The organism is Bathymodiolus thermophilus thioautotrophic gill symbiont, assembly GCF_003711265.1.
In the GTDB taxonomy this organism is placed as follows: Bacteria; Pseudomonadota; Gammaproteobacteria; order PS1; family Pseudothioglobaceae; genus Thiodubiliella.
In genome coordinates, this window is the sequence record NZ_CP024634.1 from 1,211,101 (window position 1) to 1,326,443 (window position 115,343).

The 115,343-nt window shown below is 38.1% G+C and carries 122 protein-coding genes, 3 tRNA genes and 1 riboswitch (2 of these 126 only partly in view); of the genes, 59 read left to right on the plus strand and 66 right to left on the minus strand.

All coding sequences use genetic code 11. From position 1 onward, the window contains the following. The 6 genes from MS2017_RS04550 to MS2017_RS04575 form a co-directional block, all read left to right on the plus strand. A protein-coding gene (locus MS2017_RS04550; protein WP_122951413.1) for an RHS repeat domain-containing protein crosses the window boundary here: on the plus strand, positions 1-332 show its final stretch. Its footprint begins 1,207 nt before the window's first position; the window shows 332 of its 1,539 coding nt (coding positions 1,208-1,539); its start codon lies off the left edge, out of view; the stop codon is at positions 330-332. A gap of 261 nt (positions 333-593) precedes the next feature. After that, a complete protein-coding gene (locus tag MS2017_RS04555) occupies positions 594-2,141 on the plus strand; it encodes an RHS repeat-associated core domain-containing protein (RefSeq protein WP_122951414.1) in 1,548 nt (515 codons plus the stop codon). 106 nt (positions 2,142-2,247) lie between these two features. Further along, positions 2,248-3,501, plus strand: a complete 1,254-nt coding sequence (gene glyA / locus MS2017_RS04560) for a serine hydroxymethyltransferase (RefSeq protein WP_122951415.1) — start codon at positions 2,248-2,250, stop codon at positions 3,499-3,501. A 3-nt stretch (positions 3,502-3,504) separates the two neighbouring features. Beyond that, a complete protein-coding gene (nrdR, locus tag MS2017_RS04565) occupies positions 3,505-3,969 on the plus strand; it encodes a transcriptional regulator NrdR (protein ID WP_071563321.1) in 465 nt (154 codons plus the stop codon). Then, complete coding sequence (radA, locus tag MS2017_RS04570) at positions 3,956-5,317, plus strand: DNA repair protein RadA (RefSeq protein WP_071563320.1); 1,362 nt, start codon at positions 3,956-3,958, stop codon at positions 5,315-5,317. The genes nrdR and radA overlap by 14 nt, the downstream gene beginning before the upstream one ends. 202 nt (positions 5,318-5,519) lie before the next feature. Then, positions 5,520-7,862 carry a beta strand repeat-containing protein gene (locus tag MS2017_RS04575; RefSeq protein WP_122951416.1) on the plus strand — a complete coding sequence of 781 codons (2,343 nt, stop codon included), beginning with the start codon at positions 5,520-5,522 and terminating at the stop codon, positions 7,860-7,862. A 359-nt stretch (positions 7,863-8,221) separates the two neighbouring features. On the opposite strand, the gene MS2017_RS04580 is transcribed toward MS2017_RS04575, so the two are convergent. Continuing rightward, positions 8,222-8,297, minus strand: a tRNA-His gene (locus MS2017_RS04580). A 208-nt stretch (positions 8,298-8,505) separates the two neighbouring features. Here MS2017_RS04580 and MS2017_RS11185 point away from each other — a divergent pair. Beyond that, a complete protein-coding gene (locus MS2017_RS11185) occupies positions 8,506-8,658 on the plus strand; it encodes a hypothetical protein (protein WP_164707607.1) in 153 nt (50 codons plus the stop codon). Between the two features lie 8 nt (positions 8,659-8,666). On the opposite strand, the gene MS2017_RS04585 is transcribed toward MS2017_RS11185, so the two are convergent. After that, positions 8,667-9,398 (minus strand): hypothetical protein, encoded by a 732-nt coding sequence (locus tag MS2017_RS04585; RefSeq protein WP_122951417.1) that lies wholly within the window; start codon positions 9,396-9,398, stop codon positions 8,667-8,669. A 129-nt stretch (positions 9,399-9,527) separates the two neighbouring features. Between MS2017_RS04585 and MS2017_RS04590 the strand changes: the two genes are divergently transcribed. Further along, entirely contained in the window at positions 9,528-10,319 is a 792-nt protein-coding gene (locus MS2017_RS04590) for an undecaprenyl-diphosphate phosphatase (protein WP_122951418.1), read from the plus strand. Here the strand turns inward: MS2017_RS04590 and MS2017_RS04595 are convergent. Together MS2017_RS04595 and lptG are read right to left on the minus strand one after the other, a co-directional pair. Continuing rightward, positions 10,316-11,839 carry a phosphoethanolamine transferase gene (locus MS2017_RS04595; protein WP_122951419.1) on the minus strand — a complete coding sequence of 508 codons (1,524 nt, stop codon included), beginning with the start codon at positions 11,837-11,839 and terminating at the stop codon, positions 10,316-10,318. The genes MS2017_RS04590 and MS2017_RS04595 overlap by 4 nt on opposite strands. A 4-nt stretch (positions 11,840-11,843) precedes the next feature. Then, entirely contained in the window at positions 11,844-12,929 is a 1,086-nt protein-coding gene (gene lptG, locus MS2017_RS04600; protein WP_122951420.1) for an LPS export ABC transporter permease LptG, read from the minus strand. Between the two features lie 381 nt (positions 12,930-13,310). On the opposite strand from lptG, the gene MS2017_RS04610 reads away from it, so the two are divergent. Beyond that, on the plus strand, positions 13,311-14,411 hold the full coding sequence (locus MS2017_RS04610) for a hypothetical protein (protein ID WP_071564616.1): 1,101 nt from the start codon (positions 13,311-13,313) through the stop codon (positions 14,409-14,411). A gap of 216 nt (positions 14,412-14,627) precedes the next feature. Here the strand turns inward: MS2017_RS04610 and cobO are convergent, their stop codons facing one another. The 3 genes from cobO to MS2017_RS04625 all read right to left on the minus strand — a co-directional run bounded on the left by cobO (position 14,628) and on the right by MS2017_RS04625 (position 17,710). Continuing rightward, positions 14,628-15,194, minus strand: a complete 567-nt coding sequence (cobO, locus tag MS2017_RS04615) for a cob(I)yrinic acid a,c-diamide adenosyltransferase (protein ID WP_241156962.1) — start codon at positions 15,192-15,194, stop codon at positions 14,628-14,630. A gap of 7 nt (positions 15,195-15,201) precedes the next feature. Beyond that, on the minus strand, positions 15,202-15,768 hold the full coding sequence (locus tag MS2017_RS04620; RefSeq protein ID WP_071565335.1) for a hypothetical protein: 567 nt from the start codon (positions 15,766-15,768) through the stop codon (positions 15,202-15,204). 160 nt (positions 15,769-15,928) lie between these two features. Next, the gene (locus MS2017_RS04625; RefSeq protein ID WP_122951423.1) at positions 15,929-17,710 is read right to left on the minus strand and encodes a TonB-dependent receptor plug domain-containing protein; all 1,782 of its coding nucleotides are present in this window, start codon (positions 17,708-17,710) and stop codon (positions 15,929-15,931) included. 17 nt (positions 17,711-17,727) lie between these two features. Continuing rightward, a riboswitch (cobalamin riboswitch) is annotated at positions 17,728-17,868 on the minus strand. Between the two features lie 145 nt (positions 17,869-18,013). Here MS2017_RS04625 and serC point away from each other — a divergent pair. From serC to aroA, 6 genes are read left to right on the plus strand one after another with little or no spacing between them, the layout of a single operon-like run. Further along, positions 18,014-19,093 (plus strand): 3-phosphoserine/phosphohydroxythreonine transaminase, encoded by a 1,080-nt coding sequence (gene serC, locus MS2017_RS04630; RefSeq protein WP_071565333.1) that lies wholly within the window; start codon positions 18,014-18,016, stop codon positions 19,091-19,093. Further along, entirely contained in the window at positions 19,093-20,250 is a 1,158-nt protein-coding gene (locus tag MS2017_RS04635) for a phosphoglycerate dehydrogenase (RefSeq protein WP_122951424.1), read from the plus strand. Before serC ends, MS2017_RS04635 begins: the two co-directional genes overlap by 1 nt. A gap of 6 nt (positions 20,251-20,256) precedes the next feature. After that, positions 20,257-21,333: a prephenate dehydratase gene (gene pheA / locus MS2017_RS04640; RefSeq protein ID WP_071565331.1), complete on the plus strand. Its 1,077-nt coding sequence runs from the start codon at positions 20,257-20,259 to the stop codon at positions 21,331-21,333. Between the two features lie 23 nt (positions 21,334-21,356). Next, on the plus strand, positions 21,357-22,424 hold the full coding sequence (gene hisC, locus MS2017_RS04645; RefSeq protein ID WP_122951425.1) for a histidinol-phosphate transaminase: 1,068 nt from the start codon (positions 21,357-21,359) through the stop codon (positions 22,422-22,424). After that, entirely contained in the window at positions 22,421-23,272 is an 852-nt protein-coding gene (locus MS2017_RS04650) for a prephenate dehydrogenase (RefSeq protein WP_071565329.1), read from the plus strand. The genes hisC and MS2017_RS04650 overlap by 4 nt, the downstream gene beginning before the upstream one ends. Continuing rightward, complete coding sequence (aroA, locus tag MS2017_RS04655; protein ID WP_122951426.1) at positions 23,269-24,570, plus strand: 3-phosphoshikimate 1-carboxyvinyltransferase; 1,302 nt, start codon at positions 23,269-23,271, stop codon at positions 24,568-24,570. Before MS2017_RS04650 ends, aroA begins: the two co-directional genes overlap by 4 nt. 307 nt (positions 24,571-24,877) lie before the next feature. On the opposite strand, the gene MS2017_RS04660 is transcribed toward aroA, so the two are convergent. Then, a complete protein-coding gene (locus MS2017_RS04660; protein ID WP_071565327.1) occupies positions 24,878-25,204 on the minus strand; it encodes a TusE/DsrC/DsvC family sulfur relay protein in 327 nt (108 codons plus the stop codon). Between the two features lie 76 nt (positions 25,205-25,280). Here MS2017_RS04660 and lepB point away from each other — a divergent pair, with 76 nt between their 5' ends. After that, complete coding sequence (gene lepB, locus MS2017_RS04665) at positions 25,281-26,201, plus strand: signal peptidase I (protein WP_122951427.1); 921 nt, start codon at positions 25,281-25,283, stop codon at positions 26,199-26,201. Here the strand turns inward: lepB and MS2017_RS04670 are convergent. Genes MS2017_RS04670 through MS2017_RS04680 form a run of 3 tightly spaced genes read right to left on the minus strand, consistent with a single transcriptional unit; the run spans position 26,191 to position 29,153 of the window. Continuing rightward, positions 26,191-27,033, minus strand: a complete 843-nt coding sequence (locus tag MS2017_RS04670; protein ID WP_122951428.1) for a ParB/RepB/Spo0J family partition protein — start codon at positions 27,031-27,033, stop codon at positions 26,191-26,193. The genes lepB and MS2017_RS04670 overlap by 11 nt on opposite strands. 1 nt (position 27,034) lies before the next feature. Continuing rightward, on the minus strand, positions 27,035-27,811 hold the full coding sequence (locus MS2017_RS04675; RefSeq protein WP_122951429.1) for a ParA family protein: 777 nt from the start codon (positions 27,809-27,811) through the stop codon (positions 27,035-27,037). Position 27,812: 1 nt separating this feature from the next. Next, positions 27,813-29,153, minus strand: a complete 1,341-nt coding sequence (locus MS2017_RS04680) for a S41 family peptidase (protein ID WP_071565323.1) — start codon at positions 29,151-29,153, stop codon at positions 27,813-27,815. Positions 29,154-29,251: 98 nt separating this feature from the next. On the opposite strand from MS2017_RS04680, the gene MS2017_RS04685 reads away from it, so the two are divergent. The 6 genes from MS2017_RS04685 to MS2017_RS04710 all read left to right on the plus strand — a co-directional run bounded on the left by MS2017_RS04685 (position 29,252) and on the right by MS2017_RS04710 (position 32,260). Beyond that, complete coding sequence (locus MS2017_RS04685; protein ID WP_071565322.1) at positions 29,252-29,860, plus strand: ABC transporter substrate-binding protein; 609 nt, start codon at positions 29,252-29,254, stop codon at positions 29,858-29,860. Between the two features lie 13 nt (positions 29,861-29,873). Then, positions 29,874-30,185, plus strand: a complete 312-nt coding sequence (locus MS2017_RS04690) for an ArsR/SmtB family transcription factor (RefSeq protein WP_071565321.1) — start codon at positions 29,874-29,876, stop codon at positions 30,183-30,185. 17 nt (positions 30,186-30,202) lie between these two features. Continuing rightward, positions 30,203-30,279, plus strand: a tRNA-Arg gene (locus tag MS2017_RS04695). A 36-nt stretch (positions 30,280-30,315) separates the two neighbouring features. Next, entirely contained in the window at positions 30,316-31,083 is a 768-nt protein-coding gene (lgt, locus tag MS2017_RS04700) for a prolipoprotein diacylglyceryl transferase (RefSeq protein WP_071565320.1), read from the plus strand. Beyond that, a complete protein-coding gene (gene thyA / locus MS2017_RS04705) occupies positions 31,080-31,934 on the plus strand; it encodes a thymidylate synthase (protein WP_071565319.1) in 855 nt (284 codons plus the stop codon). Before lgt ends, thyA begins: the two co-directional genes overlap by 4 nt. Then, positions 31,931-32,260, plus strand: a complete 330-nt coding sequence (locus MS2017_RS04710) for a zinc ribbon domain-containing protein YjdM (protein ID WP_122951430.1) — start codon at positions 31,931-31,933, stop codon at positions 32,258-32,260. Before thyA ends, MS2017_RS04710 begins: the two co-directional genes overlap by 4 nt. Here MS2017_RS04710 and cas6 read toward each other — a convergent pair. Beyond that, positions 32,257-32,925: a type I-MYXAN CRISPR-associated protein Cas6/Cmx6 gene (gene cas6, locus MS2017_RS04715; protein WP_071565317.1), complete on the minus strand. Its 669-nt coding sequence runs from the start codon at positions 32,923-32,925 to the stop codon at positions 32,257-32,259. The two genes, MS2017_RS04710 and cas6, sit on opposite strands and share 4 nt — an antisense overlap. A 38-nt stretch (positions 32,926-32,963) precedes the next feature. Here cas6 and rnc point away from each other — a divergent pair, with 38 nt between their 5' ends. The 6 genes from rnc to acpS are packed head-to-tail and all read left to right on the plus strand — an operon-like array spanning position 32,964 to position 37,240. Further along, positions 32,964-33,626, plus strand: coding sequence for a ribonuclease III (rnc, locus tag MS2017_RS04720; protein WP_071565316.1), 663 nt, complete (start codon positions 32,964-32,966; stop codon positions 33,624-33,626). Continuing rightward, a complete protein-coding gene (era, locus tag MS2017_RS04725; RefSeq protein WP_071565315.1) occupies positions 33,623-34,507 on the plus strand; it encodes a GTPase Era in 885 nt (294 codons plus the stop codon). Before rnc ends, era begins: the two co-directional genes overlap by 4 nt. Beyond that, a complete protein-coding gene (locus MS2017_RS04730) occupies positions 34,508-35,425 on the plus strand; it encodes a metal-dependent hydrolase (RefSeq protein ID WP_122951431.1) in 918 nt (305 codons plus the stop codon). Positions 35,426-35,427: 2 nt separating this feature from the next. Continuing rightward, a complete protein-coding gene (recO, locus tag MS2017_RS04735; protein WP_071565313.1) occupies positions 35,428-36,126 on the plus strand; it encodes a DNA repair protein RecO in 699 nt (232 codons plus the stop codon). Then, positions 36,123-36,848 (plus strand): pyridoxine 5'-phosphate synthase, encoded by a 726-nt coding sequence (gene pdxJ / locus MS2017_RS04740; protein WP_122951432.1) that lies wholly within the window; start codon positions 36,123-36,125, stop codon positions 36,846-36,848. Before recO ends, pdxJ begins: the two co-directional genes overlap by 4 nt. Beyond that, positions 36,845-37,240: a holo-ACP synthase gene (gene acpS / locus MS2017_RS04745; protein ID WP_122951433.1), complete on the plus strand. Its 396-nt coding sequence runs from the start codon at positions 36,845-36,847 to the stop codon at positions 37,238-37,240. Before pdxJ ends, acpS begins: the two co-directional genes overlap by 4 nt. A gap of 61 nt (positions 37,241-37,301) precedes the next feature. Here acpS and MS2017_RS04750 read toward each other — a convergent pair whose 3' ends face one another. Together MS2017_RS04750 and MS2017_RS04755 are read right to left on the minus strand one after the other, a co-directional pair. Further along, on the minus strand, positions 37,302-39,842 hold the full coding sequence (locus MS2017_RS04750) for a BspA family leucine-rich repeat surface protein (RefSeq protein ID WP_122951434.1): 2,541 nt from the start codon (positions 39,840-39,842) through the stop codon (positions 37,302-37,304). 215 nt (positions 39,843-40,057) lie between these two features. Then, positions 40,058-43,144, minus strand: coding sequence for a BspA family leucine-rich repeat surface protein (locus MS2017_RS04755; protein WP_122951435.1), 3,087 nt, complete (start codon positions 43,142-43,144; stop codon positions 40,058-40,060). 17 nt (positions 43,145-43,161) lie between these two features. Here MS2017_RS04755 and MS2017_RS11190 point away from each other — a divergent pair, with 17 nt between their 5' ends. Beyond that, positions 43,162-43,311, plus strand: coding sequence for a hypothetical protein (locus tag MS2017_RS11190; protein WP_164707608.1), 150 nt, complete (start codon positions 43,162-43,164; stop codon positions 43,309-43,311). A gap of 147 nt (positions 43,312-43,458) precedes the next feature. Here MS2017_RS11190 and MS2017_RS04760 read toward each other — a convergent pair whose 3' ends face one another. From MS2017_RS04760 to MS2017_RS04770, 3 genes are read right to left on the minus strand one after another with little or no spacing between them, the layout of a single operon-like run. After that, positions 43,459-43,764: a hypothetical protein gene (locus tag MS2017_RS04760; RefSeq protein WP_071564754.1), complete on the minus strand. Its 306-nt coding sequence runs from the start codon at positions 43,762-43,764 to the stop codon at positions 43,459-43,461. A 24-nt stretch (positions 43,765-43,788) separates the two neighbouring features. Next, positions 43,789-44,487 (minus strand): bifunctional 2-polyprenyl-6-hydroxyphenol methylase/3-demethylubiquinol 3-O-methyltransferase UbiG, encoded by a 699-nt coding sequence (gene ubiG / locus MS2017_RS04765; RefSeq protein WP_122951436.1) that lies wholly within the window; start codon positions 44,485-44,487, stop codon positions 43,789-43,791. After that, positions 44,484-44,933 carry a peroxiredoxin gene (locus tag MS2017_RS04770; RefSeq protein ID WP_122951437.1) on the minus strand — a complete coding sequence of 150 codons (450 nt, stop codon included), beginning with the start codon at positions 44,931-44,933 and terminating at the stop codon, positions 44,484-44,486. Before MS2017_RS04770 ends, ubiG begins: the two co-directional genes overlap by 4 nt. Before the next feature lie 44 nt (positions 44,934-44,977). On the opposite strand from MS2017_RS04770, the gene lepA reads away from it, so the two are divergent. Then, the gene (gene lepA / locus MS2017_RS04775; RefSeq protein WP_122951438.1) at positions 44,978-46,765 is read left to right on the plus strand and encodes a translation elongation factor 4; all 1,788 of its coding nucleotides are present in this window, start codon (positions 44,978-44,980) and stop codon (positions 46,763-46,765) included. A 284-nt stretch (positions 46,766-47,049) separates the two neighbouring features. Here the strand turns inward: lepA and MS2017_RS04780 are convergent, their stop codons facing one another. Both MS2017_RS04780 and MS2017_RS04785 read right to left on the minus strand, forming a co-directional pair. After that, positions 47,050-48,045 (minus strand): S1/P1 nuclease, encoded by a 996-nt coding sequence (locus tag MS2017_RS04780; RefSeq protein ID WP_122951439.1) that lies wholly within the window; start codon positions 48,043-48,045, stop codon positions 47,050-47,052. 172 nt (positions 48,046-48,217) lie between these two features. Then, positions 48,218-49,003: a cytochrome C assembly family protein gene (locus MS2017_RS04785; RefSeq protein ID WP_122951440.1), complete on the minus strand. Its 786-nt coding sequence runs from the start codon at positions 49,001-49,003 to the stop codon at positions 48,218-48,220. A gap of 63 nt (positions 49,004-49,066) precedes the next feature. On the opposite strand from MS2017_RS04785, the gene ffh reads away from it, so the two are divergent. Further along, the gene (gene ffh, locus MS2017_RS04790) at positions 49,067-50,479 is read left to right on the plus strand and encodes a signal recognition particle protein (protein ID WP_122951441.1); all 1,413 of its coding nucleotides are present in this window, start codon (positions 49,067-49,069) and stop codon (positions 50,477-50,479) included. Positions 50,480-50,575: 96 nt separating this feature from the next. Here ffh and MS2017_RS04795 read toward each other — a convergent pair whose 3' ends face one another. The 6 genes from MS2017_RS04795 to MS2017_RS04815 are packed head-to-tail and all read right to left on the minus strand — an operon-like array spanning position 50,576 to position 55,246. After that, the gene (locus MS2017_RS04795; RefSeq protein ID WP_071564332.1) at positions 50,576-51,244 is read right to left on the minus strand and encodes a hypothetical protein; all 669 of its coding nucleotides are present in this window, start codon (positions 51,242-51,244) and stop codon (positions 50,576-50,578) included. Next, positions 51,241-51,381, minus strand: coding sequence for a hypothetical protein (locus MS2017_RS11195; RefSeq protein WP_158009314.1), 141 nt, complete (start codon positions 51,379-51,381; stop codon positions 51,241-51,243). The genes MS2017_RS04795 and MS2017_RS11195 overlap by 4 nt, the downstream gene beginning before the upstream one ends. 31 nt (positions 51,382-51,412) lie before the next feature. Beyond that, entirely contained in the window at positions 51,413-52,711 is a 1,299-nt protein-coding gene (gene hisD, locus MS2017_RS04800) for a histidinol dehydrogenase (protein ID WP_122951442.1), read from the minus strand. Then, complete coding sequence (hisG, locus tag MS2017_RS04805; protein ID WP_122951443.1) at positions 52,708-53,325, minus strand: ATP phosphoribosyltransferase; 618 nt, start codon at positions 53,323-53,325, stop codon at positions 52,708-52,710. The genes hisD and hisG overlap by 4 nt, the downstream gene beginning before the upstream one ends. Before the next feature lie 15 nt (positions 53,326-53,340). Then, positions 53,341-54,600, minus strand: coding sequence for a UDP-N-acetylglucosamine 1-carboxyvinyltransferase (gene murA / locus MS2017_RS04810; protein ID WP_071564339.1), 1,260 nt, complete (start codon positions 54,598-54,600; stop codon positions 53,341-53,343). Continuing rightward, a complete protein-coding gene (locus tag MS2017_RS04815) occupies positions 54,593-55,246 on the minus strand; it encodes an MlaC/ttg2D family ABC transporter substrate-binding protein (RefSeq protein WP_084032337.1) in 654 nt (217 codons plus the stop codon). The genes murA and MS2017_RS04815 overlap by 8 nt, the downstream gene beginning before the upstream one ends. Before the next feature lie 49 nt (positions 55,247-55,295). Here MS2017_RS04815 and uvrC point away from each other — a divergent pair, with 49 nt between their 5' ends. Then, positions 55,296-57,086 (plus strand): excinuclease ABC subunit UvrC, encoded by a 1,791-nt coding sequence (uvrC, locus tag MS2017_RS04820; protein WP_122951444.1) that lies wholly within the window; start codon positions 55,296-55,298, stop codon positions 57,084-57,086. Further along, positions 57,083-57,259 (plus strand): hypothetical protein, encoded by a 177-nt coding sequence (locus MS2017_RS11200; protein ID WP_158009315.1) that lies wholly within the window; start codon positions 57,083-57,085, stop codon positions 57,257-57,259. The genes uvrC and MS2017_RS11200 overlap by 4 nt, the downstream gene beginning before the upstream one ends. A gap of 65 nt (positions 57,260-57,324) precedes the next feature. Here MS2017_RS11200 and MS2017_RS04825 read toward each other — a convergent pair whose 3' ends face one another. Continuing rightward, positions 57,325-58,062: a polysaccharide deacetylase family protein gene (locus tag MS2017_RS04825; RefSeq protein ID WP_122951445.1), complete on the minus strand. Its 738-nt coding sequence runs from the start codon at positions 58,060-58,062 to the stop codon at positions 57,325-57,327. A 579-nt stretch (positions 58,063-58,641) separates the two neighbouring features. Between MS2017_RS04825 and MS2017_RS04830 the strand changes: the two genes are divergently transcribed. After that, positions 58,642-59,070 carry a hypothetical protein gene (locus tag MS2017_RS04830; RefSeq protein WP_122951446.1) on the plus strand — a complete coding sequence of 143 codons (429 nt, stop codon included), beginning with the start codon at positions 58,642-58,644 and terminating at the stop codon, positions 59,068-59,070. Between the two features lie 199 nt (positions 59,071-59,269). Here the strand turns inward: MS2017_RS04830 and MS2017_RS04835 are convergent, their stop codons facing one another. The 14 genes from MS2017_RS04835 to MS2017_RS11610 all read right to left on the minus strand — a co-directional run bounded on the left by MS2017_RS04835 (position 59,270) and on the right by MS2017_RS11610 (position 69,994). Further along, entirely contained in the window at positions 59,270-60,277 is a 1,008-nt protein-coding gene (locus tag MS2017_RS04835) for a nucleoside hydrolase (RefSeq protein WP_122951447.1), read from the minus strand. A 554-nt stretch (positions 60,278-60,831) separates the two neighbouring features. Beyond that, the gene (locus tag MS2017_RS04840; protein WP_122951448.1) at positions 60,832-61,245 is read right to left on the minus strand and encodes a hypothetical protein; all 414 of its coding nucleotides are present in this window, start codon (positions 61,243-61,245) and stop codon (positions 60,832-60,834) included. A 641-nt stretch (positions 61,246-61,886) separates the two neighbouring features. Then, complete coding sequence (locus tag MS2017_RS04845) at positions 61,887-63,026, minus strand: hypothetical protein (RefSeq protein ID WP_122951449.1); 1,140 nt, start codon at positions 63,024-63,026, stop codon at positions 61,887-61,889. 113 nt (positions 63,027-63,139) lie between these two features. Continuing rightward, on the minus strand, positions 63,140-63,340 hold the full coding sequence (locus MS2017_RS04850; RefSeq protein ID WP_122951450.1) for a hypothetical protein: 201 nt from the start codon (positions 63,338-63,340) through the stop codon (positions 63,140-63,142). Between the two features lie 239 nt (positions 63,341-63,579). After that, positions 63,580-64,863 carry a hypothetical protein gene (locus MS2017_RS04855; RefSeq protein ID WP_122951451.1) on the minus strand — a complete coding sequence of 428 codons (1,284 nt, stop codon included), beginning with the start codon at positions 64,861-64,863 and terminating at the stop codon, positions 63,580-63,582. A gap of 458 nt (positions 64,864-65,321) precedes the next feature. Then, positions 65,322-65,936, minus strand: coding sequence for a LysE family translocator (locus MS2017_RS04860; RefSeq protein WP_122951452.1), 615 nt, complete (start codon positions 65,934-65,936; stop codon positions 65,322-65,324). Between the two features lie 242 nt (positions 65,937-66,178). Then, positions 66,179-66,610, minus strand: a complete 432-nt coding sequence (locus tag MS2017_RS04865) for an FAD synthase family protein (RefSeq protein ID WP_071565156.1) — start codon at positions 66,608-66,610, stop codon at positions 66,179-66,181. A 39-nt stretch (positions 66,611-66,649) separates the two neighbouring features. Further along, the gene (locus MS2017_RS04870) at positions 66,650-67,300 is read right to left on the minus strand and encodes a CDP-alcohol phosphatidyltransferase family protein (RefSeq protein WP_420885966.1); all 651 of its coding nucleotides are present in this window, start codon (positions 67,298-67,300) and stop codon (positions 66,650-66,652) included. 275 nt (positions 67,301-67,575) lie between these two features. Next, positions 67,576-67,785 carry a type II toxin-antitoxin system HicA family toxin gene (locus tag MS2017_RS04875; protein ID WP_122951453.1) on the minus strand — a complete coding sequence of 70 codons (210 nt, stop codon included), beginning with the start codon at positions 67,783-67,785 and terminating at the stop codon, positions 67,576-67,578. Further along, entirely contained in the window at positions 67,769-67,987 is a 219-nt protein-coding gene (locus MS2017_RS04880; protein WP_122951454.1) for a hypothetical protein, read from the minus strand. The genes MS2017_RS04875 and MS2017_RS04880 overlap by 17 nt, the downstream gene beginning before the upstream one ends. 11 nt (positions 67,988-67,998) lie before the next feature. Beyond that, positions 67,999-68,397, minus strand: coding sequence for a hypothetical protein (locus tag MS2017_RS04885; protein ID WP_143108900.1), 399 nt, complete (start codon positions 68,395-68,397; stop codon positions 67,999-68,001). A gap of 11 nt (positions 68,398-68,408) precedes the next feature. Continuing rightward, positions 68,409-68,660, minus strand: coding sequence for a hypothetical protein (locus MS2017_RS04890; RefSeq protein WP_122951455.1), 252 nt, complete (start codon positions 68,658-68,660; stop codon positions 68,409-68,411). A gap of 300 nt (positions 68,661-68,960) precedes the next feature. Then, positions 68,961-69,461 carry a hypothetical protein gene (locus MS2017_RS04895; protein WP_122951456.1) on the minus strand — a complete coding sequence of 167 codons (501 nt, stop codon included), beginning with the start codon at positions 69,459-69,461 and terminating at the stop codon, positions 68,961-68,963. Between the two features lie 167 nt (positions 69,462-69,628). Then, positions 69,629-69,994 (minus strand): hypothetical protein, encoded by a 366-nt coding sequence (locus MS2017_RS11610; RefSeq protein WP_206423661.1) that lies wholly within the window; start codon positions 69,992-69,994, stop codon positions 69,629-69,631. Positions 69,995-70,502: 508 nt separating this feature from the next. Here MS2017_RS11610 and MS2017_RS11205 point away from each other — a divergent pair. The 3 genes from MS2017_RS11205 to MS2017_RS04910 all read left to right on the plus strand — a co-directional run bounded on the left by MS2017_RS11205 (position 70,503) and on the right by MS2017_RS04910 (position 71,104). Beyond that, positions 70,503-70,688: a phage integrase N-terminal SAM-like domain-containing protein gene (locus tag MS2017_RS11205; RefSeq protein WP_164707537.1), complete on the plus strand. Its 186-nt coding sequence runs from the start codon at positions 70,503-70,505 to the stop codon at positions 70,686-70,688. A 23-nt stretch (positions 70,689-70,711) separates the two neighbouring features. Next, a complete protein-coding gene (locus MS2017_RS11885; RefSeq protein ID WP_420886047.1) occupies positions 70,712-70,780 on the plus strand; it encodes a hypothetical protein in 69 nt (22 codons plus the stop codon). Between the two features lie 63 nt (positions 70,781-70,843). Next, entirely contained in the window at positions 70,844-71,104 is a 261-nt protein-coding gene (locus MS2017_RS04910) for a tyrosine-type recombinase/integrase (RefSeq protein WP_164707609.1), read from the plus strand. Positions 71,105-71,139: 35 nt separating this feature from the next. Here MS2017_RS04910 and MS2017_RS04915 read toward each other — a convergent pair whose 3' ends face one another. The 4 genes from MS2017_RS04915 to MS2017_RS11210 form a co-directional block, all read right to left on the minus strand. Then, positions 71,140-71,676: a hypothetical protein gene (locus tag MS2017_RS04915; RefSeq protein ID WP_122951459.1), complete on the minus strand. Its 537-nt coding sequence runs from the start codon at positions 71,674-71,676 to the stop codon at positions 71,140-71,142. Between the two features lie 175 nt (positions 71,677-71,851). Beyond that, positions 71,852-72,622, minus strand: a complete 771-nt coding sequence (locus tag MS2017_RS04920; protein WP_164707610.1) for a hypothetical protein — start codon at positions 72,620-72,622, stop codon at positions 71,852-71,854. Beyond that, a complete protein-coding gene (locus tag MS2017_RS04925; protein ID WP_122951461.1) occupies positions 72,606-72,878 on the minus strand; it encodes a hypothetical protein in 273 nt (90 codons plus the stop codon). Before MS2017_RS04925 ends, MS2017_RS04920 begins: the two co-directional genes overlap by 17 nt. Before the next feature lie 128 nt (positions 72,879-73,006). Beyond that, entirely contained in the window at positions 73,007-73,171 is a 165-nt protein-coding gene (locus MS2017_RS11210; protein WP_164707611.1) for a hypothetical protein, read from the minus strand. Between the two features lie 378 nt (positions 73,172-73,549). Between MS2017_RS11210 and MS2017_RS11890 the strand changes: the two genes are divergently transcribed. The 15 genes from MS2017_RS11890 to fdx all read left to right on the plus strand — a co-directional run bounded on the left by MS2017_RS11890 (position 73,550) and on the right by fdx (position 83,977). After that, positions 73,550-73,735 (plus strand): phage integrase N-terminal SAM-like domain-containing protein, encoded by a 186-nt coding sequence (locus MS2017_RS11890; protein ID WP_122951462.1) that lies wholly within the window; start codon positions 73,550-73,552, stop codon positions 73,733-73,735. Between the two features lie 157 nt (positions 73,736-73,892). Beyond that, a complete protein-coding gene (locus tag MS2017_RS04935) occupies positions 73,893-74,108 on the plus strand; it encodes a tyrosine-type recombinase/integrase (RefSeq protein ID WP_164707612.1) in 216 nt (71 codons plus the stop codon). Between the two features lie 96 nt (positions 74,109-74,204). After that, a complete protein-coding gene (locus tag MS2017_RS04940; protein WP_122951463.1) occupies positions 74,205-75,209 on the plus strand; it encodes an IS5 family transposase in 1,005 nt (334 codons plus the stop codon). Positions 75,210-75,767: 558 nt separating this feature from the next. Next, positions 75,768-76,493 (plus strand): tRNA 2-thiocytidine biosynthesis TtcA family protein, encoded by a 726-nt coding sequence (locus tag MS2017_RS04945; protein ID WP_306822012.1) that lies wholly within the window; start codon positions 75,768-75,770, stop codon positions 76,491-76,493. Next, on the plus strand, positions 76,486-77,325 hold the full coding sequence (locus MS2017_RS04950) for a lysophospholipid acyltransferase family protein (RefSeq protein ID WP_071563287.1): 840 nt from the start codon (positions 76,486-76,488) through the stop codon (positions 77,323-77,325). Before MS2017_RS04945 ends, MS2017_RS04950 begins: the two co-directional genes overlap by 8 nt. A gap of 17 nt (positions 77,326-77,342) precedes the next feature. Then, positions 77,343-77,960 (plus strand): serine O-acetyltransferase, encoded by a 618-nt coding sequence (cysE, locus tag MS2017_RS04955; RefSeq protein WP_071563288.1) that lies wholly within the window; start codon positions 77,343-77,345, stop codon positions 77,958-77,960. A gap of 52 nt (positions 77,961-78,012) precedes the next feature. After that, the gene (locus MS2017_RS04960) at positions 78,013-78,438 is read left to right on the plus strand and encodes an Rrf2 family transcriptional regulator (protein ID WP_071563286.1); all 426 of its coding nucleotides are present in this window, start codon (positions 78,013-78,015) and stop codon (positions 78,436-78,438) included. Positions 78,439-78,441: 3 nt separating this feature from the next. Further along, positions 78,442-79,656: an IscS subfamily cysteine desulfurase gene (locus tag MS2017_RS04965; protein WP_122951464.1), complete on the plus strand. Its 1,215-nt coding sequence runs from the start codon at positions 78,442-78,444 to the stop codon at positions 79,654-79,656. 80 nt (positions 79,657-79,736) lie between these two features. After that, positions 79,737-80,114: a Fe-S cluster assembly scaffold IscU gene (iscU, locus tag MS2017_RS04970; protein ID WP_071563284.1), complete on the plus strand. Its 378-nt coding sequence runs from the start codon at positions 79,737-79,739 to the stop codon at positions 80,112-80,114. 9 nt (positions 80,115-80,123) lie between these two features. Continuing rightward, a complete protein-coding gene (gene iscA / locus MS2017_RS04975) occupies positions 80,124-80,447 on the plus strand; it encodes an iron-sulfur cluster assembly protein IscA (RefSeq protein WP_071563283.1) in 324 nt (107 codons plus the stop codon). Positions 80,448-80,461: 14 nt separating this feature from the next. Continuing rightward, on the plus strand, positions 80,462-80,974 hold the full coding sequence (gene hscB, locus MS2017_RS04980) for a Fe-S protein assembly co-chaperone HscB (RefSeq protein WP_071563282.1): 513 nt from the start codon (positions 80,462-80,464) through the stop codon (positions 80,972-80,974). Beyond that, positions 80,971-81,171: a hypothetical protein gene (locus MS2017_RS04985; protein WP_122951465.1), complete on the plus strand. Its 201-nt coding sequence runs from the start codon at positions 80,971-80,973 to the stop codon at positions 81,169-81,171. Before hscB ends, MS2017_RS04985 begins: the two co-directional genes overlap by 4 nt. Further along, on the plus strand, positions 81,153-81,758 hold the full coding sequence (locus MS2017_RS04990; RefSeq protein WP_122951466.1) for an ATPase: 606 nt from the start codon (positions 81,153-81,155) through the stop codon (positions 81,756-81,758). Before MS2017_RS04985 ends, MS2017_RS04990 begins: the two co-directional genes overlap by 19 nt. A 1-nt stretch (position 81,759) precedes the next feature. Continuing rightward, positions 81,760-83,610 carry a Fe-S protein assembly chaperone HscA gene (hscA, locus tag MS2017_RS04995; RefSeq protein WP_071563279.1) on the plus strand — a complete coding sequence of 617 codons (1,851 nt, stop codon included), beginning with the start codon at positions 81,760-81,762 and terminating at the stop codon, positions 83,608-83,610. A gap of 28 nt (positions 83,611-83,638) precedes the next feature. Next, complete coding sequence (gene fdx / locus MS2017_RS05000) at positions 83,639-83,977, plus strand: ISC system 2Fe-2S type ferredoxin (protein WP_122951467.1); 339 nt, start codon at positions 83,639-83,641, stop codon at positions 83,975-83,977. A gap of 4 nt (positions 83,978-83,981) precedes the next feature. Here fdx and MS2017_RS05005 read toward each other — a convergent pair whose 3' ends face one another. From MS2017_RS05005 to apbC, 3 genes are all read right to left on the minus strand, one after another. Next, positions 83,982-84,695: a hypothetical protein gene (locus MS2017_RS05005; protein WP_122951468.1), complete on the minus strand. Its 714-nt coding sequence runs from the start codon at positions 84,693-84,695 to the stop codon at positions 83,982-83,984. 111 nt (positions 84,696-84,806) lie between these two features. Further along, entirely contained in the window at positions 84,807-85,229 is a 423-nt protein-coding gene (locus MS2017_RS05010) for a hypothetical protein (protein ID WP_122951469.1), read from the minus strand. 11 nt (positions 85,230-85,240) lie between these two features. Next, positions 85,241-86,323 carry an iron-sulfur cluster carrier protein ApbC gene (gene apbC, locus MS2017_RS05015; RefSeq protein ID WP_122951470.1) on the minus strand — a complete coding sequence of 361 codons (1,083 nt, stop codon included), beginning with the start codon at positions 86,321-86,323 and terminating at the stop codon, positions 85,241-85,243. A gap of 69 nt (positions 86,324-86,392) precedes the next feature. Between apbC and metG the strand changes: the two genes are divergently transcribed. The 4 genes from metG (at position 86,393) to MS2017_RS05035 (ending at position 90,941) form a co-directional block, all read left to right on the plus strand. Further along, positions 86,393-88,399 (plus strand): methionine--tRNA ligase, encoded by a 2,007-nt coding sequence (metG, locus tag MS2017_RS05020; RefSeq protein ID WP_122951471.1) that lies wholly within the window; start codon positions 86,393-86,395, stop codon positions 88,397-88,399. Positions 88,400-88,415: 16 nt separating this feature from the next. After that, positions 88,416-88,503, plus strand: a tRNA-Ser gene (locus tag MS2017_RS05025). Positions 88,504-88,768: 265 nt separating this feature from the next. Then, positions 88,769-90,712, plus strand: a complete 1,944-nt coding sequence (locus MS2017_RS05030) for a M3 family metallopeptidase (protein WP_122951472.1) — start codon at positions 88,769-88,771, stop codon at positions 90,710-90,712. Positions 90,713-90,749: 37 nt separating this feature from the next. Further along, a complete protein-coding gene (locus tag MS2017_RS05035) occupies positions 90,750-90,941 on the plus strand; it encodes a hypothetical protein (protein ID WP_122951473.1) in 192 nt (63 codons plus the stop codon). A 266-nt stretch (positions 90,942-91,207) separates the two neighbouring features. On the opposite strand, the gene fabF is transcribed toward MS2017_RS05035, so the two are convergent. The 15 genes from fabF to MS2017_RS05110 form a co-directional block, all read right to left on the minus strand. Next, positions 91,208-92,452, minus strand: a complete 1,245-nt coding sequence (gene fabF, locus MS2017_RS05040) for a beta-ketoacyl-ACP synthase II (RefSeq protein ID WP_122951474.1) — start codon at positions 92,450-92,452, stop codon at positions 91,208-91,210. Between the two features lie 73 nt (positions 92,453-92,525). Then, entirely contained in the window at positions 92,526-92,753 is a 228-nt protein-coding gene (gene acpP / locus MS2017_RS05045) for an acyl carrier protein (protein ID WP_071563580.1), read from the minus strand. Between the two features lie 76 nt (positions 92,754-92,829). Beyond that, positions 92,830-93,504, minus strand: a complete 675-nt coding sequence (queC, locus tag MS2017_RS05050) for a 7-cyano-7-deazaguanine synthase QueC (RefSeq protein WP_071563581.1) — start codon at positions 93,502-93,504, stop codon at positions 92,830-92,832. After that, positions 93,497-95,380, minus strand: coding sequence for a DNA topoisomerase IV subunit B (gene parE, locus MS2017_RS05055; RefSeq protein WP_071563582.1), 1,884 nt, complete (start codon positions 95,378-95,380; stop codon positions 93,497-93,499). The genes queC and parE overlap by 8 nt, the downstream gene beginning before the upstream one ends. 237 nt (positions 95,381-95,617) lie before the next feature. Beyond that, complete coding sequence (gene groL / locus MS2017_RS05060) at positions 95,618-97,246, minus strand: chaperonin GroEL (protein WP_071563583.1); 1,629 nt, start codon at positions 97,244-97,246, stop codon at positions 95,618-95,620. An 11-nt stretch (positions 97,247-97,257) separates the two neighbouring features. Beyond that, positions 97,258-97,545: a co-chaperone GroES gene (locus tag MS2017_RS05065; RefSeq protein WP_071563584.1), complete on the minus strand. Its 288-nt coding sequence runs from the start codon at positions 97,543-97,545 to the stop codon at positions 97,258-97,260. A 27-nt stretch (positions 97,546-97,572) separates the two neighbouring features. Further along, positions 97,573-98,427 (minus strand): RNA polymerase sigma factor RpoH, encoded by an 855-nt coding sequence (gene rpoH, locus MS2017_RS05070; RefSeq protein ID WP_122951475.1) that lies wholly within the window; start codon positions 98,425-98,427, stop codon positions 97,573-97,575. A gap of 164 nt (positions 98,428-98,591) precedes the next feature. Continuing rightward, positions 98,592-99,203, minus strand: a complete 612-nt coding sequence (gmk, locus tag MS2017_RS05075; RefSeq protein ID WP_071563585.1) for a guanylate kinase — start codon at positions 99,201-99,203, stop codon at positions 98,592-98,594. Continuing rightward, positions 99,203-99,469: an oxidative damage protection protein gene (locus tag MS2017_RS05080; RefSeq protein WP_071563586.1), complete on the minus strand. Its 267-nt coding sequence runs from the start codon at positions 99,467-99,469 to the stop codon at positions 99,203-99,205. Before MS2017_RS05080 ends, gmk begins: the two co-directional genes overlap by 1 nt. Beyond that, the gene (murJ, locus tag MS2017_RS05085; protein WP_122951476.1) at positions 99,466-100,995 is read right to left on the minus strand and encodes a murein biosynthesis integral membrane protein MurJ; all 1,530 of its coding nucleotides are present in this window, start codon (positions 100,993-100,995) and stop codon (positions 99,466-99,468) included. The genes MS2017_RS05080 and murJ overlap by 4 nt, the downstream gene beginning before the upstream one ends. Positions 100,996-101,002: 7 nt before the next feature. After that, a complete protein-coding gene (gene lpxA, locus MS2017_RS05090; protein ID WP_122951477.1) occupies positions 101,003-101,794 on the minus strand; it encodes an acyl-ACP--UDP-N-acetylglucosamine O-acyltransferase in 792 nt (263 codons plus the stop codon). A 12-nt stretch (positions 101,795-101,806) separates the two neighbouring features. Further along, the gene (gene fabZ, locus MS2017_RS05095) at positions 101,807-102,250 is read right to left on the minus strand and encodes a 3-hydroxyacyl-ACP dehydratase FabZ (protein ID WP_122951478.1); all 444 of its coding nucleotides are present in this window, start codon (positions 102,248-102,250) and stop codon (positions 101,807-101,809) included. Positions 102,251-102,252: 2 nt separating this feature from the next. After that, a complete protein-coding gene (lpxD, locus tag MS2017_RS05100) occupies positions 102,253-103,248 on the minus strand; it encodes a UDP-3-O-(3-hydroxymyristoyl)glucosamine N-acyltransferase (RefSeq protein WP_122951479.1) in 996 nt (331 codons plus the stop codon). Between the two features lie 11 nt (positions 103,249-103,259). Beyond that, complete coding sequence (gene bamA / locus MS2017_RS05105; RefSeq protein WP_122951480.1) at positions 103,260-105,545, minus strand: outer membrane protein assembly factor BamA; 2,286 nt, start codon at positions 105,543-105,545, stop codon at positions 103,260-103,262. Positions 105,546-105,592: 47 nt separating this feature from the next. Beyond that, entirely contained in the window at positions 105,593-105,946 is a 354-nt protein-coding gene (locus MS2017_RS05110; protein WP_122951481.1) for a gamma-butyrobetaine hydroxylase family protein, read from the minus strand. A 278-nt stretch (positions 105,947-106,224) separates the two neighbouring features. On the opposite strand from MS2017_RS05110, the gene dapF reads away from it, so the two are divergent. Next, positions 106,225-107,055: a diaminopimelate epimerase gene (gene dapF, locus MS2017_RS05115; protein ID WP_338134308.1), complete on the plus strand. Its 831-nt coding sequence runs from the start codon at positions 106,225-106,227 to the stop codon at positions 107,053-107,055. 21 nt (positions 107,056-107,076) lie between these two features. Here the strand turns inward: dapF and MS2017_RS05120 are convergent, their stop codons facing one another. From MS2017_RS05120 to pdxA, 4 genes are read right to left on the minus strand one after another with little or no spacing between them, the layout of a single operon-like run. Further along, the gene (locus MS2017_RS05120; RefSeq protein ID WP_122951482.1) at positions 107,077-107,874 is read right to left on the minus strand and encodes a symmetrical bis(5'-nucleosyl)-tetraphosphatase; all 798 of its coding nucleotides are present in this window, start codon (positions 107,872-107,874) and stop codon (positions 107,077-107,079) included. After that, positions 107,871-108,242: a Co2+/Mg2+ efflux protein ApaG gene (gene apaG / locus MS2017_RS05125; protein WP_180334673.1), complete on the minus strand. Its 372-nt coding sequence runs from the start codon at positions 108,240-108,242 to the stop codon at positions 107,871-107,873. The genes MS2017_RS05120 and apaG overlap by 4 nt, the downstream gene beginning before the upstream one ends. After that, positions 108,226-108,978, minus strand: a complete 753-nt coding sequence (rsmA, locus tag MS2017_RS05130; RefSeq protein WP_180334672.1) for a 16S rRNA (adenine(1518)-N(6)/adenine(1519)-N(6))-dimethyltransferase RsmA — start codon at positions 108,976-108,978, stop codon at positions 108,226-108,228. The genes apaG and rsmA overlap by 17 nt, the downstream gene beginning before the upstream one ends. Continuing rightward, positions 108,971-109,945 carry a 4-hydroxythreonine-4-phosphate dehydrogenase PdxA gene (pdxA, locus tag MS2017_RS05135; RefSeq protein ID WP_198934549.1) on the minus strand — a complete coding sequence of 325 codons (975 nt, stop codon included), beginning with the start codon at positions 109,943-109,945 and terminating at the stop codon, positions 108,971-108,973. The genes rsmA and pdxA overlap by 8 nt, the downstream gene beginning before the upstream one ends. Positions 109,946-110,347: 402 nt before the next feature. On the opposite strand from pdxA, the gene MS2017_RS05140 reads away from it, so the two are divergent. Together MS2017_RS05140 and MS2017_RS05145 are read left to right on the plus strand one after the other, a co-directional pair. Then, complete coding sequence (locus MS2017_RS05140; RefSeq protein ID WP_122951484.1) at positions 110,348-114,898, plus strand: SwmB domain-containing protein; 4,551 nt, start codon at positions 110,348-110,350, stop codon at positions 114,896-114,898. A 285-nt stretch (positions 114,899-115,183) separates the two neighbouring features. Beyond that, a protein-coding gene (locus MS2017_RS05145) for an IS5 family transposase (RefSeq protein ID WP_478209810.1) crosses the window boundary here: on the plus strand, positions 115,184-115,343 show its start. Its footprint extends 800 nt past the window's final position; 160 of the gene's 960 nt are visible here — the first part of the coding sequence; the start codon lies at positions 115,184-115,186; its stop codon lies off the right edge, out of view.

The following is a 115,343-nucleotide window of genomic DNA, read 5'->3' on the forward strand; positions in this document are numbered from 1 at the left end:
CAAAAAGCATGGGAATGAGTAAAAATGCTTTTCCCGCCTATTGGAATTTTTCACCCAATACCAGTATTGCTTTAATCCCAAAAACAGTTTTTGACAATTTCCCTGCGAGCATTTCTAGAAAATCAGGAGCAGGAAAAGAATACGGCTTATGGGTTCTTGGCAAAGACGGGTCAACAGAAAATGCCGCTTTAATCCTGGGTAAAAAACATACTATAAAAAATATATTTGGTAATTTGGCAACAAAAATACCAAGAAGTTTCTACGCATTAAAACCCCCTTCAACATCAACAGCCAGCCCCCCAGAAAGAACAAAAAGCTGTGTTATTTTATAACGCCACTTAATGCCATTTTCAAAAATAAAATTTTGCTAACCCTTTACTTTATGCAAAGGCCTCATTTATAATGAGACCTTTGCATAAATATAAATAATTATCAAGAATCCACTTTTTCACCCACTTGGTAATTTTTTAAACCCAGCCTTAGCTCTGCTAGGACAAGGTTTAAGAAAATTACCAATTGGGCAAAAATTGAATTTTGCTAATCATCCATATTTATGCAAAGGTCTCATAATGTCATAAAAGTAAAGTTATTAAATGATACCTCTAGAACTCTATCGTCAAATTTACACCTACGACACAGGCAACAACCTGACTCATCTATCACACCAAGCGCAAAGTAACACTTGGCAACAAACCATCACCCTGCACCCAAACAGCAACCGTGGCACTGAAAACAACAACCCAAACAACTTTGATGCCAACGGCAATTTATCAAACCTAGACAATATCGGCAGTCTAAATTGGCACTACAACAACACCCTAAGTAAACTTACCAAACAAAATAAAACCACAGAATATTATGTGTATGACTACCAAGGCAACCGAGTCCGCACCGTTATTGAAACCAATGACCAAATACAAAGCCAAAGAAACTACCTTCCTTCATTAGATATTTCAACTAACCAAACCAATACTCTACATATTGGCACCCACATCCTCGCCGAACAAACCAAAGACAATGTCCAAACCCACTACCAACTTTCTAATCATCTGAAAACCAATGCCTTGGAACTCAACGACCAAGCCCAAGTTATTAGTTACGAACACCACTACCCCTATGGTGGCACCGCTATCATCGCCGGCAAAGACAAAACCCAAGCCCAACAAAAACGCTACCGCTACACAGGCAAAGAAAGAGACGACAGTAGCGGTCTATACTATTACGGCGCCAGATACCTAGCCCCTTGGCTAACAAGGTGGATAAGTCCAGATTCAGCAGGCAGTGTTAATGGCTTGAATTTGTATGTTTATGTCGGCAACAATCCACTTAAATATATTGACCCAACGGGGCATATTTTTACCATATCTTGGGACGATTCTTCGTTCACAATTAACACATACTTAGAAACTCGGCAATTAAATCTTTGGGTTGGAGATAATCATTATGAGCCAGAAGGAAAACAATTAATCCTTGATTTAGATAGTGCTATTATGCAAAAAAGAAACATAATATTCGAAGCATCTTTTCACAAAAAAGCCTACCGACTCCTCCCTTGGGTAGAAGGTGCGCTAGATCTTTTTTTAGAATACCTGTTTGTGGAAGATGCAACCAAATCCCAAGAATTAAGAGAATCAGTAGAATCTGCATACAAACTAACAAAATACCGACAAGGCTACACCATTGCCTCAGATAGTTGGAAAGGCATTGCCCTTGATGAGGCAGAATTAAAAGAACAAGGCTTAACAGGAGGGTCAGATTTTTTAGTAGGTACCGCTCATTTGCTATTTCACACATTAACCACCATAGGAGCAGAGATTGGAATGCATGAAAATGCTTTTCCCGTCTATTGGCATTTTGCAGCCGACACCAGTATTGCTTTAATTCCCAAAAGAAATCTTGACACCTATCCCACGAGTCTTGATAGAGATTTTAGGCAAGGAAAAGAATACGGCTTATGGGTTTACGGCAAAGACGGCTCAATAGAAAATGCCTTCTTAATTATCGGTCAAAAGCCTATCATGAAAAGCGTCTTTGGCAATTTGGCAACAAAAATACCAAAAAATTTACACACATTAGATCCCCCTTCAGGATTAACAGTCAGACCCCTATCAGCAAGAACAAAACGCTGTGTTATTTTATAACACCACCTGAGTCCAACAAGTAAAACTTGTGTCAACAATTGGGCATTTGTGCGTTAAAATAAATGCTTTAAAATTTTTTGACATTACATCAACAACAAGGAGAATTATGTTTGATAAATCCCAGACTTTAGCCAAGGTAGATAGCGATATTGCAGAGGCAATTGCCAAAGAAGAAGCGCGTCAAGAGGCGCATATTGAATTAATTGCCAGTGAAAATTATACTTCGCCAGCCGTGATGGAGGCACAGGGGTCGCAATTGACCAATAAGTATGCTGAGGGCTATCCGCACAAACGATATTATGGTGGGTGTGAGCATGTAGATGTGGTGGAGCAGTTGGCGATTGACCGTGCTAAGGCGTTGTTTGGTGCGGATTATGCGAATGTACAGCCGCATTCTGGTTCGCAGGCAAATGCGGCGGTTTTTCAGGCATTGTTGGTACCGGGGGATACGATTTTAGGGATGAGTTTGGCGCATGGTGGGCATTTAACGCACGGTGCGGCACCGAGTTTTTCGGGTAAGAATTTTAATGCGGTTCAATATGGCTTAAATGAAGCAACGGGTGAAATTGATTATGAACAAGTCGAACAACTTGCCAAAGAGCATCAGCCAAAGATGATTATTGCTGGTTTTTCGGCGTATTCTCGTGTGGTGGATTGGCAGAGATTTAGAGATATTGCCGATGCAGTTGGTGCTTATTTTATGGTGGATATGGCACATGTTGCAGGTTTGATTGCCGTCGGGGAATACCCATCACCTGTTGGTATTGCTGATGTGACAACGACGACGACACACAAAACTTTGCGTGGCCCTCGTGGGGGGTTAATTTTGGCTAAAGCCAATGCAGAAATTGAGAAAAAACTTAATTCTGCAATTTTCCCAGGTATTCAAGGTGGGCCATTGATGCACATTATTGCTGCTAAGGCAGTGAGTTTTAAAGAGGCAATGAGTGACGAGTATAAGGCGTATCAAAAACAAGTTAAAGTTAATGCGCAAGCGATGGCGAACACATTTATTAAACGAGGGTTTGATGTGGTATCGGGCGGTACAGATGACCATTTGTTTCTCGTGAGTTTTATTGACCAAGGGCTAACAGGTAAGGCAGTGGATGCGGCTTTGGGCAATGCACATATTACGGTTAATATGAACGCTGTGCCGAATGACCCGCAGTCGCCTTTTATTACCAGTGGGATTCGCGTCGGTACGCCAGCGGTAACAACACGAGGGTTTAACGCAGTAGATTGTGCCGAATTAGCGGAATGGATGTGTGATATTTGTGACGACTTAGACAATCAAGCGGTGATTGATGAAGTGAAAATCAAAGTTGCCACGCTTTGCGCCAAACACCCTGTTTACAACTAAAAAATGCGCTGCCCATTTTGCCAATCTGATGACACCAAAGTTCTAGACACGCGTTTGATTGACGACGGTTCTCAGGTGCGTAGAAGGCGGGAATGCACGGCTTGTAATGAACGCTATTCAACCCGTGAAGTGGTTGATTTAAATCCACCAAGGTTGATTAAAAGTGACGATTCTCGTGAATCTTTTAGTGAAGAAAAATTGCGTTTTGGTTTGCTCAAAGCCCTAGAAAAACGCCCTGTAACAACCGCACAAATAGAAACAGCCATTCAGCATATTCGGCATAAATTAATGACACAATCTGATCGAGAGGTGTCAACCAATAGGTTGGGGCGATGGGTGATGGAAGAATTAAAGGCGCTTGATGAAGTGGCATATATTCGTTTTGCCTCTGTTTATCGACAATTTCAAGATGTGGAAGCCTTTCGCTTGGAGATAGACAAACTAATGGCAAAAAATGGCAAAAACTAAACTAGAGTTTGTTTGCAGAGCGTGTGGTGCGGCGCATCCTCAATGGGCAGGGCAATGCTTAGAATGTAAGGCTTGGAATACCTTGGAAGAGGTGGTGTTGTCGCAAATCGCCTCCTTAAAGCCAACTATCTTGCAAGACTTGCCACCTTCAAAAGTACAAAGACTCTCTGAGATTAAATCTGAGAGCAAACCCAGACTCACCACTGGACTCACAGAACTTGACCGCACCCTTGGCGGTGGCTTGGTTGATGGCTCTGTTGTTTTAATTGGTGGCGATCCGGGAATTGGCAAATCCACTTTGATTCTACAGGCTATGTCAGTTATTAATAAAAGCAACACGGCTTTATATGTAAGTGGCGAGGAATCTGCACAACAAGTGAGCGATAGAGCGGTGCGTTTGGGCATCAAAGAAGATATTTTGCTGTTGAACGAAACCCACCTTGAGAAAATCATCACATTTGCCAAAGAACTACAGCCCAAAGTTATTGTTATTGATTCCATTCAAACCATGGTTACTGACGGTTCAGCTTCTGCACCCGGTTCAGTTACCCAAGTGCGAGATTGTGCCGCACAGTTGACACAATATGCCAAGCATACCAATACTATTTTATTATTGATTGGACATGTGACCAAAGGCGGTGCATTGGCAGGGCCTAGAATTTTAGAACACATGGTTGATTGTGTGTTGTATTTTGAAGGCGATGCAGGCGGGCGTTATCGCATTATTCGTGCGGTTAAAAATCGCTTTGGTGCGGTCAATGAAATTAGCGTTTTTGCGATGCGGGAAACTGGCTTGCAACAAGTTGAAAACCCGTCAGCAATATTTTTGTCCAATCAAGCCAAACCCTCCCCCGGATCAATGGTAATGGTAACGCGTGAGGCGACCAGACCACTTATGATTGAAGTGCAAGCATTGGTTGACCAAGCGAATGGTAATCCTAGGCGTGTCAGCGTAGGATTGGATCAAAATCGCCTAGCCTTGCAACTTGCCATCTTGCACAAACATGGCGGCATTGCTACTTTTGACCAAGATGTGTTTGTGAATGTGGTCGGTGGTATTAAAGTGAATGAAACTGCCTCAGATTTGGTGGTAATGTTGACCATTATGTCAAGCTTGAGAGATAAAGTTATCCCGAATAATTGGATTGCTTTTGGCGAAGTCGGCTTAACGGGTGAAGTTCGTCCTGTTTATAACGCCATTGAGCGCCTAGCAGAAGCGCAGAAGCACGGCTTTAAAATTGCCATTATTCCAAAGGCGAATACGCCTAAAAAATCTATCAAAGGCTTAAAAGTTGTTCCCGTTGAATACCTTTATCAGGCTTTGCAATATATGTCTGAAAATACTTGATGAGACTTTTGCACAACCACCCACTTGGTAATTTTTTAAACCCAGTCTTATCTCTGCCTTGACAAGGTTTAAGAAAATTACCAAGTGGGCAAAAATTGAATTTTGCCAATCATCCATTTTTTTTAAATTCAAGTCTTTTAAGAAAAATATTCAAAGGTATAATTCCGTAAAAATAATAAAAACAAAGTTAAAAGAGGAAAATATGAAAGACACTCAAGCGAAATCATCAACTGCAACACAACAAAATAAAGCACAAAAAATCACCAACCAGCTTAATGAAAAAATACTTATTCTTGCCAAAGGAATCATAGCCTTTGTTGCGACTGTATCCATTGCAGTTGCTGCTAATACTGGCATCGTTACTTACAAAAAAATGCAAACGACAGCGCCTAATGACGCAGTAACCATTATTGCCACTGATGTTGCAGGCAACACAACACAACAGACTGCTGTATCGGTGAAAACCTCTGTTGCAAAAGGCTTTATTATGAATGGTGAAAATGCTGGGGATTGGAGTGGCTTTTCAGTTTCCTCAGCAGGCGATGTTAATGGCGATGGCTTGGATGACTTGATTGTTGGCGCTTATTTTGCTAAAAGCGCAGCAGGTAAATCTTTCGTCGTGTTTGGTAAGGCTAACGGAGCCATTGTTAATTTATCAGCCATAGTCCTTGGCACAGGTGGCTTTGTTATTAATGGTGAAGATTCTGGGAGTCATAGTGGTCACTCAGTCTCCTCAGCAGGCGATGTTAATGGCGATGGCTTGGATGACTTGATTGTTGGTGCTTATCAAGCGGTTCCTGGTGGCAAAAACAAAGCAGGTGAATCTTATGTAGTATTTGGTAAAGCTGATGGAACTGCTGTTAATTTATCAACCATAGTCTCTGGTGCAGGCACAGGTGGTTTTGTTATTAATGGTGAGAGTGCTGAGGATTGGAGTGGCTTTTCAGTCTCCTCAGCAGGCGATGTCAATGGTGATGGCTTGGGTGACTTAATTGTTGGTGCTTATCAAGCAGCCCCTGGTGGTAAAAACAAAGCAGGTAAGTCTTATGTAGTATTTGGTAAAACTAATGGAACTGCTGTTAATTTATCAGCCGTAGCCTCTGGTACAGGTGGCTTTGTTATGAATGGTGAGAGTGCTGGGGATTGGAGTGGCTTTTCAGTCTCCTCAGCAGGTGATGTCAATGGCGATGGCTTAGGTGACTTGATTATTGGTGCTTATTTTGCTACTCCCGATGATAGAGCAGGTCAATCAGGTCAAGCAGGTAAAACTTATGTCGTGTTTGGCAAAGCTGATGGGACTGCTGTTAATTTATCAACCATAGCCTCTTCTCACACGGAAACAGGCTTTATTATTAATGGTGATAAAGCTGGGGATCGGAGTGGCTTTTCAGTCTCTTCAGCAGGTGATGTCAACGGTGATGGCTTGGATGATTTGATTCTTGGCACTTATTTTGCAGATCCTGATGGTAAAAAAATAAGTCAAGCTTTCGTCGTGTTTGGCACAGCTGATGGGAACGCTGTTATTTTATCAACGCCCATAATCTCTGGCCCAGGTGGCTTTGTTATTAATGGTGATAAAGCTGGGGATCGGAGTGGCGCCTCAGTCTCCTCAGCAGGCGATGTCAACGGTGATGGCTTGGATGATTTGATTGTTGGTGCTTATTACGATGGTGGAAGCCAAACAGGCAAATCTTTCGTTGTGTTTGGTAAGACTGATGACGATGTTGTTAATTTATCAGCCATGGCTCTTAACACGGGTACAGGTGGCTTTGTTATTAATGGTGCGAATTCTGGGGATTGGAGTGGCGCCTCAGTCTCCTCAGCAGGCGATGTTAACGGCGATGGCTTGGATGATTTGATTGTTGGCGCTTATTTGGCAAACCCTGCTGATGGCAAAGGTTTGGCAGGTGAATCTTTCGTAATATTTGGCAAAACCGATACAAAAGCCGTTGATTTGGCAGATATTCGTGCTGGCAAAGGTGTTATTGCCCATGCCGTTGATTTTCAAGGTGATACTAAGGACAACACGCTAACAGGTACCTCTGCCGATGAGTTGTTTGTTGCTGGTTCAGGTAATGATGTTTTAACAGGTAATGGCGGCACCGATGTCTTTAATGCAGGCAAGGGTAACGATACTATTATTGTTAATGCGGATAACCTTGCTAAACTCTCCAGTAAGGTGCTTGGTAGCCTTTTGCTTGCTCGTGTCAATGGCGGTGGTAATACTGATACGCTGAAATTAGCAGGTACTGGTCTAAACCTAGATCTTACGCAAATAGCCAATGGCCGCATTCAAGACATTGAGATTATTGATTTGACAGGTTCAGGTAATAATACTTTGACACTTAATTTGAATGATTTGCTGGATGTTTCCAGTGTAACCAATGTGCTTAAAGTTGTTGGTAATTCGGGTGATAAAGTTAAAGCAACTGGATTCAGCAAGTCAGGTACAAAGCATGCTGATGGCAAGACTTATGATGTGTATGGCAATACCAAAGCGCCTACTGCAAAACTGTGGATAGAGCAGGGTTTAACGGTGATTTGACAACCGTTCTATTGTTTTGTACCTAACTAAAAGGCAAGACTTGGTGTAATGAGTGATTTTTTTTAAACCTTTTTCGGGCGGTTGCAAATCGTTCCCTACGGTTGGGCGTCGTTAGAAAAATTGTCAAGTGGATGAAAGTAGATACTTGATAACTACCCATCTTTGCACAAAAATCCAATAAGCACCTTTAGGTATATTTAGCACCTATTTTCAATTACCCATATTATTCTTTAAGGCGAATTTAACCTATAGGTGTAACGCTTTCGCTTAAAAATAGCCCTTGCTAACCATTCGTATTGATGCAAAGATTTAATGCCAAAAAAAAGCTTGTATTGCTACAAGCTTTTTTAAGATAAATGTGGGGCGAGAAACGGGTCTTGAACCCGCGACAACCGGAATCACAATCCGGGGCTCTACCAACTGAGCTATTCCCGCCATAAACTGCATAACACAATCTGTATTTAAAAGTGTTTTTACACACTTATAGCCAGATTGGCTAAAAACAATAGGCGTATTTTAACCACAACGGCTAAGGGTTTGTAAAAGATTTAAAGTTTTTTAGGAAAATAATCGGTGTTTACCTTTTTCAATTGAAATTTTTACCAAGTGAGACCCCTGTATTTAAAGAGACCTTTGCATAAATATGAATAATCATCAAGAATCCATTTTTCACCCACTTGGTAATTTTTTAAACCCAGTCTTAACTCTGCTAGGACAAGGTTTAAGAAAATCATTCATTGGGCAAAAAATGAATTTTGCTAATCATTCATATTTATGTAAAGGTCTCTTAAGGTAATTGCTGGGCTAATAGTGCAGAGTATTTAAGCGATAAGTAATTTTTTTGCGACGAATAAGCGTAGGGATGTAGTGCTTACTTCTGGAAAAATAAACTTCTAAATTTCCTTCTGAACTGACGATTTTAATGAGATTGTTATCGTTATTATGTACCTGTTGATAATGTTTTTTGACAACTTTTTTGCCGTCGTTTAACAAGAAATAAAAATCTTTTTTATTTGGGTTCTTTTCTAAGGCGTTGCTAATGGCCAAAGTTTGATTAAGCGGATCAACTTGAGTGTTGTCTAGGCGGATATCAATGTCTTTTTTTATATCATCACCATCACGCTCAAAGTTTTGATAATGCTGTGAGTGTATGCCAAATTGATTGATGGTAAAAACAGATTTTGAACGAATTTGATAGTCTTTGATTAGAGCAGCAAGCCCCTGAGTTTCTGCTTCTAAGGTATAGGTATAAACGCCGTTTACTTTATGTAGGGCAATATTCACTTCGGCAATCTCAAAATCTAACATTGATAGCGTATAAGTTGCCGTGTGTGGCTTGAGCGCTAGCACCGAAGTAGAAAGAAGCAGGAATAAGATAAAAAAATTCATTGTGAGACCTTTGCATAAATATGGATGATTAGCAAAATTCAATTTTTGCCCAATGGGTGATTTTCTTAAACCTTGTCCTAGCAGGGCTAAGGCTGGGTTTAAAAAATTACCAAGTGGGTGAAACGAGGATTCTTGATGATTATTCATATTTATGCAAAGGTCTCATTGTAAATAAAGTGCTTTTTTCAAAGGCGTGAAATATACCCTTGTTTTGGCAAAAAGATATATAAATTTAGTCAACAACATCCCTTTTTAAGCGTTTAAAATTGTCAATATATGGATTTCATTCAAACAATTATTTTAGCAATAGTGCAGGGCGTTAGCGAATTCTTGCCGATTTCATCATCTGCACACTTGATTCTTGTGCCTAAATTGGGTGATTGGGTTGATCAGGGTTTGGCATTTGATGTGGTGTTGCATTTAGGCACACTTAGCGCAGTTATTTTTTATTATCGTCACAGTATTGGTGAAATTATTGTTGCGTTTTTTAGTAAAAATCCCAATGCAGATGTTAATGCAAAACTTGGTTGGGGGGTGATTATTGCCACCATTCCTGTGGGCATTGCGGGTTTGTTGTTTAAAGGGGTGATAGAAGACAATTTACGCAGTCCTGAAGTTATTGCCTATGCCACTTTGTTGTTTGGGCTGTTACTTGGTTTGGCTGATTATTTAAACCGTAAGCGGGGTACTTTTAAGACAGATATTGGTTGGCTTGATATGCTTATTATTGGAATTTTTCAAGCATTGGCACTTATTCCGGGTACCTCAAGAAGTGGTATAACCATTACTGCTGCTTTGTTATTGGGGTTTGGTTATAAACTTGCTTTGAAGTTTTCTTTTTTGCTCTCAATTCCCGTTATTGTGCTTTCCTCACTGCTTATTTTTGTAGATTTGTATCAAACGCCAGAGCCAGTTAATTGGATATTCCTTGCAACTGGGTTTTCAACTGCGGGAATTTTTGCCTATTTGACACTCTATTTTTTTATCAAATCGTTAGAAAAAATAAGCATGTTGCCATTTGTTGCCTATCGAATTATTTTAGCCGCAGTTTTATTGGCTTTTTTCTAACGAAAAAGGTCTAACGCTTTATTGTAAACCTTAGTTTCAACGCCAAATAACCCTAATAAGGAATGCGAAATATTGTCATGTGACAAGGCTTGATCAACATTACCTGATTTTTTATTACTAAACCAAGCCAGCATCGGCACATGGGTTTGCGCTTTAGGGGCAATAACATAAGGCAATCCATGTAAATAAACCCCTTTCTCACCCAGTGATTCGCCGTGATCTGAAGCGTAGAAGACAAAACTATCGGGATAATTTTTCTTCATCAATTGAATGGCACTATCAATTAAATAATCGGTGTATAAAACACTATTGTCATACGCATTATCCACCTCTATATGGGTACATTTTTCAGGTGTATTTTTACAAGTGGGGGTAAACTTTTCAAAAGCCTGAGGATAGCGCTTATAGTATCTGGGGCCGTGAGAACCAAGGGAATGTAAGACTATCAATACATCAGATTGTTGCTTATCAATATAGCGCTTTAAATTATCAAGCATAGCAATATCAAGTTTATCTTGATAAAATATATTCTCATTTTCGATTCGGTTGCAAACCCCTTTGCAACTAGAATTATTGTCTAGCCAAAAAACCTTAACACCAGCCTTTTGCAAAATATCCAGTGCATTAGATTGATTGCCAGCTTTTTTCGGTGAGTAATCACGCTTGCCTAATAGTGAAAACATACAAGGCACAGAATAAGCCGTAGAAGTCCCACATGAAGCGACATTGCTAAAGTTCATTAGTGTGCGTTTTTCCAGTAGGGGGTTGGTTAATTTGTGGTAACCATTTAGTGAAAAACGATCTGCTCTTGCTGTTTCTCCAACGATAAAGATGCCTACGGTTTTTTTCTTATTGTTATTGCGGATAATAGCATCACTGCCAATCACTTTAAAGTCTTTTGTATCAAACATATCCTCAACATAAGAATACCCCGATTTAACCAAAAACAGCGGATTGATAAAATAACGCAAATCCCGATTTTCCCGACCAAAATAAGTAACATATTTCATATTAGCCCAAATCAAAATAATTGCAATAACAACAACAGCCAGCGTTGTTAAAATCCTGTTTTTACTTTCAATTAAGAAAGAGTGGCGTTTGATTTTAGCCATCCACAACAGTGTAATCGGCACAAAAGCAAAAATGCTAACATGCACTACCAGCGGCACAGACAACAATTCCTGTGCTTCTTTGGTATTTTGCTCTTTAATATTATCAACAATATTGGTTAACATAAATTGATCAAACACCACGCCAAGTTCTGCAAAATAACCAATAATGGCGCTGATTATTAGCACAATAGACAAAAATATTTTTAGCATATATTTATTGCTAAACAAGACCAATATTAAGTAAGTCAATACAAACATTGACGCCAAAAACCCCCAGAAAAATCCAAATCCAGAGGCTTCGAAAAAATCTATACGCTGGAATAACTTACCCCAAAATACCAAATTGTCGAAAACAACAATAAACCCACACACCAAGAGTAACAAACGATTAACAGATATTTTTAGCATAATATTATATTTCCAAAGATTTTTTTCTTAACAAGAAAAAGGCAATCATTAAGACCACTAATGCGGGTGCAAAGGCACCAAAAAAAGGGTCGTAGTTAAAGCGCAACGACACCACGCCACCAATGCGTGATGACAATTCAAAGAGTAAACTGACAACCATGCCTAAAAATATTTTCTTACCCAAAGTTGAATCTCTTAACGAGCCAAAGATAAACAACATGGACAACATTAACATTGCCACCAAAGTTACCGGTTTACTAGTGCGCTTATACAATTCCGTTGCAAAATCTTCAGAGGTGAGATTGTTGCTGCTTAAGAATGATATGTGCTTATATAGCGCTATCATAGATAACATTTGAGGCTCTTTTTTTAAGTTATTGATTAAACTTTGGTTAAAAGATACTTTGGCATTATATTGCTGATAATCCTTAGACTGAATGTCAGTAAATTTCCCAGTTTGTTTTAGTTGGTGGCGTGTTGTCTCCTCAAAATTTAATTGATTGCCGTCAAATACCGCCTTATCTGAATACATCACCGCATCTAATTGATGCTCTTTGTTTAATCGCATTAAAGTGATTTTCTTAAACACACTACCATCAAAGTTCTTTTTAACATTGATAATGGCATTGCCATCTTTCAACCAAAAACCTTGTTGACTTGCTGTAGAAATATTGCGCCCCAACGCCTTGGAACGATACAATTCAGCATATTTTGTCGTTACTGGCGCAACAAATTCACCCAATAATATTGTTATCAACATAAACAATAAGGCAGCAATCACCACCTTTTGTGCAATTTTCATAATAGAAATACCGCCACTTCTAACAACAATCAATTGCGCAGTTGTCGCCAAATGCCCCAATCCCAACAAGCAACCCAACAAAATAATTACCGAAGAATGTGCGTAAATCACCGATGGCAAATCAGCAACCACATAAATTATTGCCGATAACAGAGTGTAGTCTTGCCGTCCAATCAAATCCACTTCATTAATAAAATTAAAAAGCGCATAAACACCTGCCCAAATAACCATGACACCTAAAGTGTAAAAGAGCAATGTTTTGGCAATATAACGATCTAGGATTTTCATGGAGGCAATTTTATCATTGCCTTAACCGATAAATAAAATAAATGTTGTGAAACACACCAGCAGCTTTTTAATGGGCAATGGTATATTTATTCAATGACAGCACACAGGTTATTGGCTTCACAATGGGAATAAACAATAAAGTGGTTATTTTGCAACAAAATTTAAATCGTTTACACCAAAGGGTTTGGCGAGGAATCTTAGGGTATCTTAATTTAGATTGTGGTATAAAAACTATTTTTTGTCGTTTTTTTACAAAAAATGATTGACTTTTGAGTAGGTACTCGTATAATAGTTGATATCTTGAATGCAGATTCAAGAAAAAGCGTTAGAATTTGTTTTATATCTATTCTAATATAATTATAATTTTTTGGAGATTTCATAGTGAAAAAACAATTAATGATCGCTGCAGTTGCAGCAACAATGGCATCAGTCTCTCAGGCTGGTATTTCGATTACAGGTGATTCGTATTTTTCTTATGCTAACAATGCAATCGGATATGATGAGGATCAACCCGCTGATTTTGAAAAAAATGTAGACAGTCAGCGTGTTCGTTTAAAAGTAGTTGGAACGACAGGCGCTACTAAAGTAACCGCAGTCCTTCGTAACAACGGTGCAACTCGTGTTGATAGTAGTAACAAGGAACTGAGTGATAATGTTAGAAAAGGTGGTCTTCAAATGGATAGTTTATATATCACGACCAAAGCAGGTCGTTTTAATATAAAAGCAGGTGACTACTGGGGTACTATTGGTTTAGGCGCACGCTCTAAAGGTGCATCTAAGAAAAATGCAGTTGCTTTATCAGCTAAGGTTGGTCCTGCTACATTAGGCGTATATACCTCTGGTGATGATGCACATTCAACCAATGTAAATGCTTCAGCTAAGGTTAAAGGTGTCTCTATTAAAGCGGTACTTAATCCTAAGGAATTTACAAACTTATCTGTTAAAGGTACTTTCAAAGGTATTACAGGTGCTTTGGAATTACATTTGGATAAAACTAATGATGCTATAGCTGACGATGAAAAGAACAACACAACTTTAATTCATGTTAATGGCAAATTCCGTTCAATTAAGTGGGATGTGGCAAGTATTAGCAATAAGATAGCTTATAACGGACATGAAACAACTGGAGGTTTTAAGAACAGTACACTTGCACCTCTAGGTTCTATGTTAATAGGTGAAGGCGCTCGTGGCGGTACAGCAACAGCAGTGGCTAATGTTGGTCAATTTACTTCAATTGTTGGTGTAGCAGTTAGCACTAAGTTAGCAGGCAACACAATCAAAGGTATTTATACTAAAAACACAATGCCTGCTGGTATTGCTGGTGCCGATGATGAAAAAGCATCAGGCATAGAGTTAATTATTACTCGTCCTTTAGGTGGTGCTCAGTTGACAGCAAACTTTGGAAAACTTAGTGGTTTTAGTGACACTTATAAGACTATGAATGCTAGCAACAAAGGCCTTAGACTTGATGTTAAGTTCTAATCTTGGTTAGAAGTCTGATTTAAAGTTTGGTTTTAATGTTCAAACTTTAGATTAACACTTAAAAAAACCCTAGTGATTTTATTATCACTAGGGTTTTTTTTTCGCCCCTAATTCGAGTAAATATTGTTTGGTTCATTTTCAAAAAAAATAAACCAAGCAATTTGGCACTTATTTTTATCCCAAGTATTGAGACGCTGTTATTCTTTTGAAAATGTATTAGAGGTCAATGCCTTTTTGGGCTTTGATATTGGCTCTGAAAGCGTGTTTAATGTCTTTGATTTCGCTAACGGTGTCGGCACAATTAATTAATGCTGTGCTTGCCGCTCTGCCAGTGATAACAATGTGTTGGCTGGCTGGGCGGTTGTTGAATGCATTTAAGAGGGTTTGTTCATCTAGGTATTTGTAATTAATCATATAGGTAAGTTCGTCAAGAACGACTAAATTGATGGATTCATCATTAAGATATTGTTCGGCTTGTTGCCAAGTTTCAAGTGCTTTTTTGGTATCGTACTCTTGGTCTTGTGTGTCCCAAGTAAAGCCAGTTTTCATAAAAGTGGTTTTCACATTCGGCTGCTGGGCGAGAAAGGTGTCTTCGCCTGTGTCTTGCACACCTTTTAAGAATTTAACCACGGCAATTTGCATACCATAGCCAAGCGCACGGCAAATCATACCCAAGGCAGAAGAGGATTTTCCCTTGCCATTGCCTGTGAGTAAGACGATAATGCCTCTGTCTATATTTGCTTGCTCAATGCAAGCATCAATGTGCGCTTTTTTGCGCTGCATTCTGTCTTTATAACTTTGCGGCACTTAGGTTTGGGGTAATGCGTGGCATAAGGGTAAAAGCAACCATGACAGCAACCATCCAATATAGGGTAACTGGAATTTCGACGATTGACCAATGTGCTATATATGCTGGAAAATCGAGCCAACCTGTTTTGGCATAAGTGGCTGTAAAAAAGTAATAAGTGCCAGTTGCCATAAGCCATTGCACACTTGTGGCAACGATGATAAGAGATGCATTTTTAATAATATTACCCTCTACCATTAAAGCACTAATATATTTACCCACCCAGAAAATTCCATAGTAAGTTAGCGGCAACACACTATAAGCAGGGGTGATACAATTTGCACTAACACCCTGATGTATGATGGCATAATTGTCTATCGCAATAGCGCTAAAAATAAGCGTAAACACAACCCAAAAATGACGAAAATAAACGCCTGCAATAAACAACGCAGGTATGGTGAAATCAGGCAAATGCACGAATGATGAAAGCCAGTTGTCATGCCCACGCGTGGCAATCATTAGCAATATCATAATAAATACAGCGAATAGGGTGGTTATTTTTTTTGTCATTTTTTTATTCCTTGAGATCTTTGTATAAATATGAATGATCAGTAAAATTTATATTTAGTAAAAAAGTGGATCCTTGGTGATTATACCATTTTCAAAAATAAACTAAACAATCTAGTGCTCATTCTCATCTCAAGTATTGACACTATATTATTTGAGACCTTTAGAAATTGCAATTAATACCCAACTCAATAGTTCTACCGAGCTGATTGTAGCCATTGACAATTACATAATCTTCATTAAAGGCATTGTTAATATTAAACAATACTTTTATTTCTTTGTTGATGCGATATCCATTTGATAAATTAACCAAAGTATAGCCGTCTAATTTAATATCGCCTGCATCTAAACTGGAGGATTTTTCGATAATTTGCACTTTTGAATTGAATTTTCCATATTGCTTGCTAATGGACAGATTACTTGTATTTTTTGGCCTTCTTAGGCTTTGCGTGGTATGGTTGTTTTTCCTGCTTTTATTATAGTTGTGACTAAAGCCGACATTGTAATTAGCAACATTGGCATTGAGTGACAATTCAATGCCTTGGTTTGTGAGTTTGTCTTCATTGCTATAATGGTCAATATATGAGGGCGCAGTTGTAAATTTATAAGTTACCATGTCATTGACTGTGTTTTGATAGAGTTCAATATTTATTCGGCCCCACGAATGTTGTTTGTTTAAGCCTATGTTGATATTTTTTGAGGTTTCTGGTTTTAATTTAGTGGGGTTTTGAGGGTCGGAGGCTTGATAGAGTGATGGTGCATCAAAAGCAGTGTTGTAATTTGCAGTTAATTTAATGCCTTTGTATAAATTTTTGCCAATGCCAGTATTGTAAACAGTATGAGCGCCAAACTCACTGTGGTTAATGTGGCGAATGCCTGCATTGACATCCATATTAATAATATTTTTTTGCCAAGTTACAAATGCATTATTACTAGAAAATTCTTGCTTATCCGTGGTATTTTCATCATCAATTTTTGACAATCCGATATTAAGCAAGGCGTTGCCAACTTTAATATCATTAAGCAAAGTTGTGTTGGTGCTTTTGTAATCATCGCTAGCATAAATACTAACGACATTGTTTTCATAAGTGCTTACTTCGGTTTTACTTTGTATATGAGACAATTTGGCTGTCCAATGATTGTTAAATTGTTTGCGTACATTAATCGCTATCTTTTGAAATTTTCTATCTGCCAAACATTCATTACTACTGGGAAAGCCACATTTGTCATATTCGGTTTTGTTTTCACTTTCTAAATAACTGGCATTAAAATGCGTGTTGCCAAATTTAATTTGTGTTGCTTGATGGTTGATACTGTCTTTTTCGCCTGTTGTGTCGCTAATATGGGCATTAATACCATTGGTCGTATATTTATTATGGGTAAATCTAATAAAACCATCTTTATCGCCATCACTTGCTGATAATGCGTAAACTTTAGAATCGTGTGTACCAAATTTGGCATTTATTGTGGCATTTTCACCACTTTCACCTTTTTTAGTGGTAATAGAAATTACCCCTGCAATAGCGGATGCGCCATATACAACAGACCCTGACCCCTTGATGATTTCAATTTTTTCAATGTCATTTAATGGAATGTTTTTTAATCCATATCCAACGGCACCATCTACTGATGAAATATCGTTAATACTGACGCCGTCCACCAAAACCAAAGTGTGATCAGATTCATTGCCACGCATAAAGATTGCAGGGATATTGCCCTGGGCATTAACCAAGCCAACGCTCGGCACAGTGGCTAAAAAATCTATAAAAGTATTGACACCACTTGCTTTGATATCGTCCGCATTAAAACTAAGCGTTGAGGCGATTGAGCCAATAACAGGGCTGTCGGTGCGATATTCGGTGTTTAGGTAAATGGGAATGGGGCCTAAAGTTGCATGGGCGTTAAGGGTGGTGATTAATGCGATAGACGCAAGTGTTTTTTTCATGATTTCTCATCCTTCGTGATGTTAAAAAAATTAGGCTATGTGTCGGACTGATGCGATTGCAAATACCGTTGCGAGGACAGTGTGGGATTTTCACCCACTTCCATAATCAAACTGAGTGGTATTATAGATATTAAAATAGCTGAGTTCTGATAAAATTGTGTTTTTATTTTTTAATTATATGAGACCTTTGCATATAATATGGATGATTGGCAAAAAGTGGATTTTTGATGAATATTCATATTTATGTAAAGGTCTCTATATAGAGACCTTGTTAAGGGGTTCTAATCTAAGGAGTGAGTTTAAATGAGTCAGATTTATAATTTTAGTGCAGGACCTGCAATGTTACCAACGCAGGTGTTAAAGCAAATGCAGGGTGAATTGTTAGAATATGGCAATGCCAAAGCATCGGTGATGGAAATTTCACATCGGGGTGCAGATTTTATGGCAATGGCACAAAAATCAGAGGCCGATTTAAGGGGGTTAATGAACATTCCTGATAATTATAAAGTGTTGTTTTTGCAAGGTGGTGCATCAGCGCAGTTTTCTATGGTGCCAATTAATTTATTGCGTGGCAAAACAACGGCTAATTATGCACATACAGGACACTGGTCTAAAAAGGCAATTGCCGAAGGTGAGCGGTATTGCAAGGTAAATATTTGCACAGACAGTTCGGGTAATAAATACACCAATATCGATGATTTTTCAAAATGGCATATAGATGAAAAAGGGGCTTATTTGCATTACACACCGAATGAAACGATTGCAGGTTTGGAATTTGATTATGTGCCAGAGGTGGATATGCCATTAGTGGCAGATATGTCATCTACCATTTTATCGCGTGAGATTGATGTATCAAAATACGGCGTTATTTATGCAGGTGCGCAAAAGAATATCGGTATTGCTGGCTTGACTATCGTGATTGTGCGTGAAGATTTAATAGGTAGTGTGGTAAAAAATCAGCCAATTTTATTCGATTATGCAACACAAGCAAACAATGATTCTATGTATAACACACCTTCAACTTACCCTTGGTATGTGGCAGCCCGTGTGTTTGAATGGCTAAAAGCACAGGGTGGCTTAAGTGCCATGGCTAAAATTAACCAAAACAAGGCAAACACCCTTTACGAGGCGATTGATGCATCTGATTTTTATTCAAATCCTGTGGCAAAAAAATACCGCTCTTGGATGAATGTGCCTTTTTTGCTGGCTGATGAAAATTTAAATGGTTTGTTCTTAGAAAAAGCAACAAATAATGGGCTCATTACTTTAAAAGGGCATCGCTCCGTGGGAGGTATGCGTGCCAGTATTTATAATGCAATGCCACAAGAGGGTGTCGATCAATTGGTAGGCTTTATGCAAGATTTTGAGAAGGAAAACGGCTAATGAATAAAATACAAACGCTGAACAACATCTCTCCCGTTGGCTTGGATAAATTGCCAAGAGAGCGGTATGAAGTTTCTTCTGAGATAGCGAATCCTGATGCAATTTTAGTGCGTAGTGCCAAGATGCATACCTTGGAAATTGGCAATAATCTCAAAGCAGTAGGTCGTGCGGGTGCTGGCGTGAATAATATCCCACTGGATAAAATGAGCGAAAAAGGGGTGGTGGTGTTTAATGCACCGGGGGCAAATGCTAATGCGGTCAAAGAGTTGGTTATTTCATCAATGCTGCTTGCCAGTCGCAATATTTGTCAAGCGTGGAATTATGTTAATAACTTGCCTTTGGACAATTTAAAAACGGCGATAGAAGACGGTAAAAAGAATTATGCGGGCTCAGAATTGCCTGGAAAAACGCTTGGCATTGTGGGTTTAGGTGCAATTGGGGTGCAAATTGCCAATGCTGCGAATGCTTTAGGGATGAGGGTTATCGGCTTTGATCCGAGTATTACCATTAAGAGTGCTTGGAAACTCTCAGCTGATGTTGAGCAGGCGTTAAGTGTGGACGAACTGTTTGCACAAAGTGATTTTGTGTCTTTTCATGTGCCATTGGTGGCAGGTACTAAAAACTTGTTAAACGAAACGCGTATTGCTTTGTTGCCAGCAGGTGCCACGATTTTGAATTTTGCCCGTGATGGGATTGTTGACGAGGAAGCGTTGATGGTTGCCTTGGAGGCTGGCAAGGTTAAATATTATGTGACAGATTTCCCGATTGATGATAAAAAAAATCATGATCGTGTCATTGCCTTGCCACATTTGGGCGCTTCAACGGCTGAAGCAGAAGACAATTGTGCAATTATGGTGGCAAACCAAGTAAAAGATTATCTTGAAAATGGTAACATCTTAAATTCAGTTAACTTTCCTGAGGCAAAAATGCCAAGAGTGGGTGAATTTCGACTGGCAATCACGCATCAGAATATTCCAAATATGGTGGGGCAAATTTCCACTATATTGGCAGATGCAAAGATTAATATTATTGATATGTTGAATAAATCAAGAGAAGAAGTTGCTTATACTTTGATTGATATAGAGAGTGGCATTCCTGATGCAGTGGTTGACAATTTAAAGCAAGTTAAAGGTATTTTAAGCGTGAGGGCTTTGTAGAAAACGATGAACAAGACATTAAACGAACTCAGGGTTGAGATTGATACGCTGGACAAGCAAATTCAATCATTGATTGGCAAACGAGCTGAACTCGCTGCAGCCGTTGCAGAGGTCAAGCGCACAACAAACGACAAAGGGGGGTTTTATCGCCCAGAACGAGAAGCACAAGTTCTTCGTGCGATTATTGGGCGCAATGACAATCTACTTAAAGGCACAGACATGGCGCACATATTTCGTGAAATTATGTCCGCTTGCCTTGCTTTAGAGCAAAAAATTAAAGTCGCTTATCTTGGCCCCAAAGGCACTTATACGCAAGAAGCAACTTTGAAACATTTCGGACATGCGGTCTCAACCTTGGATTGCAGTAGCATTGATGAGATATTTCATGAAGTGGAAAAGGGCAATGCGAATTATGGCGTTGTGCCAATTGAAAACTCTTCTAATGGCGTGATTGGCGCTACAGTTGATATGCTTTACTCTCAAAATCTAAAAGTTTGTGGTGAAGTAGAAATTTCAGTTCGTCACCAGTTAATGATGGCAGACCAATCTCAGGAAATTAAAGTAATTTACGCACATCAACAAGCACTTGACCAATGTCGGCGTTGGCTCAACGACAATTACCCACACGCTGAATTACAGGCAGTAGCCTCTAACGCCTTCGCAGCAAAATTTATCAAAGATGAGCCAAACGCAGCAGCAATTGCCTCAGAAGTGGCACTCGGTTTATACGGCTTAGAGCGAGTTGCTAAAAATATTGAAGACAAAACAGGTAATACCACACGCTTTCTAGTGCTTGGCAAAGAAGAGGTGCCAGTATCAGGTAAAGACAAAACCTCCATATTAATAGTTGCCAAACATGAAGCGGGCGCACTGCTTGATTTACTATCCCCCCTTAAAGAACAGGGTATTAACATTCTGCAACTCGCACATCACCCCATCCCTAATGCCAAATGGGAATATATGTTTTTGGTTGATGTGGAAGGGCATCAACAAGAAGAGTCTGTGGAAAAAGCATTGGCACAAATTGCCAAAAAGGCAATTAAGATAAACATCTTAGGTTCTTATCCTGTTACGGTTTTGTAGGCAGAACTTGAGGTGCAACAAACATGAATAATATTTGCAAATCGATATTGTCTTTGAAGCCCTATCAAGGTGGCAAGCCAATCAGTGAATTACAGCGCGAATTGGGTTTGGACAATATTGTCAAACTTGCCAGTAATGAAAACCCGTTACCCAGTAGCAAAAAAGTGCAACAAGCCATTGCAAAGGCTGCTAACGAAGTAGGGCGCTATCCTGATGGCAATGGTTTTGAACTTAAACAAGCAATTGCACAGCATTTATCAGTATCAGCAGGGCAAATTACGCTGGGTAATGGCTCAAATGATATTTTGGAATTGATGGCTAGAGTTGTGGTGTGCAGTGCAAAGGACGAAGTAATTTTTTCACAGTATGCATTTGTGGTTTATCCACTGGTTACGCAAGCACTAGGTGCAACAGCGGTAGTCACGCCTGCCAATGATTTTGGCCATGATTTGGCGGCAATGTTGGCGGCTGTTACTGAGAATACCAAGTTGATTTTTATTGCCAATCCAAATAATCCAACTGGAACCTGGTTAGAAGATGATGAGATTTATGCTTTTTTATCAAAAGTGCCGAGCACTGTTATCGTGGTACTTGACCAAGCCTATATTGAGTATTTAGAAGCAGATGATACTACTGTTCAATGGCTCAAAGAGTTTGATAATTTGGTGATAACACGCACTTTTTCTAAGGCGTATGGTTTGGCGGGTTTGCGTGTGGGGTATGCACTGTCTAGCGTTGTAACGGCAGATTATTTAAACCGTATTCGTCAGCCTTTTAATGTTAATCACATTGCACAGAGTGCGGCAATTGCGGCATTGGCAGAGGGTGAATTTTTAACACATTCTGTAACTGCAAATAAACAAGGTTTGTTGCAACTGGCTACGGGGTTTGATGAATTGGGTTTGTCCTATATTCCTTCGTTTGCAAATTTTATTGCAGTTAAGGTGGGTAATGCTAGTGTGGTTTATCAGCAATTACTAGAGAGCGGTTTTATCGTTCGACCTGTGGAAATGGAGAATTATTTAAGAGTCTCGGTTGGCACAAAAAATGAGAATAAAACATTTTTAGATACACTAAAATCACTACTATGAATAAAATTTGTATTATTGGCGTTGGATTGATTGGCGGCTCGTTTGCGCTGGGCTTGAAAAACACACAAAAAATTAAAATTGTCGGTTTCGGCAGACATGAGGCACACTTGCAAGAAGCGCAAAAACTGGGTGCGATTGATACTTATAGTTTGGATATTGTTACGGCACTGTCTGGCGTAGATTTGGTGTTGATTGCCACACCTGTCAACAGTTTTAAAAATATTTTTGAAATGATAAAGCCCCATATTAACGAACAAACAATTATTTCCGATGTTGGCAGCACGAAAGGCAGTGTAATTGCAACTGCCAAAGAAGTTTTTGGCGCAATGCCTGAGAACTTTGTGCCAGCGCATCCGATTGCAGGCAAAGAACAAAGTGGTGTGGACGCAGCAGATGGTGCATTGTTTAACAACAAACTCGTGATTTTAACACCAACAGAGAATGTCAATACACGCTCAGTTACGCAAGTCAGAGCATTGTGGGAGGCACTGGGTGCTAAGGTTGAAATTATGGACGACAAAACCCATGATGATTTGTTGGCAATGACCTCACACTTGCCACATATGTTGGCATTTTCACTCATGGATTATTTGACTGGAAACGGTAAAAATGTATTGGATTATGCTGCCGGTGGATTTAAAGATTTTTCACGCATTGCCTCTTCGGATGCTTCTATGTGGCGTGATATTTGCTTTAATAATTCTAGTGATATTATCAAACACATTAAAGGATTTCAAGGTAGTTTGGATAAAATTGTTGACTTTATTGAAGAAGGGAAGACGCAGGAAATAGAGCAATTATTTATAGATGCTAAAATGGCTCGAGATAATTGGTTGAAAGACAAATGAGTAAATTTATCGCCCAACCTGCCAACACACTATCAGGCACACTCAAAGTACCGGGGGATAAATCCATTTCCCATCGTTGTATTATGCTAGGATCGCTGGCAAACGGCGTTACCGAAGTGAGTGGCTTTTTACAGGGGGAAGACGCTTTAGCCACGCTAAAAGCCTTTCAATTAATGGGCGTTAAGATTGAGCGGCAAGAGGATAAAGTTACTATTCACGGCGTTGGTTTGCATGGATTAAGTCAGCCCAATGTGCCACTTGATTTGGGCAATTCTGGCACTTCTATGCGCTTGATATCAGGTATTTTAGCAGCACAAGCTTTTGATACTGAATTGGTTGGCGATGTATCGTTGTCTCAGCGCCCTATGGGTAGGGTGATTAACCCACTTACTGAGATGGGGGCAGTGATTGAAAGTAATGCTGGCAAGCCACCGCTTAAAATTAGAGGTGGGCAATCACTCGTCGCTATTGATTATGATTTGCCTGTGGCATCAGCACAAGTGAAATCCTGTGTTTTGTTGGCAGGTTTGTATGCCCAAGGTCAGACTTGTGTCAATGAGCCAGAGACCACACGAGACCACACTGAGCGTATGTTAAATGGCTTTGATTACCCAGTGCATACCCATGCTAAGAAAATATGCTTGACGGGCGGTGGTGCGTTAACTGCGACGAAAATTCAAGTGCCAAGCGATATATCATCTGCTGCGTTTTTTATGGTGGCTGCTTGCATTGCTCCACAGGCTGATATTACTTTAATGGGTGTGAACATTAACCCAACACGCACAGGCGTGATTGATATTTTGCAGTTAATGGGTGGCAATTTAACTGTGTCCAATGAGCGAGAAATTGGGGGTGAGTTGTTGGCTGATATTCGCATTCAATCATCAGATTTACAAGGAATTGAGATTCCAAAAAACTTAATTCCACTTGCCATTGATGAATTTCCCGCTATATTCATTGCAGCAAGTTGCGCCATAGGAGAGACTGTTTTAACCAATGCAAAGGAATTGCGAGTTAAAGAATCTGACCGTATCCAAGTGATGGCAGATGGTTTGAATATTCTGGGTATTGAAAACACAGTGCTTGAAGATGGCATTAAGATTCAAGGTGGCGTCTTTTCAAAACCAAGTGGTACGATTGAGTCGCACCATGATCACCGTATTTCAATGTCATTTGCCATTGCGTCTCTTAGGTGTAAACACGCCATAGAAATTAACGGTGTGGACAATGTCAAAACCTCATTTCCTAATTTTGTTGCATTGGCAAACTCTGCGGGTATGAATCTTGTGGAAATTTAAAAAATATAACAGGTAATATCATAAGACCTTTTGTATAAATATGAATAATCCATCCACTTGGTAATTTTTAAACCCAGCTTTAGCCCTGCCAGGAAAAGGTTTAAGAAATTACCAATCGGGCAAAAATTGAATTTTGCTAATCATCCGTATTTATGCAAAGGTCTCATTATATTCAAGAATAAAATCAATTATAGGGTGTCAATACTGGGAATGAGAATAGGTGTCAGATTGTTTGGTTTATTGTTGCAAAGGGTGTAGCAAAAAAAAGGCGCTCAATGAGCGCCTTTTTTTGTTGAATCCTTAAATCTTAGTAACCACCTTTGCGTTTCGTCTCAGGCAATCCAGCGATTTTTCCTGCTTGTTTGGCAGGGCCTTTTGGAAATAAAGTGTAAAGTTCTTTAGTGGTAAGTTTTCCTTCCCAGTTGTCCTTTAGTCCTTTAACCATATTGCGCTCGTTAGGCTGGTTGGCGTTGTTGTTAATGTATTCTTCACGCAAGAAATCAATAAGTTTAAAACTCTCATCTGTTAAATTCACTCCTTCTTCTTCCGCAAGTTCTGCGGCAACACCTCTATCCCATGTGTTAAGATCTACTAAATATCCGTGTCCATCTCTTTCTAAATCTGCTAATGCCATTTTTGTTCTCCAAATAAAAAAATAATAAAAAAGAATTATTATATAATAAACACCTTTACATTTTTCTATTTTTATTATGATTCTCGAAAATGCTTCATCATTCTTTGCTTGGGATGTTTCTTCTTATTTAGCGGCGTTCCTAATTTTGGCATTTGTCATTGTAACGGTAGATCATTTTTTTATGGGTGGGGCGACAGAAAACGCACCGTCAACGAAAAAATATTTGTTGTCTAAGTGGCTGTATTTTGTTTGCTTTTTAAGGCTTGACAAATCAGAAAAATATTTGCACCGCTCTAAAGTAGTACAACTCTCAGCAGAGTTTTATCCCGTATTGTTATTGGTGTTCTTACTTAGAGGGCTTGTGGCAGAACCTTTTAGAATCCCTTCTAATTCAATGATGCCAACCTTTTTAACATATGACTTTTTGTTGGTTGACAAGTTATCTTATGGCATACATTTACCCATTTTAAACACTGAATTGGTAGATTTTGGAGACCCAGAGCGAGGTGATGTGGTGGTATTTAGGTATCCAAACTATGAGAAACAAAAAACTTACAAAGGGGCGGATTTCATTAAGCGTGTAATCGGCATACCGGGTGATAAGATTGAATATATTGATGACAAACTTACTGTGAATGGTGAGGCGATTGAATATCAAAAAATTGGCATTTACAAAGGCTACGAAAAAGGCATTGAAATGACAGGTCACAAGCGTTATCGTGAGATGTTGGGTAATAATCCACATGATATTTTGCTCCATCCTAAGGGCGCTTCTAGAAATGTTAAGTTGGTGGTTCCTGAAGGGCATTATTTTGTCATGGGTGACAATAGGGCGCACAGTAGTGACAGTCGATTTTGGGGGTTTGTGCCTGAGGAATATATTGTTGGCAGGGCTTTTTATATCTGGGCACATGGAGATGTTGGTGGTATATTTTCTAGCAGTCCTCTGAAAGCACTTAAAACTTTTTCGTTTTCTCGTAACGGGGTTATTGATTAATGTGCTTTAATAAAGCGTCAAGTTCATTTTCAGATTGATAATGAATAATAATTTTGCCTTTATTACCATTGGTTCTAATTTCAGTTTTTGAGTTTAGTGTTTTGCTTAGATTCTCGGCAAGTGTTTGAATGTGGGGATTGATAACGACAGCCTTGCTTGGTTTTGGGTTTAGCACTCTTTTGACCAATTCTTCGGTTTGACGCACAGACAAAGATTTTTGAATAACTTGATTGGCAACCTCAAGTTGTTGCTCAATTGGCAGTGGCAATAAAGCGCGCCCATGACCCATTTCTATTTTACCGTTATTGAGAAATTGCTTAACTGCATTATTTAATTGTAATAATCGAATTAAATTACTGACACTGGAGCGAGAACGACCCACCACATGTGAGATTTCTTCATGTGTCATTTTAAAATCTTCAATTAATTTTTGCAATGCTTTGGCCTCTTCTAGTGGGGTTAAAGCTTCACGCTGAATGTTTTCAATTAAACCAATTGCCAGTGCAATTTGGTCGTTGATTTCACGCACAATAACGGGCACTTTTTTTAGTCCAGCAATCTTGGCGGCACGCCAGCGCCTTTCACCGGCAATAACTTCGTATTTATCGTAAGTAACTTTACGAACTACCAGTGGCTGAATAATGCCCTGTGCGGTAATTGAATTGGCAAGTTCTTTTAGTGTGTCGGGATTAATGTCTTCTCTAGGTTGAAATTTTCCTCGTTGTAATTCGTTAATGTTTAAGATTTTTAAATTGTTGCCAGATTGGCCATTATCGATTGTTTTTCCTAGTAATACATCCAGTCCACGACCTAATTTTGAAGAGTTTGTCATATTAATTTAAAGGTGTTTTTGTTTTTCGAATGACTTCACTTGCAAGTGAAACATAGGAGATTGCCCCTTTGGAGGATCTGGCGTAGTTAATTGCCGCTTGACCAAAACTGGGTGCTTCTGCTAATTTTACATTTCTAGGGATGATGGTTTTAAATACTTTTTGTGCAAAATATTGCTGTAATTGCACCGACACTTCATTTGATAAGTTGTTACGAGTGTCATACATTGTTCTAACCAATCCTGTGATTCTCAAGTCAGGGTTAGTGGTTACTTGAATTTTTTCAATGGTTTGTATTAAGGCGCTTAACCCTTCTAAGGCATAATATTCGCATTGCATCGGGATAATAATCCCTTTTGATGCGGTAAATGCGTTAATTGTTAGCATATTGAGCGAAGGCGGGCAGTCAATAATAACATAGTCATATTGATCGTTCACTTGAGCAAGCGCCTCCTTTAATATGTATTCTGAATGCTTATTTTTTATTAGGGCAATTTCAGCGGTAATTAATTCAGTGTTTGCAGGGATTACATCGATTTTTGTTTTATCTGAATGTGTAATGGCCTCTTCAATACTGCATTCGCCTAACAACAGTTCACAAACAGAATTTTTTAGATGATATTTATCGATACCACAACCCATGGTGGCATTACCTTGTGGGTCAATGTCAACCAACAGAACGCGTTTTTTGATGGTTTTTAAGGCGGCACTCAAATTGACGGCAGTGGTGGTTTTACCCACGCCACCTTTTTGGTTTGCCACTGAAAGAATGATTGCCACTTTATTTTTTCAATACCGTAAGTGCTTTTAGTAAGTGACGAGCCTCAAGTACAAAATAGTCTTTTTCAAGTCTCTCAAGTGCCTTTTCATTTTCCACTACTTTTCTTTCTTCTTGCGTATCTAAAATTTCCTTTGATGATAATTCAGCTGGATTTTCAGCTTCTAAATGACCTTTTAAATCACTTTCTTTGATGCCAGCAATCCCTTCTTCTTTTTTATTATCAAGATTGATATTTTTAAGCTGAATGTCGGGTTCAATACCTTTGGCTTGAATAGAGCGGTCATTTGGCGTGTAATATCTAGCGGTCGTTATCTTAAGTCCGTAACCGTCTCTGAGTCTTAAAATGGTTTGTACCGAACCTTTGCCAAACGAAGTGTTGCCCATAATAATAGCGCGTTTGTGATCTTGTAAGGCACCAGCAACGATTTCTGAAGCTGAAGCAGAGCCTTCGTTAATTAAAACCACCATTGGCGCACCTAATAAGATATCACCTGAAGTAGCGCTAAATTGAGTGTTGCCACTTTTAATTCTACTTTTGGTAGAAACAATGGTGCCAGTGTTATCAAGGAATAAGTCAGAAATATCAATAGCAGCATCTAAAACACCACCCGGATTGTTTCTTAAATCAAGAATGAGTGAGTTTAAGTCGCCATCATTTTCTACTGCTAAGCGCCCAATTTCCTTTTGCAGTAAATCAGTGGTTGGTTTTTGAAAGCTAGAAACTCGCACATAGCCAATGCCATCGTCTAATAAATAACCTTTTACAGTAACAATGGTAATAATTTCACGGGTAATTTTAACCACAAATGGTTTTACATTTTTACGCACAATGGTTATTTCCACATCTGTACCTGGCTTGCCACGCATAAGATCCACGCCATCTTCTAATGTCATGCCACGCACAGGTTTTTTGCCGATTTTAACAATCATATCGCCTGCTTGGATGCCTGCTTTATAAGCAGGTGTGTCGTCAATTGGGGAAATTACTTGAATAATATCATCTTTTTTGCTAATAACAATACCTAGCCCGCCAAACTTACCAGTGGTGTTTTCTAGTAGATTCTTTTGCTCTTTAGGTTCCAAGTAAACCGAATGTGGATCTAATCCGCTTACCATGCCTTTAATAGCGTTGGTGAATAATTCTTTATTATCAACATCATCTACATATAATTTTTTTATATTGCCATAAGTGGCTGTAAATACTTCAAGATCTTTGAAAAACGCCTCTAGTTCTTTTCTTTCTTCAGCATTGGATATTTTTTTCTTTGCACTGTATTCTGCTGAAGCAGGTAGGGTTAGCGCAAGAGCGGTAGCGATAAATAGGGTTTTCAATAAAATCATAATATAATTATTTCCTTATATAGGTTTAAAAAGTAGATATAATAGCGTTTCAAGTATTTTATTTTACTTGTTTTTATTTTCTAGATAGGGGAGAAAAAATGAAAAGATTATACACGCTGTTATTAACGCTTGGTTTGTTGCTGACATCAACTGTATTTGCATACGAAGAAATGCCAATAGAAGCGACGACAGAGGTAGTGGAAAATAACCCTGTCAAAGTTATACAATCAACTATTGTCAAACTCAACCAACTAACCACCGCATCCACCTACTCACCACGAATGATGAGTTTTCTTGTTGACCAAGAGATTATCCCCTTATTTGATTTTGATTATATTGCCAGTGAAGTTCTGTCAGCAAGTTATGTTACTTTAAGTGAAGAAGAGACTGTATATTTTTCAAATATACTAAAGAAAAAAATTGTCAACACTTTGCTGATGAAATTAGCACAGGGTCGTTCAAGTTCACTTAATTTTATTTCTGCAAGACCAATGAGAGGCGGCAAGATTATTGTTGTTAAGTTGAATGCAAGTGGCTATTCTCGATTTGGCTTTAATGTAGATTTGTCATTTCACAAAGGGAAATCGGGCGCATGGCAGGTTTTTGATGTCGCCCTTGGTTACGACAATTTGATTAATTTTTACCAAAGAATGGTGCGAGTTAAGGTGAGAAGATACGGCGTGTATGGTATGTTAAGTAGGATCTAATTTATATAAAACAATGGACAACATGGAATTATTAGAAAAAAAAGAAGATATTGAAAAGGCAACAAATGCCTTGAAGGCAATGGCACATCCGTTACGATTGAAGATTTTATGCGCTTTGAAAGGGGATGAGTTGCCTGTGCTTGAAATCGTAAAATATGTTGGCTCTTCTCAGTCTAATATTTCACAGCACATTGATATTCTTAGGACTAAAAATATTATTGAATCACGGCGTGAAGGTAACCGAATTTTATGCAGAGTAAAAGATGCAAAAATTTTGAAATTGGTTGTCAATATACAAGCAGTTTTTTGCTCCGAATACAATTAATCCTGATTGAAGTTTATGCGCTCGTAGCTCAACTGGATAGAGTATTGGCCTCCGAAGCCAAATGTTGGGTGTTCAAATCACCTCGAGCGCACCATATTTAAAGGAAGTTTATGAAACCTAATAACAGCTTATGATTTATCCCAATATTAATCCAGTCGCACTAGATTTAGGTTTTGTTCAAATCTATTGGTATGGCGTTATGTATCTTTTGGCGTTTTTGAGTGCTTATTTTCTGGCAAATCATCGTGCCAAACAACTGGATGATTGGAATAAGCAGCAAATAGAAGATATGATTTTTTATGGTGCTATTGGCGTGGTTGCTGGTGGTCGTTTGGGTTATATGTTGTTTTATAATTTAGATATTTTCCTTGCAAACCCACTGACGGTTTTTGCTGTGCAAAATGGAGGCATGTCATTCCACGGCGGTCTTCTTGGTGTGATATTGGCGATGATTTTGTTTAATCGTAAATACAATAAAGCTTTTTTTACCACAGTGGATTTTATTGCGCCATTAGTGCCATTAGGTTTAGGATTTGGGCGACTTGGTAATTTTATTAATAGCGAACTTTGGGGCAAAGTTACCAACAGTCCATTTGGTATGTTTATTAATGAGCAGGGTGTTACTCGTTATCCATCACAATTATATGAGGCATTTTTAGAAGGCTGGGTGTTGTTTGTGATATTGTGGTTGTTTAGTCAAAAACCACGGGCGCCAATGGTAATTTCCGCTTTGTTTTTAATTCTATACGGTATGTTTAGATTTATTGTTGAATTTGTGCGGATGCCTGATGTGCAATTGGGATATTTAGCGTTTGGTTGGCTAACGATGGGGCAGTTACTGAGTTTACCAATGGTTGTACTGGGTGCCTTTCTTCTTTTAAAAGCAAAGCGAGTGTGAAGCGTTATATTGACATTGGCAAACGAATTTTAGAAGAGGGTGTGTGGTTGTCTAATGCACGCACTGGAAAAAAAACATTAAGCATTATCGGTGCTTCGTTTGAGTATGATTTAGCAGATGGCACTGTGCCAGTGGTAACCACTAAGAAACTTTTTTGGAAAACAGCAATTGCTGAAATGCTGGGTTATCTTCGTGGCTACCAAAGTGCAGCTCAATTTAGAGAGTTGGGGTGTAATACTTGGAATGCGAATACCAATGAAAATCAAGCTTGGCTTGACAATCCACACAGAAAAGGCAAAGACGATATGGGGCTATGCTATGGTGCGATTGGGCGGGCTTTTCCTGGGATTGAAGATGACAAGCCGTTTGACCAATACCAAAAAATTGTTACCGATTTATCTCGTGGCATTGATGATAGGCGTGAGATTATGACCTTTAACCACCCAAATCTGATTCATCGTGCCTGTTTGCCAGCCTGTATGCACACCCATCATTTTAATCTTCTTGGCGATGATTTGTATCTTGAAAGTTATCAGCGTAGTAGTGATTACGCACTCGGTCAGCCGTTTAATCATTTTCAAGTTGCATTTTTACTGCTAATTACTGCACAAATTACGGGTAAAAAGGCCAAAAAAATGCGCCACCACCTATCAAATGTGCATTTGTACGAAGACCAAGTAGAGATTTTTAAAAACGAGCAAGTGAAGCGTGAGCCATTATCGCCACCTTCTCTTAAGATTAACCCAGCAATTAAAACCTTGAAAGATTTAGAAACCTGGGTAACCATGGAGGATTTTGAATTGATAAATTATAAACACCACCCGGTAGTCAAATACCCCTTTACCGTATGACTTTGCCTAATTGTCCAAAATGTAATTCTGAATATGTCTATCAAGATGGTAATCTTTTGGTGTGTCCAGAGTGTGCTTACGAGTTTTCAGCAGAGGATTTAGAGGTGCAAGAGGTTGTTGTTAAAGATGCTAATGGCAATGTGCTAAAAGATGGCGATACAGTAACAGTGATCAAGGATTTAAAGATAAAAGGCACCTCGTCAGCCGTTAAAGTTGGTACTAAGGTTAAAAATATTCGCCTGTGCGATGGCGATCATGATGTTGATTGTAAGATTCCAGGTTTTGGCGGCATGAAACTGAAATCGGAATTTGTTAAAAAAGTTTAAACCGCATTCACACTTTCTATACCTTTTTGAGGTAAAAACAAGCCACAGCCTAATAGCCGATGCTCGCCAATGCCTTGTTCTTGCAAAGTAACAGATTCAACTTTTCGCAAGTCTGCAACCATTAAGGAGCGTGTGTGAATTGTGCCGTTTGGCGTGCTGATACTTCTTTTAAGTCCTGCCATCATTTTTTTAGGCTGAATGCCCAGTGCTTGCAATTGTGTAAAAGAGGTTTGTAAAAACTTTTCTTCGCTGGCATTTTTATCACAAGCAATATGTTTGGCAAGGACAATAAGCATATCGCTCATTAATTTTGCTTCTAATGTTTTAACGATATCAATGCTGTATTCGCCCAAATCAAGCGTTTTACCCACCAATGATTGCACAGACTTTAATTTTTCTTGAGGCACACGAATATTGAGTCTGGAGCGTTTAGAGGGGTAGTAAAACCCAGATTCATCTTGCTCCCAGCCATTGCCATCTGCCACGCTAATGTCAAAGATGCCCGCATTCACTTCTGCCAACCAAGGCAAGTGTTTTAATAGTGCTTGAGATAGTAAGTAAGCGTGGTCAATAGGTAAAACTTTGGCACGAATGACAAACACAGCGTCTTGAATCGTCTCAGGGAGCGTAAAATGTTCTTGTTTAGTGTCTTCTTGCCAAAACATAGGAATTTGGTTTTTTTAAAATACGCATATTATAAACGATGGATAAATTACAAAAAAAAATTAATTATCAATTTAAAGATGTTGACTTGTTAAAGCAGGCATTAACACACCGTAGTGTTGGCAAAAGCAACAATGAGCGTTTAGAATTTTTGGGCGATAGCATCTTGGGCGTGGTGGTTGCACGCGAGCTGTATAAGCGTTTTCCACATATTGCTGAGGGTAGATTGTCGCGCTTTAAATCCTATGTGGTTAGGGGGCAAACTTTGGGATTGGTTGCGCTGGATATTAAGTTATCAAGTTTATTGATTTTGGGTTCGGGTGAATTAAAAAGTGGTGGACATAATCGCAAATCCATTCAAGCTGATGCGGTAGAGGCTATTTTGGGTGCGATTTTCTTGGAGGCAGGTTTTGATGCTGTGAATACCGTAATTTTAGATTTGTTTAAAAAATATATCAATGAAATCAATCCCAATGACACGCTCAAAGATTTTAAAACCCAGCTTCAAGAGCGTTTACAAAAGTTCAAGCAAACCTTGCCACAATATGAACTGATTAAAACCACAGGCAAAGACCATAACGCACTATTTACAGTTAGGTGCCTATTACAAGACCAAGCGATACAGGTGGAACAAGAGGCCAAAAGTATTAAAAGAGCAGAACAAATGTGCGCTGAAATTTTATTGGATAAATTAAAAAAATGAATCATAAAGCAGGATTTATCGCCGTTGTTGGCCGCCCTAATGTAGGCAAATCAACCTTAACAAATGAGTTAATTGGTCAGAAATTATCTATTACTTCACACCGACCGCAAACTACCCGCCATCGCATTCATGCAATCGATACTAGCGATGATTATCAAATGGTATTTGTAGATACGCCAGGTATGCACATTGGTAATGCAAAAGCCATTAATGCCTATATGAATAGGACGGCGAGTGCCAGTATTAATGATGTTGATATTATTTTATGGCTGATTGAAGCGGGCAAATGGACCAAAGAAGATGCCCGTGTTTTGGAGCATGTGTCTAGGGCTGAAGTGCCCGTAATTTTGTGTGTGAATAAAATTGATAAACTCAAATCCAAGCAAGCTGTATTGCCTTTTTTAGAAAAAATTGGGCAGAAATATCAGCCCAATGATTTTTTCCCACTTTCAGCCTTTAAAAAGCCTGATACTCAAGCATTGCGGACATTGATTTTAAAATATCTGCCAGAGCAAGATAATATTTTTGACCCCGATTATGTTACTGATAGAAGTGAAAAGTTTATCGTTGCTGAGTTTATTCGAGAAAAATTAATGCGTCATTTAGAGGATGAATTGCCTTATGATTTAACCGTTGAAATTGAGCAATATGAATTAGATGGCACCATGCAAAGAATTTCAGCCAGAATTTTGGTCGAAAAAGCTTCGCAAAAAAATATTGTTATTGGCAATAAGGGTGATATGCTTAAACTTATTGGCACCGAGGCACGAAAAAGTATTGAAGGCTTTTTAGGGCGCAAAGTATTTCTTAAACTTTGGGTTAAAGTTTCCACAGGCTGGTCTGATGACAAGCGTGCATTGGCCTCATTGGGGTATGACTAATTGGATTCGATTACTCAATTTAGCCTTGGTGCAGTTATTGGCATTGCCATTTCACCTAAGAAAACACCAAAAGTAGCCATTATTTCAGGCTTATTAGCAAGTTTGCCAGACTTAGATGTGCTGATTAATTATTCAAATAATTTGGACAGCACTATTAATCACAGAGGCTTTTCCCATTCCCTGTTTTTTTTAACATTGGTGTCGCCATTATTGGCGCTTATTTTATTTAAGTTTTTTAATTATATTGATTATTTTCGCTGGTGGTTGATCACATTTTTGGCATTGACCACGCATGCAATATTAGACAGTTTTACCATTTATGGCACCTCGTTGTTTTTGCCTTTTAGTGATGAAAAAATAATGATTGGGTCGGTATTTATTATAGACCCAATTTACACCTTGCCTCTTTTGGCGAGTTTTTTATATCTTGTGGTTCGCAAGAAACCGTGGTTAATTCAAGGAAAATCGTTCAATACAATGGCGCTGATGTTCAGTCATATTTATTTATTATTTGGTGTTATTGTTCAACAAATGTTGACGCCAGCAGGGTATGCTTTTGCTACGCCAACGCCATTTAACACTTATCTTTGGCGTGTTGTAAAAGTAGAGGATAGTAATATTTCTGAGTATTTTGTGGATATTTTTGGCAATCAAAAGACCGCCATTTCAGTCAAAAATCAACAGTCATTAGGTGAAATTAACCTTGAAAGTGTCAGCAAGTATGCCAAATTTTCAAGTAATTTTTATAATCTTGAAGTGGATGGTAATCGGTTAATTTTGCAAGATTTAAGAATGGGCAACATCAAAAACCCAATGTTTAGTTTTGTTATTGCTGAAAAAATAGACAACCAATGGAAGCAGGTAGAGCCTTATAGGCATACCATTAAAGTTGATGTAGGGGCAATGTTTGGTGGCTAATAATGGCTAAGATTGATTTAACTCCTGCCTTTTTAATTCATCGAAGGGCGTTTAAAGACACTTCTTTGTTGCTGGATTTTTTCACCCAAGAATATGGGAAAATCCGCTTAGTTGGGCGAGGGTCACGCAAGTCAAAGGCACCGATACAAATGTTTCAGCACATTAAAATTTCATTTTCAGGCAAAGGTGATTTAAAGTCATTGAGCGATGTAGAAGTGGATGACCAGCCAAGGAGTTTGCAAGGTGAGGCACTGATATTAGGAATGTATGCAAATGAGTTGATTGCCCGATTATTACAAGACCAAGACCCGTATTTTGAGTTGTTTGAGATTTACAGGCAGTTTGTTAGTCAGTTGCCTGAGTTGGACAAGCAGGCAAGTTATTGGGCATTGCGTTTATTTGAAAACAGCCTGTTATCTGAGTTGGGCTATGGGCTTGATTTTGAACATGATGTTAATAGTGATGAGATTGACACCAGTATTGAGTGTAAATATGAATATCAATCGCAAGTTGGTTTTATGAAGCGTTCTATGGGTAAAATATCGGGCAATACAATTCAGTTAATGTTAGCTGAAGATGTATTAAATGCACCAAGCGTTGAGCAACTTAAGGTGTGTAGAGATTTGAATAGGGCGAGATTACACCCATTATTGGGCAACAAGCCCTTGCAAAGTCGTTTATTATTCTGGAGTAAAAATTGAGTATTTATTTAGGTGTTAACATTGATCATATAGCCACCATTAGGCAGGCGAGAGGCACCCATTATCCTTCGCCAATTGCAGGTGCGTTATTGTGTGAACAATCAGGTGCAGACAGCATTACCTTGCATCTTCGTGAAGACAGGCGTCATATTCAAGACAGTGATGTGGAGGTTTTGCGTCAACAACTTGTCACAAAAATGAATTTAGAAATGGCAATTACCGATGAAATGATTGCCATTGCCAGCAAAATCAAGCCACAAGATTGTTGCCTAGTACCAGAAAAACGCGAAGAATTAACCACCGAAGGCGGACTTGATGTGGTGGGTCAAATTTCTAGAATGCATGATGTTTGTACTCAATTAAATGCAGAAAATATCACTGTTTCTTTGTTTATCGATGCTCAAAAATCCCAAATTGACGCTGCCAAACAATGCGGTGCCCCCGTGATTGAATTACACACAGGGCATTATGCAAATGCAACAGACGAAGCGCAACAGCGAGAATTAGAAAAAATTAAAACTATGGCAACTTACGCACATTCAATCGGTTTGCAAGTTAATGCAGGGCATGGCTTAACCCTAGAGAACACCGCAGCCATTGCCAAACTGCCTGAAATTGCAGAACTTAATATTGGTCATTCAATTATTGCCAGAGCCGTGTTTGTTGGGCTTGAAGCCGCCACTCGTGAAATGAAAAATTTAATGCTTGGTGCCAGAGAATGATTTACGGCATCGGCACCGACATCATCAACATTGAGCGTGTTGAACATATCTTAAATAAAAACAGAGATGGCTTTGTTAAGCGTGTGCTATCCGAACACGAACAAGCGCTATTTGCCAACAAAGGCGATAGTGCCGCCTATTGTGCCAAGCGTTTCGCCGCCAAAGAAGCCTTTGCCAAAGCCCTAGGCACAGGTATTGGAAAAATTGTCAGTTTTCAAGATTTAACCGTACACAATAACGAAAATGGCAAACCTTATTTTATTCCCAGTGAAAAATTGCGCCTATATTTGGTGGGAAAAAACATCAAACAAGCACACCTTAGTCTATCTGATGAAAAATTTAATGCCGTGGCATTTGTGGTGCTGGAATGTGGCAACACACAAGACAATTAAAAAAAGATGGACGCCTCAAGGTGGCTGTAGATTGCCATGTTTTAAAAATGATGTAATGTCATTAAATCAGCACAATATGACCGTTATCAACCAAGTTGTTTAATAACCCCTCTGAATAAGCGATATTTTCCAAGGTAATGGCGATGCTCCCCTCTCTTGTTGCCTCATCATTTGAGCCGTTAACATTGCCATTAGCGCTAATATGCAATACGGCTTGGCTTTTGCTATTGCTTAAGAGTGTTAAATAGTCAGACAAGACTTTATCTTCTTGGTAACCATCCATTAAATAACTCAGGTTAATTTTATCGCCTTCGCTAGCGTTAAAATCTTTAATGGTGTCATGACCCGCATTTTGATAACTATAAACAAAAGTATCCGCACCAGCGTTACCCGTAAGAGTGTCATCGCCTGCACCGCCGTAGAGTGTGTCGGCATGGTTGCTCCCTGTTAGCGTGTCATTGTCACCTAAACCGTGAAGGGTGACAGCCTCCCTATGCCCGCTCTTGTCTATTGTATTCTTGGCGTTGTTGCCAACAAATACATCTTTAATACCATTGTTATTACTGTCATTAAGTAATCCATTATCAGCAATAGTCCAGTTCTTGTCCAGTAGTGCTTGGCGTGCCGTGGCATTGGTGTATTTAGTGTCATTTGCACCAAAACTTACGCCTGTTTTTATACCCTCATTGTCGGTTACATTAACATCTGACCAGCCTGCTAGTAATAGGTCGTAGTTTTCAGTGCTAAAGGCGGTTTTATCAAGTATATTATTAGCAACCTCCAGATTTTTAATATTCCAGTTACCAATATCTTGGTTGAAGGCTTTAGCGTAGTAGAACATCTCTCCCATATTTGTAACTTTGCTAACATTCCAGTTACCAATATCTTGGTTGAAAGAGTCGGTGTAGGAAAACATATACCCCATATCTGTAACTTTGTTAACATTCCAGTTACCAATATCTTGGTTGAAAACGATAGTGCTGGCGAACATGTAGCCCATATCTGTAACTTTACTAACATTCCAATTGCCAATATCTTGGTTGAAAGCAGAAGCATCGAAAAACATCCAGCGCATATTCGTAACATTGCCCACATCCCAGCTGCTAATATCTTGGTTGAAAGCTTCGGTATAGTCGAACATTCCAATCATATTTATAACATTACTCACATTCCAGTTACCAATATTTTGATTGAAAGCAATAGCACCAGAGAACATATCCTCCATATTTACAACCTCACCAACATCCCAGTTACTAATATTTTGATTGAAAGGAGTTGAGGAGAACATTGAGCTTGTATCTGTAACTCTGCCAACATCCCAGTTACTAATATTTTGATTGAAAAGAGTGTCAATGAACATATGGCTCATATTTACAACCTTGCTAACATCCCAGTTACCAATATCTTGATTGAAAGAAGTGGCATAACAAAACATTTCTTTCATATTTACAACTTTGCTAACATCCCAGTTACCAATATCTTGATTGAAAACATTGGCGCCATAGAACATTCGATTCATATTCGTAACATTGCCCACATCCCAGTTACCAATGTCTTGATTGAAGCCTTCGTTATAGCAAACGCCTCGAGTAATAGTTTCGTCATAGCAAAACATATAACTCATATTGGTTGCCAACGAAGTATCCATGTTGCTAATGTCGTCGTTGAATGAAGTGTGTCCGAAGTAGAGAAAGGAAAGGTTGGCACTTTGTTCAGTGACTAAAGTTGCCACTTCATCAGTCATTATTGCTTGAGCAGCACTATCTGTTGGATTGGTAAAGTCTGTTTTTGCTTCAATAGCAGCTTGATAACGGTCTTCTAGGTGGTAATTAACACCTTTTGCCACCATGGATAATTGCTCAACAGTGGTTTTGTCGTCATCAGGCGTGTTCCCGACATAGCCAGAATCCTCGTAAATTTTGTTAAGAACATCGGCACTACTTAATACAGTAACATTAAAAAAAACTGAGGCTGATATCAACTGAACTGCATCAATTTCATTGTATTCATTGGCACTATTGCCAATCGTTAAGCGAATTTTATTTGATAAGTAATCAAGTGCATGGGTGAGTGAAATTTTTGTGTCACTAACTTTACCCACTTGAACACCTGACATGGTGCCACCTGTTTCACCAGTATCAGTTTTTGTATAAACCGTCACAAAAATTCCGTCTTTCATAACCTCTACTTTGCTAATTGCACCTGGATTCCATGTTTCTCTGGCAATAATATCTTTAATATAAACTGGTTCGCTATAGGTTAAGGTAAGGGTATTTGATTCGTTTATCTTTGATTTTGCCTCTGCCCATGCTTTGTCTATTTCTTGTTGATCTTTACCAGTAACCAATCCAGTATCAGGCACACCTATTACTTGCTCAACTGAGTACCGAGTGGCGCTATATTCACTGCTAGCACTAGCGGCTATTGCCCACTGTTTTACATTAAACTCAGTGGTAAATAAGTTGTCAGAAGTAGTATTAACTGTTGTTGTAGTGGTGCTTGAGAAGAAATTATGCCCATTGGCAATAATTTTATTATTATTGTTTTCTTGGGCAGTTAAGTAATTGACTGGAATTAAAGTGTGTTTTATTGTGTTTATCATGGTTTCATCCTATTTGTATGTCAAAAATATTAAAGACGAGCAAGTTTTTCACTGATTGGTTGAACTTTGGTTTTTATATTGTAAATTATAGGCTTAGTTTTCAAAAAAACATGCGAATTGATGGATGTACAAACCTCCACAAGAGGCATTTTTGGCAGTGTCACACATTGATTAATGCATAATTCTGCCTAGTGTCAAACCTTGTGTTCATATTATTAAATCAGTACAATATAGCCGTTATCAACCAAATTGTTTAATAATTCCTCTGAATAAGCGATATTTTCCAAGGTAATGGCAGTGCTATCGTTTCTTGTTGCATCACTATTTAAATCATTCAACAATCCGTCGACATCATCAATATTTGTTATTACAACAGCAACATTACTATTGCCATTAGCGCTAATGTGTAATACAGCCTGGTTTTTACTGTTGCTTAAGAGTGTTAAGTAGTCAGATAAAACTTTATCTTTTTGGTAGCCATCCATTAAATAACTCAGGTTAATTTTATCGCCTTCACCTACATTAAAATCTTTAATTATATCATGACCCGCATTTTGATAACTGTAAACAAAAGTATCCGCACCAGCGTTACCCGTAAGAGTGTCATCGCCTGCACCGCCGTAGAGTGTGTCGGCATGATTACTCCCTATTAGCGTGTCATTGTCACCTAAACCGTGAAGGGTGATGGCCTCCCTATGTCCACTCTTGTCTATTGTATTCTTGGCGTTGTTGCCAACAAATACATCTTCAATGCCATTGTTATTACTGTCATTGAGCAATCCATTATCAGTAATAGTCCAGTTTTTATCCAGTAGTGCTTGGCGTGCAGTGGCATTGGTGTATTTAGTGTTATTTGCACCAAAACTTACGCCTGTTTTTATACCCTCATTGTCGGTTACATTAACATCTGACCAGCCTGCTAGTAATAGATCGTAGTTTTCAGTGCTAAAGGCGGTGTAATTAAGCATATTGTTGGCAGCCTCCAGATTTTTAATATTCCAGTTGCCAATATCTTGGTTGAAGGCTTTAGCGTAGTAGAGCATCTCCTCCATGTCTGCAACTTTGCTAACATCCCAGTTGCCAATATCTTGGTTGAAAGTGTCAGTGTAGGAAAGCATATGCCACATATCTGTAACTTCGCCAACATTCCAATTGCCAATATTTTGGTTGAAAACAGTAGCATCGGAAAACATGTAACTCACATCTGTAACTTTACTAACATTCCAGTTGCCAATATCTTGGTTGAAAGTTTTAGCCTGGCTAAACATCCAATTCATATCCGTAACTTTACTAACATTCCAGTTACCAATGTTTTGATTAAAGGCAGTAATGCCGAAGAACATCCAGCTCATATCTGTAACTTCACCAACATTCCAGCTACCAATGTCTTGATTGAAAGCAGTCGCATTAGAAAGCATGTAACTCATATCTGTAACTTTACCAACATCCCAGTCGCCAATATCTTGGTTAAAGGCTTTGGCACAGTAGAACATTCCACGCATATTCGTGACCTCGTTTACATTCCAATTGCTAATGTTTTGATTAAAAACAATGGCACTGGAGAACATACTGCTCATATTTTCAACCTTGTCAACATTCCAACCGCCAATGTCTTGATTGAAAGCAGTGGCATTGAAAAACACCCCCCTCATATCTGTAACCTTACTAACATCCCAACTGCCAATGTCCTGATTAAAGACATGGGCACCGAAAAACATGTAACTCATGTTTGTAACTTTACTAACATTCCAGTTGCCAATATCTTGATTGAAGACCTTGGCTTGGTAGAACATTAGACTTGTGTTTGTAACATTGCCAATATTCCAGCCACCAATGTCTTGGTTAAAGGTTATGGCATAGTGAAACATTGCATTCATATTGGTAACTTCGTTAACATTCCAACGGCCAATATTTTGGTTGAAAGCAGTGGCGTTGGAGAACATCCAGCCCATATCTACAACCGAATTCACATTCCAATTGCCAATATCCTGGTTAAAAGCAGTAGCGCGGTTGAATATAGAGCTCATATTCACGACCTTGCTAACATCCCAATCGCCAATGTCTTGGTTAAAGGATTCGGCGGAGTAGAACATTGCGCTCATATCGGTAACTTTACCAACATTCCAGTTACCGATGTTTCTATTGAAAGTAACGGTATTGGTGAACATACTATTCATATTTACAACCTTGCCAACATCCCAGTCGCCAATGTTTTGGTTGAAAATAGTGGTGCAGGAGAACATGCTACTCATATCCACAACCTTACTAACATCCCAGTCGCCAATGTCTTGGTTGAAAATAGCAGCACCAGAGAATATGTGATTCATATTTACAACCTTGCCAACATTCCAGTTGCCAATATCTTGATTAAAGACTTCGTTATAGTAGAACATAAAGCTCATATTGGTTGCTAACGAAGTATCCATATCGCTAATATCATCATTAAAGAAAGTTTGCCCATAATAGAGAGAAGAGAGATTGGCACTTTGTTCGGTGACCAAAGTCGTTACCTCATCAGTCATTATTGCTTGAGCAGCGCTATCTGTTGGATTGGTAAAGTCTGTTTTTGCTTTAATGGCAGCCTGATAGCGGTCTTCTAAGTAATAATTAACGCCTTTTACCACCACAGATAATTGCTCAACAGTGGTTTTGTCGTCATCAGGTGTGTTTCCAGCATAGCCAGAATCCTCATAAATTTTATTAAGAATATCAGCGAAAACTGGGGCTGATATCAATTGCACCGCATCAATTTCATTGTATTCATTGGCATTATTACCAACCGTCAAGCGAATTTTATTTGATAAGTAATCAAGTGCATGGGTGAGTGAAATTTTTGTGTCACTGACTTTACCCACTTGGACACCTGACATGGTGCCGCCTGTTTCACCAGCGTCAGTTTTTGTATAAACCGTCACAAAAACACCATCTTTCATAACCTCTACTTTGCTAATCGCCCCTGCATTCCATGTTTCTCTAGCAACAATATCTTTGATGTAAACCGGTTCGCTGTAAGTTAAAGTAAGGGCATTCGATTCGTTTATTTTTGATCTTGCTTCTGCCCATGCTTTGCCTATCTCTTGTTGGTCTCCGCCAGTAATTAATCCAGTGTCAGGCGCACCTATTACTTGATTGGCTGAATACCGAGTAGTGGTATATTCGCTACTGGCACTAGCAACTATTGCCCACTGTTTTGCGGTACTAAGTTCAATGGCGTCAACCTTAGGTGTAAAGCGTGTGATTTCATTGGTTGAGCAACTGCCTGAAGTTTTTGAAGTTGAAGTGTGCTTTGTTGTGTTCGCCATGATCTTCCCCTATTGTTTTGTATATTGTAAACTACAAACTCAGTTTTAATGGTAAATTTTTAAACCCAGCCTTAGCCCTGCTAGGACAAGATTTAAGAAAATTACCAATTGGACAAAAATTGAATTTTGCTAATCATCCATATTTATGTAAAGGTCTTGATTGGTAAGATTCAATTTGGTAATTTTATTAAATCTTGTCCTGATAAGGTTAAGATGGATTTAAAAAAAATGCCAAGTTGGTTAATGACTTACACTTTATATACGACTAAATAACTGACACCCCAGTGTTTTTTTTGATTTCCACACCTGGAAGGTTAATTGATATATTGCCCAAACCCCGCTTTTCGAGCCTCACGCTTAGTGCCTTTGCAACCAAATTTTTCCGCAGTTTTGTAACCAGACACAGCCAAAGGGTGTTGCTCTAATACAAACACAGGTGTTCTGTGCATTTTGAAGCGCTTTAAGCCTTTGTTCATTCTACGATACCCCGCCAGATTCAATCCTGCACAGTTCTCATTGTAATACTTTACCGCACCGACCATTACCAACATTTCGTTGGGTGAGAGTGCTGGCACATTAAAACTAATGCTGAATAATAAAAAAGTAAGTGTTTTTTTCATTCCTTTGTTATTGTATTTTGGGTGTTATTTTTGATAAAAGCATAAATAATTTACACTCACATCACTTTCAAGTTTATAAGTTTTGGTAAATGGATTGTAAGTCATACCAATCATACTTTTTAGGGTTAGATTTGAGTGCCTTGCCCATTCGTTCATTTCGCTTGGCTGGATGAATTTATCCCAGTCGTGAGTACCTTGGGGAAGAAGTTTGAGGATATATTCTGCACCGATAATGGCGAATAGATAGGATTTAGTGTTGCGATTTAGAGTGGAGAAAAACAGACACCCATGTGCTTTTGTTAAGGCGGCACAGGCATTGATAATTGAAGCAGGGTCGGGGACATGTTCTAGCATTTCTAGACAGGTTACAATGTCAAATTCTTCGGCGTGTTGTTCGGCAAATTCTTCTACAGGGATTTTTTGGTAATCTACACTCAAGCCCGATTCAAGCAAGTGCAATTTGGCGACTTCTAAGCCTGCTTCTGCCATATCAATGCCCGTTACTAATGCACCTTCTTTGGCGAGGGATTCTGCTAAAATTCCGCCACCACAGCCGACATCAAGGATTTTTTTGCCTTTGAGTGAGCCGCCACATTGTGCTTTAATGTAATCAAGTCTAAGTGGATTAATATCGTGCAAGGGTTTGAATTCAGAATTTTTGTCCCACCAGCGAGAGGCGAGGGCGGCAAACTTATCAACTTCGTTAAAATCTACATTGCTCATAATGCTTGCACTTCTTTTAACACCTCTTCAACATGGCCTTTAACCTTAACTTTGTCCCAAGATTTGAGAATATTACCATCAGCATCAATGATAAACGAAGAGCGTACAATGCCCATATATTCACGCCCCATAAATTTTTTTAACTGCCAAACCTTAAACAATTCGCACAAAGTGCCATCAACATCGGCAATCAGTTCAAAAGGGAAATTTTGCTTGGCTTTAAATTTTTCATGTTTATTTAAATCATCTTTCGACACCCCATAAATGACCGTATTGGCATCCACAAAAGCCTGATGATGGCCTCTAAAGTCTTGCCCCTCAGTGGTGCAACCCGGTGTGGCATCTTTAGGGTAAAAATACAAAACAATATTGCGTCCTTGCGTATCGGGGATATTGATTTCTAAATTGCTTGTCGCTTGACAGGTAGTTGGTTGAACTTTATTCATAACGGTATAATTTTGATTTTTAAAATTTTAATTTTAACACTTATATGAAAAACATTCGTAACTTCTCTATTATTGCTCATATCGACCATGGAAAATCCACCATTGCCGACCGTTTTATACAGTTCTGTGGCGGTTTAAGCGATCGAGAAATGTCTGCCCAAGTGCTGGATTCCATGGACATTGAAAAGGAGCGAGGCATTACCATTAAATCACAAAGTGTTTCGCTAGACTACAAAGCCAGAAATGGCGAAATTTATCAGCTAAATTTTATTGACACACCGGGGCATGTGGATTTCTCTTATGAAGTTTCCCGTTCACTCTCTGCTTGTGAAGGCGCATTGTTGATTGTTGATGCCTCACAAGGAGTAGAAGCGCAAACAGTGGCTAATTGCTATACGGCTATTGACCAAGGTTTAGAAGTGGTATCAGTGCTGAATAAAATCGACTTGCCAGCAGCAGATCCTGAGCGAGTGGTTGATGAAATTGAAGATGTGATTGGCGTTGAAGCACAAGATGCAGTGCATGCTAGCGCCAAATCGGGGATAGGTATTGAGGATATTTTAGAGCAGATTGTAGAAAAAATCCCAGCACCAGAGGGTAATGTTGATGCGCCAATTAAGGCTCTAATTATTGACTCATGGTTTGATAATTACTTAGGCGTGGTGTCGTTGATTCGAGTGATTGATGGGGAAATTAAAACCAAAACAAAAATCAAAATTTTCTCAAATGGCAACGAACATTTGGTTGATGAAGTTGGTGTATTTACCCCTAAACGCCTTAAAACAGACAGTTTAAAAGCAGGAGAAGTAGGATTTTTAATTGCCAATATCAAAAATATTGATGGCGCACCAGTAGGCGACACCATCACCAGTGTTAAAAATCCTGTTTCTGAAGCTTTGGAGGGCTTTAAACCCGTGCAACCTCGTGTATTTGCAGGGTTGTTTCCAATTTCTGGCGAAGACTATGAAAAATTCCGTGATGCGCTGGCAAAATTGCGCTTAAATGATGCAGCATTGCAATACGAACCTGAAAACTCTGACGCACTTGGCTTTGGTTTTCGTATTGGCTTTTTAGGCCTGTTGCACATGGAAATTGTGCAAGAGCGCCTAGAGCGAGAATACGACCTTGATTTAATCACCACCGCCCCCACTGTGGTATATGAGATTTTAGACACCAAGGGCAATACCATTCGGGTGGACAGCCCTTCAAAAATGCCAGAAAATCAGTTTATTGATGAGTTTAGAGAGCCGATTATTACTGCCAATATTTTGGTCACCGACGAGTTTGTTGGCAATGTAATCAGTTTGTGCGTTTCAAAACGAGGTGTACAAAAAAGCTTAACTTACATGGGTAAACAGGTGTCAATGGTGTATGAATTGCCATTGAATGAAGTGGTACTTGATTTCTTTGACAGGCTGAAATCAGTCTCACGAGGTTTTGCCTCAATGGACTATCAATTTGCACGCTACCAGACCTCTGATTTAATCCGTCTAGATATTCAAATCAATCAAGAATCGGTTGACGCCCTAGCGCTAATTATTCACCGTGAAGACTCCGTACGCAAAGGCAGAGAAATTGCTGAAAAAATGAAAGAATTGGTACCAAGACAAATGTTCGATGTCGCCATTCAAGCCTGTATCGGTGTTAAAGTTATTGCCAGAACCAATGTTAAAGCCCTTAGAAAAAATGTAACCGCCAAATGTTATGGCGGCGATGTTTCTCGCAAACGCAAACTACTTGATAAACAGAAAAAAGGCAAAAAGCGTATGCGTAGCGTTGGCAGGGTAGATATTCCCCAAGAGGCGTTCTTAGCGGTACTACACATTGATTAAGATTTGTTTTTGCTAATCATTTATATTTGTGCAAAGTCTAGCAAGCTTATTCTTAAGGTAAGAATAGTGTAAAAAACTGTACCATTGGAAATATATTGCCAGAAACCTATCTCAAGGTAAAAAAAATCTTGCTTTGCTCAGTGAAGTATATCTATCAATAAAGATTTTAGTTGAGTCGAAAAAAATCAGCGCAACTCTTACAATATAATGACAAGAGTTGCGCTGATTTGTTTAACGATTTTTCAATAAATCCCGAAGGAGTTTAAAGCGTTTATGCGGATTGCTTAATATATGGAATTAAGAATATAACCTAAACGCAATCCTGCTAAGTACACTAAATTAATTGTAGTTTGTTCAACATTCTTTAGATATTCATCGGTTAAGACGATTGCGTCTGTGCTGTGTTTTAGTTTAGCAATATCGGCATCTATGGCAGCGAATACATTGCTGTCAAATTTCTGTAAATCGTTTACCCAAGTTTTGGTGTCAAAATCCATTTGGTATTTTTTAGGATCTATTGTGGCTTTTTTTACTATATTTGCAACAAAATCTTTGACTAAGTTTTTGGCAAAAAACTTTTCTGCATTGATAAAATATTCTTGCTCTGTTCCTGTTCTTGGTGGATATTTTTTTCTTGCTGCATCGGTTAAACATCCCATGCCATCCCAAATTGCATGTAATTTTTTTGTTCCTAGGCATTTGCCAGATGTTTTAACAAGAACTGAATTGGCGCCATAAGTTTCTCCATAAGGATTTGTATTGGTTCGGTAAACGCCATATAGAGGCTCTGTTACATGTAGAGGCTGGTGAGCATCGCCTACTAAATGCACTAAATACATCAACAATAAAGATTGTTTAAATGTGCTAAGAGGGTTGTCTTTTGGGTCTTTCTTGTGTTGTTTGAATGCATATTTGATCTCGTCAAGATTCCAATATACATCTAATTTGTAAAAAAGAACCTCTTCTGCGTTTTTTGGAAGTTTGATTTTTTGAGGATTGTGTATTATTTTGCCAGAAAAATGTGCCTTATTTAATATTTCAATGTTGTACATATTGTCTAACCAGTTAGCAGATATGACGGGGTCAAGTGACTTTTCAGAATCATAAATCTGATCGAGAATGTCTGATAACAAGGGTGTGATTTTTGCTCGTTTTTCTGCAGAAAGTTGGTTAAGTGCAATATGCAAAATACTTATATGTCCTTCCAGCCCATAGGCTTTGACCATTGATGGGGCGAATAACAGCGATTGGAATATTAATACATAAATAATTTTTTTCATAATTTTTTTTATAAAGTTGTAAAATTTTGTTAATTATTATAAATTAAAAAACATTTCTGGTGTAAATTGTTTTAATTCAATATTTACACCTTATCTTGGCAAGGTCAAGATTGGTTTTTAACAATTGTCAATTAATTGAATTTTGCTAATCATCTATATTTATACAAAAGTCTCAATTCAAAAGTCTTTCTAATACAAACTTGGATCCGTAATAAGCAAGAACCAAAATACCAAAACCAATTTGTGTGGCAGTAATGGCTTGTTTTCCACGCCAGCCAAAGGCTTTTCTGCCAAAAACGAGAGTGGCAAAAATAACCCAAGCGATGATTGAAAGGGTGGTTTTGTGAATCAGGTGTTGGGCAAATATATCTTCAATAAAGACAAACCCAGTGAGTAGCGACAAGGTTAATAAATAAAAGCCGATTCTAAGGCTTTGAAACAACAAGGCTTCCATGGTTTGCAGCGGTGGCAATTTACTAATAAAGCCATTAATTTTCTTGGCATGCAAGTGCCTTTCTTGGATTTTTAATAACACGGATTGACATACCGCTAAGGCGAGTAGGGCGTAGGCAGTGATGGATAAAAACACATGTGAGGCAATGCTTAAGGGGATGATTTTTCCAGCAGTGTCGGGAAACAAAACGCTAAATAATAGCGATGAAGCGGCCAATGGATAAACCAAAATACCGAGCGCATGCACAGGTTTGGAAATAGATGATAGGAACAACAAAACTGCTACTAGCCAAGCGACAAAAGAGGTGCTATTAGCCAACCCAAAAAACACGCCACTAGCCGCCCAGAAATTGGTAAAAGTTAAGGCGTGTGCAATAATGGCAAAACTGAGCAACAAAAAAATACTTTTTTGATGACGATGCTGAATATCGTCTTTAGTGTAAAAACGCATTAGCAGAGCGGTTGCCAGCGAATAGGAGATAATGGCAAAGTAAGATAAAAGCATAATTATTTTTTGAATGAAAACAAGGCACTATAATACGATACTTTAACACTATTAATTAAAAAAATGTTTGATAACTTAACCGACCGCCTTGCCAACAGTTTTAAAACCCTACAAGGCAAGAATAAACTTTCAGAATCCAATATTAAAGATGCCATTCGTGAGGTACGCCGTGCCTTGCTAGAGGCTGATGTTGCACTTGAAGTCATTAAAATATTTCTTGATAAAGTGCAAGAAAAGGCTTTAGGGCTTAAAGTTAACGAGGGACTTAACCCGTCACAAGCCTTTGTCAAATTAGTAGAAACAGAACTAACTGAGATTATCGGTGGCGAAAACAAAACCTTAGATTTAAGGGCACAACCGCCAGCAGTAGTCATGGTTGCTGGCTTGCAAGGTGCAGGTAAAACCACCTCAATCGCCAAGTTAGCGCGTTATTTAAAAGAAAAAGAAAATAAAAAAGTTTTGTTGGTTAGTGCCGATGTTTACCGTCCTGCAGCCATTACACAGCTAGAAGTGCTGGCAAAACAAGTAGAAGTAGATTTTTTCCCATCTAGTGTTAATGACAAGCCGGAAAAAATTGTTGCCAGAGCCAAAAAACATGCGCAAAAGCAATTTTTTGATGTGTTATTGGTGGACACCGCAGGGCGCCTGCATATTGACAGTGAGATGATGGCTGAAATCCAAGCGTTACAAAAACAAGTCGATCCAATTGAAACCTTGTTTGTGGTAGACGCAATGACAGGTCAAGATGCAGCGCATACTGCCAAAGCGTTTGCTGATGCATTGCCATTAACAGGGGTTATTTTAACCAAAACTGATGGTGACGCCAGGGGAGGCGCAGCACTTTCGGTGCGTCATATTACTGGCAAGCCGATTAAGTTTTTAGGTGTGGGTGAAAAAGTCGATGCACTAGAACCATTTCATCCAGATAGAATTGTTTCGCGCTTATTGGGTATGGGCGATGTTTTGTCATTGATTGAAGAAATTGAGCAAAAAGTTGACCGCAAAAAAGCAGAAAAAGCGGCTAAAAAAATGGCAAAAGGTCAGTTTGACTTAGAAGATATGCGCGATCAACTTTTGCAAATGGAGCAAATGGGCGGAGTAGAGGCTTTGATGGATAAAATGCCAGGAATGGGACAAATTCCACAAAGTGTTAAAAATCAAATGATGGGGTCGCTGGAAACCAAAAAAATGGTGGCCATTATAAATTCAATGACCCCCAAAGAGCGCACCCACATTAAATTAATTAAAGGCTCGCGTAAAAATCGTATCGCTAAAGGTTCTGGCACTCAGCCACAAGATATTAACAAACTGATTAAGCAGTTTGAAAAAATGCAAAAACAAATGAAGAAAATGAGCGGTGGAAAAATGCAAAAAATGATGGCAAAAATGGCAGGAATGCAGGGCAAAGAGGGCGGTATGCCTGATTTATCAAAAATGAAGTTGCCAAATATGGGCGGCAATAAATTTCCGTTTTAATGCTGTTTGTGAAAAACCATTTCCACTCCCATTTTTTAAGTGTTACAAACTCTGGTTACGATAAAAATATGGTTTTATTGAGTTGCAAGTACAAAATTATTTTTTAATTTGGCTTGATTTTTTTGAAAAAGCTGCTGAAAAGTATTCAATGCTATTTTTGGCACGATTATCTGTGTCAATTGTTTCCAGTATCTCTTTGGCATACGATTGATAGTTTGTATTACCAGTAATTAAAAATGCTCTTTTTAAGTAGTCTATTGCTAAAATAGGGTCTTTTTCCAAATATTCTGACAACTCCTCGTAATGCCTTGCTTGCCTTTGAGTGCTCTTTAAAAATCTTTTGAATTTCGCTTCAAATTGTGAGTCAAAATCTATATATTCTGTTCGATTGAAATCTGATGGTATTTCCGTTTTAGGCGTTTTAACAATAATGGTTTCCTTTCCTAATGCTTGTGCCACACCAAGTTCATAATATAAATTTGCTTGAGTTTTGACTGGCGTGTCTCTGTGGATAATAACAATGCATATTGCTACAGACTCAATAAGTTTCCATATTTTTAATAAAAAATCTCTACCCGTTGTTTCTTCGCTGGCATCTATGGTTTGATAATCAAATGACAAGCAATGGCTCTTGATGGCATTTTGAATATCAGTAACTGGCGTAGGTATCATTCCACCTAGTTGGGTAATTAAGAAACAATGTTGCGGCCGAAAATCAATTAAATTATTAATGGCATCGCCATCAATAGGGCTATAAATAATCACCTACGCTTGCTTTTTGCTACAGGAACATTGGCATATTTACCAACACTTTTTTTATGCGAGAGAATACGACCTTTATCGCGATCAATTTTAATGTAGCGATTGGTGCGTGGATTTTTAACTTGAACAATATCTGCCATAACTCTATTATAGTTAATTTCTTATAAATGTTTATGATTTTTTAAGACGATAACGAGCAGATTCAGCGTGCGCTTGCAAGCCTTCACCGTCAGCTAAAGTAGCAGCGATTTTACCTAGTGTGTTGGCACCCTGATCGGAGACCATAATTAAACTGGATTTTTTTTGAAAGTCGTAAACACCCAGTGGAGACGAAAAACGAGCAGTACCTGAGGTGGGTAAAACATGGTTAGGCCCCGCACAATAATCGCCTAAAGACTCGCAAGTGTAGCGACCCATAAAAATTGCACCTGCGTGTCGAATGCCGTCTAACATTTCTTGTGGATTTTCAACGGATAACTCTAAGTGTTCAGGGGCAATTTGGTTAGACAAGGCAATGGCTTCATCCATATCTTTGGTAAGAATGAGTGCGCCACGGTTTGTAAGTGCCGTTTCAATGATGGACTTTCTGTCCATGGTGGGTAATAATTTGGCAATGCTTTTTTCCACTTGGTTGATAAAATCAGCATCAGGGCAAAGTAAAATTGACTGTGCATCTTCATCGTGTTCTGCTTGAGAAAACAAATCCATGGCAATCCAATCGGGATTGGTTTTGCCATCACAAATAATTAAAATTTCACTAGGACCGGCAATCATATCAATACCAACCTGCCCAAAAACAGCACGCTTGGCGGTGGCAACATATATATTGCCAGGGCCAACAATTTTATCTACTTTTGGTATGGTCTCGGTGCCATAAGCAAGGGCTGCTATTGCTTGTGCACCCCCTACAGTAAAGACTTGAGTAACGCCTGAAATATAGGCTGCCGCTAATACTAACGAGTTGCTGGTGCCATTTGGCGTAGGTACTACCATGATTAAGTCTTGCACACCAGCCACTTTAGCGGGAATGGCGTTCATTAGTACAGAAGAGGGGTAGGCTGCTTTGCCACCTGGTACATATAGGCCTACACGATCAAGGGGGGTGATTTTTTGCCCCAACATTGTGCCGTCGTCTTCGGTGTAAGTCCAAGTGCTTTGTTTTTGTTTTTCGTGATATAGGCGCACGCGGTCTGCTGCGATGGTTAATGCAGATTTTTGCTTTTCATTCAGCGTGTCAAAGGCTTGCTTAAGGGCGGGTAATTTAATGGTTAATGCCTCCATACTGGTGGCATTCGTCCCATCAAATGTATTTGTATAATCCATTAAAGCGCTGTCGCCGTTGTTGCGAATTTTGGTAATAATGTCATCAACTGTTTGCGCAACTTGTTTATTTGAAACGCTATCCCAAGCAAGTAGTGAGGACAGTTTTTTTTGAAAATCAACTTGCGTGGATACCAATTTTGTGATCATAAGTTTTTCTCAATGTTGCTAACCCAAGATTTAATTTGGGTATTTTTGGTTTTAAATGAGGCGGTATTGACCACCAAACGAGAGCTAATGTCTTTAATGTGTTCAAGTGGCACAAGTCCGTTTGCTTTGAGCGTGTTACCAGTATCAACCAAATCAACAATGCAGTGCGCCAAGCCAACGACGGGTGCGAGCTCCATTGCGCCATATAATTTGATAATTTCAATTTGCTGGTTTTTGGCTTCAAAATACTGTTTAGCTGAACGGACATATTTGGTGGCAATTTTTAAAGTGTCTTGTTTTAATTGTTTTTTGTCGCTGGCAGCTACCATTAACTTACATTTGGCAATGCCTAAATCTAGTAACTCAAATAAGCCATTGGCGCCGTGTTCTAATAGCACATCTTTGCCAGCAATGCCCATATCTGCTGCACCGTGTTGCACAAACACAGGGACATCGGTGGCACGAATGACAATGACTTTAATGTCGTCAAAATTAGTATCCAAAATCAGTTTTCTGGAATTCAGTTCTTTGTCAGCAATTTCTAACCCTGCTTTTTTTAATAGTGGCAAGGTTTGTTCAAGAATTCTGCCTTTGGACAATGCGATTGTTAACATAATATATACCCTTAATTAATCTTGGACTCTTTCAATATTGGCACCCAATAATTTTAGTTTTTCTTCAATGGTTTCATAGCCACGGTCAAGGTGATAGACTCGCTCAATCGTGGTTGTGCCTTTGGCGGCCAATCCTGCCAATACTAAGGATGCTGAAGCCCTTAAATCAGTCGCTATTAAATGCGCTCCCGTTAGGGATTTTACGCCTTTACAAAACACTGTGTTACCCTCTAAAGTTAGATTGGCACCCATACGCATTAACTCAGGAATATGCATAAAGCGATTTTCAAAGATATTTTCAGTAATGCTACTGTGTCCTTCTGCAATAGCATTTAATGCTGTAAATTGTGCCTGCATATCGGTTGGAAAATTGGGGTAAGTGCCGGTTTTAATGTTAACGGCTTTTGCTCGCTTGCCGTTCATATTTAATGTGATTGATTGACTGTCGGTTTTGATATCTGCACCGGTTTCAATTAATTTTCCCAATACCGAGCGCATTGCTTTTGGATTGGTGCCTTTAACGGTAATCGAGCCACCAGTAATGGCAGCAGCCACTAAATAAGTGGCAACTTCAATGCGGTCTGAGCAGACTGAATATTGCACGCCATTTAATTTTTTTACCCCTTCAATGACGATAACAGAAGTGCCAATACCACTAATTTTTGCACCCATTTTGTTTAAACAATGGGACAAGTCGGAAACCTCTGGCTCTTGTGCGGCGTTATTGATTGTAGTGGTGCCTTGTGCTAAAGTGGCTGCCATAATGACATTTTCTGTAGCAGTTACAGAAATTTGGTCAAAATAAATATCGGCTCCTACTAAGTTTTCGGCTTCTGCATAAATATAACCATTTTTAACTTCAATGGTGGCACCTAATTCTTTTAAGGCTTTAAGGTGAAGGTCAACAGGGCGAGTGCCAATCGCACAACCACCAGGGAGTGATACTTTGGCTTTTCCGTATTTTGCTAACATTGGCCCAAGTGCTAAAATTGCAGCACGCATGGTTTTAACCAAATTGTAGTCAGCCACTAAATTATCAAGCTTTGATGCATCTACATACAGTGAAGAATCAGATTCTAGAATAAACTCAGCACCCATGCTCATTAGCAATTTTAATGTGGTAGATATATCGCTGAGCTGTGGTGCATTTTGGAGTGTAATAGGGCTGTCTGCCAGAATGGAGGAAAACAAAATGGGTAATGAAGAATTTTTAGACCCAGATGCTTTTACATTACCCCGTAAAGGCGTGCCACCTTGAATAACAAGCTTATACATTCTTTAGTTTTTTGTTGATTTTTTTAATCAAACTGTTAAGGCCTTTGCGTTTAATGTGGGAACTGAATTGTGCCTTATAATTCTTAATCAAACTTACGCCCGAAAACACCAAATCGTACACACGCCAATGGTTTAAGCGAATCATTTTTAAAGTAACTTTAAGCGGGTTTTGATTTTTATCAAAGCTAATAAATAATTTAATAATGGCTTTATTGCCTTTACGCTTTATCTTTGGATCGGTGGAAATTTTAATATTATTAAGCTGATCGTAAGTGCTTAAAATGCCTGCATAATCATTAATTAAAGATTTGGTAATATATTGTTGAAAAGCCTTTTTTTGTTGGTTATTGAGAGCGCTCCAATGTTCTTTTAGCGTTAAACGCACTGCTACATCTATGGCAATATAAGGCAATAATTCCGCTTTAATGAGCGCCTCAATGTTTTCAGGTGTAACCCGTTTTTGATCTCTAAGTTTTTTAAGTGCAAGCAAGGCATTTGTCATAATATTGAATGCAGCGATATTTGGCGGACCAACAACATCAGTCGCCGCCCTTGAATGTGGTGCCACATTATGCTCTACTGCTAAAGTTGCACCAGTAGTTAAAATAGACAATATAATGAACAATGTTTTAACTGTATTTTTCATGTCAAAATTCATAAAATAATAAAAATATTGATTTTACCTTTTTGTATAGATGCCAATTAAAGAAAAACTAAAAAATTTAACAACCCAACCCGGTGTATATCAAATGCTTGATAAGCAGGGGCTGGTGATTTATGTGGGTAAAGCAAAAAACTTAAAAAAACGCGTATCCAGTTATTTTTCTAAAACCCATCAAGATGACAAAACCAGAGTGTTGGTTATTAATATTCAAGATTTTGATGTGGTAATTACCGATACTGAAACACAGGCGTTGTTACTGGAAAATGAACTGATTAAACAGCACAAACCTAGGTACAACATTTTACTCAAAGACGCCAAAAGTTATCCTTATATTTGCGTGAGTAACGACAAGCACCCACGCGTGGGTTTTTATCGTGGCACTAGAAATGAAAAATACCAATATTTTGGCCCTTATCCATCTGCACATATAGTGCGTAATTCTCTTACTTTATTGAAGAAAATTTTTAAAGTAAGACAATGTGCTAATGCTACTTATCGCTCCAGATCACGAGCTTGTTTGGAATATCAAATTGGACTTTGTAGCGCACCTTGCGTTAATAAAATTAGTGATGAGGATTATAGGCAAGATGTCAATATGATGCGGTTATTCCTCTCAGGCAAAGGCGCACAAACCTTAGACAATATCTCACAAAAAATGCAAAATGCATCGAAAAACCAAGATTTTGAATTGGCCGCCCATTTGCGTGACCAAATGATTGGCTTGCGTACCATTCAAGAACAGCACAGTTCCCAAACAATGGGCGATATGGATGTGATTAGCATTGCCACTCAAGATGGTATTCATGCTGTTGAAATATTATTTGTGCGCTCAGGCAAGCAAATTGGTCAAGAGTGTATTTTTCCGCAACACGCCAAAGGCAAAGATGCTGAAGTGGTTTTGTCAGCCTTTTTGCCCCTGTATTATTTAGGCAAAGACACGCCTAAGCAACTTTTATTAAGCAACAAATTGGTGGATAAAAAACTCATTGCCTCAGCATTGTCCACACAAATTATTGACGCACCACAAAAAGACAAGCGTCATTTTTTAAAAATTGCCACCCTTACTGTACAAGAAAACCTAAAACAACACCTTATCTCAAAATTCACCAAACGCACGCAACTGCAACAATTGCAGAAAACACTTAACCTTAAAACATTACCAAACACCATGGAATGCTTTGATATTAGCCATACCATGGGTGAGGCGACAGTTGCCTCCTGCGTCGTGTTTGAAAAAGGGTTGCCAAGAGTTAAGCAATATCGCCAATTCAACATTAGCAACATCACCCCAGGTGATGATTATGCAGCGATGAATCAGGCAGTTTTTAGGCGTTATTCACGCCTATTAAAAGAGCAAAAAACACTGCCCGATGTGGTTTTTATTGATGGCGGCTTGGGGCAGTTAAATCAGGCGATTATGGTTATGGATTCAATTGGTATTGAATCTATCCAACTGGTTGGCGTGGCAAAGGGCGAGGGTAGAAAAGCAGGGTTGGAAACTTTGATTATGGTCAAAGACGGCAAAACAAAAAAAATCAATCTACCACCACACGACCAAGCGCTGATGTTGATTAACCATATTCGTGATGAATCACACCGTTTTGCCATTAAAAATCATCGACAGAAGCGTGGCAAAAAACGCACCACATCAGTGCTTGAAGGTATTCCAGGTGTAGGAAAACTACGCCGAATGGCATTACTTAATTATTTTGGTGGTTTGCAAGAAGTGCAAAAAGCCAGCCGTGATGAAATCGCAAAAGTAGAAGGTATCTCGCAAGCATTAGCGGATAAAATAGCAGAAAAATTAAAAAATAAAATATGATTATTAGAATACTTATTGTTGTTTTTATACTGAGTTATATCATTTGGCTAATAAATAACCGCATTTTAGGAAGAAACTTAGTACTCGCCAAGGTTATTGCCACCACACTTGTTGTTACCAGTGTGGTTTATTTGATACTGGGCAGTTTGTCCTATTTGATTGAAGGGGTTTGACTGCTGCATTCAAGAGAGCATGCTTATTGCTCATTGTCTGAAATTGTTAGAGTGTTAAAAAAATATTACGGATAGTTTTCTAATCGACTGATTTTATAGCCACCTCTATTTTTTAAAAGTTCTATTAATTTTTTAAGCTCAGATTCCTCATATTTGTATCGAAACATTTCATCGTGACTCAGCAATACAATATGAGATTTTGTGAAAGTTTTGTTGTCGTTAAGTTTTTTTTCAATTTTCTTGAAAATATCTTCAGCAGTGCCTATTGGATCCCCTGTATGCGGGTCATGCGCCCATTCTAAATCCCATCCAAACAGTGAAAATCCATTTTTAACCAATAAATCCGCCGCCTCTATTCCACTGCTCACATCATTTCTACTTCTTCCATTGATGCGCCACATATTCCTACCGGGTAATCTTCCTATTTTATTGTCCAATTTTAAAGCGTTTTTATTTTTAATGAAATCCTTAAGCGCCCCTTTAGGGTTTGAATAATATAATTTATAATGGTCATTTGCATGGCTATAACTATGATTTCCAACCCCAATAAATTTATTTTCCTTATAAAGCCTTACATCTTTAGGCCTTGCCAAAGCATGCTCACCTACCAACATAACGAAAATTGGCAATTCCTCCGCTAACACCGCATCGTTTATTCTTCGACTTCCATTTAAGGGTCCATCATCAAAAGTTAAATAAATGTGTTTAATGTTTTTATGAGTACTCTGATCTGTTGACTGTGCCTGATTATTTGCAGCACAAGAAGACAGCAGGATTATTAAACTGTATATTATATTTTTCATTTTATGATTCCATTGTAGTAAAGATGTGTTTTTCTATTTTTTGATGCCAAAACGACTTTTACATATTCAGGTAGAGTATAAACTTTATTTAATTGACGATTCTAATTTCTCATTTCTTTCTTAGTATTGAGAGATGTCAAGGGCGCCTCTTTACAAATAACAACAAACTAGCGTTTAAAATTAAATTAAATTGCCGTCTGAAATCACTAGGGTTTCATGGGATTTTATGCTCTAACACTTTTTTTTCATTAACACACCCCCGTAATCTGATTTTATGGATAATATGTAGCCTATTAAGTACACAGTGCAAACTGTTAACGATGATTATCTAAGTTAAATCCTTGGTCTCGCCACCTGTGGTTTATTTGTTTTTTATCATCTTTAATGAGACCTTTGTATAAATATAAATAATCATCAAGAATTCACTTTTCACCCACTTGGTAATTTTTTAAACCCAGTCTTAGCCTTGTTAGGACAAGGTTTAAGAAAATCACCAAGTGGGCAAAAATTGAATTCTGCTAATCATTCATATTTACGCAAAGATTTCTTAATATTTTATTTTTTAATTGAGGATTTATTATGACTACTACCAATCGCTTTATTGCTTTATTTTTTCTATTTACCTTGTGTGTTCCAGCCTTAGCAACACTTAACCCCAATCCTGTAACCAAAGAACTTCATATTAGTGACCCTGCTATTAACACCCCAATAGTAACAACCATGCAAGCAGTTGATATGAGGATCAAAACGGTGTTTGATAATCATGAAACAACCTGTGCACTTAGTGCTTCCGGCGAAAGTCATGGCGAATTTACCCAAACCATAATCTATTGTGATCCCTCTATTCACGAATCAGGCTTAGTGTCAGGTGACTATATTGATGTAGGACTCCTTCCTCTTTTTGATGGTTACACCTTGTGTATTAATGGCAATTGCAACTATCCTAGCAAAGACAAAAGCAAAGTCAAGAACAAGGCTAAAGATAAGGACAAAGTCAAAGCTAAGTAGGGTCATTAATTGGCGTTAAATAAATTAGGGTACTTTTTTTTGTATATTCCTTTTTGGCTTGTTTTACCCGTCAAGCATCAATGTTTGCTTGATAATTGCACAAGGGCGGGGAATTTTGAATAATTCAGGCGTGATTTCATCTTGAATGCAAATGTATTTTTGTTTAACTTTCTATATTCGCTTGAGTGCAGTCCAGCCCTTATAAGGCTTTTCCATTGATCATATTGGAAAAGTTTATAGCAAATTCATTTTGTGACACCCCTTGAACGATTGTAATTTTTCTTGATCCCGAATCTACAATGTAAGTTTTTCCACATTGATTATTAATTGCGGTATCTGTGATGTTGACATCCAAATATTCACTCTGTGCTTGGTATTCTTTTATTCCACCGGCCATAATCACTGCTGCCAAAGGATCAAAAATAGGAACTGGGATGGCTTCTTTATCAACCCCTGTTACTTTTTTGAAAATATCTTTCGTCAGTTTTGCGATTGGATCGGTGGCTGTTATTTTGTCAACATAGTCAGGATTTAATATGACATAATTACAGGCATCAAGTGGTATTAAAGTAATGGGAATGTGCGTTTTGAACACTTTTTTGGCTGCTACTGGATCAATAAAGACATTCCATTCGGCGGCATAATTTGTTTTGTAAATTGGTCCTTGATTCCATTCAGGCCTTGCATCATTGAATAGTGCTATATTGCCATCTACATAAACAGCACCTGCCATTGCATAAATTTCTGTAATTTTATCAATGCGAGTTGAGGGGCATAATTCTAACATTTTTGCTAGGTTGGTAAAGCCACCAAGAGAAAGAATTGTGATGCTTTCTTCAGTTTTATTCAGGGTGTCTGCAATAAATTCCCATGCAGGTTGTGTTTGCACATCAATTGAAGTTTCTGGATTTAAAGATCCGAGTAACCCCATTATATCATTGACATTATCTCTAAAAGATTGTGGAAAAACATGGTTAAATTTTAAAGGAGTGCTGGTTCCGACACAAATTTTTGCCTGAGTTTGGTCACCCAAATCCATAAGCGTTTTGGCAATAATTGTTCCCCATCGAAGGTTTGCCTCTCCACAACCTGTTACCGTAATTCCTATTATTTCAATAGTAGGGTTCCTTATGAGATACAAAATGGAAAGTATGTCGTCCCACCCCATATCTGTATCAATAATAACTTTTTTCCTTGTGTTTTCCATATCACCTCCTTTTGATTGTAGATATATATTATAAGGGCATATTGCCTTGTGTTGAGATATTAAGAATAAACACTGTAAAAAAACAACTAAATTTTATTCATTTTAAGAGGTAATATAAAGCCCCAACAACTCCAGACAACAATTTAGAGGCCTTTGCATAAATATGAATAAAAAACGAAATTCTTATTATTAATATTGCCGAAAATAATCTGAAGAATATGGTTTTGAAAAAGCCAACACCTAATAATTTTGATATCTTTGATTCAATTGGTAAAGCGTGTGCCATTAAAATCAGTGCTGACAATGTGCTAACTTAGCCACTTGGGTCGCTTATAGCATAAAAGAATGTTACAACAGCCCCATATCCACCAGAAAGCAGCCCCACAATTCAAACAATAGTAAATTCATCTGGCAACTCTAACAACTCCATTACAGGCAAAAGAAGCATTGAAAGAGGCTTTATTAATTCAAAATATTTAGGCAGGATTATCTTTACAATAGAGAGGGCAGAAGCAATACTTTCTTTTATTATAGTAGGCACGCTTTCCCAAAGTCTATTGCACATAAGGCTTTAGAAAGAAAACTTTAGCAGTCAAAACACTGGCATTTTTTTTTAATAGCACCGTCTCCTTTCCAGCCAACAAATCAATCGTTCCTACGCCAAGAGGAGTGTTTATTCTATATTTGTCAAAGTTTCCCCCTATTTTTCCTTTAATTAATGGCGCAATACCTCCAATAGTAAAGTTTCTATTTACTACCTTTTTATCAATCAAATAAAGAGAAGTGCTTGCTTTGAGCGAATGACTTATTTCATTAACAAAATTTTGGATTTTTTCAATTAGTCTAACCCTTAGAGCAGTTGTGCCTGTATAAAAAGAAATGTAGATGGCAGTAATATTATTTTCAATTGATGATGCCAAATATTCCCAATAAATTGTTTCTAGTGAACTGATGCAAAGCATCTGCATTCGTTATTTTAAATTTTGGTGGAATGTGCATTATTATCCTAAATAGCCAACTATTGTAAGAGTGTATTTCATTATGTTGCGATATTAAAAACAAACCCTAAAAAAGCCAAATAGCCACCTGTCCCAAGATAAAATTTATATTTTTACTTGGTATATGATATTATTTTGGTCAACAAATATGAAGATTAATAATGCAATTTATTTTTAAAATTGGCAAATAATAACAGGAAACAAATCAATTATTTGGCAAATGCGAGAAATAATGTAGTGAATGGGCTGTGCGAAATAGTTACTACGATTAGACAAAGTGGTTTATCAAATTTTCTCAGATGCAGAGTAGGAGGTGGGTTATTTGAGAATACTGAAAATAAAGTAACCGTGTTTTTTTTGACAGACTTGGTCAAGTAGAATATTACACCTTCAATGTAAAATCAAGTTCTTAATGCTTTTCATTGGTAAATTTTTATAAAGTCCATCTTAGTCCTGCCAGAGTAGGTTTTATAAAAAAAATGACAACTGACCTTTTATTCAGCATCCATGTCTAATACAGAAGTCTCTTAGTGGTAAAGAAGTAGCGCAAGTATTTTTACCGCTAATACTTGGGTGATTATCAGCACTAGATTGCGCGCTCCTGCCTTCTCTTATTGTACCAACCAACCATTCCCAGTATTAACCCAAGAAACCTCTTGCCCTTGTTGAACTAAAAGGGTTTTTTCGATCTTATTGGCGGTGAATGTAACCCTGACTGGCCACTCAGAATTAACGCTAAGTGTTACTTTTCTGGTGTTGCCATGAAATTCTGGTGGCAATGTAAAACTTTCAACCCATGCGCCATTATGAGTCTTAATCCAAACTTTGTTGTTTGAGCTAATGAATTTGCTAAGATTAACGACACTATTTTGTAGTGATTTTAGGGTGCTATTGCCTTCAATAAAAAGGGTTCTGTAGGTGCTCATCCTAATGCTATATTTACCATAAGCACGCTTGTATCCGCTCACAACGAAATAAACTTCTTTAGCAGAGCCAAAGTCTTGATTTTCTAATTTACTCCATGAGCCAGGGCCACCGTCGTCATCTTTGGCAAGTTGCTTTCCATTTTCATCATAAACATATAGATAAGTATCAAAATCTGCATCGGTTAGCGTTATAGTATATGTCGTGTTTTTTGCAACCATTAGTTGGTAAACCTCTGCTCTGCTCTCATTCCACTCCAACCCATTATATTTTCTTGCATTTGTAGTGCTGTCAAGACTTGCATATTGAATACTAAATGATTCGCTATCGGGAAAGTGCTTTAATTCTTGAAGGGTTTTTCTAACAGCACTTTTATTGCTGTCACTCCAAAATTTAGTCTGTAAGTGATAATACCAAGCGGAAGGGTGCGGGTACATAATTGGTGCTGAAAACCAATTTGTATCACGGTTATGTGAGGCACCCAACATATGACCCATTCCATGTGCGGCAATTTTTTCATTATCGTCAGATGCCAAGGCAAAATGACCCGGTGAATACGCCGCTCCTGAGCCACCATCCCAATTGCCCTCTGCTGCCAATATATGATAATCATTATGATTCCTAACACTGAAGTAGTAATGGTGCAAGACATAATCACGAAACATATCCAATTGAGAAAGAAGATCATCGCTTTTATGATTGGCATGATAAAAAGACCAATAATTCTCATCATTAGAGTCAAACCAGTGCACATAAACTTTGACATTGGGATTTACACTTGATATTGTATCCAGCACATTGCCCTCAATATCATCCCGATCATCCATTGAATCCAATTCTCAAAACCACAAATTGAGAGATTTCTCACCAATGGTAGGCGTTCTTCCTGGTAAAACTGAAAACCTTGAATAGGCGTTAGTAGATAATAAGTAAAAGAAACTTATACACAAGAGTAAGGTTCTTTTTGTTCATTGTTTTTTCCTTCTAAAGTTAAATAGAGACCTTTGCATAAATATGGGTGATTAGCAAAATTCAATTTTTGCCCACTTGGTAATTTTCTTAAATCTTGTCCTAGCAGGGCTAAAGCTGGGTTTAAAAAATTACCAAGTGGGTAAAACGAGGATTCTTGATGATTATTCATATTTATGCAAAGGTCTCAAATATAAGTTTTAAAGCAAGATTACTTTTAGCGCATCTGGAACTAAAATGGCATATTAATACCATTTGGATATGATTTCATATTGATAAGGCTCATTCTCCGCATTCCCAAGCGGAGCCTGGGAATGGGGAATAGATATTTTTATTACTAATACCCAGACAATTACAAGCGCCGTATTGTTTGCTTTATTTTTTGAAACGGCATACACACCTTGTTTTCCCTTATTTTATCAACCAGCCATCCCCAGTATTAACCCAAGTAATCTCTTCTCCTTGGGAAACTATACGGCTTTTTTTAATACGATTAACAGTGAATATAACCTTGACTGGCCACTTAGAATCAACGGTAAGTGTTACTTTCCTTTTTTTACCGAGGAATCTTTGTGGCAATGTAATCTCTCCAACCCATATACCATTGTGAACCTTAATCCAAACTTTGTTGTTTAAATTAATGAAATTTCTAAGATTGTTATTCTCTCCTAGCGAACTTAGCGTGTCACTGTCTTCAATAATAAGGGTTTTGTAATCAGTCAGCCTAATTTTATATTCACCAGAAGCACGCTTGTATCCACTCACAACAAGATAAACTTCTTTAGCGGATCCAAAGTCTTGGTGCTCTAACTTGCTCCATGAGCCAGGGCCACCGTCGTCATTTTTATCAAGTAGATTCCCATCTTTATCATAAACATATAGATAGGTATCAAAATCTGCCTGTATTATGGTTATATCGTATATCGTGTTTTTTTCAACCAAGAGTTTGTGAATATTTGCCCTGCTTTCATCCCATTTTAATCCGTTATATTTTTTTGCATTTTTAGTGCTATCATCGCCAAGATATTCAATATCAATTAGCTTGCTATCGGGAAAGTGCTTTAATTTTTTAAGGGTTCTTCCAACGGAATGTTGATTGTCACTATTCCAGAATTTAGTCTGTAAGGTATAAAGCCAATAGGAAGGATGTGGATACATAATTGACGCTGAAAACCAACTTGTATCATAGTTGTGTTGAGCATTCAACATATGCCCCATTACATGTGCAGCAATTTTCTCATTATCGTCAGATGACAAGGAAAAATGACCTCGTAAATACGCTACCCCTGAGTAATCCCCCCATTTATCTTCTGCTACCAATATATGATAATCATTGTGACCTACAGCATTGAGGTAGTAACTACTCTGAACATAATTGCGAAACAGCCTTAATTGAAAAGAAGGGATGTCATTCTTGCGATTAGCATTATAAAAAAACCAGTAATACTCATCATTAGAGTCAAACCAGTGCACATAAATTTTGACATTAGGATCTACACTTGATATCGTATCCAGTAGATTATTCTCAATATCATCTTGATCATCTATAGTTGATGCTATTTTCCAAAACCACAGATTAATAGATTGTTTGCCAATAGTAGGCGTTATTCTCGATAAATCCGCAAACTTTGAATAAGCATTAGTAGATGCCAAGCAAAAGAAACTTATGCACAGAAGTAAGATTTTTTTGTTCATTGTTTTTCCCCTAAAATTAAATATAAGTTTTAAAGTAAGATTACTTTTACCATATTTAGAACTTAAGGTAGTGGTATTTTAATAATTAATACCATTTAGATTGATTTCATATTGATAAAACTCATTTCAATATGAATCATTTTTTTTCATTTACATAATATTCACCTTGAATATCATCATAGGCAGACCCAACTTGTTATTATTAGAAACCCTTGTATAAATATAAATCCCTCATTCCCAACCCTTGCCTAGGGATGTATACCTGAGTTTAAGAGCAAGAAGACAATAAAAAGTTTGAACAAAAGGTGTTTAAGTAAAGATAAAAATATTGTTAACTAGCAGTGCATACAATGTTTTAAATTAAAGCGCTTTCCTATTGTACTTAACACTTAGCATTAGTGACGACAAAAATCAGAGCGAGGAGCGAGCGTCGCTTTTGCCGCCCCCAGATGTTTTTGCTAGGCTTTTATAATCAAAACGGTACCAATTGCCATCATTGCCCCACCAGCAATACAATTCTTTCTCCTGTTTATTTTTTCATCTTTAAATAGTCGCTTTACACTTGCTCCAAAATAAGCATGAGTAAGCATTACCCCACCCAAAACAATAGACACGACCAACACAAGTATAAGCACATCAAATTTAGACAAAGCCCTCAAATTAACAAATGTTGGCAAAAAACCCAAATAAAATAAAATAACTTTTGGGTTGCCGAATGTTATCGCCAAACCACTAAAAAAATTACTTTTCCACGACAACTCTGCAACACCCTCTAAGTTAATATTTTTTTGCCTCTCAATCCATATTTTATAACCCATCCAAATTAAGCACACTCCACCTAAATATTTAACCACCACAAATAACTCTCCCAATATTTCAGCCATAGTCGATAAACCATAAATAGCCAATAAAAGAAAAACCAAGTCCCCTAAAACAATCCCAGCAACCACTAAAGATGCATTTTTAAAACCCGATGCCAAGGCTCTTGAAATGGTAATAAAAACCCCTGTCCCAGGAATAATTGCCAGTAAAAACATCGCTCCTGCCAAACTTAGGATGTTAAATATTGTCATTGTTTACCCTTATTCTAAAATAATTTTAAGATCTTGATGTTGCCCCTGCTCCCAAACTCCACTTGGGGGTGCATATTTGGGTTTTGGGAGCGAAGGTATAACAAAAACCTTGAATAAGAGGCGTTTAAAATAAAGATGTTGTTGGTTAGTGGTGTGTGCAATATTTTAAATTCAAGGGCAACTTTCTTATGTTAACACCTGACTCAACGGACAATTTGTTGGCTACTCATTCCGTACAATTGCTACCTCATGGCATCGGCTACTTGAAGTTGAGCAATAACATCTTGTTTTATTTTAGTGGACGAATTTCTTGGACTGTATTTGATTTGAACTACTTTTTTTCCGGCTGTATTAAAATAGTTTTCCACATCTTGATTGTGTGGTTTTTTACCCCAATCCTCTCCAATGACAAAAATATCTGCCTTGACTTGCTTGCAGACGGTAAGGTAATCTAGTTCATGGTAGGGGAGTACGATATCTACACAGCAAAGTGCTTGAAGCATTTCCATGCGTTGTTCAATGGGAATAACTGGGATATTGGGTTTGTATAATTTAACAACTTCATCGGATGCAACGCCAACGGCAACTGAATCGCCTAAAGTGGCGCAATATTTTAGTAACGCAAGATGCCCAACATGCAATAAATCAAAAGTGCCTACTGTGTAAACTACCATTATGCTATTTAGCTCCTAAATTAAAGTGATTTTTATCTTCTATAGAAGTTTCCAACCATAGATACCTGTTATTCCTAGCGTATAAATAGCAAGCATATAAACGCTGACTGGGTTTCCAGAAAGTTTTGGTGTTTTTATTTCTGAAACATTTAATGCGGAAAGAAGTAAACAAACAACATAAAGAATGATTGAATACACGCCTACACTGACAGTATTTTCGAATAGAAATACAAAAACTAGTATTATACTGTTGTTATCAAGTGCCATTCCAGTATATCGTGTTCCATTGGAAAGACCATAGGTATTAAAGTAACTTAGCCTAATGGCACTTGCTGAAATAATAATAAATGCTCCCAATAGAAAAATAGGGGAAAATTTGCCATAACTTAAAAGCAGAATGGCTGGTGCCACACCATAGTTTACAACATCTATTAGTGAATCAAGTTGCCCGCCAAAGAAGCCTTGTTTGTTAGTTCGGCCTTTCATTTTTCGGGCGATAAGTCCATCTGCCCAGTCAAAGGCAACTGCCCAAATCATACCAATCATGGCAGCGTGATAAACACCCAAAATACTAAAATAAATGGCGAGTATTGTACAGGCTAATCCTGCAAGAGAGCAAAGGTTGGGAAGATCTTTAACAAAAGAAAGAATGGTAGGTTGTAATTCTTCAGATTTAACTTTGCCTGTCATCGTCATTATTAAAAATGAGAATTATAACGTATATTAGCATCAAGGTTAGAGATAATGTCATACATTGCTCAAGATCACTGGCAATTTTTTAGAATATTTTCCATTGGCAAAACAGACAACGATAATAATTAAGATTACTGCTGGATAGATTATAAAATTATGCGGATGATAATGCGACAATTACCTAAATTATTTTTGAGGCTAGTGGGCAAGGCGATTGACGCTAGAATTCAGCCGACGCGTTAGCGGTCGGCTGGAATGATTTATTAGGCGCTCTACTTGATTTTTCTAAATTCATTGATTGTTAAGTTTAGTATTTTTAATAACTGCCTTTCAACACCAGGAGAAATATCTTTTGAACCATGATTTGGCATTGGAAAAGTATTTTTGCCATCTGAAAATATAACATGCGAGCCTTTTTGACGCACAACCTTATACCCAAGTTTTGTTAATTTTCTTTCAAACTCTCTATACTTGAACGGCATACTCTTCTACCGCATGAGTTAATTCATTCTTGATAATTCTTTCATCATTTACTTGCTCAAGATGATAATCCATCATCATTTCAACAACATTTTTTAATTCCATAATTGCCTCTTTCTCAGAATAGGCAAATGCAAATAAGTTCTGATGCCCCTCTACTTGGGCTAAATAACCATCGCCGTCTTTTTTAATAATTGTTTTCATAATTTATTTGATTAAATAAATTTAAATTTTATCACACTTTGTGTATTGATAGTTTTAGCAACATCATTTGGTGAATATTCAAAAAATGTTTGCCACCTAACGCCTCCATTACTAAAAACAGCCTCTGCAAAACATTCCATCATATATTGAAATTCATTATTTTTTACCATATTCAAAAAGTCTGGTGTTTTTGCCTTTATTAACTTTAACAAATGAAAAGGGGTTATTTTTAGGTTAAACATAGATTCTACAATTTCTACTAAATGACGACCTTCAAATCTAGATACTTTTCTTGTTAAGTTTCTATCTTTAAGGCTAATTTTAAATCTTCCAGTAATCCCAACTTTTACTAACCAATTGTCATTATTTAGCAATGTAGTGCTAAATACACTCCTTTCATAATTGTTCATATTTTCCACACCTAACGCCTCACATCAGCGGAATCAATTATTGATAATGCTTGTTCATAAGAAACATGCTCACCATGAACAGCCTTATTACATACATTCATGATTTTTACAGCGAGCTGAAACTGGTCATCACTAATGGCGTCTTCCTCTACCAGCTTTCTCAACAAGCGAATGCCAGAATCTCTTTTTGGATCAATTGAAACACCAAACCTCTTTGCAAGATTTTTTGAAATAATTAGGGTCAGTGTGTTATTAATTTTCATTTTTACGCTTTCTAGGTCTGCCTGCTTTCCTACTGCTCACCCTCCGATTAGTTAATAACTCAATCTCGTTAATAAACTTTTCACTACCAAGTACCAAAGATTTGCTTGCTGTTTGTCTTATTTTAAATAATAACTCAGGTTCAACTTATTCAAACATATTCAAATAATTTGCATTTCTTTCTTGGCTGATACCCATACCATAAATGACACACTGACCTCAATTATTTTTTATACTCCAAACATAACGCTTGAATTCAGCCGATGCGTTAGCGGTCGGCTAGAATGATTTGTTATGTGGCTTCACTCTTGAAATACTATCTTTTCATATTTAGATACAAACTTACTTACTGGCTTCCATATTTCAATATTATCGCCATTTTGCTCAAAAATTTTACCGTTATTTTTCTCTGCAATATTTTTCATTTGGTCAAAATTACTTTTAAAATCCTCTACATCAAGTAACTTATTTTGTATGTCAGTTTCTGTTATGTCTTTATTGCCATATTTTTTTAATTTCAAAAATTCATTTAATATCCTAGAATTAATATTTTTCTGTCTTTCTTCTTTGCTCCAAAGTTTTAATTTCCTTTCCACTTTTTTTATTTCATCGGTTTCACTTTGACTGTATTTATCTTCTTTAATATCTTTTTCTGTGATTGATTTTTTAACCTCTGATAAAATTATTAGCCCCTTAATTACGGTTGAATGAATTTCTTTTGCTTGAGCTTCTTTAGCAATAAGAAATGCAACATTTTCAAAGACTAACTCTACTTGTGATAACTGGTGTTCTATATTGTTCATAATAATTAATCCTAGTAAAAATTACTATTATATAGTCTATATTAGTATTTATTAGTCTTATTTAGTAAATATTTGTATACCTCATTGCCCGTAAATTCTCAACCCAGTGCCGTATAAATTGTTTGGGCTATCAAGTTTATATTGATTTCCTGTTCCGCAAGGGTTGTTTATGCTATCTGGAGAATATTTACTACCATATCTGCCATATGGATTTGATATAGAATCTGGGTCGTATTAAGTCTACCTCTATAGTTTCCTTGTGAGTCATATAGTTTGGGTGCATTTGTTGCGTATGGATTGTTTACAGATTTGTTACTATATTTACTGCCATACTCCCCATACTCATTGTTAATGCTATTTGATTTATATTTATTTCCAGCACCATATTCATTTCCAGTAGAGTTAATTCCATAAGAGTTATTGTTATAATTTCCCAAATAATTTGCTAAAACATTGATAGTAAAAAATAAACTCAAACCAACTATTAAAATATTTTTTATTTTACTTCTCCATTTATTTGTAAAAATTGTCACATAACGCTTGAATTCAGCGGACGCGGTAGCGGTCGGCTGGAATGATTTGTTATGTGCTTTTAAAATAAATAAGATAACTCCTCTTTTGACACTTTATGGATTTTCATTAATGTTGTGCCTTTGTGCATAAAATTACTTTATCATTAAAAAAGGAAAAACAGATGTTTTTTTTTGCTTTGCCTTAAAAACCACTAAGTTATTTACTTGGCGGATTGTTTCCTCTGCTAGGACCCGATGGATTGCCAGTTTTACTTGGTGCATTATTTGGCGTTCCGCCACTATATATTTTAAAAGTCATAATAACTTCTCCTTTAAATCACCCTCTAAAAAAGGAGTGAGAGATGGCCACCTAACTATCAGTATAAGGCATTATTGCCTTAATATACTGTATTAAAAATAAAATCAGGTATATTTACCTTGTTTTTAGTAAAAAAACTGTCAATAAAGCCTAATATCAAGTATTGTATTGAAAAAAAACGGTCTTTTTTAACTAGATTATTTAAATACTATGACTATTATAAATAAAAACAAGACAATTTTACAAAAAGTTCGTGAAGTGTTGCGTAAGCAAAGATATGCTTATTCAACAGAGACAGTTTACTTGGATTGGGTGGGTTGGTTTATTGGGTTTTATCAGTTAAAAACAAACAATCTTTGTTTGAAGACTCCGGGTAAAAGGTGGGAAAATATTTAACTTATTTGGCTATTGAGCAAAAAGTGGCGTCTAGTACGCAAAATCAGGCTTTAAATGCTTTGGTGTTTTTATATACCAAGGTTTTAAAGTAGGCCGTTAATGTAGCTCGCTCGCGTAAAGAGCCGAGAATCCCTGTGGTGTTGAGTAAAAAAGAAGTGGCACAAGTACTCATTTTGATTGATGGCATGGTTGGGCTGGTTGTGGAATTGTTGCATGTTGGGGGTTTGAGGATTTCTGAGGTGGCGTGTTTGCGTGTGCAAGATATTGATTTTGAGTTTAAGCAAATCACAGTGTGGGATGGCAAGGGTAAAAAAGACTGGGTAACTCCATTGGCAAATAATTTAATATTGCCATTAAAAATACATTTAATAAAAGGGTGGCACCCTCTTATTTCTTATTTAAATTTAATTTACTAAACCCTTATTTCGGAATAATTTGTTAGAATATTTTTTCACTTTATTTTCACAAACCTAACATGTTCAGTGACATATACGGCAATTGGAATAACGAGAAGAGCGAGACCCATGCCGCCGCCACTATAAACATATTTGCCATCTCCTAGCGTATCTATTCCTAAAGTAATATTGTAATATTGTACCCCAATCACAATATCATTTATTATCGAAATTTTACTTTGTAAATTAATCTTTCCAGAGTCAATATTAAAATCTTTGCCTTTTATGAAAATTTGCTTCTTTACTGTGGATTGATTTTGCACAGCCTTTACTTGTAATTCATTTGAATTTAAAGCCTTAATAACAATTTCACCAATCAATTTATGGTTAAGCAGTTTATCATTATCCCAAATAATTTGAGACAAATATATATCTCTTTCATCTCCAGCATCGCCTTTGTTAAGATAAGTACCGTTTAAATTTTCAATTTTTCTTATTTTCTGAAAATCTTTATTGTTTATCGGTGCAGTAAAACATCCAGCAATACTTACAATAAATATTATGGCTATAAATTTAATAAACTTATTTTTCATTTTATGTTCTAATGCTTGAAATCAGCTGACGCGTCAGCAGTCATCTGGTTAGGTGCTTTTTTAATCATAAGTTATTGTTTTTAAATATAATTTAATAAATAAAAGGGTAGTGCCCCTTATTTTCTCCTTATTTTCTTGTTGGCTGTGATGTTGATTTAGGCGCCGAATGAATTTATTATTCAGGGCGTACTCCTATAGTCATTCGTTGAATTAAGGCCTCATCTTTTGCATCATCAAACGGGAAGCCATCTTCAAAAGAATACCAGTGATGTGTAACATCATTATCTTGTAAAAATTTTTCATCTAAAGGGTGTCTTGCTGTTGGGTTGTGATAAACATGAAGCCCCTCTAGTAAAGTTTCTACATATCCATTTTTAGGTGTAACCCTATGATGTGCCGTTAGTCCTTTTTTATTATAGCGTAAATGCTCAAAAACCATTGGGCATGGATCTTTGCTAAGCGCACGGACTTTACCAAAAGTCGCTGTATTGCTAAATATTACGGCACTGATTTCTGGCATTTCTCCATTAGTAAAATAGCCCATAGGCACTTCAGCGCCATTTGGTTTTTCTATGAAATCTATATATTCATGACCAAGAATTTCACGGCGGTTTTCTTCAGGTATATCTTTAAATATTGGTTTTTTATAGCCATAAAGAACTTGGCAGATTGCATTATCATTTTGCGTCCAAAAAAAAGGTTGTTCGAAGGGGGCAATTGCTAGAACAAATGGTTTTCCCTTAATATGAACTAAATGCTTATAGCTTCTTTCATATTTTTTTGATTTTGAAATTAAAGCATTAGCTAGCCGTATACTAGAATGTTTTACCACCTCATCTTTATCAACTTTTCCTAAATCTCCAATCTTTGCCCCCCATTCGGGATCTGTTCCTTGTGCATGATTTGCTGTTGTTGCTTCAATGTAGGTTTTACTCCCCCCCATCATTTACAACAAAGTCTGGTGCTTGAAATGTAAAGTCAATACTATAGTTAAACTGCTTTAAGGATGCGTAAAGATATATTTCCCAAAATGAGGAGTTGAATGTAGTTTGAAACTCTTTTATGAATTTACCATCTCTATCAATAAATCCATCTGCCCACTCATTTATAACATCACGAGCATATGCTTCAGGTTCTAAAATTATATTTTTAAAGTTATTGTGTAGCTTATCTTCTTCAACTATAGGGGTAAACAAATCCATAATACATCCTTTGATTCAGTAATATTCACATTGAATGAAACGCTCTTACATTGATAATGTAGTAATATATAAGCTAACATTGTAAATAACCAGCAGACTGAGAAGCGCAGCGGCGAAACCTGTCTGAGTTAATTTGCCTTGTTAGCTGTTTCGCTTGTTAATAATTTCAATTTTTGAATATGCCACTTCATTTTCTTTCTTTGCTCATCAGAAAATACTGCCCCAAAATTCCTCTCGGTTGCTTCCAACTTTAGAAATCTTGACTCACCCATAAGTAAATTTAATTTATTCAAAATTTGAACAGCATTCTTTCCTTCTTCCGCTAATTTTCCAAGTTCAATCTCAACGAGCCCACCTTTGCTTTACCAGATTCTGATTTTATGAGCCTACCTACTAGTTTTTGTATTGGGTTTCTTGATGCAAAAACACTAATTATTACAACCGTTGACCATATAATAAATATTTGCAATATTTCCTTTGTTTCTTGCATGTTTGTATTGTGTTTTTTGACAGATAACTATTATCGCAAGGTATTATCACCCCCAATTATACTGTATTAAAAATAAAATTAGGCATATTTACTTTGTTTTTAGTAAAAAACTGTCAATAAAACCTAATATCAAGTATTGTATTGAAAAAACGGTCTTTTTTAACTAGATTATTTAAATACTATGACTATTATAAATAAAAACAAGACAACTTTACAAAAAGTTCGTGAAGTGTTGCGTAGGCAGAGATATGCTTATTCAACAGAGACAGTTTACTTAGATTGGGTGGGTCGGTTTATTGGGTTTTATCAGTTAAAAACAAACAATCTTTGCTTGAAGACTCTGAGCAAAAGGTGGAAAAATATTTAACTTATTTAGCTATTGAGCAAAAAAGTACGCAAAATCAGGCATTTAAAATGCTTTGGTGTTTTTTATATACCAAGGTTTAAAGCAACCTTTGACAGGCGTTAATGTAGCTCGCTCGCGCAAAGAGCCGAGAATCTCTGTGGTGTTGAGTAAAAAATAAGTGGCACAAGTACTCATTTTGATTGGTGGCATGGTTGGGCTGGTTGTGGAATTGTTGTATGTTGGGGGTTTGAGGATTTCTGAGGTGGCGTGTTTGCGTGTGCAAGATATTGATTTTGAGTTTAAGCAAATCACAGTGTGGGATGGCAAGGGTAAAAAAGACTGGGTAACTCCATTGGCAAATAATTTAATATTGAAGACCCCTGCATTAAACTAAAAAACCCAACAAAAAATCACAAATCAACCCTCAAAACCTTATGCAAACATTAGCATTTATGATAAAATACTATAATTATCAGACACTTACAAAAAAATGCGAGTTAAAACCACTCAAGAACAAACCTTTGCTGATAGTTTTATCAACATACCAAACTCCCAACTAGACATCATTAACAAAGTTATCGATTGGGAAGTTATAGCCAAAGATCTGTCTCATATTAAAGTTGACTATTCTGCTGTTAGTCTGTTTAAAGCGCTATTAATAGGCACATGGCACAATCTCTCTGATGAGAAGTTGGCTGATAGTCTTAGTAGAGATTTAGTCTTTATTAACTTTTGCAACTTTAGCCTAAGTGGCAACAAACCTGATGCTACAACCATTGGCAGATTTAGAACCAAACTAATCAAACAAAATCTATTTGATAGACTTTTGAGTAGCATCAATCTTATGCTTGAGAATAATCAACTCAAACTCTCTAATGACAAACATGTTGCCATGGATGCAACCTTAATTCAAAGTGCTAGACGCACTAAGAAGATTATTACAACACACAAAACTGGTGAGGTTTATGAGATTGATAGTAACCCAATTCAATATTCAGATGATAAAGATGCAAGATGGACATTTAAGGCGGGAAAATACACTTATGGATATTCATCAGTAGTAACAACTGATGCCAATGGATTAATTAACAAAGCCACTACGCACCCTGCTAATGATAGTGAAATGACTCATTTTGAAGAAAATGTTAAACAGGTAGGCAATCAAAAAGGCGTAAGCGTTTTATACGACAAAGGAGCAGCCTCTCAAGCTAATAGTGAAGCACTTAAAGCACAAAAGTTAAGAGATGGTATTATGCGCAAAAAACCCAAAGGCAAGCAAATGAGTCATTGGCATAAATTACGCAATAAAGCAATCAGCAAAAGAAGGTTTGTGGTTGAACGCACCTTTGGTACGCTCAAACGCACTTATGGTTTGGCAAGAAGTCGTTATATTGGTTTAGAGAAAGTTGCCAGCGAAGTTAATCTTAAAGCTATTGCTTATAATCTAGTTAGAGCGGCGAATGTTTATATTAACAAGGGATTAAATACAGCCTAGGGATTATTGTGTCTTTTTTGTGGAAACAGTACAAAAAAGAGTAAAAAATGAGCGATTTATAGTTGATATTGATGATTTTTTTAATGAAAGCTGGGTTTTATATATTTTTTGACTTTGAAAAGTCAAAAATTGAGGGTTTTGGGTTTTGATGGTCGGTTTTAGGGTGCTATGCAGGGGTCTTTATTGCCATTAAAAATACATTTAGAGACCTTTGCATAAATATAAATAATCATCAAGAATCCACTTTTCACCCACTTGGTAATTTTTTAAACCCAGCCTTAGCTCTACTAGGACAAGGTTTAAGAAAATTACCAATTGGGCAAAAATTCAATTTTGCTAATCATCCATATTTATGCAAAGGTCTCATATTGTTTATTTTATTTTTGAAAATGGTATAACTCTTCAGATTTAACTTTGCCGTCATCGTCATTGTTAGAGGTAATGTTATACATTGCTCAAGATTACTAGCAATTTTTTAGAATATTTTCCATTGGCAAAACAGACAATGATAATAATTAAGATTACCGCTGGATAGACTGTAAAATTATGCGGATGATAATGCGAAAATTACCTAAATTACTTTTGAAACCAGTGGGCAAGGCGATTGCTGATTTTGGGATGATTAGGACGGGAGATAAGATTTTGTTGGCGGTGTCGGGAGGCAAGGATTCGTTGAGTTTGTTTCATATTTTGCGGCATTTTCAGGCGCATTCTCCGGTGAAATTTGAGTTGGGGGTGGTAACGATTGATCCACAGGTTGAGGGATTTGAGCCGCAGGCGTTGGCGGGGTTTTTTGAGCGGTTTGAGGTGCCTTATTTTTTTGAAGAATTTCCTATTTTGGCACAGGCTAAAAAAAGTATGAAAGGGGATTCTTATTGTTCATTTTGTGCGCGTATTAAGCGGGGTTTGATGTATCGGGCGGCTCGTAGAGAGGGTTACAATGTGTTGGCGTTGGGGCAACATTTGGATGATTTGTGTGAGAGTTTGATGATGTCGATGTGTCATAATGGCAAGATTCAGACGATGAAGGCGCATTATGTTATTGACAACAAGGATTTGCGTGTTATTCGTCCGTTGGTATATGTGCGTGAGCGGCAGTTGGCGGATTTTGCTGAATCTGCTGATTTGCCAGTAATTGCGGATTCGTGTCCAGCGTGTTTTAGTATGCCGAGTGAGCGAGATCATTTTAAGCAGTGGTTGTTGAGTGAGGAGAAGCGTTCGCCTAATTTGTATAAGAATCTGTTGAGTGCGATGAAGCCGATGTTGGATGAGACGAATGATTAAATTTATTTTTAAGTTTTTTGCTTTGATGCCGCTTAGGTTGAACCATTTTATCGGTGGGGGGATTGGTCGACTGTTGTATTTGACGAATAATCGTTCTAAATCTGTGGTGAGTAGAAATATTGATATTTGCTTTCCAGATTTGAGTGAGGAGCAACGGCAGAATTTAATTAAAAAATCTTTAATTGAAACGGGTAAGGGCTTGAGTGAGATGGGTTTTGTTTGGTTTAATAGTGTTGAGCATAACGCAAAACATGTTGTCAAAATAAAGGGTGAAGAGCACTTGCAAACTGAGCAAAATGCGATTTTATTGGCACCACATTTTGGCTGTTGGGAGATTGCAGGGTGTGTAGTGTCGCTTTATAGACCGATTACTACTATGTATAAGGAATTGAGTGATAAAAAGCAAAATTCTTTGTTACTTTCTGTGCGTAAACGGCAGAATATGCAGATGATAGAGGCGAATAAAAAAGGCGTTTTGAAATTGCAACGCACTTTAAGAAGTGGGCGATTGATTGCTATTCTTCCTGACCAATATCCAGGGGAAGGCGGCGGGGTTTTGGCACCTTTTTTTGGTCAAAATGCTAGGACAATGACGCTGCTGGTTAAATTGGCTAGAAAAAATAACGCCAAAGTGCTGTTGATTTGGGCAACACGATTGGACAAGGGCAGGGGGTATGAATTGAATATTAAACCTGTGGATGTTTTGTCAAAATCGGGCGTATTGGCGGAGGATGTGGCGGCAATGAATCAAGTGATTGAAGATTTGGTAAAGACCAAACCTGAGCAATATTTGTGGAATTATAAGCGCTTTAAGGGTGTTGTAAAATATTAGGATGTTATAATATGCAGATGAAATTTATTGAAGACATTCAAAGTGTATTTGAGCGTGACCCGTCGGCAAGAAACACTTTTGAAATAATAACCACTTATTCTGGTGTGCAGGCAATGTTGTTTTATCGCTTGTCGCATCGATTATGGGGATTGAATCTTAAATGGTTGTCTAGATTTGTTGCCATGTTGGCAAGATGGTTGACGGGTGTTGAAATTCATCCTGCAGCGAAAATTGGCAGACGCTTTTTTATTGACCATGGCATGGGTGTGGTCATTGGTGAAACGGCTGAGATTGGCGACGATTGCACCCTTTATCATGGGGTTACTTTGGGTGGTACAACTTGGGACAAAGGCAAACGCCATCCCACCTTAAAAAACAATGTGGTGATTGGTGCAGGTGCGAAAGTTTTGGGGCCAATTACTCTCGAGGATGGCGTTAGGATTGGTTCAAATGCTGTGGTGACTAAGCCTGTTTTTGCGAATGAAACTGTGGTTGGTGTGCCGGGTAGGGTACTGAGTGATAAATCAGAGCATTTAAGTTTTGATGCGTATGGTGTGAGTAACGACAATGACCCGAATGTTGAAGCAATAAAATCTATTCTCAAGCGATTAGATGAAATTGAAAATAAAACTTGACTAAAATACTTGGTTATATATAATATGAGGTTTATTAGAGGGAATATGAATTATGCAGTTAACCACCAAGGGTCGTTATGCGGTAACAGCGATGTTAGATTTGGCATCTAATAATACGGGTAAGCCAATTACGCTGGATATTATTTCTCAAAGGCAAAATATTTCTTTGTCTTATTTAGAGCAATTATTTGCCAAACTTAGGAGAGCGGCACTGGTAAAAAGTGTACGCGGCCCTGGGGGCGGTTATTTACTTGATGCCAAGGCCAAGGATATTAGTTTAACGCAAATCATTGAAGCGGTCGATGAAAACATAGACCTCCGTCGTTGCAAAGGGATGAAGGGATGTAATAACGGCCGCCAATGTATCTCCCACCAATTGTGGTGTGAGGTTAGTCAACAAATTAGAACATTTTTGAATGGCAAAACCCTGCAAATGGTAATTGACAATCACGACACCAGTCTTAACAAAGGATTATAAATTATGACAACACCTACTTATATGGATTATTCTGCAACCACGCCCGTTGATGAGCGTGTTGCTGCAATAATGATGAAATACTTAACTTTAGATGGCGATTTTGGCAATCCTGCTTCCAATTCACATTATTACGGCTGGCAAGCGGATGAGGCAGTTAAAAAAGCCAGAAAGCAAGTGGCAGATTTAATTAGCGCCGACCCGAGAGAGATTGTATTTACTTCGGGTGCAACCGAATCCGATAACTTGGCAATTAAAGGCGTGGCGCATTTTTACAAGAAAAAAGGCAATCACATTATCACGCTAAAAACAGAACATAAAGCCGTGCTAGATACCTGCCGTCAGCTTGAAAGAGAAGGATTTGAGGTAACTTATTTAGACCCAATGCCAAACGGCTTGTTGGATTTACAAGTGTTAAAAGACGCTATTCGCGAAGAGACAATATTGGTTTCTATTATGCATGTGAACAATGAAATTGGCGTGATTCAAGACATTGAGACAATTGGCAAACTGTGCCGTGAACACAAAGTATTTTTCCATGTTGATGCAGCACAATCTGCTGGCAAGGTGGCGATTAATGTGAACGAATTACCCGTAGATTTAATGAGTTTTTCAGCGCACAAAATTTACGGACCTAAGGGCATCGGTGCTTTGTATGTGCGTCGCAAGCCACGCATTCGCTTAGAAGCACAAATGCACGGTGGTGGACACGAACGGGGTATGCGTTCAGGCACGCTAGCAACACACCAAATCGCAGGCATGGGTGAGGCATTTGCCATTGCACAGGTTGAAATGGCTGAGGAAGATAAACGAATTACTGCACTACGAGACCGCTTATTGGCAGGTTTTGTGGATATGGAAGAAGTGCAAGTTAATGGAGATTTAGAGCAGCGTATTCCAGGCAATCTTAACATCAGTTTTAATTATGTAGAAGGTGAATCATTGATGATGGCAATTAACGAAATTGCCGTGTCTTCAGGGTCGGCTTGTACCAGTGCCAGTCTTGAGCCATCTTATGTGTTGCGAGCATTAGGGCTAAATGATGAATTGGCACACAGTTCCATTCGCTTTAGTATTGGGCGTTACACCACTGAGGCTGACATTGATAAAGCGATTGTTTTAGTGCGTGAAAAAGTAGAAAAATTGCGTGATTTATCGCCATTGTGGGATATGTTTAAAGAAGGCATTGATTTAAGTAAAGTCGAATGGGCTGCCCATTAAAATGAGCATAATAAATACATGGGTTAGCGACTCACAACAAGGTTAGAATAACAGTAAGTATTTAATAAGGAGATAGAAAGATGGCATACGGTGAAAAAGTATTGGATCATTATGAAAATCCACGCAATGTGGGTGTTTTGGACAAAGATGCTAAAAATGTTGGCACAGGCATGGTGGGTGCACCTGCTTGTGGCGATGTGATGCGTTTGCAAATTCAAGTGGATGAGAATGGCGTGATTGAAGAGGCGAAGTTTAAAACTTATGGTTGCGGTTCGGCAATCGCCTCAAGTTCATTATTAACAGAATGGGTCAAAGGCAAAACATTGGACGAAGCAGCACAAATTAAAAATGTTGACATCGCCGAAGAATTGGCATTGCCACCCGTAAAAATACATTGCTCGGTATTGGCTGAAGATGCAATTAAAGCAGCCATTAACGACATCAAAAGTAAAGCATAAGTTTTTATTATGGCAATTACTTTGACAGATACTGCCGCTAATCGTGTCGTTGGTTTTTTAGTCAATCGAGGCACTGGTATTGGTATTCGTTTGTCTGTGCAAACCACAGGTTGTTCTGGCTTGGGTTATAACATGGAATTTGTTGACAGTGCGAATGATGATGACACTATTTTTGAAGACAATGGCGTTAAAGTTATTGTTGATGCCAAAAGTTTGATTTATTTAGACGGCACCGAAGTGGATTTTGTCAAAGAAGGGCTTAACGAAGGATTTGAGTTTAACAATCCAAACGCCAAAGCCGAGTGTGGTTGTGGCGAATCTTTTACTGTTTAACTTTTAAAAAATAAATGCAAAATTATTTTGAATTGTTCTCTTTAGAGGCTGATTTTTCAATAGATTTGGTTGCTTTGGAGCAAATTTATCAAACGCAAATTGCACAACATCATCCCGATAAATTTGCCACTGGTAACGACAAAGAGAAAGCCCTTGCCATGCAAAATACCTCACTGATTAACACTGCTTTTGATACGCTAAAATCACCACTTTTGCGAGCCACTTATTTATTAGAATTACAAGGTATTAATGCTTTTGATGAAAAAGACACACAAATGAATGTGGATTTTTTAATGAGTCAAATTGAACTTAGAGAATCATTGGAGGCGATAGATATGGCAAAAGATGAGATGGCGTTGGATGGTTTTATTGAGAATATTGCTGGTAAAATGAAACAGAATATTGGGGGAATTCAACAAGGATTTAAACTTAATAAATTTAGCGTAATTAAAGATTTAGTTAGAGAATTAAAATTTTATACACAATTAAATACCCAAGCAAGCCAACTAATGGACGAATGGTTATGAAGAAAAAATTTGATAAAAAAGAAATATCCATACTTGCATTGGAAGAATTACTTAAAGATGTTGGTAAAGTTTCTTTTATAGAAAACAAGCGTGCAGTACACACAAATAGTAACAGTTTAGAAATGCATAAAACCTTACAAGGGCTTTCCAAAGATGTCAATGGAAATAATGATAAATTATGGAAAACCCTACTTTAAGTATTATGGGGACTAATGGCTCTGGGAAAACAACAATTACTGAACGATTTCTTGAGCATGGGTGGCTGGGTAATGCTACTTATGTTAATCCAGATATTATTGCCCAAGAAAAATTTGGCGGATGGGGCAACAAAGAGTCTTTTGTAAAAGCAGCAAATTATGCACAAGAAATTCGTGAAAACTGTATTAAAAATAAGCAAAGTTTAGTGTTTGAAACTGTATTTTCTACCAATGAAAAGATTAAGTTTGTAAAAAAAGCACTTGAGGCTAGTTTTTTTATTAGATTTTTTTTTATTGCAACTGAAGGCCCTGAAATTAATGCAAGTAGAATAATGAAAGGCGGGCATAATGTTCCACTTGATAAAATTATTAGTCGATATTATAAATCTATTGTGAACTGTGCTAGAGTTATTAATTTAGTTGACAGAGTATATGTATATGATAATTCAGTTGATGAACGAAGTCCAAAACTTGTTTTTAGAGTCAAAAACAATAAAGGCAGCCAAGTTTTAAAAAAATATGAAATTTTACCCAATTGGATAAAACCCTTAATTAATTGTGCAAAAACTTTAAAACAATCAAAATAAAATGGCACTCTTACAAATCTCAGAACCCGGTCAAATCACTGCACCGCACCAGCATAAATTAGCAATTGGCATTGATTTAGGCACAACCAACTCTTTGGTAGCAACGGTGCAAAGTGGCGAGAGTAGGGTGCTGAAAGATGAGAACAACAAGGCGATTTTGCCCTCAGTTGTACATTGTGGCAAAGACAATAAACTCACAGTGGGTTGCGACGCTTGCCCTTATGCAAAAACCGACCCAACCAACACAATTATATCGGTTAAACGCTTTATGGGGTTAAGTTATAAGGAAGTCAAGACCTTTAAGAATTGCCCTTATACGCTGGTAGAAAATGGCAACAATGTGCAATTTCATACTGCGATGGGTGATTTGTCTGCGGTAGAGATTTCATCCACTATCTTAACTTCGCTCAAGCAGCGTGCGGAAAAAGCCCTTGGCGGTGATTTAGTCGGTGCTGTCATTACTGTGCCTGCTTATTTTAATGACGCACAACGACAAGCCACCAAAGATGCGGCAACGCTGGCAGGGTTAACTGTTTTAAGGTTATTAAATGAGCCAACGGCAGCAGCGGTTGCGTATGGTTTGGAGTCGGGCGAAGAGGGTATTCATGCTGTGTATGATTTGGGTGGCGGCACTTTTGATATTTCGATTCTGAGTTTTCAAAAAGGGGTGTTTAAAGTGCTGGCAACGGGCGGTGATTCTACTTTGGGCGGTGATGATTTTGACCAGTTGATTATTGACGATTGCATTGAAATGTTAAAACTGGGTGAATTAACCCCCACACAAATGCAGAAAATCAAACAGTTTGCACGCACCGCAAAGGAAACCCTCAGCGACCATGAATTTGCTGAATTTAATTGCGTAGAAGCGCCGTATCGCATCACCAGAGAAAAATTTGAATCCTTGTCCAAGGCGTTAATCAAGCGCACATTGCTGCTCACTAAACGCGCTGCAAGAGATGCTGAGATTGAAATGCGTGAAATTAAAGACATTGTTATGGTAGGTGGATCAACTCGGATGCCTTTGGTCAGAGGTATGGTTGGCGATTTGTTTGGCAAGCCCGTTTTATGCACCATCAATCCTGATGAGGTGGTGGCAAAAGGGGCTGCTATTCAAGCCAATTTACTGGCAGGTAATAAATCACAAGAGGATATGTTGTTGCTAGATGTCTTACCTTTGTCGCTCGGTTTAGAGACCATGGGTGGCTTGGTAGAGAAGGTGGTACATCGAAATACCACCATTCCCATTGCCAGAGCGCAAGAATTTACCACTTTTAAAGATGGGCAAACGGCGATGAGCGTGCATGTGCTACAAGGTGAACGAGAATTGGTTAAAGATTGTCGCTCACTTGGGAAATTTGAACTCAGAGGCATTCCACCCATGGTGGCAGGCAACGCACGCATTCGAGTGGAATTTCAAGTGGATGCTGATGGCTTGCTCTCTGTTAGCGCCATCGAAGAAACCTCGGGTGTTAAAGCCGATGTGACAATTAAGCCCTCTTACGGACTGAGCGACAGCGAAATGGAGCAAATGTTAAAAGACTCTATTTTATTTGCCAAAGATGATATTGAGTCCAGACAACTGCACGAAACCCAAGTAGAAGCAGACAGAACACTAGAAGCGATTGATTCAGCATTGGCTAAAGATGCAAATATGCTAGACCAAGTGATGATTGACGCCATTTTACAAGCCAGAGCAGAATTGGCCAGCGTTGCAAAAGATAACAATGAAAAAGTCATTCAGGATAAAATAGACAACCTTGAAGCAGTCAGCGCTAAGTTTGTAGAAATGCGTATGAATAGCAGCATCGCACAAGCCATGAAAGGCCACAATGTTGATGAATTTTCCAATTGAGAAGCAGTTTTAATACAGGAGTAAGAAAATGCCACAAATAATTATATTGCCACACGAAGAACTTTGCCCAGAAGGCGCTGTTATTGAAGCCGAGAAGGGTGTTAGTATTTGTAGAGCAATGCTTGCCAACGACATTGACATTGAACACGCCTGTGAAATGTCCAACGCCTGCACCACCTGCCATATTTATGTGCGTGAAGGTTTTGACAACCTTGAAGAATCCGATGAAACAGAAGACGACTTACTTGATAAAGCGTGGGGACTAGATCCCGATTCTCGCCTATCTTGTCAAGCGCTCGTCAATGACATTGATTTGGTCATTGAAATTCCAAAATATACCATTAACCAAGTGAGTGAAAATCATTAAGAAGTCAAGTTTTAGGATATACATCACTCGGTGAAACAGTGCTTTTTTGGCGATAGGCGTTTAATATACCCCTTATTTTTACACCCCTTGCAATGAATAAAAATGCCAAATCTTTCTCTCGATAAACAGAAATATTTAGTGTTGAATCTATTTTAGCCAGTTCGTCACATTTGCTTTTAATGTCTTGTTCGTGTTTTTTGCTATTCCGTTGCAAATGCTGATAAATAACAAACACAGATGAAGCAGATAATTTGCTTATAATGGCGCCAATTTCAGTATTTAATATGTATTTTTCTTTATGTTCTGGCTCTATTCTTGATTTTCTACCTGCCTGAATACCCGTGTCTGGGTCAAAGAATACAAGTGATTCTTCAGCACTTATAATTTTTTTGTATTTTTCCCAATAACCAATTCGATTGCCGCCATTAAAATAATCGGTATTTATTGGTTGTATGCTATTGTATGTAGATATGTAATTATTTAACCATAACTCCCAGTTATTCAAATCCCGATTTGAATGTGTGGCAATAAAGTTTAACAAGTCCTTAGATTTGCAAGCACTGGATTTTGGTGCAATATTACCTTCATTATCATGGCGATGCTCAGTGAGCATGGGGACAAATCCATACTGCTTAAAATCTCCATTTTTAAGAACAAAGGAGATAAGGTCATATTTAAAATAATCTCTATCGTCTCCGTAATATTTAAGTTGCACCATATTTTTATAACTTAAAGACTAAGTTTAATGGTTGAGCCAATCGTTTATTGAACCTCTTTAATGGGCAATCCAACCATAAATTTTGATTTTTCATGATAATGCCTCAGTCATTCAAAGTTTAAAATATTTAGAAATAAATCCTTTTTTCTTAGATGGAGAATTAAACTTTTCCATTACTTCAACTGGCTTTATTTTAGACAGTAGCCATTGGGGTATTGGTGGATTTTCGCTGCTGCCACAAGATTTCCCTAGATTGTTTGGGTGAAATATTTTCACAAAATCAGGGTTGTCTAGGTCGTTAGTATAGACAATGCCACAATACCTTTCTTGGTGTTCGCTTTTAATGATTTTCTTAATGTTGTTTATGGTATCAAGAAAATCGTTGGTATTGGTAACTGTTTTTGGCGCAACTTTCGAGGTGTCGTATACATACCAATCATTTGGATTACTACTAAGTTTGTCAAACAATGCGCGACAATCGTCCCATTGCATAATGCCAATAAAGCGACCTTGAAACTGTGCCAAATAGTCCATTTTAAACGAGTTTACTCAATGGTAATACTTGGGAATGAGCCTAATGCTTTGTCTTGTTGCGTGAGTTTGGCGGCTACTTTTTTGGCAATTTCTTTATAAATTTGCGCCACTTTGCCGTCTGGATTTTTAGCAACTGTTGGTGTGCCTTCGTCAACATCTGTTCTAATGTCTATTTCTAATGGTAAAGCACCTAAGAAATTCACATCAGCGTCTTTTGCCATTGACTCGCCGCCGCCAACGCCGAAGATTGCTTCTTCGTGACCACATTTAGAGCAAATGTGTAATGACATATTTTCAACAATGCCTAAGATTGGAATGTTGACTTTTTCAAACATTTTCAAACCTTTTTTAGCATCTAATAAAGCAATGTCTTGTGGCGTGGTTACAATGATTGAACCACTAACTGGGATTTTTTGTGATAAGGTTAATTGTGTGTCGCCTGTACCGGGTGGCAAGTCGATAATCATATAGTCTATACCACGCCACAAAGTATCGCGTAGCATTTGCTCCAAAGCCTGTGTTACCATAGGGCCACGCCAAATCATAGGATTTTCTTCGTCAACCAAATAGCCGATTGACATAGATTGCATGCCATGGCCTAAAATGGGGAGTAATTTTCCTTCACCAGTGGTTTCGGGCTTGAGTTTAGAAACGCCTAACATTCTTGGCTGAGAAGGTCCGTAAATATCGGCATCTAAGATAGCCACTTTGGCGCCCTCTGCTTGTAGTGCAAGTGCTAGATTAACGGCTGTGGTCGATTTTCCAACGCCACCTTTGCCTGAGGCAACGGCAATAATATTTTTAACTTCTGATAATATGTCCACCCCTTTTTGCGTGGCGTATTTGGCAATTTTTGTCTCAATATTAACGGTTACTTCTTTGGCGCCAGCGTCTGATAATGCAGTTGTAATTGCTTCTGTTAATGCTTGGTGGTAACTTTGTGCTGGGTAGCTTAGGACGATGTTAATGGTGATGTTGTCGCCGTTGATTTCAGTGCTGTCTAGTGCGTTTGAAGAAACAATATCTTGCTCAGTGTAAATATCTACAACCTTGCTAAGAATTTTTTCAATTTGGTCTTGAGTTAAATCTGCCATTAGTGCGTCCAATTAAGTAAAATGAGTTATTTTATCGTATAACTGTATCAGTTAACCCTAATATTAATAATGACACCAAGAAAAATCCTTGTTACCTCAGCGCTGCCCTATGCTAATGGTGAAATCCATTTAGGGCATTTATTAGAATACATTCAAACCGATATTTGGGTACGCTTTCAAAAGATGATGGGCAATGAATGTCATTTTGTTTGTGCAGATGATGCGCACGGCACGCCTATTATGTTGAAAGCCAACGAACTTGGCATTACGCCAGAAGAATTAATTAAGGGCGTGAGTGATCGCCATCAAGCAGATTTTAGCGCATTTTTGATTGGCTTTAGTCAATATCATTCAACACATTCGGATGAGAATAAGGCGATATCAGCAGACATTTACAACAAACTAAACAAGCGTGGATTCATTAAAACTCGCACCATTTCCCAGGCATTTGACCCGGAGAAGAAAATGTTTTTACCCGATCGTTTTATCAAAGGTGATTGCCCTAAATGCGGTGCAGGCGACCAATACGGCGATAATTGCGAAGTTTGTGGTGCAACTTATTTACCAACGGAATTAAAAAATGCAAAATCAGCTGTATCGGGTGCAACACCAATTACCAAAGATTCTGAGCATTATTTCTTCGATTTACCGCAGTTTGAAGCACAACTAAAAGCGTGGACGGAAGCGGGGCATTTGCAGAGTGAGATTAGCAATAAATTAGCAGAATGGTTTGAGCAAGGTTTACAGCAATGGGATATTTCTCGTGATGCGCCTTATTTTGGTTTTCAAATTCCTGGTGTGGAGGGCAAATATTTTTATGTTTGGCTTGATGCACCGATTGGCTATATGGCGAGTTTTAAGAAATTGTGTGATGAGCAAAATATTGATTTTGATGAATATTTTAATCAAGAGTCTGATACTGAGTTGTATCATTTTATTGGCAAGGACATTGTTTATTTCCATGCGCTATTTTGGCCAGCTATGTTAATGGGAGCGAATTATCGCACACCAAGTGCAATTTTTGCACATGGATTTTTAACCGTCAACGGGCAAAAAATGAGCAAATCTCGTGGCACCTTTATTCAAGCCAAAACTTATTTAGAGAGTTTAAACCCCGAATGTTTACGCTATTATTATGCGTATAAACTTTCTGCTAAGATTGATGACATTGACCTTAATTTGGAAGATTTTAAACAACGGGTTAATTCAGATTTGGTTGGCAAGGTGGTAAATATTGCCTCACGAAGTGCTGGCTTTATCGTGAAGAAATTTGATAAAACCTTGTCAGCGTATGCGATTGAGCCACAATTGTATCAAGAATTTGTTGATCAAGGTGAGCAGATTGCCAAACTGTACGAAGCACGCAATTACAGTCAAGCCATGCGTGAAATTATGAAACTTGCCGACAAAGCCAATCAATATATTGATGCACACAAACCTTGGCAACTTATTAAAGAAGAGGGCAAAGAGGCACAAGTGCATGATGTTACCTCTTTGGCAATTAATTTATTTAGAGTGTTGATGACCTACTTAAAGCCAGTGTTGCCAGCGATGGCAGAGCAAGTTGAAGTTTTTTTAAATGTCGATTCATTAAATTGGCAAGACATTAAACACCCACTCACCAAGCATCAAATTAATAAATTTAAGCCATTAATGTCACGCATTGAAGATGAGCAAATCAATCAAGTGATTGAAAAATCCAAGCAAAGCACGCAAGTTACCAAAGAAGAAACACAAGAAGAGGATGGCAATATGATTCAAATTGACGATTTCGCTAAAATTGATCTACGCATTGCTAAAATTGTCAAAGCACAAGCAGTTGAAGGCGCAGATAAATTACTACAACTCACACTAGACATCGGCGAAGACAACACCCGCAATGTCTTCGCTGGTATTAAAGCACACTATAAGCCAGAAGAACTAGAAGGAAAACTCACTGTTATGGTTGCCAATCTAGCGCCCAGAAAAATGAAATTTGGTATTTCAGAAGGCATGGTGTTGGCCGCTGGTGATGGAAAATCCCTACATATTTTATTACCTGATTCTGGTGCCCAAATAGGGATGAAAATCAGTTAAAATACTTCCTTTATACGGAGAGATGTCAGAGCGGTTTAATTTGCTCGCTTGGAAAGCGGGTGTACCTCACGGTACCGAGGGTTCGAATCCCTCTCTCTCCACCATTATTTTATACAAGAATGCCTTTGAATCAATATTTAAGGGCATTTTTTTTGCATCCAGTTTTTTATTTATTCAGTTGTAATTTTTTATAAATTCTACCCTATCGGGGTTAAAATGAGCTTTATATAAATTTACAAATGCGTGAAAGTTGACCCTTGGTTAACATTTATGTTTAATGCAAAGGTTTCAAATAATGAATTTTTGATAATTATTCATATTTATACACGGGTTTCAAATTAAAAACAATCAATTAAAATATTATAGAAAATGAAAAATACATTTAAGCAACCTGATTTCCACCCAAAAGACATCGTTACAACTGTTCAAACTTTAATCAAAGAAGGGTTAAAAGTGGTGGATGTCGCTGCCAAAGGCAAGACTTGGTCTGAGGTGATCGAACCTTTGGACAAGTTTGAATTTAAATTTGGGCAATATATTAGCGTGAATTCTCATCTCAATGCAGTTATGTTTAGCGAAGCATTTAACACCGAGTATGAAAAAACTTTACCACTGATCACTAATTTTTATACTGAAATTAACAGCAATAAACAGTTGTATCAAGTCTATAAGAATTTGTTGGACACGGACTTAAATAAGCAACAACAGCATATTATTAAAGAAAGTATTAAGGCTTTTGAACTTTCTGGCGTGGGGCTGATGGGTGAAAAATCTACTCGGTTTAAAGCCATTAAAGAGCGCTTAAGCATTTTGAGTAATCAATTTTTTAAAAACAGTTTGATGGCAACCAATGCATGGAAAAAAACAGTTTTCAAAGTGGATTTAAAGGGTTATGACGAAGACAAACTTGCCAAAGTCAAGTCGGCTAATGGTTATGAAATTAGTTTGCAAGCACCGATTTATATGGATGTGATGGCGTATGCGGATAAGCGTGATTTGCGAGAAGAGGTTTATAAAGCGTATGTTTCTCGTGCATCTGAAATCGGCATTACTGATAAAAAGTTTGACAATAAAGCCATTATGGATGAGATTTTGGTATTGCGTTTAGAGATGGCAAAAATATTGGGCTTTGAGCATTATGCACAACGCTCTATTGCCGCCAAAATGGTAGATTCTACCGAGCAAGTGTTAGAGTTTTTGCAAGATTTGGTGCAGCGATCAAAGCCACAGGCAGAACAAGAGTTGGCAGAACTTAAGGCTTTTTCGGGTATGGATTTAATGCCTTGGGATTTGGCGTATTATTCAGAAAAACTCAAACAGCAAAAATTTGGTTTTAAGCAATCAGATTTGGCACCATATTTTCCTGAAAAACAGGTGTTAAGCGGATTGTTTGCCACCATTGAGCGTCTTTATCAAGTTCACATTACAGTAGTAAATGAGAGTTGTTATCACGCAGATGTTCAGGTGTTGGATATTATCAATAAAGCAGGTTTGGTTGGGCGTATTTATTTGGATACATACGCTAGGGAAGACAAACGAGGTGGGGCGTGGATGGCGGATTATCAGTCATTGATGGGCGATAATAAACCGGTTGCTTTTGTGGTTTGTAATTTAAATTCTCCCTCTGATGGCAAGCCCGCTTTGTTTGAGTTCGATGAAATTGTTACTTTGTTTCATGAGTTTGGCCATGCGTTACACCATATATTAACCACGGTTAAGTATCCATCAGCAGCAGGTATTGCCGGTGTGCCTTGGGATGGGGTGGAGTTGCCAAGTCAGTATATGGAATTTTTCTGCTACGAACGAGTTGCGGTTAAATTGCTATCCAAGCATTGGCAAACGGGCGAATCGTTACCAGATGATTTGTATGATAAATTCATTGCTTCCAAGAACTTCCAATCGGCGCTCGGTATGTTGCGTCAATGTGAATTTTCTCTATGGGACATTAAAACGCATTTAGAAGACCGAGATACTTATGCGATCTTGGATGAAATCAGAAAAGAAACAGCCTTAATACCTAGTATAAATGAGAATCGTTTTTTAAACACTTTTGGGCATATTTTTAGTGGTGGGTATGCGGCAGGCTACTTTAGTTATAAATGGGCGGAAGTGCTGGCAGCAGATGCGTATTATTATGTCCAATCTCAAGGTGGCATTGGCTCGAATGCGGCAAATGCTTTTTTAAAGGAAATATTGCAAGTTGGTGGTAGTTTAGATTTTATGGCGCAATATATTAAATTCAGAGGAAAAGACCCAAGTATTAAAGCATTGCTTAAGTCAAATGGCATTTATGCTAAGGGTGAAAATGGGTAAAATGATTTCTTTTTATTAAAGAATAGGGCGGTTGCTTATGATTAAGATTTTAGTGGGTAGCATTGTGATTTTAGCGTTGACTGGCGGTGCAGTTCAATTTAAATCAACAGATGAATACTGGTCTTTAACAATGAACAAAGAAGTGGCAAAACACAGTGTGCAAAATGGTGTACTTAGGATTTATGATTTTGGTAAATCATTGTTTGATGACGGCATTAAGCAACTTTAATTTTCCCAGTCTAAAAAATAGTGAAATCTTTATATCAACATTAAGCCTTCACTTTTCACGCTAAATTGGCGATTTTTTAAACCCAGTCTTGGTTTTATTAAGACAGAGGCTCCCTGCATTAAAGATAAATAATTAACCCAAGGGTAATTTCATTCATTTGTAAAAATTACAACTGAATGAAGTTTGCCTTTAAAAAAAATTTAAAAAAAATCGCCAATTTGGTGAATTTAATTAATTCAAGTGTCCATCATAAAAAACGATAAGTTTTAAATTTTAGAGAATAAAATCGTTCCATTGGTGCCACCAAATCCAAACGAATTACTGATTGCATGGTTAATTTTCATCTCTCTGGCTTCATGGGCACAATAATCTAAATCGCAATTAGGATCTTGATTGATGATATTAATGGTGGGTGGTGACACTTGATCTCTGATTGATAAGGCAGTAAAAATTGCCTCAATGCCTCCAGCAGCTCCTAGCAAATGACCCGTCATTGATTTTGTAGAACTCATTACAATTTTGTGGGCATGATTGCCAAATGCCAACTTAGTTGCATCAGTTTCTGCTTGGTCGCCAGCAGGTGTAGAAGTGCCGTGTGCATTGATATAATCAATTTGTTCAGCATTAATGCCTGCATTTCGAAGTGCATTTTTTACACATCTAGCTGCACCTTTGCCCCCTTCAGAAGGCAAAGTCATGTGGTAGGCATCGCCACTCATGCCATAGCCCGAAACTTCGGCGTATATTTTTGCACCACGAGCTTTGGCGTGCTCGTATTCTTCTAGTACCACTACGCCAGAGCCATCACTAAGGACAAAGCCATCACGGTCTTTGTCCCAAGGTCTGGATGCGGTTGCTGGGTCATCGTTACGAGTGGAGAGGGCGCGTGCTGATGCAAACCCACCTAAGCCACAATTGGTGGTTGACATTTCAGCACCGCCAGCTATCATTACATCGGCATCGCCATATTCAATCAGACGCGATGCATCGCCGATATTGTGTGTGCCCGTTGTACATGCTGTTACAATGGCAAAATTTGGCCCTTTGAGACCATATTTAATAGACAAATTGCCAGAAATCATATTGATAATAGAAGAGGGGACAAAGAAGGGCGAAATTCGCCTTGCACCTTTTTCTCTAAAAAGGTCAACGGCTTTTTCAATGGAACCTAGTCCACCAATTCCTGAGCCAATTGCAACCCCAATGCGTTCGGCATTTTCCTCAGTAACTTCAAGTCCACTGTCTTCAATCGCCTGAATACCTGCCGCCATGCCATAATGAATAAAAACATCCATTTTTTTAGAATCTTTGGGTCTTAAGTAATCAGCAATATCAAAATCTTTAACTGAGCCACCAATAGTAACCGACTGCCCCTCAGTTTTAATATTACTTAAAGTGTTGATACCTGATTGCCCCTTAAGGATGTTATCCCATGCACTAGATATAGTTGATCCAACGGGGGAAACTATACCCATGCCTGTAATAACAACCCTTCTTTTATTCGTATTCATGCAAACGCCTCTTTTTTATATAAAAAAAGCGCTAACAAAAGCGCTTTTTTGAATTTAAGTCAATTAATGGAAATTACAAATTGTTATTGATATAGTCAATTGCTTGCTGAACTGTAGTAATATTTTCTGCTTCATCATCAGGGATTTCGCAGTCAAACTCTTCTTCAAGTGACATAACTAACTCAACAGTATCTAGGGAATCTGCACCTAAATCATCAATAAAAGAGGCATTATTGTCAATATCACCACTTGCGTCTAATTGTTCGGCTACCACTGCTTTTACTCTTTGCTCAATACTCATTTGTTATTTCCTGTGTAATAATTATAAAAGTTACATTTTATCGTAAAAATAGTTTTATGCAATAGTGTTTTTGCAACTATTTTTGATAACGGGTGGGGTCAACTATATTCGCCTCCTTGAAGCCGAGTTTTCTATATTCGCAAGCATCACAAAACCCGCAGGCATCGCCATTTTCATCTGCTTGATAGCAAGTGGTGGTCATGGCGTAATCCACGCCTAATGACAGACCTTTTTGAATGATTTGCGCCTTATGTAAATTTATTAATGGCGTGTGAATAGTAAGTTTTTGACCCTCAACACCTTGTTTGGTGGCAAGATTTGCCATGGTTTCAAAGGCGCTAATATATTCTGCACGACAATCTGGGTAGCCTGAATAATCCAGTGCATTAACGCCGATAAAGATGTCTTGGCATTCTAGCACTTCTGCCCATGCCATTGCATAAGACAAAAAGATGGTGTTGCGTGCAGGCACATAAGTAATGGGAATGTCGTTACTTTTTTTAAATTTTGGCACATCAATCGCACTGTCAGTAAGTGCAGATCCGCCAATATCGCTTAAAGAGATGGTCATAATGCGGTGTTCAGTAGCAGAAAACAATTCAGAAACCTGTTTGGCAGCATTCAGTTCTGATTTTTGTTTTTGCCCATAATCAAAACTTAATGCGTAGCAATCAAACCCTTGGGATTTGGCAATGGCAAGGGTGGTGGTAGAGTCCAAACCACCCGATAAAAGAACGACTGCTTTAGACATTGGCAAGATTTCCTTTTTCTTCCAGCCACTTCTTTCGGTCTGGCGCACGCTTTTTACTGAGTAACATATCCATTGTTTGGTTTACTTGTAGGGGGTTATCAAGTGTTAATTGAATCAATCGGCGGGTGTCGGGCAACATTGTGGTTTCTCGCAGTTGCGAGGGGTTCATTTCACCCAAGCCTTTAAAGCGCTGGACTTGAATTTTAACGCGTTTGTTGTCTTTTTCTATTTTCTTAATTGTGGCATCGCGTTCAGCATTGTCTAGTGCATAATGTACTTGTTTGCCAGCATCAATGCGATATAGTGGCGGCATTGCGACATAAATATGCCCCTCTTTGACTAACTTTGGAAAGTGTTTGACAAATAGCGTGCAAATCAAGGTGGCAATATGTGCACCATCTGAGTCTGCATCTGCCAAAATACAAATTTTTCCATATCTTAGCCCTGACAAGTCATTACAGTTTGGCTCTAAGCCAATGGCAACGCTGATATCGTGTATTTCATTACTGGCCAACACTTGATCCGAATCGACTTCCCAAGTGTTTAAGATCTTGCCTCGTAATGGCAAGATAGCCTGGTATTCTTTGTCTCGTGCTTGTTTGGCAGAGCCACCTGCAGAATCTCCTTCAACGAGAAATACTTCAGTTTGATTGAGGTCAATACTGGTGCAATCTGATAGTTTACCCGGTAGGGCAGGGCCACTTACTATTTTTTTGCGTATCACTTTTTTCCCTATTTTCATCCGTGATTGCGCATTCATAATTGCCAATTCGGCAATCTTTTCAGCAATTGAAGTGTGTTGGTTTAACCAAAGGCTAAATATATCTTTAACCACATTAGCAACAAAACCTGCGCATTCTCTAGAGGACAGTCGTTCTTTGGTTTGTCCTGAGAATTGTGGGTCTAAAATTTTAATAGACAATACATAGGCGATTTTTTGCCAAACATCATCGGGTGTAAGCTTAAGGTTCTTTGGCAATAGATTTCTAAATTCACAGAATTCTTTTAAAGCATCTGTTAATCCAGATCGTAACCCGTTAACATGTGTGCCACCTTGGGAAGTGGGAATGAGATTGACATAACTTTCACTGATGACATTGGTGTTGTATTCTGTCCACGCTAAGGAGCAATGCATTTGCTGTTCATTGGACTCATAAGTTACGACAAATGGCACTTCTGGTAAACAGTCTAAGCCATCAAGTGAAATGGACAGATAATCTTTTAAACCATCTTTATAACTCCAATGGTCTTCGGTGCCGTCAATTTCATTGCGGAAAGTAACCTCTAAACCTGGGCATAATACTGCTTTTGAGCGTAAATTGTGTCTTAACTTGGTAACAGAAAATTTAACTGTGTCAAAAAATTGTGCATCTGGAATAAACTTAACTTTGGTACCTGTGTTGCGCTTTCCAACAGTGCCAACTACTTCCAGTTCAGATTTTTTAAGACCATTGGAAAATGAAATATAATGTGTTTTAGAATCGCGTTTAATCCACACTTCCACCAAGGTTGACAGGGCATTTACCACTGAAATACCAACCCCGTGCAAGCCTCCAGAAAATTGATAAGAATCGTTTGAAAACTTACCCCCCGCATGCAGTTTGGTAAGAATTACCTCAACACCCGATATCCCTTCTTCGGGGTGAATGTCAACAGGCATACCACGACCGTTATCTTCCACTGAGATGGAATTATCTTTGCAAAGCACCACATTGATCTTGGTGGCGTATCCAGCCACCGCTTCATCGACGCTGTTATCAATAACTTCTTGTGCCAAATGATTGGGACGCTCAGTTTCTGTGTACATTCCGGGGCGTTTACGCACTGGATCTAAGCCTGACAATACCTCGATGGAAGACGAATCATAGTTACTCATAAATGAACCCAATTTGATTTAGAAAGGCTTGCAAATGATAAATTTTTCACCCAAATATATATAAAATAATCTGTTATTTGGCGAATTTTAAAGCAGAGAAAGCGTCGTTTTGTTTGTTTCATAAGTTGTAAAAAGTTAATGCAATAATTATACAATTGTTTCAAGTTATTTTGAAAAGTATCATACCAAAAAAAGCCCCGTAAAAACGAGGCTTTTTATAACTAAAAGTCAGATGATTTACATCATTCCGCCCATGCCCCCCATATCTGGGGCTGCAGGTGCAGATTCTTGCGGTGTATCAGTAATCATTGCTTCAGTGGTAATCATCAAGCCAGAGATACTTGCTGCATGTTGCAAAGCAGCGCGAGTGACTTTGGTTGGATCAAGAATACCCATTTTCAGCATATCGCCATATTCATCTGTGCTAGCATTGTAGCCATGGTTGCCTGTGCCTTTAATGACTTCATTAAGAACAACAGAAGGCTCGCCGCCACCATTCGAAATAATTTGTCTTAAAGGTGCTTCCATGGCGCGTTTGGTTATTTCAATGCCAATGTCTTGGTCGTGATTGTCACCTGTTAATTTATCTAAGGCTTTAATTGCACGAACCAAGGCAACACCACCACCCGGTACTACGCCTTCTTGCACAGCGGCACGCGTGGCATGAAGTGCATCATCAACACGGTCTTTCTTTTCTTTCATTTCAACTTCAGTGGCAGCGCCTACTTTGATAACGGCAACACCGCCAGATAATTTAGCCAAGCGTTCTTGTAGTTTTTCCATATCATACTCAGAAGTGGTTTGCTCTAATTGCGCTTTGATTTGTTTAATACGACCAGCAATGTCTTCTTTTGAGCCTGAACCATCAACAACCACAGTTTCATCTTTGCCAACTTCAATGCGTTTAGCAGAACCTAACTGTTCTTCGGTGATGGCTTCAAGGGACAAACCAACTTCTTCTGAAATTACCACAGCACCTGTTAGCACGGCAAGGTCTTGCAAAATTGCTTTACGACGGTCGCCAAAGCCTGGAGATTTAACTGCCACTACTTTAACAATGCCACGCATATTATTAACAACCAAAGTTGCTAAGGCTTCCCCTTCAATGTCTTCAGCAATAACCAAAAGAGGGCGGCCAGACTTCTGCACGATTTCTAAAGCAGGCAATAAATCACGGATGTTTGAGACTTTTGACTCATTCAATAAGATTAAAGGTGATTCTAAATCGGCACTCATATTGTCTTGGTTGTTGACAAAATAAGGCGATAAATAACCGCGTTCAAACTGCATACCTTCAACCACATCTAATTCATTGTTAAGACCTGAGCCTTCTTCAACAGTAATAACCCCTTCTTTGCCCACTTTTTCCATGGCTTCAGCAATAATATCACCAACGCTTGTATCAGAGTTGGCAGAAATTGTACCCACTTGAGCGATTGATTTGGTGTCATCACAAGGTTGAGAAAGATCGTGTAGTGCTTTGACAGCCACTTCGGTAGCCTTGTCAATACCACGCTTAAGATCCATTGGGTTCATGCCAGCAGAAACTGCTTTAACACCTTCGGTTATCAAGGCTTGTGCCAATACGGTTGCCGTTGTTGTGCCATCGCCAGCGATGTCGTTGGTTTTGGAGGCAACTTCTTTCACCATTTGCGCACCCATATTTTCAAACTTATTTTCCAACTCAATTTCTTGTGCTACGGAAACGCCATCTTTGGTAATGGTTGGTGCACCGAATGAACGGTCTAAAACCACATTACGACCCTTAGGGCCCAAGGTTACTTTTACTGCATTAGCCAGTATGTTAACGCCGTTTAGCATTAAATTTCTGGCGTCTATGCCAAATTCTATATCTTTTACACTCATTCTAATCTCCTTTATTCAATAATAGCAACGATATCGCTTTCGCTCATCACCAATAGGGTTTCGCCTTTCACTTTAATTTCTGTGCCAGCGAATTGACCAAATAAAACTTTATCTTTAACTTTGACATCCAAGGCAATCACATCACCATGGTCATTTCTTCTACCATTACCCACGGCAACAATAATGCCTTCTGAAGGCTTTTCACTTGCTGAACCAGGGATAATCAAGCCACTTTCTGTGGTTTTTTCTTCTTCTGATCTGCGAACGACCACACGGTCGTGTAGGGGGCGAATATTCATTTTTTCTCCTATTTAATTTTTGAGTTTTTAAACTTGTTCTTTTAACAAGCTCTTAAGCTTTTGCATGGCTTTGTTTTCAAGTTGACGAATCCTTTCAGCAGAAACATCATACTTGTCTGCTAAAGTATGTAGGGTCGTTTTCTCTTCTTTCAAGTATCTAGATTGCAAAATATCCAAACTTCTTTCATCAAGTGCGGAAAGTGCTTTGTAGAGTTGTTGTTGCTGGTTTTTTCGAGTGTCGTTACTGAGTAATAATTGCTCAGGTGTTTGTGCATTAGCGTCAGTTAGGTAACGCTCTGGTGCAAAGGTATTTTCTTCGTCTGAGTCTGTAGCCTCAAAAGCAACATCATTGAATTGTAATCGAGATTCCATTTCCAAAACATCTTTAGGGCGCACACCCAGTTCATTGGCTATTTCTTCTGCTTGTTCTGCACTAAGGGAGGTATAGATATGTGATTTTGCTTTTTTAAGTTTAAAAAATAATTTGCGCTGTGATTTCGTCGTCGCAACCTTGACAATCTTCCAGTTTTTAAAGATAAATTCGTGAATTTCAGCACGAATCCAATAAACTGCGTAAGAAGCAAGGCGTACATTTTTATTGGGATTAAAGCGCTTAACCGCCTTCATTAAACCAATCGTGCCTTCTTGAATTAAATCTGCTTGCTCAAGCCCATAACCTTTATAGCCATGTGCAATAAAAGCAACAAAACGCATGTGTGATAATACCAGTTTTCTGGCTGCGCTTAAATCGTGGTTTTCATACAATTCAACAGCCAAGGCATATTCTTCTTCTGCCGATAGAATCGGCGGATATTTTTGAACACCAATGCCAGTATTTGCACTAGGCGTTTGAACGCTGGGTAGGGTAGATTTTTGATTCATTGTCTTGTATTAAAGAGGAGAAAACACAAAAGTATTATACCTTAATTTAAGGTTTTTTTATAAGGCTTCCGCACCCAATTTAAAAAATAGGAAATGCAAATTTAGTGCCAATTTGCTGTGTTTAATTATTAGGTTGATAAAGGGTTGGCTATAATTTATATTTTCTATTGTCGGGTTAGAGATGCAAGCAAGGTTTGGTGCTTAGAAAATTGTTGCTCGGTGTCTAATCTCTGCGAATGAATAATATTGGACAAGTCATCGAGTGCCGTTTCAAAGTCATCGTTAATGACCAAATAGTCAAATTCATTATAATGTTGCATTTCACTGACAGCGTCTTGCATTCTGCGTTCAATAATGGCTGCATCGTCCTGCCCTCTACCGGTTAAACGCTCTCTAAGTGCCTCAATAGAAGGGGGGATGATAAAGATGCTGATAATATTTGGAAAACTTTTTTCAACTTGTCTGGCACCTTGCCAATCAATTTCTAAAATCACATCTTGATCTGCTGCCAATAAATCTTTAACCGTTTGTTTGGCACTGCCATAGTAATTGTCAAACACACAAGCCGATTCAATAAAGCCATCATTGTCGTTGATGGCATCAAACTCATCTTTGTCAACAAAGAAGTAGTTTTTTCCATGTATTTCACCTGGACGAGCCACACGAGTAGTGTGTGAGACTGAGACACAAAGATTTTGCGTTTTTTCAATCAAGGCTTTGACCAAAGAGGTTTTGCCACAACCAGAGGGGGCGGCGATAATAAATAGATTGGCCATTATTCTTTTGTGTAACCTACAATGTCATCAGCTCCGTCTGCTGAAAAGAAGAATTTTTCCATTTGTTCTTTTAAGTAACTTTGTGCTTTTTCGTCTAACATATTAAGGTTATTTTCGTTAATTAACATGGTTTGATGATCTAGCCATGCTTGCCAGCCCTGTTTGGACACATTGTCTAAAATGCGTTTGCCCAGTTCACCTGGATAAGGCGCTCGCTCTAAAGCTTCGAGTTCTTTGTTTAGTTGGATACAATTTACAGTGTTCATAATTCCCTCATTTTTACACCCAACAGTCTTAAACTTACAAAATAAATAAGCACTGAAAGGCTAATGACATACCCTATTTCTAACACTCTGTTCCAAGCGCTGGCATTTAGGTAGTCATTGATTGTTTGATTAAAATTTAAAATAAAGATGGCTATTATAATAGTTGCCAGTAAAACTTTAAGAAATAGTTTGAAAAAATTCTTAGAAAGCGTAAAAATAGCACGCTGATTTAAGTAATAATACAATAAAGAGGCGTTGATAGCCGCAGATATTGAGGTGGCAATTGCCAAACCTGTGTGTGCATAGTAATAAGCCAATATGGCGTTTAAAAACACATTGGTACCCATTGCTATTATGCCTACTTTAACAGGCGTCTTGGTGTCGCCTCTGGCAAGAAACACAGGTGCTAAAATTTTGATGGTAATAAATGCTATCAATCCAACGCCATAAGCCATCAGACTAAGTGCAGATTGATGAGCAGCGAAGGCATCAAATTTATCATATTGAAACAAAGTAATCATTAGGGGTTCTGCCAACAAAACAAGCCCTATACAAGCAGGTGCACCCAATATTAAGCCAATTTTGAGTGCATAGTCCACTGTGCGGGTAAATTTTTGCTCATCTTTGTTGGCAAAATGACGACTGAGTTTAGCCAGGGCTACTGTTGCTAAGGCAATGCCAATCAATGCCAAAGGCAATTCTAGCAATCTGTCTGAATAGTACAACCAAGACACGCTACCACTGACCATCATGGTGGCAATCATGGTGTCAATTAGTAGGTTGATTTGTGATACTGAAACACCGAATAGGGCGGGTATTAGTCGTTTTTTGAGGGTTTTTACAGCTTGGTGGTCGCCTTTTACCAGGCGAGGCATTTTTTTGATTTTGATTAAAAATGGGATTTGAAATAACAATTGCACAACACCACCAATCAACACTCCCCAAGCCAGTGCCATAATGGGCGTGTCTAAATTTCCTGACAAATAAACTGCACACAAAATCATGGAAATATTTAACAGCACAGGGGTAAAGGCAGGTATCGAAAATTTGTCGTAAGTATTGAGAATGCTACCCGCAAATGCGGTTAATGAAATCAGTAATAGGTAGGGAAAAGTAATGCGCAACATATCTGTTGCCAAGTTAAACTTGGTTGGATCGGCATCAAAATAAAAGCCCCAAGCAAACACAAAGATAATGGCAGGAGCGATGATTACGGCGATCAAAGTAAGAACAATGAGAGTGGTTAGGAATTTGGTGCCAATATGGTTGATGATATTTTGCACTTCCGCTTCACTGTGATTGGCTTTAGCGTCAGCTAAAATGGGTACAAATGCCTGAGAAAAAGCACCTTCACCAAACAAACGCCTGAGAAAATTAGGGATTTTGAAAGCAACTAAAAAGGCATCTGTTAAGCCATTTGCACCAAAGTATCGTGCCACAATATAATCACGAATTAACCCTAAAATTCGTGATATAAAAGTCATTATAGTAACAACACCACTAGACTTTAAAAAAGACTTGTCCACCTAGGTGTTATTCTTCGTTAGGGCCACGCATAATGCCTGCTTTAGAGCTGCGGATACAGGCTACGAATTGTAGGACTTCCACATGATCGGATTCGGTTTCTTCCAATTTTTTTAAAGATTGGTCAAGCAACCCAGAGCCACGATAAACTATTTTAAAAGCGCGTTTAATGGCAGCAATTGCATTCGTTGAAAAGCCTCGACGGCGCATACCTTCGGCATTAATGCTACGAACACGAGTTTGCACACCTGATGCCAGCATATAAGAGGGAATGTCTTTGTTGATTTGACAACCCATGCCAACATAAGTATGCATACCAATCATACAAAATTGTTTAACCAAGGTAAAACCACCCAGAATTGCCCAATCTTGTATGCGCACATGCCCAGCTAATGAGGCGTTGTTTGACATAATAATATGGTTGCCAATATAGCAATCATGGGCAATATGCACATACGCCATAAACAGATTATTGGAGCCAACACGAGTAATAGATTCATCTTTTTCTGTACCACGATTAATGGTGCAAAATTCTCGAATTTGATTGTCATTGCCAATAATCAAATTAGATTCTTGTCCGGCTTCATAAGTAATGTCTTGCGGATCGCCACCAATCGAGGTGAATGAATAAATATGGTTATTTTTGCCAATTTTGGTTGGCCCTTGTATGACAGCGTGGGATTCTACAACGGTGCCTGAGTCAATTTCAACATTTGCACCAATGATAGTGTACGCACATATTTTGGCATCTTTATGAATTTTTGCACTGGGGTCAACAACTGCACTGGGATGTATTGTCATACTAGTCCTCGTTTAACTTGCGGCTTTTTGGGTGCACATTAATTCAGCAGTAGTCACTATCTTTCCATCAACTGTGGCAGCACATTTAAACTTCCAAATGCCGCGTTTAACCGCTAAAACTTCTACTTCAAGGTGCAATTGGTCACCCGGCTCAACCATGCGTTTAAAACGCACTTTATCCACACCAACCAGCATATAAATTTGCCCATCAATTGGTTTGCCCACTTCAGATTTAAATGCCAGAATACCTGTGGCTTGTGCCAACGCCTCAATAATCAACACGCCTGGCATAATTGGTTGCGCTGGAAAGTGTCCAGTGAATTGTGGCTCATTAAAAGAAACATTTTTGAGAGCAACGATAGATTTGCCGATTTCTAATTCTAGTACCCTGTCAATCATTAGAAAAGGGTAGCGGTGTGGTAAATAATTTTTAACATCTTGAATGTTCATTTCCATGTTTATCGTCCTTTTAAGTGTTTCAATTGAATGTTTAAGTATTGTGTGATTTTATCAAGTTTTAACAACCATATTTGGGTTCTTTTCCAATCTGAATGCGGAGAAATGGAGGTAAAGCCTGTGTAGCGCCCTTTATCTAAATGTTTGTCCACCGTACTGGCACCAGTAATAACAACATCGTCTGCTAAGTGTATATGGCTGGCAATCACTGCACCACCACCAATTTGGCATCGCCTGCCCAATGTTACACTACCGCCAATGGTTACACCAGCAGCAATTGCTGTGTTTTCACCCAAACTGACATTGTGGGCAATGTGCACCAAGTTATCAAGACGCACACCATTGTGTATTTGCGTGTCTTCCAATGTGCCTCTGTCGATAACTGTATTTGCACCAATAGCAACATCATTCCCAATGACCACATTGCCTAAATGTGCAATAGTGTGCCAATGTCCTTGACTGTCCAGAGCGTTGCCAAAACCTTCTGAACCGATGACCACGCCTGCTGAGAGCGAGACATTGTTGCCAATGGTGCAGTTTTGCAAAACAGTCACATTGGGTTGGATAACGACATTATTCCCTATTGTTACACCTTGCTCAATGACTGTATTGGCGCCAATGGTGCAGTCTTTGCCAATCCTAACATGTGCTCCAATAGTGCAATTTTTGGCAATGTTTTTGCTGTTAATTTGAGCGCTGGTGTGGACACCATCAAAATAGGTGGGTGGTTGCTTAAAATAATGCGTAATTTGAGCAAAAGCCAAATAAACATCATCCACCACAAGGGCGTTAGTGGGGCAATCTTTTAACAAATCCTTGGTTATGATGACTGCACCTGCTGTTAAGGTTGGTAAATCTGATTTGTATTTATTGGAGGCAACATAAGTAAGTTGATCTTTTTGTGCATTAAAACTAGTGGCAAGACTGTTGATTTTTATTGACGCATCGCCTATTAATTCGGCGTCAATAAAAGTGGCAATGTCTTTTAATATATACATTATTAAGCGCCTTAAAAGCTTGTGCCAATAGTAAACTCAAAGGACTTGGTTTTGTCACCCTCTTGCTTTAAAAAAGGTTCGGCAGCATAGAGACCTAATGGGCCAATAGGGGTTAGCCAAGTAAATGCGATGCCAGCAGAAGCACGCAAATCAGAGGTGGCAAAGTTAAACACTTCTTCGCTAATGCCACCTATGTCAATAAAAGCACTTAAGCGCATATTGGTACTGTCTTTTACAAAGGTAAGCGGTGAAATTACAGAAATACCTGTTAGCACAGACAATTTACCGCCTTTGGCCTTTCCATTTTCGTATTTTTCACCCAGAGAGTTAAAATCAAAGCCACGCACAGAAGAGGAGCCACCTCCATAGAATCGCTCAAAGAATGGCAATTCTGTGTTGCCATAACCTTGTGCCACACCTATTTTGGTATTTGTTTTAAAGGTTATATTTTTAAAGAGTGGACGGTATTTTTTTTGTGAAGCGTTTAATTTATAATACCTGAAATCGGCAATTGGCAATGCAACACTCAAATTAAGACTTCTTTTGTCTCCCGCTGTCGGGAAATTATAATTATCCAAGGTGTTATGACTCCAATTTGCATTAAATTTAACCTCAGTTTTGTTGCTGCTGGCACATTGTGTTGGTTCGTATTTATCTGAAAAATCAGTGCCACAAGTAACATCTCTGTTGGAAAATTTTAAATTTGTGGTAATGCGTGTGTTTTTTGTAATCGGGATGCCGTAACCGACACTTCCCCCACTTTGATTGATTTTATAAGAAGCAACATCCAATTGCGCACCATCAGTTTTTTTATTAAAAATGCCATAATTAATGTTATGACCATCTTGAGTGAAATAAGGATTGGAAAAATAGATGGACAACTCTTTTACCGCTTCAGAATTAGACGCAGATGCATTTAATACATTACCCGTACCAAGAAAGTTTTTTTCTTGCACACCTAAATTAAAGGCGGCACCAGAACTGCTAGAATGAGATACGCCAACAGAAAAGGTGCCCGTTTTGGTCTCTTCTACCACAAAATTTAAATCAATTTTGTCGCTAAAGTCTTTAACTTTAGAAACACGCATCGTTACATTAGAAAAGAACCCCAGTCGCTTAATCTTGGCTATTGAATCTTCTAATGCTTTGTCTGAATATAGCCCGCCTTCGTAAACGCTAATTTCCCTACGCACAACTTCATCCTGCGTTCTGGTATTGCCAGTAATAGTAATGCGATTGATATAAACTTTTTTCTTTGGTATGATTTTAAAATTTAAGTCAATAACAGATTTTATTGTGCTTGCAGTGGTTGTCACATCTACTTTAACGAAAGCATAACCTTGTTCGGTATAAGCATCTGTTATAACTTTAATATCATTGATAATTTTTTTGCGTAAAAACACATCGCCAGATTTAATTGTTAGTAATTTTGTCAGACTTTTGTCAGACTTATTTAGTGTGTTTCCTGAGAAATCAATGTTACCAATGGTGTATTTATTTCCTTCTTTTATTTGAAGAGCGATATCGATATTTTTTTTATCTTCAGACAGTTCACTTTTGACCTCAGTCACTTTAAAATCAAGATAACCTGAGTTGATGTACTGTGACTTTAACGCCTCAATGCCTGCATCTAATGCAATTTTTGAATAATGGTCTTTTTCGGTAAAATAGTTTAACAAAAACCAATTAGGCTCACCAATTTCAAACAAATCAAGCAGCTCTTCCTCGGTCTTTGTTTTGCTACCCATAATGCGCATTGTCTTGATACGGGCAATTTCCCCTTCGCTAATATCGAGCTCAACTCCCACTCTGTTTTGATTGTCAATTTCAATGTTTTTGGTAATTTTGACATTGTAGTAACCTTGGCTAATGTAAGTTGATTTCACTTGGTCAATCAATTCATCTAATTGTTTTTTATTGAAAATTTTGCCTTGGGTTAAATCCATGCTACTTAGCACTTTTTCAATGGTATCTTGGTCAAGCACTTTCTCTGAATTATTGAGAAAATCTACATATTTAATATAGGGGTTTTCTATTACTTTGATTTTTAAAACTTGATCTTCTTCTGCAACCTCAATGTCTTTAAAAAATTGTGTTTTATAAAGAACCCGGATAATTTTTGATGAGGTTTGTGTGCCGTAGTCATCTCCTACTTCAACGGGCAAATAACTGAGTACCGTTCCTCTAGAAATGGCATTAAGACCTAGGATTTCAATATTCTTAATGGGGACTGAAAAAGCCAATGAAGCACTTAATAGGCTTGCCATTAAAACGAGTTTAACGATTATTTTTTTCATGGCAATAAGACAGTTAGAGGATAAAAAAATGTGTAATTATACAGCGTTTAATGTTGTTTGTGAGAATGCCCTGCGTCCTTAAGTCTTGTTAGATAATTAGACCAGCGTACCTCGTATTCTGTCGCAAGATTATACAAATGTTCCCAAGAATAAATGCCACTATCGTGACCATCGCTAAAAAACAAAACAATGGCATAATTACCAGTAGGTTCAATGCGCTTAATAGTAACATTTTCTTTGCCTATTTGTAAGGTTTCTTGTCCTGGCCCATGCCCCACCACTTCAGCAGAAGGTGAATGAACTCTTAAATATTCAGCAGTCAACGGATATTCGGTATCGCCAAAAGTAAGGGTTAAAAGGTTTTTTGCTTTATTAAGGGTAATATTACTGGGTGTTTGCATTAGATTTGCTCGAAAGAAATTAGATTAAATGCGATTTTACCCGAAGTTTATTTGCTTACAGCCTTTCAATCTAAAAATAGAAATTATGGGTTTAATACTCTATTAAATGTATGTCGTTGTGGAGCACTGTTTATTGATTTTATTTTTTTAAAATAGAACTGTTGAGAGTAGAGGGGTTGAATGTATAATTTTTCAGTAACTTGAGACCTTTGCATAAATATGGATTCTTGATGATTATTTATATTTATGCAAAGGTCTCAACTTTTTAGAGATAAAATATGCGTATGTTGATTAATTTTACAAAAATGCAGGGGCTTGGCAATGATTTTATGGTGATTGATGCAATCAATCAGTCGATATCGTTGTCCGTGATGCAAATTCAAAAACTTTCAAATAGGCATTTTGGCGTGGGGTTTGACCAATTGTTGTTAGTTGAAAAGCCAGAGGCACATAACAATGATTTTAAATATCGAATTTTTAACGCTGATGGCTCCGAAGTAGGGCAGTGTGGGAATGGCGCGCGTTGTTTTGCGCGTTTTGTGGTTGAAAAAAAATTAACAAACAAAAGATTTGACGAAGAAATTGTCGTGGAAACTAAAGAGAGTGTAATGACATTGCTTGTTCGCAATAACAATGAAGTTGTTGTTGCTATGGGAAAGCCAATATGGCACTCAAAAGACATCCCTTTTGGGCAATTAGACAGCGTTAATGCGACCTATGTTGTTGAAGGTGAAACACTTGGCGTGGTATCAATGGGCAATCCACATGCGGTATTAATTGTGGATGATATTAGCCAAGACATTGAAACGATTGCTAAAAAAATACAAAACTCTGTTGATTTTCCAGCAGGGGTGAATGTAAATTTTGTCAGTATTATGGACAGACACAATATCACACTTAGAGTTTATGAACGAGGCGTAGGGGAAACTTTGGCTTGTGGTAGTGGTGCATGTGCAACTGTGGCATATTTACAGAAAATAAATAACATTGACGCCAATGAAGTTACGGTTGAATTGAAAGGGGGTGAATTGTTTATTGATATTGATAATAATGGTGTTAATATGCGAGGATCTGCTGAGTTTGTATTTGAAGGGCAGGTGGATATCTAGCACGCCAAGCCTAGTTCTGGTTTAACAATCAATAGAAAATATGCGCTTGTCTTCAAAGCGAATCATATTCAATGCACCACCCCAAGCGCAGCCTTTGTCCATTGGATAAATATGTGGCTGGCCAATGTTTGACAAAGTAGACCAATGACCAAAGAAAATATCGGTGTTTTTCAATGTCCTGTTGTCTTGTAAAAACCATGCTTTAAAACCCTCGGGGGCAGTATCGTGATTCATTTTTCCTTGAAACTCCAAGGTGCCATCTGCTTTACAAAAACGCATACGCATACAGGCGTTAATGGTGTATCGGCATTTGTCCATTGCATTTAAATCTTCTGACCAGGTATGTGGATGGTCGCCATACATGGTATTGATAAAGTCACCTGCTTGATGACTTTTTAAGTGTTTTTCAACTGTGGCAGCTTGTGTTAAGAGGGTGGTTTTGTCCCAAATTGGCGGAACGCCTGCGTGCACCAATAATGCGCCTTGATGTTCAATTACCAAGGGTTGTTTTTGCAGAAAGCTAATCAAATCTTGTGTGTCTTTGGCGTTTAAAATATCACTAAAAGTATCTTTGTTGCTTGGTATTTTACTACCAAGTGCACATGCCAATAGATGAAAATCATGGTTGCCTAATAGCATTTTTGCATTGTCACCTAAGTTTTTAATGAAGCGTAAGGTTTCAAGTGATTTATTGCCACGATTAACCACATCACCAAGGAAAAATAATCGGTCTTTATCGAGAGAAAAATGGCTTTTTTTGAGCAGTATTTGGAGGGCGTCATAGCAACCTTGAATATCGCCAATTAAATAATCACTCATTGTAGCGTGTATGGCTCACTTAGGACAAATTCTGGAATATCAACATCAAAGTGTTCGCCGGCATCGTTAATCATATTGTATTCACCCTTCATGGTGCCAGTTTGAGTTTTAATAACGGAACCAGAGGTGTATTCAAATGACTCACCCGGTAATAAGTGAGGTTGCTCGCCAACCACGCCTTTGCCAGTCACTTCTTCTATATATCCTGTTTCATCTTGAATGACCCAATGTCTGCTGAGCAATTGCATGCCGATTTCACCTTCGTTATTAATGGTGATTGTGTAAGCAAACACATATTTACTTTCAGAAGGGTTGGTGTGTTGAGGTAGTGGTACAACTTGAACGGTAATTCTAATGTTGTTTTTCATAATCATTGGCCAAAGTAATAAAGTCTTGTACTGCAAGCATTTCAGCGCGTTGCGATAAATCAATAGCAGTTTGTTCTTGCGATAGGTGTAATTTTAAACAATTTCTTAAGGTTTTTCTGCGTTGCGCAAAAGAAGCTTTAACAATTTTTTCAAAAATTGCCATATTTTTAACTTCTGTTTTGGGCAAAGGCTTGAGGTAGATAATAGCAGATTCCACCTTTGGTGCCGGGTTAAAAGACTCGGGTGGAACGATAAAGATTAATTCAGCCTCAAAAAACGCTTGTATCATCACACTCAAACGCCCATAGATTTTTGAGCCTTTGTCTGCTACTATTCTTTCCACCACTTCTTTTTGTAGCATAAAAGTCATGTCTACTATTTTGTCTCGATTTTCAAGCAGATGGAAAAGAATCGGGGATGAGATATTGTAAGGCAGATTACCAACCACTCGAATCGGGTTTGGCAGAATGCTGAGATCAAATTTGAGTGCATCACCTTCATGAATAACCAGATTGTCTTTGTTAAAATCAGTTAGCAAAGCAATTAAATCTCTGTCAATCTCAATCACATTTAATGTTTTAACCTGCTCCAATAGAGGCAATGTCATTGCTCCTTGCCCAGGACCAATTTCAAGTAAATTGTCATTAAATTTTGGTGCAATCACCGCCACAATACGCTCAATTACTCGATTATCGGTTAAAAAGTTTTGCCCGAAGCGTTTGCGAGCCTTATGCATTATTGAGTAAGTTTTTGGCGTAATCAATTGCCGTGTATAGACTGCCTAAACTGATGTTACCTGTGCCCGCTAAATTAAGTGCAGTGCCATGGTCTACTGAAGTGCGAATAAAAGGTAAACCCAGCGTTACATTTACTGCTTTTTTAAAACCCAAAGTTTTAAGCACTGGCAATCCTTGATCGTGATACATTGCTAGCACACAATCCACGCCTTGTAGTGCATCAGGTGTGAAGGCGGTATCTGCTGGCACGCTGCCAACAAGATTAAAGCCTTGCGTGTTCAGTTTGTCAATCAAAGGGTTGATAATTTCAATTTCTTCAGAACCAAGATACCCACCTTCGCCCGCATGCGGGTTGAGTCCACAAACCACAATTCTTGGATTTTGAATACCGTAATTTTGCAAAGCATTGTGAATAATGTGTAAAGTTTCTTCCAAAGCATTGGTATGTATATGTTGTGCTACTTGAGACAAGGGTATATGTGTTGTTGCTAGTGCAACGCGCAACCCTTTGGTGGCTAGCATCATGACCGTTTTATTAGCACCAGAAATTTCAGCCAAATATTCGGTATGTCCGCTAAAGCCTTTGCCATTTTTATCCTGATAAATGTCTGCTTGGTTAATCACGCCCTTATGTAAAGGGCCAGTAATTAAGGCTTGAGTTTTACCATCAAGACAATATTGTGTTGCCAAATCCAGTGTGTTCAGGACATATTCGGCATTGTTTTTATTTAACTTACCAGCAACAACTTTATCGGCAGTTTTTACAGGGTAAACGCACAAGGTATTGGGTTGGCAACTGCTTTCTGTTTCGCTAATTTTAAGGCTTAAATTAAGAATTTTTGCCCGTGATATCAATACATCGGGGTCAGCAAAAAGCAGTAAGTTTTGTGCTGTTTTCTCTTGGGCGATAATCACTGCCAAATCAGGACCAATTCCAGCGGGTTCGCCGAGGGTAAATGCGAGCATTATTTTTTTTGTTTAAAAGTGTGTTGAAAAATTGCAGTCATTATAAAGCCTAATGCCCTAATTCAAAGATATAAAATGTAAATAGAGGTCTTTGCATAAATATAAATAATCATCAAGCATCCACTCTTCACCCACTTGGTAATTTTTTAAACCCAGCCTTAGTCCTGCTAGGACAAGGTTTAAGAAAATCACCAAGTGGGCAAAAATTGAATTTTGCTAATCATCCATATTTATGCAAAGGTCTCAAATAGTAGAACTTTAGGTAGATAAAATTATTTTTGGTGCTGACTATAAATAATTTGTGTTTAAATAAAGGATTACTGTATAATTTTTATGCGCAATGCCCTTAAGTAAGTCAATGTAAGAGTTATAAAATAATAATAAATAAGCCAGGAGAGAGCTATGCAAGTCAAAACGCCAAAACAAATAATGGTATTACAAAATAAAGCACAAAAACTTACTAATCATCTTAATAAAGAAGTTGTTACTATTGCCAAAGGTATTCAGCACATTCAAGTTCAAGCAAGCACGGCTTACCAATTAAACACCAAAGATTTTAACACTAAAAAGTTAAACTTAATTGCCAAAAAAGTCGGCGATGATTTAGAAGTAGCGTTAGAAGAAAGTGTCATTATCTTTGATAACTATTTTAATGTTTGCACAACTGATTTATCTTGCTTGGTTTCTCTACCCACCAAAAACGGCGGACTTTATCATGTTGTTGCTGATATATTTTTCACTTTAGAAGATGGTTCACAAGTGGTATATTTTTATGGCGAACAATCTATTGTTTCCACAGAATCTAGTGTAGTCAGCACAGATGATAATCAAAGTTTTGAAGATATCATTGTTGCAAATAAAGAAATTGTGGCTGTAGTTGCGGCTGTAGTTGTTGCCGTTGCCGTTGGTAGTGGTAGTAGTGATGATAATGGCAATGGTGGCAATGATGTTAACGACCCAACAGATAAACCAGCGGCACCAACGGTTGATGTAATAACCATTAATAGCACTGAGCCAGTGATTACTGGCACTACTGGCACCAATGCGGCACTTGCCAGTGGCGAGAGCCTCAGTGTGACTGTTTCTGGTGCGACTTATAGCGTTATTCCAAATGCCAGTGGTATTTGGCATCTTGATTTGGGCGTAGATACCCCAACCAGCGGCACCTTGGTGGCGCTCACTAATGGCAGTAGTTATAGCGTGGTCGCCACGGTAAGTAATGCGGCAGGTGATAGCACTACTAATGTTGCTAATGATAAGATCAGCATTGACACTACAGCGCCTACATTTACTGGTGCTACTGTTAATGGTACGACTTTAGTGCTTACTTGTAGTGAAGACTTAGATGCTACTAATATACCTACAACTGGTGTCTTTGTTTTTAGAGTCGATAATAATACCGTTGAGCATGCCTTTACAGGCAATGTCATGATTGATGCCACGGCTAAGACTGTTACCCTAACTTTAGCGAATGCTATTGACAGTGATGCCTCTGTAATGATTAATTATGTTGATCCTACTGCAGAGGATGATGTTAATGCTATTCAAGATATAGCGGGTAATGATGTTGCAAATATGAATGGGTTAATTGTTGTCAATAATACTGTTGATACCAGGCCAATAGTTAGCGCCACAACCATCACTGCGACAGATGCTACTGGTGCTGTCAAGACTAGCGCATTGGATGTAGGTGATAAAATTATTGTTACTGTTACCATGAATAAAGCTGTTGAGGTAACTGGCACGCCTACTTATACTATTAATGTGGGCAACATGGACAAGACTGCTACTTATATCTCAGGTTCTTCTAGCGATACCTTAGTATTTGAATATACCATTGTTCTTGGCGACAATGACCTTGCTGGCGGTATTACTGCTGGCGTTGATGCGTTGCTTGTAGCAAGTGGTGTGCTTATTAAAGGAGGTATTGCTAGCAGTAACGCTGTTTTAACAACGCCTGCTGTTACAGATAATGGTAGCAAAGCACAATGGGCGACTGGTGCGAGTGCCAGTAGTCAATATAATGATTCGTCTTATTCCGCCAGTCAAGTAATTGGTGCACCCGATTCATCGTTAGTTCTTGGTAGTGATGAGGGAGATGTGGTTAATTCGTGGGCAGAAGCTGGAGGCGACAAAGGAAGAGTGAACACAATTACTTTAACCTATGATACGGCGGTTTTTATTCAAAAAATTATTGTTAGAGAGACATTTAATTCAGGTACTATTACCAAGGTAGAGGCATTTAAAGACGGCAATTTTGTAGCGGTTTATACTAAAGGGGCGACTGAAGAGGGTGGCAAGATGACTGGTGTTGTTGCAAATAAGGTTGGTGATACAGTAATTACACTTGACGATGCACTGAGTTATAAATCAAACAAAATTCGTATTAGTATTGGAAATAGCATAGACGAATATAATGAAATTGATGCGGTTCAATTGGTGGGACTTGCAGAACTTATTGTTGACACTGCCGTACCAACAGTTAGTGCTACAGCCATCACTGCAACAGACTCTACGGGTGCTGTTAAGACTGGTATATTGAGTGCAGGTGATAAAATTATTGTTACTGTTACCATGAGTGAAGCTGTTGAGGTAACTGGCACGCCTACTTATACTATTAATGTGGGTAACACGGACAAGACTGCTACTTATATCTCAGGTTCTTCTAGCGATACTTTGGTATTTGGATATACCATTGTTCTTGGCGACAATGACCTTGCTGGTGGTATTACTGCTGGCGTTGATGCATTGCTTGTAGCAAGTGACACATCTATTAAAGATAATGTTGGACATGACGCTGTTTTAACAACGCCTATTGTTACAGATAATGGCAGCAGGGAGCAGTGGGCGATCAGCGCTATTGCTAGTAGTCAATCTGCCAATTATAATGCCAATCAAGTAATTGGCGCACCTGATTCATCCTTGACTCTTGGTGATAATGAGGCGAAAGTCGAAAACTCGTGGGCAGAACACGGGGATGACAGGTCGAAAATAAACACAATTACTTTAACCTACGATACTGAGGTTTTTATTCAGAAAATTGTTGTTAGAGAAGTATTTAACTCGGGTGACATCAGCAGGGTAGAGGTATTTAAAGACGGTGACTTTACAACGATTTACACTAAATCAGGAACAGCTGAAACAGGTGGAAAGATGACAGGTGTTGTTGAAGGCAAGGTTAGTGATACAGAAATTACACTTGATAGTATGCTGAGTTATAAATCAGAGAAAATTCGCATTAGCGTTGGAAGTACCAGTGTAAACGAGTTCAATCTAATTGATGCGGTTCAATTGGTCGGACTTATGGAACTTGCTGTTGATACCACTGCACCTACATTTACCAGCGCCACTGTTAATGGTGCGACCTTAACACTTACCTGTGATGAAATTTTAGACGCTGGCAATGCACCTGCAACTAGCGCCTTTATTTTCAAAGTGGCGGGTAGTGTTGTTGCAAATGCCTTTACAGATGCTGTCGTGATTGATGCCACTGCTAAGACCATTACCTTGACTTTGGTGAACGCTGTTGCCAGTAATGCCACTGTATCGATTAGTTATATTGATCCTACTGCGGGTGACGACACTAAAGCCATTCAAGATATAGCGGGTAATGATGCTGCAAGTACGAATGACCTAGGCGTTACTAATAACACTGTCAGCATTGGACCAACTTTGACGATTACAGGCAGTGGCGGTTTGAATATTGACGCTAATATAATCACATTTAATTTTAGTGAAGCCATTAAAAACGGGTCGTTTACCGTAGAGGATATTGGTATTGTCAATGGTAGCATTGTTTCAGATTCATTTCTCAGAGTAAATACAAGCCAATACACCGCTGTAGTAGCCCCAAGCCTAGGTGGGAAGCATTCCAATGTTGCCATTACAGTTGCAGCAGATACTTTTGAAAATATTGCTGGAAATTCCAATGTTGCCATTAGTAAAAATGAAACCAGTATTACTCTATTAAAAGATCGGGTTGCTATTGGTACAGAATCTAGTATTGATGATTTAACTCATTGGGATGTGTCTCATGTAAAAGATGCAACTAACGCATTTTTCAGGGCAGATGCCTTTAACCAAGATATTAGCAGTTGGGATGTTAGTAATATGATTAGAATGAACGAGATGTTTCGTGAGGCATATTCTTTTAACCAAGATATTAGCAGTTGGGATGTTAGTAATGTGACTGAAATGAGTAGTATGTTTTCTTATGCAGGCGCTCGGAAGCTTAACTTTAGCCAAGATCTTGGCAGTTGGGATGTTTCTAGTTTAACATATGCGGAAGGAATGCTTGCTACTACCTTGATGAGTGTAGATAATATGGACAATACCTTGCGTGGCTGGGCAAAGCTTGATACTGTGGCAGGAGAGACTGCTATTCAGGAGCGTGTTAAATGGGATATTGCAAACTACACCGATGTTACTGCCAGGCAATATTTAATAGACACCTATAATTGGAGGATCAAGGGTACTTTTGATGGTAGTAAGACACAACAAGGTGATAACGGTAATAATACACTTACAGTGACTGCTACACAAGCTACACTACATGGTTTGGGTGGCGAAGACACACTTAATGGCAGTGCTGCAAACGATGTTTTAATAGGTGGAGCAGGTGATGACTTGTTATATGGCAAAGGTGGCAGAGATACATTTTATTATGGTTTTGAAAATGCTGGTAATGATTCTATTGATGACTTTACAGTGGGTGTAAGCACAAACAATGAAGCAGATATTATTGATCTTAAAGATTTATTAATAGGATATAACTCTACTTCTCTAAGTAATTTTATAACAATGACAGAAGAAGGCGCTAACACCAAATTAACCATTGATCATGACGGCGCTGGGGAGCTCAATAGCCCTGTAAGTATCCTGTTATTAGGTGTTGGCTATAGTGCCACTTTGTTAAGTGATATGATTGATAATGGTAATTTAGTGCTTGAATAATATCAATAGTAGACCTTGAGAGGTAGGGTCTAGCAAAAATGTTATGCTTTTGTTCGTCGCCCTTCAGTAGACAATAAAAACCACCCCTTAAGGTGGTTTTTTTACGGATAAAAAGCAATGGAGAAGACCCCTGCATTAAACTAAAAAACCCAACAAAAAATCACAAATCAACCCTCAAAACCTTATGCAAACATTAGCATTTATGATAAAATACTATAATTATCAGATACTTACAAAAAAATTCGAGTTAAAACCACTCAAGAACAAACCTTTGCTGATAGTTTTATCAACATACCAAACTCCCAACTAGACATCATTAACAAAGTTATCGATTGGGAAGTTATAGCCAAAGATCTGTCTCATATTAAAGTTGACTATTCTGCTGTTAGTCTGTTTAAAGCGCTATTAATAGGCACATGGCACAATCTCTCTGATGAGAAGTTGG

What these genes read in the sequence shown, in the direction of transcription:
- MS2017_RS04555 (WP_122951414.1), top strand. Translation starts at nt 594, where the DNA reads ATGATACCTCTAGAACTCTATCGTCAAATTTACACCTACGACACAGGC.
- glyA (WP_122951415.1), top strand. Translation starts at nt 2,248, where the DNA reads ATGTTTGATAAATCCCAGACTTTAGCCAAGGTAGATAGCGATATTGCA.
- nrdR (WP_071563321.1), top strand. Translation starts at nt 3,505, where the DNA reads ATGCGCTGCCCATTTTGCCAATCTGATGACACCAAAGTTCTAGACACG.
- radA (WP_071563320.1), top strand. Translation starts at nt 3,956, where the DNA reads ATGGCAAAAACTAAACTAGAGTTTGTTTGCAGAGCGTGTGGTGCGGCG.
- MS2017_RS04575 (WP_122951416.1), top strand. Translation starts at nt 5,520, where the DNA reads ATGAAAGACACTCAAGCGAAATCATCAACTGCAACACAACAAAATAAA.
- MS2017_RS11185 (WP_164707607.1), top strand. Translation starts at nt 8,506, where the DNA reads ATGAATAATCATCAAGAATCCATTTTTCACCCACTTGGTAATTTTTTA.
- MS2017_RS04585 (WP_122951417.1), bottom strand. Translation starts at nt 9,398, where the DNA reads ATGAATAATCATCAAGAATCCTCGTTTCACCCACTTGGTAATTTTTTA.
- MS2017_RS04590 (WP_122951418.1), top strand. Translation starts at nt 9,528, where the DNA reads ATGGATTTCATTCAAACAATTATTTTAGCAATAGTGCAGGGCGTTAGC.
- MS2017_RS04595 (WP_122951419.1), bottom strand. Translation starts at nt 11,839, where the DNA reads ATGCTAAAAATATCTGTTAATCGTTTGTTACTCTTGGTGTGTGGGTTT.
- lptG (WP_122951420.1), bottom strand. Translation starts at nt 12,929, where the DNA reads ATGAAAATCCTAGATCGTTATATTGCCAAAACATTGCTCTTTTACACT.
- cobO (WP_241156962.1), bottom strand. Translation starts at nt 15,194, where the DNA reads ATGCAGCGCAAAAAAGCGCACATTGATGCTTGCATTGAGCAAGCAAAT.
- MS2017_RS04620 (WP_071565335.1), bottom strand. Translation starts at nt 15,768, where the DNA reads ATGACAAAAAAAATAACCACCCTATTCGCTGTATTTATTATGATATTG.
- MS2017_RS04625 (WP_122951423.1), bottom strand. Translation starts at nt 17,710, where the DNA reads ATGAAAAAAACACTTGCGTCTATCGCATTAATCACCACCCTTAACGCC.
- serC (WP_071565333.1), top strand. Translation starts at nt 18,014, where the DNA reads ATGAGTCAGATTTATAATTTTAGTGCAGGACCTGCAATGTTACCAACG.
- MS2017_RS04635 (WP_122951424.1), top strand. Translation starts at nt 19,093, where the DNA reads ATGAATAAAATACAAACGCTGAACAACATCTCTCCCGTTGGCTTGGAT.
- pheA (WP_071565331.1), top strand. Translation starts at nt 20,257, where the DNA reads ATGAACAAGACATTAAACGAACTCAGGGTTGAGATTGATACGCTGGAC.
- hisC (WP_122951425.1), top strand. Translation starts at nt 21,357, where the DNA reads ATGAATAATATTTGCAAATCGATATTGTCTTTGAAGCCCTATCAAGGT.
- MS2017_RS04650 (WP_071565329.1), top strand. Translation starts at nt 22,421, where the DNA reads ATGAATAAAATTTGTATTATTGGCGTTGGATTGATTGGCGGCTCGTTT.
- aroA (WP_122951426.1), top strand. Translation starts at nt 23,269, where the DNA reads ATGAGTAAATTTATCGCCCAACCTGCCAACACACTATCAGGCACACTC.
- MS2017_RS04660 (WP_071565327.1), bottom strand. Translation starts at nt 25,204, where the DNA reads ATGGCATTAGCAGATTTAGAAAGAGATGGACACGGATATTTAGTAGAT.
- lepB (WP_122951427.1), top strand. Translation starts at nt 25,281, where the DNA reads ATGATTCTCGAAAATGCTTCATCATTCTTTGCTTGGGATGTTTCTTCT.
- MS2017_RS04670 (WP_122951428.1), bottom strand. Translation starts at nt 27,033, where the DNA reads ATGACAAACTCTTCAAAATTAGGTCGTGGACTGGATGTATTACTAGGA.
- MS2017_RS04680 (WP_071565323.1), bottom strand. Translation starts at nt 29,153, where the DNA reads ATGATTTTATTGAAAACCCTATTTATCGCTACCGCTCTTGCGCTAACC.
- MS2017_RS04685 (WP_071565322.1), top strand. Translation starts at nt 29,252, where the DNA reads ATGAAAAGATTATACACGCTGTTATTAACGCTTGGTTTGTTGCTGACA.
- MS2017_RS04690 (WP_071565321.1), top strand. Translation starts at nt 29,874, where the DNA reads ATGGACAACATGGAATTATTAGAAAAAAAAGAAGATATTGAAAAGGCA.
- lgt (WP_071565320.1), top strand. Translation starts at nt 30,316, where the DNA reads ATGATTTATCCCAATATTAATCCAGTCGCACTAGATTTAGGTTTTGTT.
- MS2017_RS04710 (WP_122951430.1), top strand. Translation starts at nt 31,931, where the DNA reads ATGACTTTGCCTAATTGTCCAAAATGTAATTCTGAATATGTCTATCAA.
- cas6 (WP_071565317.1), bottom strand. Translation starts at nt 32,925, where the DNA reads ATGTTTTGGCAAGAAGACACTAAACAAGAACATTTTACGCTCCCTGAG.
- rnc (WP_071565316.1), top strand. Translation starts at nt 32,964, where the DNA reads ATGGATAAATTACAAAAAAAAATTAATTATCAATTTAAAGATGTTGAC.
- era (WP_071565315.1), top strand. Translation starts at nt 33,623, where the DNA reads ATGAATCATAAAGCAGGATTTATCGCCGTTGTTGGCCGCCCTAATGTA.
- recO (WP_071565313.1), top strand. Translation starts at nt 35,428, where the DNA reads ATGGCTAAGATTGATTTAACTCCTGCCTTTTTAATTCATCGAAGGGCG.
- acpS (WP_122951433.1), top strand. Translation starts at nt 36,845, where the DNA reads ATGATTTACGGCATCGGCACCGACATCATCAACATTGAGCGTGTTGAA.
- MS2017_RS04750 (WP_122951434.1), bottom strand. Translation starts at nt 39,842, where the DNA reads ATGATAAACACAATAAAACACACTTTAATTCCAGTCAATTACTTAACT.
- MS2017_RS04755 (WP_122951435.1), bottom strand. Translation starts at nt 43,144, where the DNA reads ATGGCGAACACAACAAAGCACACTTCAACTTCAAAAACTTCAGGCAGT.
- MS2017_RS04760 (WP_071564754.1), bottom strand. Translation starts at nt 43,764, where the DNA reads ATGAAAAAAACACTTACTTTTTTATTATTCAGCATTAGTTTTAATGTG.
- ubiG (WP_122951436.1), bottom strand. Translation starts at nt 44,487, where the DNA reads ATGAGCAATGTAGATTTTAACGAAGTTGATAAGTTTGCCGCCCTCGCC.
- MS2017_RS04770 (WP_122951437.1), bottom strand. Translation starts at nt 44,933, where the DNA reads ATGAATAAAGTTCAACCAACTACCTGTCAAGCGACAAGCAATTTAGAA.
- lepA (WP_122951438.1), top strand. Translation starts at nt 44,978, where the DNA reads ATGAAAAACATTCGTAACTTCTCTATTATTGCTCATATCGACCATGGA.
- MS2017_RS04780 (WP_122951439.1), bottom strand. Translation starts at nt 48,045, where the DNA reads ATGAAAAAAATTATTTATGTATTAATATTCCAATCGCTGTTATTCGCC.
- MS2017_RS04785 (WP_122951440.1), bottom strand. Translation starts at nt 49,003, where the DNA reads ATGCTTTTATCTTACTTTGCCATTATCTCCTATTCGCTGGCAACCGCT.
- ffh (WP_122951441.1), top strand. Translation starts at nt 49,067, where the DNA reads ATGTTTGATAACTTAACCGACCGCCTTGCCAACAGTTTTAAAACCCTA.
- MS2017_RS11195 (WP_158009314.1), bottom strand. Translation starts at nt 51,381, where the DNA reads ATGGCAGATATTGTTCAAGTTAAAAATCCACGCACCAATCGCTACATT.
- hisD (WP_122951442.1), bottom strand. Translation starts at nt 52,711, where the DNA reads ATGATCACAAAATTGGTATCCACGCAAGTTGATTTTCAAAAAAAACTG.
- hisG (WP_122951443.1), bottom strand. Translation starts at nt 53,325, where the DNA reads ATGTTAACAATCGCATTGTCCAAAGGCAGAATTCTTGAACAAACCTTG.
- murA (WP_071564339.1), bottom strand. Translation starts at nt 54,600, where the DNA reads ATGTATAAGCTTGTTATTCAAGGTGGCACGCCTTTACGGGGTAATGTA.
- MS2017_RS04815 (WP_084032337.1), bottom strand. Translation starts at nt 55,246, where the DNA reads ATGAAAAATACAGTTAAAACATTGTTCATTATATTGTCTATTTTAACT.
- uvrC (WP_122951444.1), top strand. Translation starts at nt 55,296, where the DNA reads ATGCCAATTAAAGAAAAACTAAAAAATTTAACAACCCAACCCGGTGTA.
- MS2017_RS11200 (WP_158009315.1), top strand. Translation starts at nt 57,083, where the DNA reads ATGATTATTAGAATACTTATTGTTGTTTTTATACTGAGTTATATCATT.
- MS2017_RS04825 (WP_122951445.1), bottom strand. Translation starts at nt 58,062, where the DNA reads ATGAAAAATATAATATACAGTTTAATAATCCTGCTGTCTTCTTGTGCT.
- MS2017_RS04830 (WP_122951446.1), top strand. Translation starts at nt 58,642, where the DNA reads ATGACTACTACCAATCGCTTTATTGCTTTATTTTTTCTATTTACCTTG.
- MS2017_RS04835 (WP_122951447.1), bottom strand. Translation starts at nt 60,277, where the DNA reads ATGGAAAACACAAGGAAAAAAGTTATTATTGATACAGATATGGGGTGG.
- MS2017_RS04840 (WP_122951448.1), bottom strand. Translation starts at nt 61,245, where the DNA reads ATGCAGATGCTTTGCATCAGTTCACTAGAAACAATTTATTGGGAATAT.
- MS2017_RS04845 (WP_122951449.1), bottom strand. Translation starts at nt 63,026, where the DNA reads ATGGATGATCGGGATGATATTGAGGGCAATGTGCTGGATACAATATCA.
- MS2017_RS04850 (WP_122951450.1), bottom strand. Translation starts at nt 63,340, where the DNA reads ATGAATAATCATCAAGAATCCTCGTTTTACCCACTTGGTAATTTTTTA.
- MS2017_RS04855 (WP_122951451.1), bottom strand. Translation starts at nt 64,863, where the DNA reads ATGAACAAAAAAATCTTACTTCTGTGCATAAGTTTCTTTTGCTTGGCA.
- MS2017_RS04860 (WP_122951452.1), bottom strand. Translation starts at nt 65,936, where the DNA reads ATGACAATATTTAACATCCTAAGTTTGGCAGGAGCGATGTTTTTACTG.
- MS2017_RS04865 (WP_071565156.1), bottom strand. Translation starts at nt 66,610, where the DNA reads ATGGTAGTTTACACAGTAGGCACTTTTGATTTATTGCATGTTGGGCAT.
- MS2017_RS04870 (WP_420885966.1), bottom strand. Translation starts at nt 67,300, where the DNA reads ATGACAGGCAAAGTTAAATCTGAAGAATTACAACCTACCATTCTTTCT.
- MS2017_RS04875 (WP_122951453.1), bottom strand. Translation starts at nt 67,785, where the DNA reads ATGCCGTTCAAGTATAGAGAGTTTGAAAGAAAATTAACAAAACTTGGG.
- MS2017_RS04880 (WP_122951454.1), bottom strand. Translation starts at nt 67,987, where the DNA reads ATGAAAACAATTATTAAAAAAGACGGCGATGGTTATTTAGCCCAAGTA.
- MS2017_RS04885 (WP_143108900.1), bottom strand. Translation starts at nt 68,397, where the DNA reads ATGAACAATTATGAAAGGAGTGTATTTAGCACTACATTGCTAAATAAT.
- MS2017_RS04890 (WP_122951455.1), bottom strand. Translation starts at nt 68,660, where the DNA reads ATGAAAATTAATAACACACTGACCCTAATTATTTCAAAAAATCTTGCA.
- MS2017_RS04895 (WP_122951456.1), bottom strand. Translation starts at nt 69,461, where the DNA reads ATGAACAATATAGAACACCAGTTATCACAAGTAGAGTTAGTCTTTGAA.
- MS2017_RS11205 (WP_164707537.1), top strand. Translation starts at nt 70,503, where the DNA reads ATGACTATTATAAATAAAAACAAGACAATTTTACAAAAAGTTCGTGAA.
- MS2017_RS04915 (WP_122951459.1), bottom strand. Translation starts at nt 71,676, where the DNA reads ATGAAAAATAAGTTTATTAAATTTATAGCCATAATATTTATTGTAAGT.
- MS2017_RS04920 (WP_164707610.1), bottom strand. Translation starts at nt 72,622, where the DNA reads ATGATGGGGGGGAGTAAAACCTACATTGAAGCAACAACAGCAAATCAT.
- MS2017_RS04925 (WP_122951461.1), bottom strand. Translation starts at nt 72,878, where the DNA reads ATGGATTTGTTTACCCCTATAGTTGAAGAAGATAAGCTACACAATAAC.
- MS2017_RS11890 (WP_122951462.1), top strand. Translation starts at nt 73,550, where the DNA reads ATGACTATTATAAATAAAAACAAGACAACTTTACAAAAAGTTCGTGAA.
- MS2017_RS04940 (WP_122951463.1), top strand. Translation starts at nt 74,205, where the DNA reads ATGCGAGTTAAAACCACTCAAGAACAAACCTTTGCTGATAGTTTTATC.
- MS2017_RS04945 (WP_306822012.1), top strand. Translation starts at nt 75,768, where the DNA reads ATGCGAAAATTACCTAAATTACTTTTGAAACCAGTGGGCAAGGCGATT.
- MS2017_RS04950 (WP_071563287.1), top strand. Translation starts at nt 76,486, where the DNA reads ATGATTAAATTTATTTTTAAGTTTTTTGCTTTGATGCCGCTTAGGTTG.
- cysE (WP_071563288.1), top strand. Translation starts at nt 77,343, where the DNA reads ATGAAATTTATTGAAGACATTCAAAGTGTATTTGAGCGTGACCCGTCG.
- MS2017_RS04960 (WP_071563286.1), top strand. Translation starts at nt 78,013, where the DNA reads ATGCAGTTAACCACCAAGGGTCGTTATGCGGTAACAGCGATGTTAGAT.
- MS2017_RS04965 (WP_122951464.1), top strand. Translation starts at nt 78,442, where the DNA reads ATGACAACACCTACTTATATGGATTATTCTGCAACCACGCCCGTTGAT.
- iscU (WP_071563284.1), top strand. Translation starts at nt 79,737, where the DNA reads ATGGCATACGGTGAAAAAGTATTGGATCATTATGAAAATCCACGCAAT.
- iscA (WP_071563283.1), top strand. Translation starts at nt 80,124, where the DNA reads ATGGCAATTACTTTGACAGATACTGCCGCTAATCGTGTCGTTGGTTTT.
- hscB (WP_071563282.1), top strand. Translation starts at nt 80,462, where the DNA reads ATGCAAAATTATTTTGAATTGTTCTCTTTAGAGGCTGATTTTTCAATA.
- MS2017_RS04985 (WP_122951465.1), top strand. Translation starts at nt 80,971, where the DNA reads ATGAAGAAAAAATTTGATAAAAAAGAAATATCCATACTTGCATTGGAA.
- MS2017_RS04990 (WP_122951466.1), top strand. Translation starts at nt 81,153, where the DNA reads ATGGAAAACCCTACTTTAAGTATTATGGGGACTAATGGCTCTGGGAAA.
- hscA (WP_071563279.1), top strand. Translation starts at nt 81,760, where the DNA reads ATGGCACTCTTACAAATCTCAGAACCCGGTCAAATCACTGCACCGCAC.
- fdx (WP_122951467.1), top strand. Translation starts at nt 83,639, where the DNA reads ATGCCACAAATAATTATATTGCCACACGAAGAACTTTGCCCAGAAGGC.
- MS2017_RS05005 (WP_122951468.1), bottom strand. Translation starts at nt 84,695, where the DNA reads ATGGTGCAACTTAAATATTACGGAGACGATAGAGATTATTTTAAATAT.
- MS2017_RS05010 (WP_122951469.1), bottom strand. Translation starts at nt 85,229, where the DNA reads ATGGACTATTTGGCACAGTTTCAAGGTCGCTTTATTGGCATTATGCAA.
- apbC (WP_122951470.1), bottom strand. Translation starts at nt 86,323, where the DNA reads ATGGCAGATTTAACTCAAGACCAAATTGAAAAAATTCTTAGCAAGGTT.
- metG (WP_122951471.1), top strand. Translation starts at nt 86,393, where the DNA reads ATGACACCAAGAAAAATCCTTGTTACCTCAGCGCTGCCCTATGCTAAT.
- MS2017_RS05030 (WP_122951472.1), top strand. Translation starts at nt 88,769, where the DNA reads ATGAAAAATACATTTAAGCAACCTGATTTCCACCCAAAAGACATCGTT.
- MS2017_RS05035 (WP_122951473.1), top strand. Translation starts at nt 90,750, where the DNA reads ATGATTAAGATTTTAGTGGGTAGCATTGTGATTTTAGCGTTGACTGGC.
- fabF (WP_122951474.1), bottom strand. Translation starts at nt 92,452, where the DNA reads ATGAATACGAATAAAAGAAGGGTTGTTATTACAGGCATGGGTATAGTT.
- acpP (WP_071563580.1), bottom strand. Translation starts at nt 92,753, where the DNA reads ATGAGTATTGAGCAAAGAGTAAAAGCAGTGGTAGCCGAACAATTAGAC.
- queC (WP_071563581.1), bottom strand. Translation starts at nt 93,504, where the DNA reads ATGTCTAAAGCAGTCGTTCTTTTATCGGGTGGTTTGGACTCTACCACC.
- parE (WP_071563582.1), bottom strand. Translation starts at nt 95,380, where the DNA reads ATGAGTAACTATGATTCGTCTTCCATCGAGGTATTGTCAGGCTTAGAT.
- groL (WP_071563583.1), bottom strand. Translation starts at nt 97,246, where the DNA reads ATGAGTGTAAAAGATATAGAATTTGGCATAGACGCCAGAAATTTAATG.
- MS2017_RS05065 (WP_071563584.1), bottom strand. Translation starts at nt 97,545, where the DNA reads ATGAATATTCGCCCCCTACACGACCGTGTGGTCGTTCGCAGATCAGAA.
- rpoH (WP_122951475.1), bottom strand. Translation starts at nt 98,427, where the DNA reads ATGAATCAAAAATCTACCCTACCCAGCGTTCAAACGCCTAGTGCAAAT.
- gmk (WP_071563585.1), bottom strand. Translation starts at nt 99,203, where the DNA reads ATGGCCAATCTATTTATTATCGCCGCCCCCTCTGGTTGTGGCAAAACC.
- MS2017_RS05080 (WP_071563586.1), bottom strand. Translation starts at nt 99,469, where the DNA reads ATGAACACTGTAAATTGTATCCAACTAAACAAAGAACTCGAAGCTTTA.
- lpxA (WP_122951477.1), bottom strand. Translation starts at nt 101,794, where the DNA reads ATGACAATACATCCCAGTGCAGTTGTTGACCCCAGTGCAAAAATTCAT.
- fabZ (WP_122951478.1), bottom strand. Translation starts at nt 102,250, where the DNA reads ATGGAAATGAACATTCAAGATGTTAAAAATTATTTACCACACCGCTAC.
- lpxD (WP_122951479.1), bottom strand. Translation starts at nt 103,248, where the DNA reads ATGTATATATTAAAAGACATTGCCACTTTTATTGACGCCGAATTAATA.
- bamA (WP_122951480.1), bottom strand. Translation starts at nt 105,545, where the DNA reads ATGAAAAAAATAATCGTTAAACTCGTTTTAATGGCAAGCCTATTAAGT.
- MS2017_RS05110 (WP_122951481.1), bottom strand. Translation starts at nt 105,946, where the DNA reads ATGCAAACACCCAGTAATATTACCCTTAATAAAGCAAAAAACCTTTTA.
- dapF (WP_338134308.1), top strand. Translation starts at nt 106,225, where the DNA reads ATGCGTATGTTGATTAATTTTACAAAAATGCAGGGGCTTGGCAATGAT.
- MS2017_RS05120 (WP_122951482.1), bottom strand. Translation starts at nt 107,874, where the DNA reads ATGAGTGATTATTTAATTGGCGATATTCAAGGTTGCTATGACGCCCTC.
- apaG (WP_180334673.1), bottom strand. Translation starts at nt 108,242, where the DNA reads ATGAAAAACAACATTAGAATTACCGTTCAAGTTGTACCACTACCTCAA.
- rsmA (WP_180334672.1), bottom strand. Translation starts at nt 108,978, where the DNA reads ATGCATAAGGCTCGCAAACGCTTCGGGCAAAACTTTTTAACCGATAAT.
- pdxA (WP_198934549.1), bottom strand. Translation starts at nt 109,945, where the DNA reads ATGCTCGCATTTACCCTCGGCGAACCCGCTGGAATTGGTCCTGATTTG.
- MS2017_RS05140 (WP_122951484.1), top strand. Translation starts at nt 110,348, where the DNA reads ATGCAAGTCAAAACGCCAAAACAAATAATGGTATTACAAAATAAAGCA.